This window comes from Paenibacillus elgii NBRC 100335, from assembly GCF_004000865.1.
Taxonomy (GTDB): Bacteria; Bacillota; Bacilli; order Paenibacillales; family NBRC-103111; genus Paenibacillus_G; species Paenibacillus_G elgii.
On sequence record NZ_BIMB01000020.1, the window covers coordinates 1 to 115,343 of the forward strand.

Consider the following 115,343-nt stretch of genomic DNA (forward strand, 5'->3'; position numbering starts at 1 on the left):
CGCCATTAGCGCAGGTGGTGGGAGTGTTCAATCAGATGTATTATCAGGATCACCAGATATTTATCCTTATTTTGTTGATGTGAAGTACATTGAAAGAATCAATGGTTTCCGTGGTTTTGATTTTTTCATCACACTTGATGTGCGACCAACAGTTGGCCCCCATATCCCTGTAGGTGAGGATGTCTTTACATATAGGGTTTCGGCTGCTGGAGTTGAGCTAAAAAATTTTGAACATGTTAGAGGACCGAATAAGGATGACTTCCCACCAAATTACAAAGATCTTTTAAAGTAGCGGCAGCTTGCATTTAAAGCTGCCGTTTTCTCAAACTAACGGGCAGTTTTTGCGACAAAACACAACATGCACAACATAAAGCAAACACTAGCCCTCAACAGTGCGGTTCCTCTTAGGCCGTGTCTTTTGCATTTATTCCCTCCATGACGAACGGGAAAATATATTTTACCCGGGTAATATTGATTGTTTATTTTTATCCGGGTATAATTGGAGAGGTAATCAGAGAGGAGGTCAGCATGAGTAATGCCCTTACGCGCTTTTACTGCACGGCATTTTTGGGTGTGGGAGTCGTCGCCAGTGGTTCGTTACAGCACGTTGTTACTACAGTGAAGGAAGCTCTGGATGACAGAGACCTTACACAGTTGCTTTTATTTGACGATTCCACGGGGAAGCCAGTAGATGTTGATTTTCGTGGGAAGACAGATGATGTGCTCAAACGATTAGGAGAACAGTTTGGTGACTTACCCGGTACGGAAGTGAATCACCAGCCTACACGGCGGGTCGGTCGACCCAAGCTGGGGGTTGTTTCCGGTGAGGTTACGTTATTGCCACGGCATTGGGAATGGCTCAAGAGTCAACCTGGAGGGGCGTCGGTAACATTACGAAAACTCATTGATGAGGCTCGCCGTGCTGGAGAAAAACAGAGCAATATCCGAGAGTCACAAGAAGCAACCTATAACTTTATGACAGCTATGGCCGGGAACTTCCATCAATACGAAGAAGCTCTGCGGGCACTGTATGCTGGTGATTTGGATCGTTTTTACCACTTCATCGATGACTGGGCACCTGATATCAGAAACCATGTCAAAAGATTAGCCGCTAATGCATTCCCTGAAGAGAACTTATGAATGAAGGCATTTGGAGGGTAAAGAATAAAAAAAGGAACTACGAAAGGAGCCGCTATGACAGAGTTTGAATCTATTCGTTACATCGAACCAACGCAACGCGCTGGCATGAGGTTCATGCAACGAGGCATTGAGGGCAGCATCGTCATGTTGAACCTGCTGCGTTTTCGTGATATTGCCGATTACACAGCCAATCCTGAACTAACACCGGAGGACCCAATCAGCGGTGCCGAAGCTTTCAACCGCTATATTGAGCACACCCTCCCATTTCTCCGTGAAAGCGGAGGTGAAATCATGTTTCTTGGCGATGGCGGAGAGTTTCTTATCGGACCCGAAGACGAAAGATGGGATCTTGTTATGCTGATCCGCCAGAGCAGCGCACAGTCGTTTCTTGCTTTTTCAAGTCATCAAGACTACCTGGCCGGTATCGGGCATCGGACTGCAGCGATCGAAGATTCACGCCTTCTGCCTATGGCAGAACTTCCGATACCGAATTAATTGGGGGAGAACAAGATCATGAACATTCTGAAAGTCAACGGCGTTGATTTGGCCTATGACAGTTTCGGTAACGAAAATGACGAGGCCATTATCCTAATAGCCGGGCTTGGAACCCAGATGATCCGATGGACGGTTCCGTTTTGTCGGATATTAGCAGCGCGGGGCTTTCGCGTAATCCGCTTTGACAATCGCGACGTAGGTTGCTCGACACACTTTAGCCATTATCGGGCGCTGGATTTTGACGCACTGGCGACTGCTCTCATGTCAGGAGAGCGACCGGACATCCCTTACACTCTCGATGACATGTCCAACGACGCTATCGGACTGCTCGACGCCCTTTCAATTGACCGGGCACATTTCGTTGGCAGGTCGATGGGCGGAATGATCGCCCAGATTGCAGCCAGTGAGTACCCTGAACGGGTTTTATCACTCACCTCCATTATGTCTAGTTCCGGTAATCCCACCCTTCCGCAAGCTTCCCCGGATGTCATGGCGATGATGACTAAACCGGCGCCGAACCCCTTTGAGGATGAAGCAGGATTTTTGGCGCACAGCCTCTCTTTTGCCAAACGCATCGCCGGCACTGGCTATCCGTTTGAAGAAGACGCTTATCGGGCACTCATTCTGGAGGAAGTCCGGCGAGCCTACGATCCAGGCAGTGTCGGACGACAAATTGCCGCGATCGCTGTCTCCGGTGACCGTCGTCCGCGGCTGGCGACCATAAAAGTACCAGCACTTGTCATTCATGGGGTGGACGATCCCCTGTTCGTCCCGGCGTGTGGCGAGGACACGGCTTCTGCCATCCCGGGCGCCGAGCTAATGTTGGTTGACGGCATGGGACACGACCTGCCGCACCAACTGTACAAAGTAACCGCTGATGGCATAGAGCGAACGGCTCGTCGCAATTGACACGCGCTTCCTGAATAGCAACCAGCCGGAGTCCCCCGGGCCCAATGGGACGAGTAGGCCCAGGGCGCAGCGCTGATCAATCTGCACCCTTGGCGCATACGACCCGGGTGGAAGCGGCGGTGCTCTTGGAACGGTTGTTAAAGCAGCTCCATTTGAACGTATATGTGGAAACGATCGAATAAGCGCCGGTTTCATGATAACATCGTGAGCCGGCGCTTTTTTTGTGGGGATTTTTCCAAACAAAGACGATGGTCAGATTCAGAAACGAATTATTCAAGTAACGGGTACGATAGTGCAAAAGACCAGGAAGTAGACCGGCGCGGCAACGATGAAGAAATGATTAGCTTCCTGGTGGATAAAGGCAGACACTTCAAAAAACCTCTTATCGGGAATGCTACTGAGTTATTCTTGGATCAATTTCCGGCGGCCGTGAATTTCTTATCAGTAAATGCCCGAAGCATAACTGCTTAAAGCCATCGCTTCTTGAGCCAGACGCAGTAGACGACGTAGACGGACGCCAAAAAAAGGATATATACGCCGACGGACAAAACGAGCTTGCTTGTGCCAGCAAACAGGTTGCTGCCGATGAACGCAAACAGGAGCATAGCAGGAATTTTGCCCAATGCGGACGCAACGGCGAATGTAACGACCGGAATGGAAGTAATCGCAGGAATGACATTAACGACAGCCTGAGGGATAACCGGGATCAGTCGAGCCAATAAAATAGTCAGGAACGGATTTTTTTCAATCGCGGCTTGGAGCTTTTCCAGCTTCTCGTACTTGGACAAGTAAGCACGGCCCTGCTTTTGAAACAAGTAGCGTGCCAGGCAAAAAACAATGACAGACGCGACGGAAGCAGCTGTCCAACTGATCAAAGCGCCCAGCAAAGGACCGTACATAAACCCTAGCAAGCCGATAACTATTTTGTAGGGGATGACCGGTACGATAATAAAACCGAGCGCAGCCGCAAAAATAAGCAGAACGGGCGCATCCCCATACTGCATCCAATGCAAAATTTCATCCTTGAATACATAGACAATGAGTATGAGCACGAGATACATGCCGATGGTGTACCATTTCTTCATTTGGTAGGGTGTCTCCCTTTGTCTGAGTCTTTACTTCTGGCCGTGTCGATCATACTTAGTGTAACACACATGCATTCTTCATTGGTGTTCATTGTCCGCTTGACGAGCTCGAGCGAAGAGATAGACCTATATGGTTAATCAAAGCAACAAGTGGCAGTCTAGGAATTGTTTTTTTTCTACATTCCCCCTTCAGGGGGGGATGTTTTTTTTCTAAGGACGTTTTCGGTAGCTTCGACGCTGCGGCTATGCGAAATGGATGTAAACTTTTGTGTACGGCTTCCGGGCTTTCGCCCACATACACTAATACTAATCTTTGCGCGAAGACTTCCGAGACCGTTGATCGGCAAACACCTTAGGGGGTGGCTGGAATGCCCGGATTGTTCAGTGCCGTAGCTTTATTTATTAAACAGCTTACTTTGCTCGCCTACGTAAAAAACAACGCGTTTCCCCAGTCCTTAGCGGAGGATGAAGAAGACAAACATTTGAAGCTGGTGGCCCAAGGCAATCAACACTCGCGCAAATGGCGGGGAAGAGCGGACACAACGGGAAATTGCGAAGGAGCTAGGTATCTCACGGTCCTACGTATACGGGATCGAGAAGGGGCGCTCATGAAGCTGTATCATGAGTTTCATAAGGCGAAGCGGTAAATCATTTCAAGTTACTGAGGCAGCTTGCCGGTGTAGGCAAGTCTGCCTCAGAGGGATTGTTCAATGTGTAATTATTTTCAAATGATTTTTTCTGATACAAGTTTTTCCTCTTACGTGAATTTATTTGCCATGTGGGTACGAAGTCTTTTATTATTTTAGGTATAAGTATTACAATAGAATTTGGAGGAGAACTTATAAGTTGCGACTAAAACTCATTATATTATTTATAGTATTTCTATTGTTGCCTGCCTTAATATTCTCGAAAGTTTGGTTTGATAGAACTACGGAGACAATAAAAGAAACGACAAGGCAATTTAACGAACAACTTGTGCGCCAGTTAAATTATCAACTTAACGATTACTTTAAAGACTTGGAACGTTCTACTTTACCTTTAATTGCACACCCATTAATAAAACAATTTATGCTTCTTCATGAGGACGATTCATATGAGAGGTTTTTAATTACTAGAAATATAGAGAGTGACCTATTGAGGCCAGCTGTATTTGGTAGACCTGATATATTCTCCATGACAATCTATTCATCTAACGGAATACAAGTGTCCAATCAGGGTGCCTCATTAAGTAATGATGACGTTCAATCTTACATGAAAAATACTGATTACGATAATTTTAATGTAATGGGAATACGTTGGGTTAATGGTAACCCAATATTAACAGTTACCAGAAAATTCAAAGACACAACAACCTATCGTACTTCTGGATTATTAGTAATAAATATTCGACTTAACGAGATTTGGAACATTGTCAGTCAAATCCAGATCAGCTCAAAAGGGAGCCTATGGATAATAGACCAAAACGACCGAGTTTTATACAATTCACAAAATAATCTTGCGAAATTAGGCACAATTGTACCAAGCTGGTTTAAAATGGGCCAACGTGCAGGAAGTATGAATAATTATTTCATACATCAAGAAAATGATGTCTCAGAAATAGTTAATTACAATATATCAGACGCTACGGGATGGACTATAATCTCCGAATTCCCATTTGCTGAACTAAATAAAGACTTAATCAAATTGCGTGATTATTCAATATGGACTTTTGTACTAATTACTCTTGTTGCCGTTTTAATAATCGGCGGGTATACCATTTACATCACAAATTCATTAAATGTATTGGAACGTTTAATGCGTCAAACACAAAATGGAAATTTTCACGTAAGGGCGCCCATGAAACGCGAAAGAGAACTTAATAATCTATTTATAGGATTCAATAATATGATAAATGAGTTAAAACGCCTTATTGTTGAGGTTCATGCATCACAATTACGAGAAAAGGATCTAGTATTGCAACAAAAAGAATCAAGTTTACGGGCTCTCCAATCCCAAATAAATCCCCACTTTTTATATAATACTCTCGAGATAATCAATTCACATGCTCTTCTTCAGGAAATAAGACCCATTAGTAGAATGGCTACATCTTTAGCTGATATGTTTCGTTATTGTATGAAAGACACTATGAATGTCATTAAATTGGAAGAAGAGTTAAATTACATTCTCACTTATCTTGAAATCCAGAAGGAGCGTTTTCCTCAAATGGAATGTGAAATTAGGTGTGGAAAAGAATTATCAAACCAGATTCTAATTGCCCGCCTCTCTCTTCAACCACTAATTGAAAATTGTTTTTTACATGGTTATGAAGATCACATGCTAATGCCGACTTTTATTGGTATAACAGGGGAGTATCAAAAGAGTGATTTTATTATAACGGTCTCAGATCATGGCAAAGGAATGCCTCAAGATATAAAGGATAAATTTAACAATATCTTTACTAATACTGACGCAAAGGGAATTAATAATGATAATTATAATAATGGGGTGGATGGCCACATTGGATTAATAAATGTTCACGCTCGAATTAGATTACTTTTTGGTTATCCATATGGACTTAGTATTGTTAAATCAGATGAAAATGGTACTGATGTTCAACTAAAAGTTCCAGTAAACTCTACAGCAGTAGGGGAGAGGATTTAACAATGATTACTACATTAATTGTAGAAGATGAGAGTTTAATAAGAAGAAGCCTTGTTAAACTAGTATCTGACTCTAGTCTTGAATTCAGTGTAATTGGGGAAGCTTCAAATGGTAGTGAAGGACTAGAGCTATGCAAAAGCCTAATGCCACAAGTGGTAATTACTGATATAAAAATGCCCCAATTAAATGGATTGGATCTTATTAAAAATGCCAGACACCTTGGAATACAATGCGAATTTATTATCTTATCAGGATACGGTGATTTTGTTTTTGCACAAGAAGCTATAAGGTATGGGGTTATAGATTATCTTCTTAAACCCATAAAAACTGAGCAACTTTATATGACACTACAAAAAGTTAAGAATAAATTATATGAAAGACAAGTAGACTGGGGAAAGTATGATCAATGGTTAAACTATTCTTCGGACGAAGCAACAAGGTTGTCCAGTTTTATATGGTCGATGAACGAAAACGAAGCCCTACAATTAATTAAAAATTTTAATCAGCAATGGATCTTGGACAAAGAAACGATTGCTCAACAAAGGAACCGGAGTATAGAATTTCTAAGCAGAGTTAATGTTCAACTTCAGAGTTATAGCAAAATCCAAATCCCTGAAGTTGATAAACAAAAAATTCATAACTTAATTACGTCAGTTTCGGACTTAAAAACGTATAATACAAACTATATATCAACACTAATTACGGTTATACGGGAAAATCGGAATTTTAGTGCTCATCAAAATATTAAACGAACTATTAAATATATAGAAAATAATTATAAAGACAATGAATTGTCACAACAGGCTGTTGCAGAATATGTCAATCTCTCTGTTCCATACTTAAGCCTAATATTTAAACAAAATGTTGGAATCTCATTTTCGCAGTATTTGATTCAATACCGAATGGAAATTGCTAAACAACTATTGACTGATCCTGACCGTAAAGCGTATGACATCCCCGAACTCATTGGATATACGGATTATGCCCACTTTACTAAGTCTTTTAAAAAGGTTTATGGAGTGACACCAAGAGAATACCGAAAATCACTTGGATTTGCAAACAGTTAAGCAGGTTCTCGTACCACGAAAGAGCGGTCCGTCCTCAACAGAGGGCGGGCTTCTTCTATTTTATCACAGATTTAGAGGAACTTTGCAAGACGATGGCAAGCAGTTGCCCAACTAGCTGAAACAGACAGCAGCAAACGGCGTTAACAAGTTAAGTCGTATTCCGGCAGCGCTGGCATCTGCCTATGTATTTGACGTTAGGGACGTCACGTATTATGTTATTTATCATTACATGAAAATATCGCTTACATTTTCTATAAAGCGATTGCAATTTTTGAAATATTAACAAGTCTTAAAAAAACACATTTTTTTAAAGAATATCCATGTACGTTATTAATGCATTCTCATATTATTAAGTTATAAAACATCACATTTGGAGGCTCCTATGAAAACTGACACTCGGCCTTTAACGATCAACTCACTTGAAGCAAAAGGAAAAAGTCGAACGTCGTACTTTTATAAGTATTGGCAGTTATATTGTATGGTTGCGCCCGGAGTCTTGTTTTTCTTGCTTTTCAAATACGTCCCAATAATGGGGAGTGTAATTGCATTTCAGGATTATAATATTTATAAAGGAATTACTGGTAGTGAATTTGTTGGGTTTAAACATTTTTTGACTTTGTTCACTTATCCTGAGTTTACAAGAATACTCTCAAATACCATTCTCATTAGTATATACCAATTAATATTTGGCTTCCCTGCGCCGATTATACTGGCATTACTATTAAATGAAGTTAGAAAAATGTGGTTTAAAAGAACTGTCCAGACAATTGTATACCTGCCACACTTCTTGTCATGGGTTATTGTTGGAGGGTTAGTAATAAACGTTTTATCACCTAATTATGGAATCATAAATGATTTGCTAGAGTATCTTGGTTTCACTCGAATATTCTTTATGCAACAACCTGAATATTTCCGTTCAATAGTTGTTGCATCGGGCATATGGAAAGAAGTGGGCTGGAATACAATTATTTATCTTGCTGCACTTGCTAGTATAAATCCTGAATTGTACGAGGCGGCCGATGTAGATGGAGCTGGGCGACTTAGGAAAATTGTTAGCATAACAATCCCTTCGTTATTACCTACTATTATGATTTTATTTTTATTAAGAATTGGCAATCTTCTAGAATTAGGGTTTGAGCAGATCTATATGCTACTTAATCCACTTGTAGCTGAAAAAGGACAAATTCTAGATACTTATATTTATTCAATAGGTTTATTAGGTGGGCAGTTTAGTTATACAACGGCAATAGGTATATTTAAATCTGTAGTTGGTTTGATTCTTATCTTAGGATTTAATCAAATAAGTAAAAGAGTTACTGGACAGACTTTGTATTAAAAGGAGTGAGAACATGAACAAAAAAATAAGGTTGTCCCCAACATTCAACGCGATCTTACTAGTGGGTATCAGTCTGCTAATGCTGATTCCTTTCTTGAATATCTTAGCAGGTTCTTTTAGTAACGGCCAAGCTATTCTTCAAGGTAAGGTCACTATTTTCCCTGTAAAGTTCACACTTGATAATTATATTGCTGTATTGAAAAATGTTGCAATATGGAAAGCGTTTGCAATTACGGTATGGACAACAGTCTTTGGTACCTTTATGAGTCTACTTTTTACCTCTACTATGGGTTATAGCCTATCGAAGTCCCATCTAAAGGGGCGAAATATAATTATCATTATGGTTATTATTACTATGATTTTTCCGGCACCTTTGATCCCAACCTACTTAGTTGTTAAAGCCTATGGGATGCTAGATTCACTCAGCGCATTAATACTTCCTAGTTTAATAAGTGCATTTAATTTGGTAATCATGATCTCTTTTTTCAAAGGTATTCCGCAAGGACTTACTGAAGCAGCAACAATAGATGGATGTGATGAGTTTAGAACTTACTGGAAAATTATTCTTCCAGTTTCACTTCCTTCTTTAACAACTGTTGGTCTGTTTTACGCAGTCGGGTATTGGAACAGTTATATGAGCGCTATTATATATCTAAGAAATCCTAACTTATATACTCTGCAAGTTAAGTTGAGACAACTTATTATAGAAAGTGATGCTGGTAGCAGTGCCTCAGGTATGTTGATGTCTGTTGAGGGCATAAAAATGGCAACTATCATCATTGCAACTGTCCCAATATTATTGATTTATCCCTTAATTCAAAAGCACTTTATACAAGGTGCGATGCTTGGCTCAGTTAAGGGTTAGTCTATAAAATCAAGAAAATGAGAGGGTGTCCAAATGAAAAGCTTAAAAAGATCTGCTGTGATTTTAACGGGTATTACAATTCTATCTGCATGTAGCAACCAGTCCCCAGACAACAAGGGGAAAGCGTTAAAAGACGCAGAGGCTAATAATGTTCAATCTATTAATATTACGATGAGTTCAAGGTCTCTACCTTACGTCGAGAGTTCTCCTAACATTAATGAGGACAAGTATGTTAAGAAGTTGGAGGAACTCTCAAAGACAAATGTAAAAATTGAGTTGATACCACAAACGGATTTTGATCAAAAACTTAATTTGCTGTTAGCAGCAAATGAGAAATTACCTGATCTACTAGAAGTAACTGCTATTAATACCACAATTACTTCAAATGCTATGAAAAACGGAGCCTTTTTGGAACTCAATGATTTAATTGACAAATATGGCCCCAATTTAAAAGCTAATATTCCTAAAGATGTATGGAATTCACCTGCAATTTCTAGTGGGGGTAAAATTTTCGCAATACCATCAATTAATGGAGTAACACACAATCAAGTCGTTTATGTACGTAAAGATTGGCTTGACAAGTTAGGCCTTCAGGTACCGAAGACAATCGAAGAATACATTAATGTATTGAAAGCTTTCCGCGATCAAGATCCGAATGGCAATGGCAAAAAAGATGAAATTCCATTCTCAGCACGTAAAAATTTTAGGTTTGGTGAATTATTCTTCGGGGCATATGATGTAAATCCTGGTGACATTATTCCAGCCGGCGCTTGGAAATACGTCGATGGTAAACTTATACCTAAGTTTATCCTTCCGGAAATGAAGAATGCTCTTAAACTATACCGTACACTTTATCAAGAAAAACTCATAGATAACGAGATGTTTGTTCTTGAAGGTAAAGACTGGGATGCAAAGATTAAAGGTGCAGCACGAGTTGGAATGTGGGTACACGAACCTAATTACCCTGATAAGTGGTTGTCGGAAGTAAAACAAGGAGATCCAAAAGCTGAAATTATTAATATACCAGCTCCCATTGGTCCTGATGGAAAGGGCGGAGGAGAAAGTTTATCTTCAATTCGATCGGCTTTTGCCATTCCGGCATCTAGTAAAAATGCAGTAAATGTAATTAAATTTTTAGATTGGTATTACTCAAAAGAGGCTGACAACTTTTTAACATACGGAATTGAAGGCGAAGATTATACAATTAATAATGGCAAAATCCAATACAACTACCCTACTTCTGTAGATGCGATTAATAAGGAAAATATGCACTTAATGTTCCTCCAAATTACCGGTAGACCTTATGTGTTGAATGAGGAATTCATGAAAGGAAGACCGAATGGCGATTTAATAACAAATGCTTTAAAAGTTGCTAATAGTGAAGGTCGTATGAATGACGCTGTTGATATGCCAGTTCCAAGTGTCATTTCGACAAAGCCTGAGCTTGGTAAAAATGGATTATTTATGGAAGCTGCTGCTAAAATTATTACTGGGAAAGAAGACGTGGACTATTTCGATAAATTTGTTCTTGACTGGAAAGCACGAGGAGGGGATAAGGCTATAGAAGAAGCGACCCAATGGTATAAAGCAAACAAAAAATAACAAAAAATTGTTCCCTGATCTATGAGATCTACTTTCTCTTCATAGGTCAGGGACATAAATTTTGGGGAGGATAAAGTATGAAAGTAGCTGTATTAGGCTGTGGAACAATGGGAATGACTCACATTGAAAACTTTGATAAAATGTCAAGCGTAGAATTAGTTGCGATTTTCGATACAAACGAATTATTAGCTAATCAAGTCGCCGAGCAATATCTAACAACAGCATATACGTCATTTGAGGATATGATGAAAGAAAAAAAACCAGATGTTGTGAGTATCTGCCTTCCTACCAATTTTCACAAGGAGTATGTATTAAAAATCGCCGACAAAGGTAGTCATGTTATTTGTGAAAAGCCGATTGCACCATCAATGGAAGATGCTATTGAAATGGTTAAATATTGTGAAGATAAAGGTGTGCGACTTTTTATCGGACACGTTGTTCGTTTCTTCCCAAATTATGTTGATATCGCTAAAAAAGTTAAAGCAGGTCTAATTGGGGATGTTGGTGTAATCCATACCAAACGTGTCGGATCAAATCCTGCACAAGCAAGGTCTTGGTATAAGGATTCTAGTGGAGGAGTTATCTTAGATCTGATGATCCATGACATTGACTTTTTGTGTGGATTGATGAATGAGGTTACTTCGGTTTATGCTCTTAATAAGGTAGAACAAGGTCACGACTATGCTTTGGTTACTTTACGGTTTGGTAACGGAGCTATAGCTAACTTAGAGGCATATTGGGGTTATCCTGGTCCATTTACTACAGCAGTTGAAATTGCTGGTACAGAAGGAGTTATTCGATATAACAGCAATGAATCAATTTCAATAAAAATAATGAAAGCATTGGATACACTGAATGACCAAGCGAATACCGTTGCTGTCCCGCAAAGTCCTGCTCTCCATAATCCTTACTATTACGAACTTAAACATTTTATTGAATGTATTGAAAATAATGAAGATCCAATTATTTCCGTTCAAGATGCATTAATGGCAGTTAATGTTTCTTTAGCTGCCAAAAAATCAGCTGAAACAGGACTTCCAATTAAAATCGATCCGATAATCCAACTTTAATGAAAAATAATTGAGGTGTTTAAGGATATGAGAAAATTAAAAGTAGGCATGATAAGTTTTGCACATCAACATGCAATAGGTTATTTTAAATCCTTGAGATCGAATTCAAATGTCATTATAACTGCAATATCAGACACAAATTATGAACGGGTAAAAGATTACGTAGAGAATACAGGTATAAAATACTTTAATAATTATAACGAATTGCTTATTACCGATGTAGACGCAGTTGTTATTTGTTCGGAAAATGTGTATCATGCTCAAATCACTATTGACGCTGCACGAGCAGGGAAAAATATATTGTGTGAAAAGCCTCTTGGTATAAGTACAGAAGAAATGAAATTAATGATTGATACGTGTCGTGAACATAACGTTCAATTAATGACAGCTTTTCCTTGTAGATATTTGAGGCCTGTAGTAGAGGCTAAAAAAGCATTAGATCGAGGTGAGATTGGGAATGTAATTGCTATAAAAGGAACAAACCGTGGTACCATGCCGGGAAAATGGTTTATTGATGCTGCTTATTCTGGCGGAGGTGCAATTCTTGACCACACCGTACATTTAATGGATATTTATAATTGGTTTCTTAACAGTAGACCTTTTGAAGTCTACGCTGAAATGGGGACTCTTTTTAACGATATTAAGATCGATGACTCTGGAATGGTTCATGTAAAGTATGAAAATGGTGTAGTGGCAGTCATTGATACAAGTTGGTCAAGACCTAAGTCATTCCCTACTTGGGGGGATGTTACTATTGAGATAATTGGGACAAAAGGTGTTATTTCAATTGATTCTTTTGCTCAAAAAAATGATATATATAGTAATAAGAACACAAGAGCTCAATGGAGTTATTGGGGCGATGACATGGATCAATTACTGATTGATGATTTTGTAAGAGCAATATTGAATAGCACCAATGTTGCCATCAGCGGTCAAGACGGATTAAATTCAACGGCTGTTGCACTTACTGCTTACAAATCTGTAAAAGAGAGCAAACCTGTAAAAATCAATTACTAAATTAAATATGAATTGATTCGGCTCATTGTATGTGTCGAATCAATTTTTGATTTTGAATATCAAGTAAAGTCTGCATTACTACAATAAAATTTTTAAGGCAGATTATATACATGAATATACTATGATTACCTACCACGATCTAATCACATAGTTGGAGATCAACTAAAAACAAAGTAAATTGATAGAGCTCCGTGATTCTATATCAAACAAATGTTCGCATGCGTATGACTTGTTGAGGTAACTTAATATTCAAATTTTTTATATTTCACAATTTTAAATAAGAAAAGAGGTACCAAGAGTGAAAAGTATAATTTGTATGGAACCATACAAGCTAAGAATGATAGAAGAAGAGATACCTGTAAGAAATGAAAATGAAGCTTTGGTAAAGATTCGACGAATCGGTATTTGCGGTACTGATTTACATGCATACAGAGGAAATCAGCCATTTTTTGAATATCCTAGAATTCTTGGACATGAACTATCTGGTGAAATCATGGAAATAGGAAATAATAAGAAAAACTTAAAGGTTGGTGATAGAGTTTCAATAATTCCCTATATTGAATGTGGAAAATGTATGGCATGTAAATTGGGAAAAACTAATTGCTGTGTTGACCTTACACTTTTCGGAGTTCATAGAGATGGGGGAATGAGGGAGTACCTTTGTGTACCCCATGATCATTTACTTTGCACTAATGAAATTTCTCTAGACCAAGCTGCTATCATAGAGTGTTTAGCAATTGGCGCTCACGCCGTAAAGCGTGCAGAGGTCCAAAAAAATGATAACGTTCTAGTTTTTGGAGCAGGGCCGATAGGGCTTGGTGTTATGAAATATGCAAAACTTAAAGGGGCAAATGTAATAGCCGTTGACATTAATGAAAATCGTTTGGAGTTTTGTAAGCGCTGGGGGCCAATTGACTATACGTTAAACGTTAATCAAGATCTCCCCGAAGAGATTTCACGAATTACATCCGGGGACATGGCGTCAATTGTGTTTGACGTAACAGGTAATGCTAAATCAATGGAAAATGCAATGAAGTTCGTAGCTCACGGAGGCAAGCTTGTTTTTGTTGGTTTAGTAAAAGAAAAAATCAGTTTTTATGACCCGGAATTTCACAAGAAAGAAATGACTCTTCTTAGTAGTCGAAATGCTCAGTTGGATGATTTTCAATATGTGATTCATAGTATTCGAGAAGGGTACGTTGATACAGAATCATTTATTACTCATAGGACAGACTTTGATAGTGTTATTACAGAGTATGAGACTTGGTTAAAACCAGATGGTGGGATCATAAAAGCGTTAGTAGAAATAAATTGATGACAATATAGTGATCTCAGCTTGTTTAATTTATATTTAGCAAAAATTATAAGCGTTTATCTGGTTATTATATTATCATTTATAGCAAGCTTAAATTAGGACAGTTCTTTTGAGTCAGGAGACACTCACATCCATTTTTACAATCTAACAGAAGAAAAGCGTCTCCGAATTTTCTCTTGGAGACGCTCGCTTTTCTTACAAACATACTTTGAATAGTCACTGAGTTGTAATTCTTAGTTGTTCTTATTCACTTTATAAACCGTATTTGGATAAGACTTCTTTTTTGAATGCTTCTTTCTTGCTATCCTCGCTGGCATTCCCTGACAAAGTCTTTTCATTGCTACTGAGATTAAAGTTACCTAAATTTTAATAACAAAGTATTCGCCGCTTATTGAATGCTGGGTAGATTTTGTTTAACTCCTTTATATCTTATGATGGTATCCAATAATCTTTTGGACTTTGTTCCATTACTGATTTTTCTCATTATTATGGAGGAACTAAAATGGATTTGATTGATTTGTTACAAAGTAAAAAAGTCGGAGTAAGGAAAATCCCTAAAGGGGGAGAATATCTACGTAATCAGTGGGAATGTAACTTCGCTAATCATCTTAGTCATGAAGATAAGGAAACCATTTATCTTCATGATGCAGGTGGTGCCTGTGGCTATTTATGGCACTTATTTAGTTATCAGAAGAAGGATTGTCTTACAAAGGATGAAGCAGAAACCGCATTTAATAATGTACCAAAGAACTCTTGTTATGTATTTTATCAACACTCAGATTACGCGTTGATTCTCGAAAATGCATCAATGGTAAACGCCGAGGACTTTACTAACGAAACTGATATTTATGTAGTTGATACAGAGTTTAATTGGACTTATGTAAAAACACATGAAACAGGATGGTGTGGTCCATATTTTAGTCGAAAAGACCGTAAGAATTAAAATTTATATGGGGGCGATAGAATAACCTTTCTCCACAAATGTTTAACAAATCGTAAAGAGACATTCTCCCTTCGCGGGGGAATGTCTCTTTTTCTTCGAGCGGATGTAAACTTTTGTGTACAGGCACTTCCGGGCTTTCGCCCACATACACTAATACTAATCTTTGCGCGAAAACTTCTGAGACCGTTGATCGGCAAACACCTTAGGGGGTGGCTGGAATGCCCGGATTGTTCAGTGCCGTAGCTTTATTTATTAAACAGCTTACTTTGCTCGTTTCCTACGTGAAAAACAACGCGTTTCCCCAGCCCTTGGCGGAGGATGAAGAAGACAAACATTTGAAGCTGATGGCTCAAGGCAATCAACACTCGCGCAACGTGCTCATCGAGCATAACCTTCGGCTTGTCGCGCACATCGTCAAGATGATATGAACAAAGTCGAACGTCATAATTACTTCCTTCAGTTTAGAGCCAAAGTAAAACGGATTAGCAAATACCACACCAAAACCTTTGTGGATGAACCGGAAGTATCCTTGACATGAATTAGGGGCCAAAGGGCCTCTTTTTTATTTGCAGAAGCGGGCTTGGGTAAACAAGGGCAACCTGTATTTTTTATCCTAAGAAAACAAAAAACCTCATGGACTTAATCCGTGAGGCGTCTGTATTTCGAAATTAATTGTAATTATTCGTAAATACTATCTGTCGTGGTTCCATCTGGAAAGGCATTAAACACATGTATTTGCGGTTGTTTTTCGCCGTTAAGTTTAGTATATCACAAGTTTATTTTAGCTAACTTTCCGTTTGAGTCCCAAGTTAAGAATAACTGAGCACCAACTTTTCCTACTAATAATCCAGCTTCGTCACCTTGTTCGATACTTGAATAACGGTAATCGCTCGCTGCCTTTACGTCAAAACGCCAATGTTCCCCGCCTTCGTTGTTTTTCTTAACAACTTGTGGGTTTCTTTCGAGTAACTTTTTTAAATCTGATTGAGACAGACGGTAATCCAATTTATATTGAACTTTCCAAATAAATCTTATCAATTCATCTGTTTCTTTTGGATCACTGGCAATGGAGATAACTTGATTTTTCTCATCATACCTAACGCCTAGCCCCATGGATTCAGATACATAACGAACGGGCACATAAGCATGACCATTTACATTCAATATTTGATACTCTTGAGGAAGTGGTTTTATTTGACCGTTTACTTCAAGTTGTACCGGAAAAAGGTATGCTTTTATAAATTCTGATGCATATACGGTTGGATAAGAAAACAGTAAAAGTGCAATTACAGCAAATACAATTGATCTTTTCATATAAATATTGCCTCCCCTATGACCTACGTGTGAATTTTTCAAAAAAAACAAAATATTCCATAATATACATTGACAACTATTATTTACAATGATATTATATAATTACCAAATAAAGGAGGTGATACGATGAAACGGAAATTGATGACTTTAGGTTTAACTGCAATTTTAACAGTTGTTGGTGCGAGTTCTGTATTAGCTGTTCCGGGTTATTCTACTAATATAACTGCATATCAATGGGACAACCGTAAGAATTCGGACAGCATCCAAGGAGCCGATACGTATGGAAAATTCTCACTAGAATCAAAAGGTAACGCTTGGGCTGCATTATATGAAATGTGTCCCAACATAACAAAAGCAGTTGCTTCAGTGGAGACAAACGCCACTCGAAACTATGATTATAAAGAGGTTTATATGAAATCAAGCTGCAAATATTATGCATTTGTAGAAACTCAAAGTTCTAACTCTGCTACTGCCTTTATTCGGAACTTCAATTAATCATTATTAAGAAACAGCGTCTTCTTTAAATTTTGAGAAGACGCTGTTTCTTTTTCAACCTGAATAAGTGCTTTCTCTGTGTAACAAGCCTAATATTTTGATACTCCCCATATATACGACAAAGTATATAATCTGAATAACGAGGTTCAACCTTATAACTTAGAAATCACTCAATCCAAAATTGGACTCAGTAGATGTAAAACCGTATCAGTACAATTTCTAAACTATTAACTTCAGCAAATTTGTGACGCTTGAGTTATCGTCAGTTTGTCGACAACTGAAAATGATTGAACTTCAGAAATTCGCCACAATATGGCTGCTCGCGGTGGAATATTTTTAAGTGTAAAAAATTTTAATTACCGCGTAGAAGCCCGATTTCTTGGAGAGCTATTTATATAATTCATATTGTATGGGGCAGGTAATAATCAAAGAAATGGAGTTACTCAAAAGATGAGATGATAGTGCAGCACATCACATAGAGACATTCTCCCTTCACGGGGGAATGTCTCTTTTCTTCGAGCTGATGTAAACTTTTGTGTACAGGCACTTCCGGGCATTCGCCCACATACACTAATACTAATCTTTGCGCGAAAACTTCTGAGACCGTTGATCGGCAAACACCTTAGGGGGTGGCTGGAATGCCCGGATTGTTCAGTGCCGTAGCTTTATTTATTAAACAGCTTACTTTGCTCGTTTCCTACGTGAAAAACAACGCGTTTCCCCAGCCCTTGGCGGAGGATGAAGAAGACAAACATTTGAAACTGATGGCTCAAGGCAACCAACACTCGCGCAACGTGCTCATCGAGCATAACCTTCGGCTTGTCGCGCACATCGTCAAGAAATTCGACAATACGGGGGAGGATCTGGAGGATTTGATCTCCATCGGTACGATCGGTTTGATCAAAGCGATTGAATCGTTTTCCCCCGACAAAGGAACCAAGCTGGCGACCTTCGCGGCGCGGTGTATCGAGAATGAGATTCTGATGCATCTTCGCTCGCTGAAAAAGACGCGCAAGGACGTATCGCTGCACGATCCGATTGGGACGGATAAGGAGGGAAATGAAATCACGTTGATCGATATCCTCGGCACGGACTCCGACGAGGTGGTGGATAAAGTGCAGCTCAAGATCGAGAAGAGCAAGATTTATAAAAATCTGGATATTCTCGATGAGCGGGAAAAGGAAGTCGTGGTGGGCCGTTTCGGACTCGAGCATGGTGGAGAAGAGCGGACTCAGCGGGAAATTGCGAAGGAGTTAGGCATATCGCGAAGTTACGTATCAAGGATTGAGAAAAGAGCTCTCATGAAGCTGTATCATGAGTTTTATAAGGCGAAGAGATAAACACGGTAATAGCTTGGCTTGACGAGGTCATTAACACGTTAATACCAATAGAAGGGGAACTTCTGCGCTGGAGGTGGAAGCAGGGTTACTCGATATGCAGAAGATCGCCAACCAGCCTGTCATACAGCTGGTTGGCGATCAACTTTATAAAAGCTTTAATTTCGGGGATCCCCCGCAAAGTACCTGAATCCGCTTTGAAGTCAAGGCACCACTTTGAGGGGGTGATTCTTTTTATTTCAATAAGTTGTAAACCGCTTGAGCCGCTTCTGCTCGTGTCGTGTGTTCAGCCGGTACGAACAGCCCTTCTTGGCGTCCCGTCAACAGCTTTGCTTTGATTGCACTATTAACATAAGGCAAAGCCCAATCGCTGATCATTGAAGCATCAGAGATTTCCGTTGAAGCTTTTTCTAATTTTACACCCGTTCGATATTCATAAGCGCGGACAAGCATAATGGCCATCTCTTCTCTGGTAATGCTTCGATTCGGATCGAACATTTGCTGGGAAACACCTGTGATAATGCCTGCTTTATAAGCTGCGGATACTTCCTTGGCATACCAAGCGTTTCCAGCCACGTCACCGAACGAAGCCATCTCGGAAGACTTGAGATGAAGTGTCCGTACGAGAAGCGATGCAAACTCAGCGCGGGAAACATCTTGGGCTGGTGCAAAGCTCGTGTTCGTCACTCCGTTCACGATATGCCGGGCGGATAGCTCTTGAATTGTCGAGTATGCCCAATGCATGCATGTTACATCACTATAATTTTTTTCCAATGAAAGGACTGCGTAACGTCCGAGGCGGTCAGTTCCGACTTCAATTGCGGTATTGCCGTTTGTAAGCGTTCCGCCCAAGTACGTAAGACTTCCATCATCCAGAATCTTATAGATACCGGCCAGCTTCGGCTTCATTCCAACTGGGATCGGGAATGTAATGGTTACAGGCTTTTTCAAGTCAGTCATTTCATACCGCTTCCCGGCTGCATCGGTCACGAAGATCGCGAGGTCGAATACCTTTCCGCCCAGCGTATAAAGACCGTTATCCTTGCTGCTCGCTTCTTTTAATGTCCGGTTCGCTTGTTCTGCTGAGACCGGTTCGATTTTCACCGTAATCACAGCGGAGTTGTCAACAGATGGCAGCAAGCTGGTTGCGGCTTTCAACAGATCAGCAGGAACGATCAGTTTTACATCGTGTGCCTGGACGTGCAACGGACGCCCTTTAAGCTGATCTACCTGCGCGATTGGAATGATAATGCGATTCTGTCCTTCCTTCAGTGCGACGGATACAGATGCAGAGTTCTTTTGCAGGTCTTCGTCCTTGATCACAGCCGAGTTACCCGGCAGCTCCGGCTTCATTGGCGGTGCTACAGCCGTTGGAGAGGAAGGTGACGATTCTGATGACCCCGACGAATCTGGCAATCGATGAACTAGTATCACATATTCTTTAGTCGCTCCGTTCTGTGCAGTGACAAGGACAGAGATACGATTCGAGCCGACGAGTAGGCTGCTGCCACCAGTAACAACGACTTGGGATGTGGCATGCTCGGCGGAATAAGTCACCGCCGCTACCGTTGTGCCATAGGAGACATCAACCGTATAACTCAGCTTGTCCGGTGCGAATCCGTTCAATGCGATATGGTTGACACGCAAATCAAGCAGGTTAGCGTTGGACGATAGCGCTTGAGGTTGTCTGGTTATCGCGATGCTATAAATACTTTTGGTTCCGTCTTGAGCTGTTACCGTAACCGTAACCGGATTTACTCCGACAATTAATTTATCGCCACCGGCGATCACAACGGTTGCAGCTGGATTTGCTGTTGAGTAAGTTATGCTTGTCACCGTAGTCTCATACGGTACCGGCAATGAATAATTGAGCTTGTCTGAAGCGAATCCATCCAACGTCTTTCCGTTTACACGCAGATCGAGCAAGGAACTGTCGGACGATAGCCCCTGAGGCTGTCTGGTAATCATGATGCTATACGTGCTCTTAGTTCCGTTTTGAGCTGTTACCGTAACCGTAACCGTATTTTTACCGACAATGAATTGATTTCCGCCAGTAACCACCACGGTTGAAGTAGGACTTGCTGTTGAATAAGTTATGCTTGTCGCCGTAGTCTCATACGGTACCGATAACGAATAGTCAAACTTATCCCATGCGAAACCGCTCAACGTCACCCCGTTAACGCGCAAATCACTCAAAGAAGCAGGCGATATGTCGGCACGGTTCAGATTGACGACATACGATCTGACGTTTCCGTTCGGTGCGGTTATGGTCACTGTCACAACGTTATTGCCAACCTGAAGGTTGGAGCCGCCATTGACTACTACCGTTGCCTGAGGTTCTGAAGTCGTATAAGTAACTTTCGCATTCGTCACGGTATTCGGAACGTTCAGCGAATACTCCAATGTATCCGGTGTGAAGCCGTCTACCGAGACACCGTTAATTTTCAGCTCCGTCAGGTTCGCGTTCCCGCTTGCAACCTTATCACCGGTAAAATCGATCTCGCTCATGCTAGTAAATGTTTTGGATGGATCCGTATTGTAGGTTCCGGTAACTGCGAATTTTACGTAGCGGCCCTGCACAGCCTTATCCAAAGAGACAAAGTCCGTATATACGTTGCCTGTCCAAGTTTTCCCAAACGTCCCGGAGGCTTTGTTGGCCGCATTGCTCAAGAAAGCAGGATCGTTTAAGTCGGCCGGGTTATCGGATGCGTACAATTCGAATGTTTTCGGAAATTCCATCGCACTTTGGTTAGGTCGGCTCTTTCTCTGAATACCATTCAGTTTATACGTGCTCTCCATATCGATAATGACCCAGTGCGGGAATGGTGCAGCGGGCGCTTCCCATTTGGAATGCCAGATGGTTGTTTCTTGACCGTCCAAGATGTTGCCGGCTACAGCGTTCTCATTGTCTGCATAAGAGCTAAAAGAATGGATAGAGAAAGCCGTTTTTGGAATGAATGTATAGATGATGCCATTCTTGGCAGTTTGCAAAGCCCACATCAAATCGAGATAGGCTTGATCGATCGCAGCAGCGCTGTCGCCAGAAGTAATAACCTTAGCGTTAGCAAGTCGAGTCTTCAGTTCATTTTGTGCCTGTACGGGAAGTGATAATCCTGTAGTTCCTGTGACATACGAAGTGAATTGTTCAGCTTCCTGAATTTTAGCTGTCAATTGATTAAAGTTGTACAAAGTTGTCGACTGGTACGAATCGGATAACGCTTTGGCTTCCGTGGCGGATAGGGCGCGCTTCCATATCTTTAAATCGTCCAGCGTAACGGTTGCTCCGCCGTTTCCTTTATTACCGTCTGCACCGATGATGACGTGATAAGGAGTATCCATACTGGACGTACCCAGTGCGGTGATATCCTTGGTCGCCTTCATGACACCGTCGACGTAAGTGGTGGCCGTCTTGTTCGTCCTGTCTACGGATATGGTGAAATGGTGCCATTCTGTCCCTACACTTTGAGCCGAATAATCGATACGATTGGTGCCGTCTGCCATGTTAAGCGTCATGTTGTTCGTAGTCGCAGGCCCAATATACCATCCGGCATTTTTACCGGAATTCCAGTCTTTGTTAGAGATTACCGTCTGATCTCCTGCCAAATTGCCGGCATGCCAGAACGATACGGTGAAATCGCCATGACCGAACTTCAAGTCGGATCTGTCTCCAAGATCGATATAATTGGCATTGCCGGCCGCAATGCTGGCCGCTTGTCCGGATCTGCCCGCCACATAAGTGACATTACCGGCAGAGGTGGCCAGACCTGTTGCACCGGCAGCATCATCATTCAAATTGCCGTCAAATTTCATGTCGGACACAAGCTGCTTCCACATCGTACCAGGATCGATTGGCGTCAATTCCGGTGCCGTGCCTTCCGTTCGTAAGTAAGTCTGCAAAGGTGCGCTTTTGTTGCCGTAAGCATCCACTGCCGTTATGGTAAGGACGTAGGACGTAGCCGGGCTCAGACCCGGTATCGGGATATTCATTTTGTTCGGAATCGGAGAGAAGTAAAAGTCCGATAAAACATTGTACGACTTTGCGACTTCCGCCGTACGCTGGTTATACACTTTGATTTCATAATGATGCACGGATTGATCGTCCTTGGCTTGCTTGAACGAGAGCACCGGCACGTTATTCGCCCCCGGCAGCACTTTAAGGTCGGGGTTCGCCGGGAATTGCGGTGCCGTTTTGTTGCGGTTGCTTGAGGTATACGTGAAATTGCTTTTTATTTCATCCTTCGTATTGCCTATTAATTTCACTACCCATTTTTTTCCCGCTAATGCGCCGGCACTGTTATAAGGTGTTGGGGAATTATTGCCTTGCCATTTGCCACCCAGATAGATAGAGCCTGGATCTCCGTTATACTCCACGCGTTCAATCTCTATACGGTCCTTGTATACCTCAATGAGTTGGGATTGGTTGACAGGGAATTCGAATCGCCCATCCATCAATCCTTCTTCCGTTACAGCGGAATAGCCATGATCTACCTCGATGTATGACATGGACCCAAGATTGACAGCGGTAAAATCTTTCTGATAGATCGAACGATCATCGTTAATATTCAAATGCGAATGGCCGGATAAAACAAAGACTTGCGGATAATCCTTCAAATCCGTATACAGGTTCTGATTGCTTCCTTGCTGGCCGTCCATGGCGGTGCCGGACACAGGATGATGCAAAGTAATGAAGATCGGCTTATTCAGATTCGCCGGATCGGCTGTTATGGCTGCGAGCCGACCCTTCAGCCAGTTTCTTTGTCCTGTGTCGCCGTTATAATTGTTTCCGTTCAAAAAGAAAAACGAATAGCCGCCGATTGTTTTCTCGTAATAGCCATTCGGCTGATCCGTAAACCATTCCGCTGGGTAATAGTTTTTCACTTCGGCTACGCTTGCGTCATGGTTGCCGATCGCAATCTGAACGGGCATGCCCGACCAATTTTTGCGGGCCAATTGTTCTTGCAGAACATCGCGTGCAAACTGATGATCCGGTCCTTTGCCATCACCGTTGTCATTGATGATGTCGCCTGCGATAACTATGGCATCCGGATTGGGAAAGATGGAAGAAAGAACATCGAAATTGCTGGCATACCTTGCGCGTGTCTTGGCATTCTCAGCCTCCGTGCCGGGACCGACATGGATATCCGACATCGCAGCGAATTTCAGCAGCGGTTTTTCGGTTGTTTTGATGATGTAGCCGTATGTAGCGGGTTTACTCCAGACGCCGTCTTTCAAGGCGATCACTGAGATATTCGTCGACTCCGTAAGGACAATCGGCGTTCCGTTAAACTTAAGGCTTGTTTCGTCAGGCATGGTCCCGTCCAACGTGTAATAGATGTCGGCACCTGATGTGGTGGAGCTAAGCGCAACGGTAACAGATTGCTCATAGCGTCCTGCGGGTACGGAAACGACCGGCGTGTCGACTGTAGCTGCTGCGATCGCCGCCGGTATAGAGCCTGCTCCTGTTGAACTAACAACAGAAGTTGCAATGGTGCAAGCCAGGAATGCGGATACAAATTTCTTGGTTGTCAACAAGTGAAGTCCTCCTTTTCATAAGCCTGAATGATGGATTGATGTAAATAGCTTCATGTGGGGCTCGTACCGATGGCTTAGATAGGCTTTCCCTCCTTTAAGTATAAAACAATACAAAAACATAATAATTAGTTGTTTTTATAGTTGTTTTATTGCATTTTATTTGTAGTTTGTTTTTGTGAGATTAAATAGAGGTGATGTTTTTGTAAAGGAAAAGAGGGCAGAGCTTGAGGGTCTTCGTATTTTCTTAATCATACGTTGATGTTGATATAACAATCCGAAGTTAAACTAAATAAAGGGAAAAGCACGATAAACAAATGATTCAATTTTAAGATTTGTTGTTTTTGTGATGATTTATTCTTGACGAGGTGGCCCGATGAGTTTTCTAAGTGATTTTCGCACCATGGTGATTGGCATTTTACTCGAATCGTTTCCCTTTATTTTACTTGGTGTCGTGATTTCTGCTTTGCTCCAAACACTGGTTAGTGATCAACTGCTACAGCGATGGATACCGAAAAAAACGATTCCCGGCATCCTTTTCGGATGTTTGCTGGGTATCATTTTTCCGCTTTGTGAATGCGGGATCATCCCTGTTGTGCACCGGTTGATTCGCAAAGGCATGCCGCCTTATATCGGCATTGTGTTTATGATGGCAGGGCCGGTCATCAATCCGGTTGTATTTACTTCCACGTACGTGGCCTTTCAGGCCCAGCCAGAGATGGCTGTCTCCCGTATGGTGCTGGCGTTTGCCGCAGCGGTCTTCATTGGGCTATGGGCTTCTCGGGGAGTACAAGCTTCTGCGCTCCGTAATACAGTGAGCAACGCTAATGAACAGGCCGCTGCAGGCAAAAAAAACATCAAGCCCCCGCATTCCAACAAAGCGCCAAACGCGGCATGGAAAACGAAATTGCATGAAACGTTGGAGCATGCTGCCATTGAAATGTTTGATGTAGGCAAATATTTAGTTTTGGGCGCTACCGTCACAGCTTTGCTGCAAACCGTTGTAAGCAAGAAGTGGCTTTTTACGTTAAGCGATGGGGACTGGACTCCGCATTTGTTTATGATGGGACTTTCCTATGTGCTATCCATTTGCTCCACAGCAGATTCTTTTGTCGGAGCTACGTTCATTCCCGATTTTAGTTTAGGTTCAGTGCTTGCTTTTCTCGTATTTGGCGCCATGCTGGATATCAAAAGTACTTTGATGCTGCTAAAAGTCTTTCGCTTCAAAACCGTCGCTACGGTTCTGATCATTTCAGCGGTCGTTGTTCTGTTGGGGTCTGTCGCCTTCGATCAACTGTATATGCACTTATAACATGGAGGCGGGGGAATCATGAAAATAAGTTCCGCGTTTGCGCATCGAACGATTCGAGCTGCGGTCTTGATCGCATTTGTTTTTTTTATTGTCCGGATTAGCCGGTCGGATGCGTTGAGCTATTATGTGGCGCCAAGAATGGAGCTTTGGGTAAAGGGGCTTGCCTTTGGTTTGTATGTATTGGCCATGCACCAGCTTTATTTGGCGGTTCGAGATGTCTTATCCAAAAAGAAAACTGCTGCGATCACTTGTACTTGTTCATCACATAGTCACGATCAATGGAAACCAAGCGTTATTATCATGTACGCGGCTTTGATCGTTCCGCTTGTTCTTGCCTTTTTCATTCCCGATGCGGTATTAGGAAGTCAGATGGCGGCTAAAAAGGGGTTGAATTTAACCCCTTCGGGCATATTGCTTCATAGCAATTCCGGTGATGCAGCTCCAAACTTAATTCCCAATCATAAGTTACAATTGGATTCGGGACCGTCTTTTCCGTTCAATGAATACACAAGGCCCTATGCCAAACAGGCTGCAGATATGTACAATCAGCCTCTCATTGCGATTAACGATGATATTTATATTGAATCGCTGACGTCGATGGACTTGTATCAAGAGCAATTTATCGGTAAAAAGGTGCAGATTAGCGGTTATGTTTACCGTCTCGACAGTATGAATAAAAACCAATTTGCCGTAGGAAGATTCGCGATGCGGTGCTGTGTCGCAGACTCCGTACCGCTTGCTATCCTTGTAGAAACCGATACCCCCGAACAATGGCCAAACGATATGTATGTGGTCGTTCTCGGCACCGTTGAAAAACGTAATTTTGACGGCAAAAGCGTATTGGCTATCGATGCCAAATCGATAGACACCCAAAAAGTGCCTACAAATCCTTACGTTTATGGAAATCCATATTTCGGCGATTGATGAGATAAGGTTTGCAAAAGACTTCGTTCATCGCCTATAATACTGAATAAAAGTTCAGTGTTATACGGTGTCCACCTTGAAAAATCCGTCATCCAGAAAAGTGGTGAAATAGATGTGAATAAAAAGAAACAGCAAACCGAGCAAACGAAGAAGAAGATCGCCGATGCTGCAAGAGCTTTATTTGCCCAAAAAGGCTATAAAGCAACATCCATAGAAGATATCGTGAAAGCGACCGGGTGCAGCGCAGGGAACATTTATTATCATTTCAAGAACAAGGAAGGGCTTTTTTTATATTTACTTGAAGAGTGGAACACGGAATGGGATAAGAGATGGCTGGACAAACAAACGCTGTACCCCACCACGATCGATAAATTATATGGCATGGCCGAACAATTGGCGCTTGATCAACTAAATCATCCGCTAACCAAGGCCGCTGATGAATTTTTCAACAACTCCGAGAAAGCTCCGGATGTAGAGGAGCGAATTCATGAAATGGTTAAAGGTTATCTTGACTTTAATCAGCAGCTGCTGCAGGGGGGGATCGATAACCATGAATTCGAAACCACCAATGTTACCGGACTCGCCATTATTTTGGATAGTTTGATGCTTGGATTGAATCAACATAGCCGGAGAATGGAAAGAGCGGAAGCGCTAGAGACCTATCGATTGGCTATGGATGTGTTTCTGCATGGCATTGCCAAGCCAACCCGCACTCGCTAGCCTTTTTTTGCCGTTATCCTGAATAAATATTCAGTATTTTTTACAGAAGCATGGAGGAATTAAGAATGGGATTATTATCAAAAAATCGGGGAGCCTTACTGATTCTCGTGTTCAATCTATTTCTGGTCTTCTCGGGGATCGGGCTTATCGTCCCCATTATGCCCAAGTTCATGGAAAGTTTGGGCATAACCGGGGGGATTATGGGCCTGTTGGTTGCGGCTTTTTCACTGACGCAGCTTCTTTGTTCGCCGTTGGCCGGCCGGTTGGCCGATTCCTTCGGTAGAAAAAGAATGATTGTCATCGGCTTGACCGTGTTCGCCTTCTCTGAAGTGCTGTTCGGGATAGCAAGTTCACCTGCTCTACTGTTTGTTTCCAGGCTGCTCGGCGGCATTAGTGCTGCGATGATTATGCCGGCCGTTATGGCTTACGCGGCGGATATCACGACAAAGGAAGAAAGAGCGGCGGGGATGGGCTACATTAACGCAGCCATTACAACAGGCTTTATTATCGGACCTGGTATTGGCGGTTATATTGCCGAATTCGGCATCCGCGTGCCCTTTTACGCCGCGGCGGTTGCGGGGATCTTGGCTGCATGTATTACATTGCTTATTCTTCGGGAATCGCTCCCTTCAAAAGAAAATATAGCTGATACTTCATCTGACGTAAGAGAATGGGGCGGTCTTCTCTCGCAATTGAGATACGCGTATAAAGAGCCCTATTTTTTAAGCTTGATCATCGTTTTTGTCATGTCGTTTGGGCTTGCTAATTTTGAAACGATCTTTGGACTGTTTGTGGATCACAAATTTGGGTTCGGGCCTAAAGATATCGCCTTTATCATAACGTTCGGGTCAATAGCCGGCGCTGTGGTTCAGGCTACGGCCTTCAGCTGGATCATGAAGCGCTTCGGGGAGCAACGTATCATATCGCTCTGCCTGATCTTTGCCAGTTTGTTTATTCTGCTGACGCTTTTTGTTCACACATTCTGGTTGATTTTTGCCGTTACCTTCATTATATTTCTGGCCATCGATATTTTACGGCCGGCTATCAGTACGCAAATGTCAATGGTGGCAAAAGATCAGCAAGGCTACGTTGCCGGCTTGAATTCTGCCTTTACCAGTCTCGGTAATGTTGTGGGTCCTATCGTAGCCGGTTTTTTGTTCGATCTGGACGTTAACTATCCGTATACACTGGCGTGCATCATATTGTTTCTTTGTTTTGTTTTATCGGTAAAAGGTAAAAAGAACAACTCGCAGAATGTGAATGCCGCCTCCTGATGGGGAAGAGCTCACGTTTAAATCGATGAGCCTAGAAACATTTGTCGGTACAGCTCTTTGGCGGCGGGGCCGGGCTCGATATCCAGCTCGGCTCTTAGTAGATTGGCGAATTTATCATAATGCGTAATGAATGCGGTGCGATCCTTCAGGTGAAGGAAGGCGCTGAGCAGAAGCACATGAACGTCTTCATGAAAGGGCCCAACGGCGATCATATGTTTCAAAAGCTCGGTGGACTTGTCGGCTTCGCCCAGGGATAAATAATGCGAGGTCAGCCTTTTCGACAGGTCGACCGCCGCGCTGTAGACCCGTTCTTTCTCCGCTTCACACCATGGATAGTCTTTGCCGCCGAACAAAGGGCCTTGAAATAACGGAATGATGGTTTTCATTTGTTCCGGCGGCATGTCGCCCATGGAATACGGCTTAAGCTGACGATCGAATTCCAAATAATCGCAGCGCATGTCCGTCTCGAAACGGTAAACCCCTCGCTGCGAATGAATCGTGACGGGCATGTCGTAATGCTTTAGCGTCTTTTTCAAACGAAAGACCGTGGTATGCAGATTTTGCTCGGCCTTTTCAGGCGTGAAGCCGGGCCACAAGCTTTCGCACAGCGTCCACTTGGAAATATTCACCCCCGCATGAACCAGGAAGAAGGCAAGAAGCTCCTCCGTTTTGGCTGTCGGGAACCGGATCGGCTCGGCCGGATTCAAGGCGGTATACACCCCAAACTGACCAAAACAGCGAATTCCGGGGCTGCCGGACTCCGGCTTCCGCACAGCAGGTCTTTTTCTCTTCATTAGCCTTTCCACCGTCCGCTGCAAGTCCTCGGGCTGCACCGGCTTGAGCAAATAGTCCGTCGCGTTGACCCGAAAAGCTTCCAGAGCATATTGCTGGTAGGCGGTAACAAACACAATTTCGATATCCTCATCCAGCTCCGTCAAACGGGAGGCCAGCTCGATGCCATGGACGCCCGGCATTTCAATGTCCAGAAAAACCAGCTCCGGCCGGAGGTCCGCAAAAGATTCCAACAGCTCGGAGACCTTGGTGAAGGAGCCTACGATCTCCAGCTCCTTCCGTTCCTCGATGATTCGGCTTAGCCAATTCAATGAAGGTTTTTCGTCATCAATCAGGATAGTTCTTAACATAGCCGACCCCTTCGGTGTTTGAATCGTTTTATTTGGTATAAAAGGAAACTTTGGTCCACTCTTGTTCTGCACTTTCAATCTGCAGACCATTTCCCAGCCAGTTGATCAATCTTCTGTGAATATTCGGCAATCCGACTCCGCCGGTTTCGCGCGCATGATTTTTTTCAGTCAGCGTAGCCAGCTTGCCGCCGGGGATTCCGACCCCGTTGTCCCATACCTCCACGTGCGCCAAACCGGCGGCGGCTTTCACGGTAAGTTTCACGATGCCCCCGTTTTCTTTTTTCATAATGCCATGCCGGATCGCGTTTTCCACCAAAGGCTGGATGGTGAGGGGCAGAAGCCGCGTTTGCAGCAGCCCGGGGTCAATATCGTAGACCACCGTCAACCGCTCCTCGAACCTCGCCTTTTCTATCTCGACGTAAGCTTGGACGAGCTGAAGCTCCGATTCCAGGGTGACGAAGGCTTCCGTGCCCGGGATATCGAAGCATCTTCGTAAATAAACGCTCAGATGGGAAATTAATTGCTCGGCCCGGGCGCTATCCGTACGGCAAAACGACAAAATCGCATTCAAGGAATTGAACAAAAAATGCGGCTTGATCTGGGATTGCAGAAACGCCATTTCCGAAGCAAGGGCATCCTGTACGGATTGCTTCAGCTGCAGCAGGGTGTTGACCCTTGCCCGAACCTCCCAGGAGTTAAAAGGCTTAATAATGAAATCGTTGGCCCCCGCCTCAAAGCCCGCGGCCACCTCGCTGGGGGTATTGCGGGCCGTCAGCATCACAATCGGGAGGTCGAATAGCGTATATTGCCTGCGAATTTCCCGGCATACCTCATACCCTGACAAATTCGGCATCATGACATCCAGCAGGACAAGATCGATTGCGCCGGACGTTTGCAGGAGCTGAAGCGCCTCCTGAGGGCTGGTTGTTTTCAGCATCCGGTAAGCTTCCCCGGCAAATAGGACCGAAAGCACCTGCAGGTTGGACGGCTCGTCGTCCACGGCCAGGATAGTAAATTTCCTGCCCGTCGTTTCCGGTTCTGCTTCGCCGGCGGCGCTCGGGGTCAGACGAAAACTGGCGGTGTTCCTCTCCCGTTGCCGCCGGAAGGGTCCGGCAGCCGGTAAATGAAACAGGAAGCGGGAGCCCCTTCCTTCTTCGGACCAGTCCAAACGAAGCTCTCCCCCCATCAACTGAACCAGCTTGCCGGAAATGGAGAGGCCAAGCCCCATGCCGCCATAGGCTTCCGGGATATGGCGGTCCGCTTGACCGAACGACTCCATAATGCGCTGCTGTCTGTGCGGCGGTATCCCCATGCCGGTATCCTCTACGGCGATTTCCACATGTCCGTTTCGATAACGGGCGGATACGGTAACGGCGCCTTGTTCGGTAAACTTGACGGCATTTCCGACGACATTGTACACGACCTGCCAAAGCCGGTTTTCATCCGCGCGCACCGGAGGTAGGTTGTCGGGGATGTCTTGAATGAGGCTGACTTTTTTTCCGGAAATTAAATAGTTGAACATATCCATGATAATCGAAATCAGCACTTTCACATCAACCGCGGACGTTTGCAAATGGATTTCATTTCTTTTGATCCGCTCCAGATCCAGAATATCGCGAACGAGTGTAGACAGCCGCTGTGACACGGCCACGATCGTGGAAAGGTTTTCCTTCTGCTTGTCGTTCACATCCCCTGCGGCTCCTTCGAGCAGAGACTGGGAGATGTTGATGATGCCGTTGAGCGGAGTTTGAAATTCATGGGTGGTATTGATCAGAAACTCGTCCTTGAGCCGGTCGTTTTCGCTAAGCTTGCGGGTCATTTTTTCAATCGTTTGATAAGCTTCGGAGAACCGGGATGCAAGCATAAAGGAAATGAATAGCACGAACGACATGGCGCAAAAATCGAACAAAAAATTTTTAGGAACGATCCGCAGCAAATAAAGGGAAGCGTCCAGAATACAAATAAGCAAAGCGCAGAAAGCCAAAATCAGGATCAGCAGGCTCCGCTTGCTGAAGCTGCCGTAGTTGCCCCGCATATACGCGGCGGACAACAACCAGATGATGATGAAATAAATAACGATCTGCAGGGCGCTCATGACAAAGGTGGTATAAGAATAAACCCGGAAAGGGACCAGAATGAAATAAACCGAATAAACGCCGTAGACGGTCAATACGCTTTTCACCAACCACCGTGGGACCTGCTCGGAGCAAACATGCTTTATGAATAAGGTCAAGGCCAGTATCGAAGTGTGCATGGAAATCCCTTGAATTTTATGAATAAGTGCAAAAGGGAATCCGTCAAAAATTTGCATTAACGGTTTATCACCCAAGCCTGCAAAGCTGATCGCCGAGGAAATACAGTAGATCCCGAAATAGAGGAAGCCTTTCTCTTTTTTTCGGGTGACATAAGTGCCCAAGTGATAAATGCCGAGCAGCAGAATCGAGACCTCGAGCGCAATGCCGATGCCGGTGGAAAGCTTGTCGATGCGATTAATCTGCTCCGCGCTTCCGAAGTAAAGACTGGAGGCGACGCCGCCTTGGATAAAATCATAATTCGCGGCATGAATCATAATGTCCGCCGTATCCCCTTCAAGAGGGAAGTAGGCTATGTAGGGTTTGTTCTCCGGGCTGTATTCGCTTCTCGAAGGTCCGGGCGTGCCGCTGCTCCCCAGTTTTAGACCGTTCACATACAAGGCGCTGGACATTTGGATGTTCACGACCCTGATGCCGTAGACCATGGAAGGCGAAGGCTTGACCTTGACATGCAGCTTATAGGTCGCCATGCCTTTGGCCTGCAGCGGGGTATGGTTCAAGCTGCCGGACCAGTAGGACAAAATCGGAAAAATACCGGTCGGCACGGCGGCTTGCCCGGGCTCCAGGAGTGTTCCCCAATAAAGCTCCCAGGAACCGTCCAGCTTCACGGGCCCGCTTTTGTCAAAATCCCAATTGGAAAGGTCTAGCACGCCATTTTGAATTTGCGGGGCCGATTCCTTGTTTTGACCGAAAAATATCGTACCGTAATAGAGAAGCAAGAAACAGACAATTGCGAACAAAATGATATAAAGCGAATTTTTTTGCAAAACCTTCATAGGCGTGTCTCTCCGAGTGCAAGTATCGATGGATACCATTATTATAAAGGAGTTTGTCGAAAAAACGATGATTTTGTAATAAAAAATCGTCTGAAGCCATGACTGGAATCCGATTTGTAAGCGTTTTGTAAGCGAACGTCGATATAATAAAAACATGATTAGGATAAAAGTCCTGAGTCCATGGTTGTAAGGAAGGGAGCAATTTCATGCAATGGTTCTGAAATCGATTGCCGCCGACTTAAGATGTTGAAGTTTGATGGCTAAACATGAAATAAGGGGGATAAGCTTCGTGTTCGACTACATAAGACGCAATAACAAAGTGACCGCAGGGGTGGTCATCATCTGCATGATCCTGGCCATGATCCAGCCCTTTTCCGTAAAGGTCTATGCGGCCAGCGCCAGCGGTCAAACGCCGGTTACGAAATGGCTCACCTTTAAGTATGATAATTTTAACAATCCGAATCAAACGAATCTTCTTTCCATGAACGGTCAAGCGTCTGCCTTCTTTGACAATACGCCGCAAGTCAACAATAAGGTGCTCCGTTTGACGAAAACCACGGCCGGAGTATTCGGCTCCGCCTTTAACAAGTCCTTGATTTACAGTACGAATAACTTCTCTTTCAGCACCTCCTTTGCTTTCCGTATCAGTGACCCTTCCGGGTATCCTAACGATACCTTCCCGGATGGAGCCGACGGCTTTACTTTTGCTATCCAGACGAAGTCAAGCACTGCGGGGTCCGTGGGGGACGGCATTGGATATGGGGGCATTCAACCCAGTTTTGCGGTAAAGTTCGATACGTTCGATAACAAGACCTACACCGGCCAGCATAACGATCCAAGCGATAACTATGTCGGGCTGGCCCAAAACGGGAACGTCGCTAATACGAATCCGACTTGGTACAAGGCCATTCCCAAAAGCCAGATGGATATGAAAGACGGCAACATTCATTATGCCTGGATCGATTATGACGGGTTAAACAAAACCATGAGAGTCTATACCAACAACACGAACAACCGCTCTACGGCCGTTCAGCAAATCGATGCCTCCGGTATTGATTTGGGAGCCATATTCGCCGGCAAGAGCAGCGTGTATGCCGGTTTTACTTCTGCGACGGGCTCGTCGTGGGAAAATCATGATATTTTATCCTGGTATTTCACAAACCAACTCGATCCTATTGATGTCAACCAACCGGATGTCGTGTACAAGCAAGCGCCGACAACGGTTCTGTTGAACACAACGCCGACAGGCGAACCGGGAAAAATGAGCGTTACCGCAACAGTATACGATGTTGACGGCAATCCCGTTTCGGATGCGCCAATCACCGTTTCATCCACACAAGGCACGCTTACGGATGCAAACGGCAATCCCGTGTCTACGCTGACATCGGATAACCAGGGCCAAGGCCAAGCGATCCTGGATTTCGGCGGCGGACCCGTCGCGGGCAATATAACGGCTGTCGCCGTTGGCGGCGCCTATGTAACGGTTTCGATTCCGGCCCCGCCTACCGGGTTGAAAACGGGCGCAACGGCCCAAACGGCCTCGACCCTGAGCTGGAACCCGGTTCCCGGTGCTTCCTACTACAAAGTGTATAAGAACGGCGTTCTGTACGCATCCAATGTAACGGGACCCGCCTTCAATGTAAGCGGACTTGCGCAGGGCACGTTCAATACGTTTGCGGTCACGGCAGTCAAAAACGGACTTGAATCGGACTTTTCGAATCGCGTGACGCTTCCTGTTTTCGCCGGACTGAGTCTGGATAGCGTAAGCTATACGTTATCCGTCGGAGAAACGCACCAAACCGTGGTGAGCTACGTCTACTCGGACGGCTACCGTATGGACGTCACTCCTTATGCTTCGTATCAATCCATAAATTCCAGGGTTGCAACGGTGAATGCGGGCGGGCTTGTAACCGCAACCGGAGCAGGTACTACGGTGATTCAAGCGGTTTATGGCAGTGGCAGCGCCCAAACGGAGGTAACTGTAACGCTGGGCGCGCCGACAGGAGTCTCGATAAGCGATGTCACCTCCACGGGCGCGACCTTGACCTGGAATGCTGTGCCTGGCGCACAAACCTATAATATTTATGAAAACGGCCGGCTGATCGCCTCCGGCGTAACCGGAACCACCTATACGGCAACCGGACTGACTGCCGGAACGGAGCATCGGTTTACCGTGACAGCGGTTAGCAATGGCATCGAATCGTCAGCTTCCGGAGGTTCGAATGTTACAACGTCGACATTAAGAGAACTTCAGGCCGATCAATCAAGCTTCACATTGGCGGCGGGAGATACGCATCAGACGAAAATTCAGGCGGTCTACCTGGATGAGAGCATCCAGGATGTGACTGGCAAGGCGCTTTACCAAAGTTCGGACCCTTCCATTGCGACGGTAGATTCGCACGGGGTCATTACCGCCAAAGCTCCCGGTACGGCGACCATCACGATTTCGTATGACGGTAAAACCTTGACGGAAACCATCGTTGTTCAAAGCGCTTCGCCGCAGATCAAGCTAACCTTGAATACATCGCCAAGCAGCGTAGTCGGCGACGGAAAATCGCAAGTGACGCTTTCTGCCAATGTCGTGATGCTTAACGGCTTGCCGGTAGCCGGAAAACCGGTCGTCTTCCATTTCGGCAATGGCGCTGAAGGCGATGTTACGGCTGTCACGGATGCTAGCGGAGTTGCGTCGGTTACCTTTACGGCGCCGGACATTCGGAGCACGACTCCTGTGCGCGAAGTCATTACGGCGTCTGCAACCGATCCGATGACCGGTTTAACGGTTCAAAAAGGGATTGACATTCGTTACATGCCGGCTTCGATTAAGGGAATCTTAATCGATCAAGTCACAGCCCAGCCTATAGCGGGGGCTACCGTTTCGGTCTCGGCCGACTTCAACCAAGACGGCATTACGGACTTCAGCTCTACGGTGACGACAGGGCCGGACGGCTCCTATCAAATTTCGGTACCACGCGGCAATTACGATTATATGGTGGATATTACCACATCCGTTAAAATGGGCAATCAGACAGTCCAGTTAACCAAAAAGCAAACGGTACATGTGGATCAACTGAACGGCACGGGCGAAACGATCGTCTCTTCCAATAAAATTAGCGGCCAGCTGTTTGTGTCCAACCGTTCTTCAAGCAATACCCAGCCGACCGTCGAGAGCGTCTTCGGCAAAGGAAATGTATCGGTATTGGTGAAAGCGACCAACGGGAGTGCGTTTGTGACTCAGATGGCACTGGATTCCAATGGAAGCTTTGATATCAGCGATGTTCCTCAGGGACAATATGTCGTTTCGTATCAAATTAAAGCTAAGGACGGAACGATGCTTGCCGGACCATCCGCACTCGTGAAGGTAAGCCAGAACGGGGAAACGGGGGTAGTCTACTCGTTGATCGACCCGTACGGGGTCGTGAAGGATACAGCAACGGGCCAACCGATTAGCGGCGTTACGATGAATTTGTATTGGGCGGATACGGAGCTGAACAAGCAAAAAGGCCGTACTCCGAATACGTTGGTTCAATTGCCTGAACTGCCGGATTTTGCGCCAAATCAAAACCACAACCCGCAAGTAACGAATCAGGCGGGAGAATATGCATGGATGGTATTCCCGGACGGGGACTACTATATTACGGCAACCAAGCCCGACTATAGCTCCTACAGTTCATTGGAAGCCAAGCCGAACGTTCCGGCCGTTAACGGCGCGGACAGCTATGTCCGGGACGGAATTATCCATGTAGGTCAAGACCTGGTATCGCTTAGCTTCTCGATGAGCGCAATTTCAAGCCCAAGCTCGAGCTCCGGCCCAAGCTATGGCGGCGTTTCCGTATCGCCTTCGGTCACGGCAAGCGATGTGACAAGCACGGGCGTCACGTTGAACTGGAACGGATTCGGCGGCGCGAGCTCGTATAACATCTACGATAACGGTAAACTTATTGCATCCGGCGTTACCTCCACCAGCTACAAGGTAACCGGATTAACCAAGGGCGATCATCCGTTTACGATCAAAGCGGTGGTGAACGGAGTCGAAACCGGAGTTGTACAATCTCTTACCGTAACCATCCCGTCAGGCGCGGGAACCGACGGTGCGGCAGGCGCATCGGGCGATTCCTCCAAGCAAGCAGGCGAGCATGAGAAGTACGTTGAAGGGTATCCGGACGGTACATTTAAGCCGGAAAGGAACGTGACCCGCCAAGAAGTAGCGGCTATGCTCTACCGGCTGTATCACCTCTCCAAATCGGATTCGCCGACCGCGATTTATTCGGATCTGACAAGCGCGGATTGGGGCGCAGCTGAAGTTGCCGCTGTTACAAAAGCCGGCTATATGAACGGATACCCGGACGGTACGTTTAAGCCGAATCAACCGATCACCCGGGAAGAAATGGCGGGAATCGTCGCTCGTCTCAAGCAATTGCAAGGCAGCGAGAAGGATGTCTTTGCGGATATTGCCGACAGCTGGGCACGCGGGGAAATCAATGCGGCAGGTCAAGCAGGCATTTTGTCGGGGTATCCGGATGGAACGTTCCGGCCTAAGGCAAACACGACCCGCGCAGAGGTCGTAACGATCTTCAACCGTCTGCAGAACCGCGGACCGCTGACAGGCGTTGATACGCCTTCCTGGTCGGATGTGCCTTCGAGCCACTGGGCTTACGGCGATGTGGAAGAAGCTTCGACCCATCACGGTTACACGATTGAAAATAAGACAGAAAAACGGACAAGCACAAAATAACGAAATGATGCTCACGCAAAAGAAGGCCATTCCTACCGTCGACAATCGGCGGGGGAGTGGCCTTTTCATGCGGAGGGGGCTAACCCTTAATCCGACAAAGCCTTCATAGCCGAAAAGAAGCGGTTGATCGCAATCGACGCGGCGCCGGCAGCCGAGGAATTCATGCCAAGCTTGGCGTAGACGACGTTCATTTTTTGGCGATGGAACGAGAGGCTGTGCGAATTCAGCGTTTCACGGATGGAATCTGCTATCCATTCGGATGCCAGCGACATGCGGTTCCCGATCACGATGAGCTCGGGATTAAACACGTTTACCAGATTTGTGATGCCAACCCCCAACCAGTGTCCGGTGCTTGCAAATAGATCGATGACCGAACGATGTCCCCGCTTGGCCAGGCTCAGCAAAGTGTTCAGGTTGATTTTGTCGATCGCCTCGGCGTCCTGGATTTTCTCGTCAACGAGCTGGAGGGATTTCGCTTGGTGGATGAGCGCCTTCTCCGAGGCGAACGTTTCCCAGCACCCGCGGCTGCCGCACCCGCAAAGGGGCCCGTCCTGCGCCAGGGTCATATGCCCCACTTCGCCGGAAAAGCCGGACACTCCCCGATACAAGGCATCGTTCAGAATTATTCCCGCGCCGATCCCGATCCCGACACTGAGGTAAATCATATTCGAGACGGAACGTCCGGCGCCGAATTCCTTCTCGCCCAAAGCGCCGACGTTCGCTTCGTTATCGATGGCGATCGGGAGGTTGAACTCCCGCTCTAGCATCTCTTGGAGGGGGACATCCGTCCATCCCAGATTGGGGGCGGACAGCACGTTTCCTTGATCGTCGACCAGGCCCGGCACGCCGACGCCGATTCCAATGATGCCGTACGGAGACGAAGGTGTTTTTTTGATGAGCGAATGAATGCATTTCTTGAGCTTCTCCGTCACCGTCTCCACGCTCCAGTCGGTCATTTCGATTCTTTTCTCCTTGACGACGGTTCCGCCCAAGTCGGTGACCATCGCCAAAATATAATTCACGCCGAGATCGACGCCGATCGCGTAACCGGCCCGCTGGTTAAACAGCAGCATCATCGGCTTTCTTCCGCCGCTGGACTCCCCAAGCCCGATTTCGGTCACAAAGTGGCTTTCGATCAATTCGGTGACAAGGGAAGATACCGTCGTTTTATTTAAACCGGTTTTCACGGAAATGTCCGCTCTGGAAATTGGGTAATGATGACGGATCGTATCCAGAACAAGGTATTTGTTTATTTTTTTCATCAATTGCAAATCGCCGGTAATTTTCATGCCTTCCTCCAAAGCCTGCTATTTCGGTTCTTTTTCTTTATCATAACACGGATTGCAAAAAATAAAAGGTGGACTTACTTTGTCTACTGGACAAACAAAGTGTCCGGTGCTAACATGAGATTAAGCCATTTTTCCAACATAGGGAGGAATCGATATGAGTTATTTCAATACGGTCAGCAAGATTCAGTACGAGGGGAAAGATTCCAAAAATCCGTTGGCGTTCAAGCATTACAACCAATCGGAAATCGTGCTTGGCAAAACGCAAGAGGAGCATCTTCGCTTTGCCGTAGCCTACTGGCATACCTTGACAGGCGGGGGCAGCGATCCGTTTGGTGCCGATACGGCCATTCGTCCTTGGGCGAACTACACCGGGTTGGACTTGGCGAAGGTACGCGTCGAAGCAGCTTTTGAATTTTTTGAGAAGATCGGCGCTCCTTATTTTTGCTTCCATGACCGGGATATTGCGCCCGAGGGCGATTCGCTGAAAGAAACGAATCACAACCTGGATGTGATCGTGGCTTCCATCCAAGAACACATGAAAGCGACCGGCGTAAAGCTGCTGTGGAACACGGCCAATATGTTTACCAACCCGCGATTCGTTCATGGCGCGGCAACAACCTCCAATGCGGACGTGTACGCGTATGCGGCGGCGCAGGTGAAGAAGGGGCTGGAAACGGCGGTAGAGCTGGGCGCGGAAAATTATGTGTTCTGGGGCGGCCGCGAGGGATACGAGTCGCTGCTCAATACGGATATGGAGCTTGAGCTGGACAATTTGGCGAGATTTTATCATATGGCAGTCGCTTATGCGAAAGAAATTGGCTTTACGGGGCAGTTTTTGATCGAGCCGAAGCCGAAGGAGCCGACGAAGCACCAGTATGATTTTGACGCGGCGACTACCATTGCTTTCCTGCAAAAATACGGGCTGCAGGATCATTTTAAACTGAATCTCGAAGCGAATCACGCGACGCTCGCCGGACACACCTTCGAGCACGAGCTGCGTGTGGCCCGCCTGCACGGCATGCTCGGTTCCATCGACGCGAACCAGGGCGATCTGCTGGTTGGCTGGGATACGGATGAATTCCCGACCGATCTGTATGCGGTTACTCTCGCGATGTATGAAATTTTGAGCAACGGGGGCCTCGGCTCGGGCGGCGTGAATTTCGACGCGAAGGTCAGAAGATCGTCGTTCGAGCCGGAAGATTTGTTCCATGCGCATATCGCGGGAATGGATGCGTTTGCCAAAGGCTTGAAGGTTGCGGCAAAATTGATGGAGGACCGCTTTTTTGAGAAGATTACGGATGAGCGCTACAGCAGCTTCAAGAGCGGCATCGGCCTCGATATCGTATCGGGCAAAACGGATTTCCGCCAATTGGAGCAGTATGCGCTCGGCAACCAGACGATTGGCAGCAAATCCGGCAGACTGGAGCGGATCAAAGCTGAGCTGAACGAGTATATTTTTTCCGTATAAGCGGGCGAACGATCACTCCTTGGGGAGGATAGGGCATGAAATATGTGATAGGGATTGATTTAGGCACCGGTTCCGTAAAAGCTCTTCTTGTCGATCAAGAAGGGAAGGTGCGCTGCGAGACGTCGCGGAGCTATTCGCTGCAGCACGAGCAGCCCGGATATAGCGAACAGGAGCCGGAGGCATGGGTAAATCAAACCGTAGACGGTTTGCGCGCTTTGGTGCAGGAGTCGGGAGTGGAGCCGAAGGATATCGAAGGGATCAGCTTCTCGGGTCAGATGCATGGACTGGTGTTGCTGAATGAACAAGGGCAGGTGCTTCGTCCGGCGATTCTATGGAACGACACGAGAACGACGGCGCAGTGCAGAACGATCGAAAGCAAGCTTGGGCCGAGGCTGTATCACATTACGAAAAATGCCGCCTTGGAAGGCTTTACGCTCCCGAAAATCATGTGGGTGCAGGAGCATGAACCGGAGGTATTCCGCAAAGCGGCGGTGTTCCTGCTTCCCAAAGATTATTTGCGCTACCGTCTGACAGGCAAGCTGCATATGGATATTTCCGATGCCGCGGGCACGCTGCTGCTTGATGTGATGCAGAAGCAATGGAGCCAGGAAATTTGCGATGCCTTCGGCATCGACATGAGCCTGTGTCCGCAGCTTGCGGAATCGCTGGAGTTCGTCGGCTGCTTGTTACCGGAAATCGCTGACCGGACGGGGCTCTCGCCGGATACGAAAGTGTATGCGGGAGGAGCCGATAATGCGTGCGGCGCGGTCGGAGCCGGTATTTTAAAGAAGGGCGACGCTTTGTGCAGCATTGGAACCTCGGGGGTCATCTTGTCCTATGAGGATCAGGAGAAGGATTTCGCGGGGAATATTCACTTCTTTAACCACTCGCGGCCGGGCGGCTATTATGCGATGGGCGTCACGCTTGCGGCGGGATACAGTCTGGATTGGCTCAAGAAAACGATCGCAGCCGGGGAAAGCTATGACGCTTTTCTGGCGAAGGTTTCCGAGGTGCCGGCCGGGGCGGGAGGACTGTTATTTACGCCGTATCTCGTCGGGGAGCGCACGCCTCATGCGGATTCGGTGATCAGAGGCAGCTTTATCGGGCTGGACGGCTCGCATCGGCGCGAGCATTTGGTTCGGGCCGTGATGGAGGGGATTACTTTTTCCTTAAATGAGTCGGTCGGGCTGTTGAGGGAAGCGGGAGTCGAAGTAGGCACGATCGTCTCCATCGGCGGCGGGGCCAAAAACGAGGTTTGGCTGCAAATGCAGGCGGATATTTTCCAAGCTCCGGTCGTGAAGCTGACTAGCGAGCAGGGCCCTGCCTTAGGAGCGGCCATGCTTGCCGCGGTCGGCTGCGGCTGGTTCGGAAGCATAGCGGAGTGCGCTGAGCGGTTCGTCGGCTATGAACGGCAATTTGAACCGGACCCGCAACGTGCGGCGGTGTACCAGGACTTATTCGGAATATATCAATCGGTTTACGCCAGCACCCGGGACTTGAATCGGAGATTGCAGGCGTACCGGTAACCAAAGCATCATTCAACTGTAAAAAAAGGGCGGACGAATTGGCATTCGGCCTGCCCTTTTTCAGTTAGGAAATAAATGGACCGATAAACAATTTTTATCGCTTTGCTGCCGGTGCCTACTGAATCTGCTACAATAAAGGCGGACATTTGATTTTATGGGAGGCCGGCACCATGATGAAGCGACTCTTCCATCGTTTTCAGAAGAGCCTGAGGTACAAGCTGATGCTTTTGATGGTGACGATTGCGATTATGCCGTTAATCCTGGTTACCCTGTTTGCGGCGAAGACGACCAAGCAATCTTTGAGCCTGGAAGTGATCCGTTCCAACGAATCGAGAATGGACTGGGCGGCGAAATATTTGGATGAAAAATTCGATCAGCTGCAGGCGGTGAGCTATTCCCTTCTGCTAGATAATAACCTGTTTCCAAACGGAAGCGGGGGATCGGACAATAGCGTGAATAGCCCCGATGCGGCGGACTCCTATATTCAAGAGAAGCTAAGATCCTTATATATCGCCAATAATAAAAATATCGTGCGGATTTCGCTTTATTTGAAGTCCAAGCACCGTTTATTCGTCGTCGATAAAGATGCGGTGAGTTCAACCGGGCAGCTTCATGCTCCCTTCGGCAACTGGGGAGATTTGGATCAATCGTTTGAAAGCGTTAACAGGGTGGTGAATGCAGCACATAATAATTTTACCCTGGTACGCACGATGAACCGGTTTGAGAATCGGGAGGTTCTTGGCGGGATATCGCTGGATGTTCGCTGGAATATGATGAACAGCGTGCTGGACATGATCCATTCCGAACCGAACAGCCAAGTGATGATTTTGGACAATCAAGGAAATATGATGTATAACCCTTATGCGAATTTGCAGCAAGAGGCTTTGCCCAGCGAAGTATTGAAGAAGGCTGCCGCAAATTCGGACGGGCCCGGACACATGGAGCTGAAGCAGGGGTTAATCTTTTACCAGCCCGCCGTATCGGGTCAGCTCCGGATTGTTAAGTTTATTCCGATGAATTATTTGACAAAAGGCGCTTCGTCGACGCTGAGCTTCAGTTTTTTCACCGCTGTTATATTTATTGTGCTGGCGATCATGGCCGCGATCTTGACCGTCTATTACACGACGAAACCGATCATCCGGCTGACGAAATCGATGAAAGCGGTGGAATTCCAAAACTTCGATGTTAGCGTGAGCGACATACGCAGCGATGAAATCGGCACGCTGGAGCGGCGGTTTAATTCCATGCTTCAGCGGATCAAAGAGCTGATCCAGATTGAATACAAAAGCAAGATCGAGAAGCGGACGGCGCAGCTGAAAGCGATGCAGGCGCAGATCAATCCGCATTTTCTGCAAAATGCGCTGCAGGCCATAGGCGGTATCGCCATCTCGCGGAACGTTCCCGAAATTTACGAGCATGTCCGCGCGATTAGCGATATATTCCGCTACACGATCCGAATGAAGTCGGACTTGGTCACGGTCGCGGATGAGCTGGAGCACGTGAGCAATTATTTGCAGATTCAAAAATTACGCTTTCAGGACATGATCCGCATTCATCTGGATGTCGATGACGAATGCCGGTCCTGTCAGATTCCGAAGTTCTCGCTACAGCCCATCGTCGAGAACTGTTTTGTTCACGGGCTTGAGGAGAAAATGGCGGAATGGTCCATCGCGATTACAGCGCAGAAGGTGTTGGATGAAATCGAGATCAGCATCGAGGATAACGGTGTCGGCATGGAGGAATCGCGGCTGGAAGAGCTGCGCAGCCGGTTGAACGACGAATCGGAAGACCGGGAGCTGGGCGAGAGCCTGGGCCTCGGCAATGTGCATTCCCGGATTAAGCTTATTTTCGGGGAAGAGTACGGATTGTTTATCGACAGCAGGGCAGGAGCGGGTACGACGGTCAAAGTCGTCATTCCTGCCGTTCCGCAGCATGGAGAGGAGGAAGCCGTATGAAGGCTGTCGTTATTGACGACGAATTTTGGACGCGGAGCAGCATTCGGCAGCTGGCCGACTGGGCGCGTTTCGGCATCGATCGGGTCGAGGAAGCGGAGGACGGCTTGAGCGCGTTGAAAATCATCGATGAAATCAACCCGGAAATTGTCATTACGGACATGAAGATGCGCGGGATGAACGGGGTTCAGCTTTTGCAGAAGCTGACGGGGGACTACCCGTTTATCCGCAAAATAGTGATCAGCGGCTATGACGACTTTTCTTATACCAAACAAGCAATACGATCCAAAGTCGATGAATACATTTTGAAGCCGATCCACCCGGAGGAGCTGAACATGGCGCTGGAAAAGGCCGTCCGGGAATGGCGGATCGCCCGGGGGCTTCATACCGTGCAGCCGCTGGACAAACCGATGCTGAAGATCATCACGGAGTATAAGCGGATCATTTCCGGCCATTTTCAGGGCATGCAGGTGGAGGCCGTTCAGGGCCGGTTCAAGGAATTGGAGCAAGTATTGAGAGCCCGGGAACCGTTCCAGCCCGGCTTTAACAATACGTTGTACAAGCAATTCCTCTTATTGCTGGAGGAACAGGCGTCCATGGCGGGAACGGATGCGGCGTTCGCGATTCCGGCATGCGCCAATAACTTTTACGTTTCGGACGACACGCCTCTGCCGCAGTGGATCGAGGTGCTGTCCGCCGCGTACGCTGCCGTGTTGGAGGTATCGATTCACCGGAGAAGAAGCAAGAACAGGATCGACATTGACGAAGTCAGACAGTATATCGACGTTTCCTTCGCGGAATCGATCACCTTGGAATCGGTCGCCGGCCGATTTTTCGTCAGCAAGGAGCACCTGTCCCGGACGTTTAAGCAGGAAACCGGCTCGACGGTCGTGGATTACATCATTTCCAAACGGATGGACAAAGCAAAACAGCTGCTGCTAGATCCGGCCAATTCCATTAAAAGCGCAGCGGAAGCCGTAGGCTACTCGGATATTACTTATTTTCACCGCTTGTTCAAAAAAGTAACCGGGATTACTCCCAATCAAGTCCGGCAGGAGCCTCAAGTCTAATATCAATATCGTCCAGTCCATGACGCAAATCCGGTCCAATGCGCCCAGGCGCACTCCCGATTATACTAAACACGTAAGCGCCATCACGAAAAAGGGAGGATACAAGCAATGAAGAAAGCACTTACAACAGCAGCTGCTATTCTCATGCTGGGGTCTACGGTCGCTTGTTCATCGGCCGGAAGCGGCGATAACGCCGACGGTTCAGGAGCGCAGGGGAACCAAGCCGCGGGGGCACCGAAAAAGGTCGAGCTGAAAATTTTCCTCGGGGGCTTGGACCGTTTCCGCGATCAATTCGACAAGTACTTCGCCCAGTTTGCCGAGAAGGAAAAGAAAGAGAAAAATATCGAAGTCTCGATTAACTCCGAGTATCCGGGAGCGGAGAATGCCGCGCAAATTTTGAAAACCCGGCTCGCTACCGGAGATGTGCCGAACATCTTTTCCATCCATGCGGTGAACGAGATTCCGGATTATTACAAAGCCGGCTATTTGTCGGATTTATCCAGCCAGCCGCTGGCAAGCAAGCTGAGCGACGGGATCAAGCCCATCGTCTCGATCGATAATAAAGTGGTGGCGGTTCCGATGGAAAGTCTGGAGTGGGGCTATCTCTACAACAAAAAAATATTCAACGATTTGGGACTGAAGCCGCCTGCCACGCTGTCAGAAATGAAGGCGGTTGCACAGAAGCTGAAAGACAATAACGTCAAGCCTTTTCTTCTCAGCTACAAAGAAGGCTGGATTCCGCAGCTGTTCCTTTCGCTTACCATCGGCGGATTGGTCAATTCGAGCCACAAAGACTTTATCGACAGCATGAACAAGGGACAGGGCAGCTTCGCGGATATCAAGGAGATGTTCGACATTATCGACCTTGTGAACGCGAACGGGACGGACCGCGCTTTTGAAATCGGCAACGATGACGGAGCCGCCGAGTTCGCGAGCGGCAAGGCCGCCATGTGGGTGCAAGGGCCTTGGGATTCCGATAGCATCCTGAAGGTCAACGACAAGCTCGATTTCGGCGTCGCGCCGCTGCCGATCAATGACGATCCGAATGCGACGATGATTAATGTATCCGTATCCACCTCCTTGGCGATGGCCCCGAACGGCAAAAATAAAGAGGTATCGCAAGACTTGCTGAACTATATCTTGGACGATCAAGCGTCGAACGAGCTTTATCAAAGCCTGAAGTTCAATCCCGTCTCCAAAACCCATACCTTCAAGCCTTATCCTTGGGTGGAGGAAGCTTCGAGCTACGTGAACAAAGGGAAATCCTACAAGGACCCGTCGATTCCTTCTGCAGTTAAAGACGAGGGGGGCAAAGCGCTGCAGGCCTACTTCAGCAAGAAGATGTCCAAAGAAGACGTCATCAAGGATCTGGATAAAACCTGGAAGGATGCCAACGCGGCCGCCAATAAAAAATAAGTGTCCGCAAGAGAGCGTCGCGCCCTGTTCCCGCAGCCAACCGTTCTGCTGAGAACAGGGCGCGGCTTCCCCGAAGGAGGAATTGAACATCATGCTGAAACGCCCGTCCAAAGCAACGACTTCTCTGATTTTGTTCGTACTGCCTGCTTTTATATTATATGTCATTTTCTTGGTCATTCCCGTGCTGCAGGGCTCTTACTACAGCTTCACGAACTGGGACGGCTTGAATAAGTCCTACAGCTTCGTCGGGCTCCAAAATTTCGTCGAAGCCATTCGCGACGATGCCAACTTCAGAACGGCGCTTTTATTTACCGCCAAGTATGTCTTGTTTGCGGTCGTGCTGCAAAACGCCCTGGCACTGCTGCTCGCTCTACTGATTGAGTCGCAAAAAAGAGCGAAGGGATTTTTCCGAACGATCTTTTTCATGCCCAATATGCTCAGCGTCATTATCAGTACGTTTATGTGGGTGTTCGTGTTTACAAAAGTGATGCCCGCCCTGTCCGAATATGCCGCTTTAAAATTTCTCGGTCAATCCTGGCTCGGTGACCCGAACGTCTCGTTCTGGAGCATCATGCTCGTTTCCGTATGGGGCGGCGTCGGCACCCTGATGATTATATATATGTCCGCCATCCAAGGCATACCGCAGCATTTGAAGGAAGCGGCCATTATCGACGGAGCCAAGCCGTATCATATGCTTCGGTACATTACGCTGCCTTTAATCACGCACGCGCTGACGATCTGCATTTTCCTGACCTTGAACAGCTCGTTCAAAGTGTATGACCTCATCTTTGCATTGACCGGAGGAGGTCCTGCCCGGGCTACACAGGTAATTACGATGAATATTTTGGAGGAGGCTTATCAGCGCAACTACCGTTACGGCTATGCCAGCGCCAAGGCGATCATCCTCTTTTTGATTATTCTAGTCATTACGCTCGTTCAAGTGTCGGTGATGAAGAAACGGGAGGTGGAAGCGTGAACAGGCGAATGTATTCCGTTTTGTCGCTCGTCGTGCTGTCCTTGCTGGCGGTCTACTTCCTGTTCCCGATTTATATGGCGATCATCAATTCCTTGAAATCGCCGGGCGATATGTACCGTTCCGTCTTAAGCTTCCCCACTAGTCCGCAATTTGACAACTACGTTCAGGCGTTCAAGAAAGCGAACATGCTCAGAAGCGCCTGGAATACCGTCGTGGTCACGGTGACGGGGATTGCGGGAATCGTCTTTTTCAGCTCTTTGGCCGGATATAAGCTTTCCCGGACGCGGGGCAGACTAAGCAATTTTGTGTTTATGCTGTTTGTCGCTTCGATGCTGATTCCTTTCCAGACAATCATGGTCACCTTGACCAAAATGGCCAAAGGGCTGGGGCTGCAAGGTTCGCCGCTGGGGCTTGGGATCGTATGTGCGGGACTAGGCATCAATATGGCTATCTTTTTGTACCACGGCTTTGTGAAAGGCATTCCGCGCGAGCTGGACGAGTCGGCTCAAATCGACGGCTGCGGCGAGTTCAGGACGTATTTTACGATTATTTTTCCGCTGCTGCTGCCGATTACGTTTACGATTGTGATCTTAAACATGCTTTGGCTGTGGAACGACTTCCTGCTTCCGGTGCTGCTGCTTACCGATTTCCGCAATTATACGCTTGTGTTGACGATCAACATGTTTTTCGGCAAGTACAGCAGGGAATGGGGCTTGATTCTGGCTTCCTTGATTTTGTCTTCGATCCCGATCGTCGTCTTTTTTGCTATTTTCCAGCGCTGGATCATTCAAGGGATTACGGATGGCGCCGTAAAAGGGTAACGGGTTAAGAATTTGGAGGAACATAGGAGGGTTTACTTTATGGACAATCGCGACATTCGCTGGATTTCAAGCACGAAAGACGCTTGCTGGACGGAAAAACCGGTCTCCGGTCAAGCCGGAGGCGACGCCAACCTTACGATTACAGGCGAAGCCTTTCAAACGGTAGAAGGCTTTGGAGGCTGCTTTAACGAATTGGGTTTTACGGCGTTAAGCCACTTGACGCCCGAAGAACGGGGGCGTGTGCTTCACTCCTTATTTCACCCCGAAGGAGAGCTGAAGCTCGGTATCTGCCGGCTGCCGATCGGCGCCAGCGATTATGCGCTCGAATGGTACAGTCTGAACGAGACGGACGGAGATTTGGCGATGGAGCATTTCTCTATCGAGCGGGATCGTCAGTATTTGATTCCGTATATCAAAGAAGCGTTAACGTATAATCCGGATTTGAAATTTTTTGCCTCTCCATGGAGTCCGCCGACTTGGATGAAGTTTCCGAAAGCCTACAATTATGGAACGCTGCGTTGGGAAAAGGACATTTTGCAGGCGTATGCGCTTTATTTCGTCAAGTTTGTGGAAGCGTATCGTCAGGAAGGCATTACGATTCATCAGATTCATGTGCAAAATGAACTGGTCGCCGACCAGAAATTCCCGTCGTGCGTCTGGACAGGAGAGCAGCTTCGTGAGTTCATCCGCGACTATCTAGGGCCGGCCTTCGAGAAGCACGGGCTGGATACGGAAATTTGGCTGGGAACGATCAATGCGCCGGAGCCGTGGCAGGAAATGCTGCACAAATCGACTTCGGATTACGATATTTATGCGAATACCGTGTTAAGCGATCCGGAAGCTTACAAATATATTCAAGGCGTCGGTTATCAATGGGCGGGCAAATATGCGATTCAACGAACCGTGCAGAGCTATCCGGAGCTTCGCTACATGCAGACGGAAAACGAATGCGGAGACGGTCTGAACACGTGGGATTATGCGAAGTATGTCTTTAATTTATATCAGCATTATTTCACGAACGGCGTAAACAGCTATATTTATTGGAACATGGTACTGGAGCCGAAAGGGCGAAGCACGTGGGGCTGGGAGCAAAATTCGATGATCACGTCAGATCCTGCCGCCAAACGGGCCGTGTACAATCCCGAGTTTTTTGTGATGCAGCATTTCTCGCATTTCGTTGCTCCGGGTTCGTCGCGCATCGGATTGAAAGGTCCGTGGGCCGGAAACGCGCTTGCTTTTGCAGTCCCGAATGGACAGAAAGTGGTGATCGTGGCGAACCCGTTCGCCGAGCCGCGGATTCTCCGACTAAGTGACGGAACGCGCACGCAAGCTTTGGAGCTTGAACCGGAATCGTTCAATACGATTATTTTTTGACATCGGATTCATCGTATGGGGAGGATGCTAATGGAGAGAGATATACGCCAGCTTATCGCGCAAATGACCGTAGAGGAGAAAGCCGGGTTATGCTCCGGCTTGAACTTCTGGCAAACGAAGCCGGTGGAACGGCTGGGGATTCCGTCGATTATGCTTACAGACGGCCCTCACGGACTCCGGAAGCAGCGGGGAGGCTTGGACCACCTCGGTTTCGCCGACAGCGTGCCGGCGACCTGCTTTCCTTCGGCGGCAGGCTTGGCCTGCTCGTGGGACCGCAAGCTGATGGAGCAAGTCGGCATCGCGTTGGGGGAGGAATGTCAGGCTGAGGACGTTGCGATCCTGCTGGGGCCGGCGGCCAACATCAAGCGTTCGCCGCTTTGCGGCAGAAATTTTGAATATTTCTCGGAAGATCCCTATTTATCGTCGGAAATGGCGGCCTACCATATCCAGGGCGTCCAAAGTCAAGGTGTAGGAACGTCGCTGAAGCATTTTGCCGTGAATAACCAGGAGCATCGAAGAATGACCGTTGATGCGGTCGTGGACGAACGGACCTTGCGGGAAATTTATTTGGCAAGCTTCGAAGGGGCGGTCAAGCAGGCTCAGCCATGGACCGTAATGTGCGCTTACAATAAGGTCAACGGTGAGTATTGCTCGGAGCATGAGGGCTTGCTGACCCGTATTTTGAAGGAAGAGTGGGGACATAAAGGCTTTGTCGTGTCCGACTGGGGGGCCGCCAACGACCGGGCAAAAGGAGTGGCTGCCGGGTTGGAACTGGAAATGCCGTCAAGCAACGGGCTCGGCGACCGGAAAATCGTAGACGCGGTGAAGAGCGGCATGCTGTCCGAGGAAGCGCTGGACAAGGCTGTGGAACGCATATTGCGCGTTGTTTTCCAAGCGGTCGACCGGAAAAAGGAGCATGCTTCGTTTGATGCGGAGGCTCATCATGCGCTGGCCAGAATCGTCGCGCGTGAAAGCATGGTACTGTTAAAAAATGAAGGCGGCATACTGCCCCTGAAAAAGGAAGGCACGGTCGCCGTGATCGGGGCGTTGGCGAAACATCCGAGGTATCAGGGAGGCGGAAGCTCCCACATCAACCCGACCCGATTGGACGATATTTACGAAGAAATGCGCCGAGCGGCAGGAGCCGAAGCCAGCATCGTCTACGCCGAAGGCTATCCGTTGGAAAGCGACGACATCGACGATTGCTTGCTTCAGGAAGCGAAGCTGGCGGCGGCGCAAGCGAAGGCTGCGGTTATTTTCGCAGGCTTGCCGGAACGGTACGAATCCGAAGCGTATGACCGGCAGCATTTGCGGATTCCCGACAATCACCGGAAGCTGATCGAGGCCGTTGCGGAAGTGCAAAGCAATGTAGTCGTTGTTTTAAGTAACGGCGCACCGGTCGAGATGCCCTGGATTGATCGTGTGAAGGGCGTGCTCGAAGGCTATCTGGGCGGTCAGGCGCTGGGCGGCGCGATTGCCGATTTGCTGTTCGGCGATGCGAATCCGTGTGGCAAGCTGGCCGAAACGTTCCCGAAACAACTAAGCCATAATCCTTCCTATTTGAATTTTCCGGGCGAAGGGGACAAGGTGGAGTACAAGGAAGGGCTGTTTGTCGGTTACCGCTATTACGATGCGAAGCAGATCGAGCCCTTGTTTCCGTTCGGGCACGGATTGAGCTATACGACATTCGAATACACCGGCCTAACCGTCGACAAACGGGAAATCCGGGATACTGAGACGGTACGTATCTGCGTTCGTGTCCGAAATACGGGCGAACTCCCTGGCAAAGAAATTGTCCAACTGTATGTGAGAGATGTTCAAGCGAACGTGATACGGCCGGAAAAAGAGCTTAAAGGCTTTGAAAAGGTCGAGCTGGCGCCCGGGGAGGAAAAGACCGTCGAGTTCGTGTTGGAGAAGCGCGCATTCGCCTACTACAATCCCGAGCTGCAGGACTGGCATGTGGAGACCGGCGATTTTGAAATCCTGATCGGAAAATCGTCGGCCGAGCTCGTGCTTCAAGAGACGGTTCGCGTGCAATCGACCGTCAGATTAAAAAAGACCGTTAGCCGAAACTCGCTCGTAGGCGATTTGCTGGACGATCCGCAGCTGTCGCCGCTCTTTCGCGAGATGCTTCGAAAGTACAGCGAGAACAAGGTGATGCATGCGCTGGAAAAGGACGGTTCGGATATGATGCTGGAGTTTGTCAGGAATATGCCGCTGCGCGTGCTCGCTGCTTTCAGCCAAGGCGCCGTGACGGAAGAAATGCTGGAAGCGGATCTTCAGCGGTTAATTGCAATAATTTGATCTCCCTGTTGACATTCACGTAACGTCATACCCTATAGTTGAGATTGTACTAAGTGATATCACAAGTTCAATCGAATAACAAGGAGATGCGTTTAGTGGAAATCATGATACAAGACACCCTAAGCTTATATAAAGAAATGCTTCATTTGCCTGAAGGGGAGAGAAGTGAGTTCTTTAGCGGTAAATTAATCGAACCTTTTCATCCGATGTTTGAAATCATGCATATGCCTAAGACACCTGAGGCCATGGGGTGTATCCAACTGTCTGGCCGTGACTCTGAAATGGTAGAAAGGTTAGAAAGACTTGAAAAGGCTGATGCCTGGAATAATGCACAAAGGGCCATGGAAGCTGCAGTAGAGCGCTTTGAAAAAGCCTGCATTCCCGTACCGGAAAAAGTTGTAGTAGGAATTTTCTTAGGAAATCCTGAATTTTTAGCGATGATGGAAGGATATACAGGTATGGGATCTATACCCGGCTATATACTAATAATGATTGATCCGAACGAAAAGAACCTGCCAAAGCTCAATGCATGTATAGCTCATGAGTTTCATCACAACGTACTTTTCCATAATGCAAAATGGAACTTTATGACGGATGTATCCGTTGGGAAGTATCTTGCTGTTGAAGGTTTGGCTGAAAGCTTTGCAGCCAGCATGTTTGGCGAAGCGTGCATTGGCCCCTGGGTAACAAATGTACAAGGAGCAGATTTGGAAACCGCAAAAAAAATAATTTCAAAATCACTTGACGTCAAAGGGTTTATGGAAGTTCGCAAATATATATATGGAAAACATCCAATGATGCCTGAGACTGAGGGCTTTGGCATGCCTTTCTGTGGAGGGTATGCTGTAGGATATCATGCCGTACAGGCATACCTGAGAAAAACGGGTATTTCAATAGAGAAGGCTACAATGATAGATGGCGATAAAATCATGAAGTCATCCGGCTATTTTGAAGCTTAAATTAATGTTATTAAAGTAGAGCATGCTGGTTATGCAGCATGCTTTATTATTATCCATATTTTTGACAATAGCACATAATGGCCTGATAAACGAAGTCGCTCAAATCTTCATCACTAAATTGGTTGATGTAATTTCTAAACCTGCTATCAGATTTATAGGTATTGGCGATGCATCTCAAAATTGTTGTATCACAAGTCATATACTGTTCGAGATAACTTTTCCATTCTGCAATTAATTCCTGAACATCGTCAGAAGAAGGTGGGTTATGAATTTGTTTTGCGATTTTTTTAAATACATTTTCCATATTATTTGAAAATTCATTAGATAAATTTGCTTTTTCATGATCAGATCGTTTTTCCAGGTTTTTCTCATAATCTTTGTATATTTTTGTTTCGCCATATATCATTTTGGCTTCACGACTATATTGTTCTTCTAATGGCATAATTGGCGAGTTATTAAAGATATTCAAATTAAATATATCTTTTCCGGATACATAATCCTCTAACGCAGTAATAATTGTACCTAATCGTCGTTGTTTTGATAGCAAAGTTTGATGATGTATTTTTAACTTTTGCAGTTGTTTTTGCTTTGATAGTTGCATTATATCTGATATTTCTTTTAAAGATAAATTCATTTCCTTAAAAAATAAAATCGTTTGAAGCTTTTCTAGATCTTCTCTGCTATAGGCCCGATAATCATTATCCGATAAACGAGTTGGTCTTAATAAATTGATTTTATCGTAAAAATGTAATGTTCTGGCAGTGATACCTGTTATTCGTACAATATCTTTAACTGTGAAAAATTGTGCTTTCATTCCGAAAATCCTCTACTTCTTTAAGAATAATATATGATCTAATATATAATGCGCTATAACCTTATGTCATAGTCAAGTATAAATTTCGTTATCCGTTATTATTCAGGAAGCGATAAGCCGCATCTTTCACACATGTTTATCGACCACAAAATACGGCGACAGACGAGGATATATTTTCTTCCTCAACTGCCGCCGTTTCGTTATGCTAATTAACCTAAATTTTTAATAATCCGATTGATCACTTCTCACCAAGCTCACAGGGCTACGAGAAGCCCGACATGAACGTTCTTTCCCCACATCAGCTTAAGTTAAAATATGCCCGCCTTCCACATGCATAACGGTGCCGGTCACGAAACCGTTTTGGATCAGATAGAGCACGCTCCGCGCGACATCCTCCGCTTGGCCGACCCGTTTGACCGGGAGCTTGCCGGCCACGGTTTCGTAAAACTGCTTGCGCGCGTCCTCCGGCATTTTGCTGCGCGAAGGCGTATCGATGATCCCCGGGGAAACGATATTGACCCGGATCGGAGCAAGCTCCAGCGCCAGCGTCTGGCCCAGATTCGAAACCGCCGCGTTGACCGCGCCAAGGGCGGACGAGCCGACCATCGCTTTGTAGGCGACAACGCCGGAGAACAGGGTAATCGAACCGTTCTTTGAAATGTGCGGCGCGCCGTATTTGGCCGCATAGTATTGGCCCCAGAATTTGTTTTCGAACAATTTGCGGGCTTGCGCCGTATCGGTTTGAAGGAACGGCCCGCCCGAGGTTTCCGCGGCGCTGACGACAAGATGATCGAACGATCCGACTTTTGCAAAAAATGCCTGCACCTGTCCTTCGTCCGTCGTATCGAGGGTGTAAGTCGCTGCCTTCGGTCCGAGCTGCTCTTTGGCGCTTTGCAGTTTTTGCTCCGAGCGGCTGGCTATGATTACTTCCGCGCCGAGTGCGATCGCCTGTTTCGCGGTTTCCAGACCGATTCCGGAGCTGCCGCCGATCATGATCACTTTTTGATTTTGCAACATGAGATATCCTCCTTTTTGGATATAAGCGAATTATTGATTCAATACCGATTGCAGATGGGCGTCGAGCTCGGCCGTGAACGTATCGATCTTCGGATTTTTGATGACATCGTAGCAGGCGAAGCTTTTTAGAGGCTGCAAGCCGAGGAACTCCTGCGCCCGGTGCAAGTGGCTTAACGCTTCTTCCAGACCGGCTCCTTTAAAAAACTGCGTCGGATCGTTGAACGCTTCTTTCGGAGCGTTCCAAGTCGTCGAGAGCATATATTTTTTGCCGGTTAACATGCCGCCCCTGCCGTACTGCTCGGCGCCTTTGAAAAATAACCCGTAAGCATACACTTCGTCCATATACGTTTTCAGGAGTCCGGGAACGCTGAACCAGTATACAGGCGTCTGGTAAATGATCACGTCGGCCCAAATGAATTTTTGCTGCTCTTCTTCGATGTTGTAGCCGTTTTGAATAATCGTCGCTTGGACCTCGTTATTTTCGCTCAACGTGCTTACCATTCGATCGACCAAGGTTTGATTCAGTTTTCCTTCCGCCGAGCGGTATGTTTGATGACCGTTAATGATCAAAATTTTCATTTTGTCTCCATCTCCTTATTATGTGTTTAACGTGCGGTCATGCCTGGCTTGTGAAGATAATTCGGCATCCTGACGGTCCAGCGACCAGCTGACCAGTGCAACCAAGAGTCCGGCAGCGGTCACGATGGCGGCTACCCACGGTAAAGCGTGAAGCCCGGGGCCGTTGTCGATGATCCAGCCTCCCAAGTATGCTCCGCCGGCATTAGCCAAATTAAATGAGCTGATGTTCAAAGCGGAAGCGATATTCTGCGAGCCTTTTGCTTTCTGAAGCACCCGCATTTGGAACGCGGGCACGATGGTGAAGGACGCGAAGCCCCAGACGAACACGGTGATCACGGTGGCGATTTTGTAGGAGCTGGTTAGCGTAAACAGGGCCAGCACGGCCGTCAAAAGCACCAGCATCCCGGCAAGCGAGGGCATCAGCCTCCAATCCGCCAGTTTACCCCCGACGGTATTGCCGATAGTCATTCCGATTCCGAACACAAGCAGGATCGGCGTAACCGCACCGGCTCCGAATCCCGTGATGTCGGTCAGGATCGGGGCGATGTACGTAAAGGCCGTGAATACTCCGCCAAACCCCAGAACCGTCATCAGTAAGGCAAGCCCTACCTGTTTGCTGCGAAGAACGCGCATTTCTTGACGGAAACCCGCAACGGCTTCTTGTGCGATGCGCGGGACGAGTCCGCCAATCCCGACGAGGGAAATGATCCCGAGCGCCGTCACGATCCAAAAGGTGGAGCGCCATCCCCACATTTGCCCGACGAAGGTGCCGAAGGGGACGCCAAGAATGTTGGCGAGCGTGAGTCCGGCAAACATCATGGCGATTGCGCTCGCTTGTTTTTCGCGGGGAACAAGACGTGTGGCCACGATCGAGCCGACACCGAAAAAGGTACCGTGCGCAAAGGAAGCCAGGATGCGGGCGATCATCAGTACCGCATAGTTGGGGGCGACTGCGGCCATCAGATTGCCGGCGACGAAGATGAGCATCAGGCCGAACAGCAGCGACTTGCGCGGCAGCCGCCCGGTGAAGGCGGTAATCAACGGACCGCCGATGGCGACGCCCAGCGCATAGCCGGTAACGAGTAAGCCTGCGGCGCTTAACGTGACCTGCAGATCGGCCGCAACCTCCGGAAGGATGCCCATAATGACGAACTCCGTCGTGCCGATGGCGAACGCGCTGATCAAGAGAGCGACGAGCGCCAAAGGCGGCCTGCTTCGCTGAATTTCCGTAGACATGTTGTTCACCTCCTCAGGTAGGGTGGAATGATCGGCTCACAACGATATTATATGTGTAGTAGATTCATTTATGGAAGTAGTGATATTAAATTCATATAGTTTCCGAAAGTATATTTATGTGATACAATGGGGATAATTAAGTGAAAAAAATTTTGGGAGGGTGCTTGGATGAGTGAGCTTGAACCGGTCGTTCTAACCAAAGGAACGCCTGGCGTGCCTTGTCCCATTGCCAAAACGCTGGATGTGATCGGGACGAAATGGACCTTTTTAATTATTCGCGACCTGCTGATCGAAGGAACGATGCGATTCAGCGACCTGCTGAAATCGATGGATGGCATAAGTCCGAAAACGCTCTCGCTTCGTCTGAAAGAACTGGAAGACCACGGTATGCTGGAAAGAACGGTATACCCGGAAGTTCCTCCGCGCGTCGAATATACGTTGACGGAAAAAGGAAGACGGTTGGAAGGCATTTTTATCGAATTAAAAAGATTTGGCATGCAGTTATAGGCTTTGTTCTGCGGGGAATAGTCGTGAAAAGGAGGGAGGGACACTCGTGGGAAATGTGATTTCCATGCCTGAAGCCCAAGAAGACGAGGCGCCCTATCTTACCATGTCGAACGGGTTGACCTCCGTCTTTCTTGATGTCCTGGTGCTTAGCGGTTCTCGAATCGCGAATACGGACCGGGAGAAAGAACTGGTCATTTGGCTTGCTCAACGCGACCAGTCGGTCGTAGGGATTGGAACGGTAGGGTTTGGCCTGGAGGAGATGCCTTGGACGGCGGACAATTTTGCCAATGAGAAGGCGTTTATGACCCGTACGATTCAGGGGGCTATGAACGAATCCGGCTGGGAGAAGCTCAGCTATACGCCGAACAAAGAGATGGTCGTCGGGCGATTGGCGGACTTTCAGCTCATGATCGATGCTTTGCAAGCGGGGTACCTTGATCCAAGCTATTATATCGAATGGGCCGAGGTGGACGAGGATGACGATTCACCGACCATTCCCAGAGGGTATCCCATGTGCTCTAAGCATGCCGTCTATTTGTCCTGCCACGGATGCTTGCTGTGCAACGATGAAGGCGGCGGTTCCGGGTTCTCCGAATATAATAATGCCCATAACGAAGCAGCCCGGCATGGATGAACGCCGCGGCTGCTTTTAGCTTCCGTACTATTCCCGACAAAGAGAGAAATAATGATTCAGATCGTGCTGGTAATCCGTGGTCGGACGTTTGGGCTCCCGGATCTTGCATTGCTCCAAATATTCGGCGGCGAGCCCTTTGAGTTCGGGGTAAGTTCTTACCATTTCGATCAGGCAGCTGATGATGCCCAGTTGGTTGGGTTCATCTTTCTTCTTCAGCTTATATGTACCGCTGGAAATAAGATGTTTGAGCCACACTTGGTATGATAGATCGCTGTCGGGAATCGGCGTATCGAAGTACCCTTGCCTGACGGCGGCCCATAGCGCTAAAAGCGAATATTGTACGAGCTCGCTCGTCTCCCCGTTTTTAAAAATCGTCACGAGCGATGGAATCGCGCCGGATATATTGATGCCGCTGTCGGCCAGTCTCCAGTGGATGCTGCAAATGTATTGCTCGGTTGCCTGATCCTTTACATAACGCTTGCCCGCAACAAGGATAAGCTGTACCGCTTCATCCGGAAAAGGGATTTCTGCGGCCAGTAAGGCATCGAGCAGGGCGGCAGCTCGGTATTGAAGATAAAGCTCCGTATCGGTTTTCTCCGATTCTTTCCGGTCCAGATGATGAAGCCGTGCGATGGGGATTATGATTCCGGATAAATCCCCGCCCGTTCCAAGGCACCGGTGAACAATTTCGATCAGCGCGACAACCTGTTCCGGATCGTTGACGTCCAGATAGGTGCCCAATTCGCCGGTTTGGCAATCCTTTAGTGCGTCTTCCAAGCTCTCCTTGGCTAAGGAAACGGCTTTTGAAGCCATTGCGGGAGTCGTTATTTCTTCGATGATTTCCTTGGCTATGCGCCTGCGTTCGGCCAAATCCGTTGTTGCGCTAAGCTGCTGCATCACGTGTTCCATACTGCTGGCGTTCATAGGTAGGTTCCTCCGTCGTCCGTAACTATCGGCAAATCATGATATGAATAGCAAAATTATAGCATTGAATCCGCCTCGATTGCGAAAAAAGCTCCCGGTCCCCTTCGCAAAGGGGCGGGAGCTTCTTGCCTTTAAGCGAGCAATCCACGCAGCACAGCGGTAACGGCAGCCATTTCATCGTCCGTACCGATCGAAATGCGCAGCTTGTCGGCCAGGCGGGGGTGCTCGAAATGGCGGACGTAGATGTTTCGTTCCAGCAGCTTCCGGTACCATTCGCGGGCATCGGGCTTTCCGGCTCCCGCAGGAGGCGTGCACAGCACAAAGTTCGTTTGCGAAGGGATGACGTCAAAGCCAAGGCTTCGAAGCTCGACGATGAAGCTATCGCGCGTCGCCTTGACCGCCGCTACCGTGTGCGCCGTGTATTCCCGGTCCTCCAGAGCGGCCACGGCAAGCTTCCGGCTGATCGCGTTGATGTTGTAGATGTCTTTGCTCTTTTCCAGAGCGGCAATGAGCGGCTCGGCAGCGATGCAGTAGCCGACCCGCGCTCCGCACAAGGCGTGGGCCTTGGAAAACGTGCGGACGACGATCACGTTGGGATAGCGGTCCACTAGTGGGATAGCTGTTGCGCCGGGATCGGCAAAGTCAATATAGGCTTCGTCGATGACGACCAGCCCCGGGAAGCGGCTGACCAGTCGTTCGACTTCTTCAAGCGGCAGCAGGTGTCCGGTTGGCGCATTCGGATTGACCAGCACGATCGCATCCGCCCCGCTGTTCATCAGCAGCTCCGTATCGACGGTATAGTCGCTGCGCGTCGGGATGGCGATGGAGGAAGCCTGATAAGATGCGGCCACCGTATGATACAGCGAGAACGACGGGTCCGGCAGGGCCATGCGCCGGTTCGGGCCGATGAAGCCTTTGACGATCAAGGAGATAATCTCGCTCGAACCATTCCCGCAAAAGATTTGTTCGTCCTTGACGCCGTGCAGCCGCGAAAGTGCGGCACGCAGCTGTGCGCAGCGGGCGTCGGGGTAACGGCGAAGCTCTTCTTCGCCAAGCGTACGCAGCGCTTCCAGTACAAGCGGAGAGGGCGGGTACGGGCTTTCGTTCTGATTTAGCTTGATTGCGGCGCTTCCTTCCGGCGGAAGGTCGCCCAAGGCGTAAGGGGTGAGCCGTTCGATATGCGGCAAAATAAGGGTCATCGGTTTGGTTCCTCCTAAAATCCGGCTAACGGGGTCAGCTCGTAGTTGGTGATATGGTGCATGTCTTCCGCTTTGCGCAATGGGATGATAAGATGAGCATAACCGCATTTTGACATTTAAAAAATGGTCAGTTTAATAATTTTTCAAGTGACAGATTCATGCAAAGGAGAAGCCGGGATGATCGACTTGATGCCGAGGCTCGACGAATCGTCGGGCGAAGCGCTGTATATGCAGCTGTACCGCTATATCCGCGACGAAATCGCCGCCGGTCGCATTCCGGCGAACGAGCGGCTGCCGTCCATCCGCACGCTGTCCGCTTACCTGGGCGTAAGCCGGTCGCCTGTCGCTCTAGCCTACGAGCAGCTGCTCGCCGAGGGCTATGTGAACAGCCGACCGCGCAGCGGGCTGTATGCCGCCGAGCTGGACACGTCCGCCTCTCTGCAGGTGCAGACCGACGCGCCGGCAGAACGTTCCGCGGTGTCGCCATCGCCGAAGCGCGCATACCATGCGTCTCAGGATGAACCGCTCCGTTACGACTTCGGCTACGGCAGCGTCGATATCGCGAGCTTCCCGCTGGCGAAATGGCGCCGGCTGATGAACCGCTGTCTGCTGCCGGAAAACAGCCGTCTGCTGCTGTACGGCGATTTGCAGGGCGAGCCGGAGCTGCGCGCCGAAATTGCCGCCTATCTGCACCATATGCGTGGGGTACGCTGCCAGCCGGAGCAGATCGTGGTCGGTGCGGGCACGTACCATTCACTCGATTTACTGTTTCAATTGCTGCACGAGGATGTCAACTGTATGGCTTCCGAAGAAGCGGTCAACGACGGGGTAAAAGCGCTCTTCGGGCAGTTTCGGTTCGATTGCCGGCCCCTTCGGCTGGAAAGCGACGGCATCTGCCTCGAAGAGCTGCAGGCCAGCGGCGCCCAGGCCGTCTATGTCACTCCGTCGCATCAATTTCCGTATGGCATGACGCTGTCGGCGGGCAAGCGGCTCAAGCTGCTCCAATGGGCGAAGGAGCGGCGGGCCTACATCGTCGAGAACGACTACGACGGCGAATTCCGCTACAGCGGCCGGCCGATCCCTTCGCTGCAAAGCCTGGACGATGACGGCCGCGTCATCTACGTTGGCACGTTCTCGCGGGCGCTGACGCCGGCGTTCCGGCTCAGCTATCTCGTGCTGCCGCCTGCACTGCTGGCGAGGTTTCGCAGCCGCCGGCACAGCTACGACCAGCTTGCCTCGCCGATCTTTCAGATGACGCAGCAGCTGTTCATGCAATCCGGCGACTTTGGGCGGCATGTGCGCAAAATGCGCAGCGTCTACCACAAAAAGCGCGATGCGCTGCTGTACGCGGTACGCGACACTTTTCCGGCGGGCGTCGAGATGATCGGCGCGGACTCGGGGCTACACCTGCTGCTTCGGGTTCGCGGCGAGAAGGACGAAGCGGAGCTTGTTCGCGCGGCCGCCCGGGAAGGCGTCGGCGTCTACCCGGCTTCTGCTTACCGGCTGCGGTCGGAGGCTGACGAGGCCCCAACCGTGCTGCTCGGCTTCGGCGGTTTGTCCGAAGCGGACATCCGGGAAGGGGTAAGGCTGCTGGCGCGGGCATGGAAAATGGAATCTTCTCTAAATAAATGAAAGAATATGGACGATATATCCAGTAGGGTGTCATTTTTCTTTTATTTTGAAGAGGAGGGGTAACGTGAAAGTTTCCGGCGGAGAAAGCAGCGTCTTGAACCTGTACGCGATCCGCGAACAGGAGAGCAAGCCCGGCCTGAGACCGGGGACGATTGCCGGTTTGAAGCATGATACGGTCGAAATCAGTCCGACCGGCCGGCAGTTGGCCGAAGGCGCAATCAAGCACCACGTGGGCAAAATTTTCGTATCAGCCCAAATCGACGAATCGCTGAACCGGCTGCTTGAAGGGAAGTCGCAGGAGGTAAGCGATGCGGTGCATACGATCATCGGCTCCAATCTGCTGCCGGGCGGCTCCGTCTCGGACGAAGGGGAGCGCGCCGCATTGCGGGAAGCAGGATTAGCACAGGCCCAATATGTGGCCGACCGTTATATGTCGGGCGGCGAATCGTCCGAGTTGATGGCGGTCATGAATCAAATTGCCGTCATCGGCGCGAAGGTAACGGTTGATTCGGCAACAGGGAGCGTCTCCTACAAGATGCCGCCATCCCGGCCGGTCGGGGCACCCGAGGACTATGTGGACATCAACGAGCTGATGAAGAGGTTCGAACCGGATACCTACAAAAAGCTGAACGAAGCGATAACCGGTAGCGGCGACTGGGGCAGCATTTTGTTTTCGTTTGTCAAAAAAATCCCGCAAAACGAGCAGTGGGTGACCAAGTATCGTGAGGAAACGAAACAACTGATGCATGAACTGAAGACGACGAAGCTCGATAACCGGTTCGCAGGCGCTAATACGTCCGATATGGCTTCCTTCCTGTTGGATATTAACCGTAAGCTAGAGCAGACGCCGCTTGCAAAGACAGACGCCTTGATGCGAAACATGGATAATTTTGCAAGAATTTTCGGGCATCGGGCTTGACGCAAGCGAGCGTACCGCTTAGATGTGTCCTTCCGGTCGGGCCTGAGAGGATGCGCAACACAAAAACGACGACCATTCCGTAATTCCGAAAAAACGTACAACGTCTGGATGACAGCCACAAGGCTGAAACCCGAAAAACCGCACGCCTCCCAGCCAAATGGATGGGGAGGAGGGGCGGTTTTTTTTATCGTACGAAGGACAAAAACGACAGGAGATGAAATTAATACCGTCACTGGAATAAATAAATTTCAAATTGCTCCATATCCTCCCGTAAATCGCGATTCATCTTCACAATTTGTTCAAATTATTATTGACAAGCGAAAAAAACGGCTGTTATTATTAACATCAGTGGTGAAAATAAACGAATTACATTTGTTCAAGGAATCATTTAAAGCGGTTCCGGACCCGACGAGCCCGACTTGAAAGCGTTAGCAAAGCGGGATGCCCGGGCCGTTAACCGCAGGAACATCTTGAACTTCACATGCCGAAAGGAAATGAGTTACTTATGGGCTTCGAACGATTGGTGGAAGAATACCGCGGAGGCGTGCTGGAAAATGTACATATGGGCCTTGTCTGCGGAATGGACGAGAACGGCCGAATTGTGCATGCTGTCGGCGACGAACGGCATATGACGTTTTTGCGTTCGGCGGCGAAGCCGTTTCAGGCGATCCCGGTCATCAAGAACGGCATCGACGAAAAATTCAAGCTGAGCCCGAAGGAAGCGGCTCTGTTCGCCGCCTCGCACCGAGGGGAGAAGTATCATATCGAGGCGCTTGAGTCGGTTTTGCAGAAAACCGGGCTGAAGGAAGAAGATATCCTGTGCTGTCCGACTTACCCGCTTAATGAAGCACCGCGGGCAGCCTGCTACTGGGATCATTTGGAGAAGCGCAAGCTGTACCATAACTGCTCCGGCAAGCATTCCGGTTTTCTCGCGCTGTCCAAGGAGCTCGGCTACGACCTCGAAACGTACTGGAGTATCGAGCACCCGGCGCAGCAGCTCAGCTTGGAAGCAATGGCTGAAATGGCCGACTACCCGAAGGAAAACATCCGTATCGGAGTGGACGGCTGCGGCTTTCCGGTGTATGCGATGCCGCTCCAAAACATCGCTCGCGCCTACCTGAAGCTGGCCTGCCCGGATCTGATCGCGAATGCCGATACGAGAGCGGCCGTGACGAAAATCGCCGGCTACATGAACGCGCACCCGGAGATCATCGCGAGCCACGACTTTATCTGCACCGCGCTGCTGACCGATCCGAACATTGTCGCCAAGGGCGGCGCCAAAGGTGTATACGGCTTCGGACTCAAAAAGGAGCGCATGAGCTTCGCCTTAAAAGTTCTGGACGGCTCGGAGCTCGTATGGCCGATTATCGCCGCTTCGATTCTGGAGCAGATCGGCTACGACAACCGCGATACGATCGACCGGTTGTACGCGCTGGCTCCGAAGGAGATCAAGAACGATAACCACATCGTCGTAGGCGAGAGAAAAACCGTATTCCGTTTATAGTTGGGCGCTTCACTACACATGGGTAACGGTCTTCCTTCTTAGTGGACGAACGGCTTGTTCGTCCCGCAGGAAGATTGAGCATAAATCAATGAAAAACGGGGGGATTTTCTATGAAAAAACGTTTCGCAGCTTTTACGGCATTGGTGCTCGCCGGCGCGATGTTCGCAGGCTGTAGCGGTGGCGCGGGCAAACCGCAGCAGCAAGGCGCGGCCGACCAGCCGACGGCCAAGAAGGAAGGTAACGGCATCACGATTGCAGTCAACGCCAATTTCGTGACGCTGGACCCGCACAACGCGGCCGATACGCTGTCCATTTCCGGCTACCGCACGATGTATCAAGGCCTGCTCGGCTTCGATCAGGATATGAAGGTCGTGCCCGTGTTGGCTGAATCTTACGAAGTGAGCCCGGACGCCAAGGTATACACCTTCAAGCTGAAGGAGAACATCAAGTTCCATGACGGCACGCCGTTCAACGCGGAAGCGGTCAAAGTCAACCTCGACCGGGTAAAAAACAAAGATAATAACCTGAAAATGGCGCGCAGCTTCGCCGCCGTAGAGAAAACCGAAGTCGTCGACGCCAAAACGGTAAAAATCACGCTGTCCCAGCCGTATTCCGCGATGCTGAACAAGCTGGCCATGCTGATGATCATCAGTCCGCAGGCACTGGAGAAGTACGGCAAAGATATCGGCCAGCACCCGGTAGGCACCGGCCCGTTCAAGTATAAGGAATGGGTGCAGGGCGACCGGATGACGATCGAGAAGAACGCCGATTATTGGGAAAAAGGTCTGCCGAAGGTGGATACCATCACCTTCAAGCCGGTGCCGGAGAACGGTTCCCGCGTCGCGATGCTGAAAACGGGCGAAGCCGATTTCGTCTATCCGCTGCCGACTGAGCAGGTGGAGCAGGTGAACGGGAAGAACGGCGTCGTCGTGGACAAAACGCCTTCGACGATTGCACGCTATATCACGATGAACATGACGAAGAAGCCGTTCGACGACGTCCGCGTCCGTCAGGCGATCAACTATGCGATCAACAAAGACGCCTATATCAAAGTCGTCAAATCGGGCTTTGCCGAGAAGCTGGACTCGACGATGTCGTCCAAAACGCAGTTCTATGCGAAGCAAACGCCGTATGACGGCAATGTGGAGAAAGCGAAAGCGCTCCTGAAGGAAGCCGGCCTCGAAAACGGCTTCAAAGCCGAAATCTGGGGCAGCTCCGACTCCGAAACGGTCAAAGGTATGCAGTTCGTGCAGCAGCAGCTGGCAGCCGTAGGCATCACGCTTGACGTGAAGCCGATGGAAGAAGGCACGCTGTCCAACGAGATCAACTCGGCCAAAACGCCGCAGGAATCCAAGGTGCAAATGTGGTATGTCAGCTGGTCCCCGTCCTCGGCCGACGCCGACGCGGCGACTCGCCCGCTCTTCGCGAGCGAAATGTTCCCTCCGAACGGAGCGAACACCGCTTACTACAAGAACGACAAAGTAGACGAGCTGATCGCAAAAGCGAACAAGCTGTCGAACGCCGATGAGCAAAAAGCCGTTTACGCCGATGTTCAAGCGCAAATTTACAAAGACGCTCCGTGGGTGTTCCTTGCCGTCGACCAGATCGTATCCGGCAAGAAAAACTACCTCGAAGGCGTAAAAGTATATCCGGACGGCTCGATCAACGTCCGCGAAGCCGAAATCAAGAAGTAAGTCCTGACCTGATGCTGTGTTGACCCGCCCTCCGGTGCGGTGCTCACCACAGCATCTCGCCTAATGGCAGGTTTTCAGAGGAGGAGTGTAGAAGCTTGGCTCAGTATGTGCTTAAACGATTGGTTGCCGTCATTCCGATTCTTTTTATTGTTTCCGTCTTGATCTTTCTGTTCATCCACTTGATTCCCGGCGATCCGGCGCGGTTAGTTGCCGGCAAGGAAGCTACGCTCGAAGACATTAGCCGCATTCAGGCCGAGCTCGGCCTCGACAAGCCGCTCTGGGAGCAATATTTCATCTACATGTCGTATCTGCTGCAGGGGGATCTGGGCCGTTCGCTCAAAACGAGCCAGCCGGTGACGGAAATGCTTGCCTCGCGCATGATGCCGACGATTTGGCTGACGATTTTCAGCATGGGCTGGGCGCTCCTGTTCGGGATCGTGATCGGCGTCATCTCGGCGACGAAGCGCAACCGCTGGCCGGACTATTTGAGCATGCTGACCGCGGTGTCGGGCATCTCGGTGCCGCCGTTCTGGCTCGGACTGCTGCTCATCCAGCTGTTCTCCGTACAGCTCGGCTGGCTGCCGACCGGAGGCGTCGATACGTGGCAGGGCTACGTACTTCCGTCGATTACGCTCGGAGCGGGCATCATGTCGATGCTGGCGCGCTTCTCCCGGGCATCCCTGCTGGAGTCGTTGAAGCAGGACTACATCCGGACCGGCCGGGCCAAAGGCTTGAACGAGCGCGCGGTCGTCTGGGGGCATGCGATGAAAAACTCGATGATCTCCGTCATTACGGTGGCCGGGCTTCAGTTCGGCTTTCTGCTCGGCGGCTCGGTCATTGTCGAGACGGTATTCAGTATCCCCGGGCTCGGGCGGCTGCTGATCGATTCGATCGCCTTCCGCGATTATACGGTCATTCAAGCGGAGCTGCTGCTGTTCGCCGTCGAATTCATTCTGGTCAACTTGCTCGTTGACGTCCTGTATGGCGTGCTCAATCCTAAAATTCGCCTGTCGGGCCAGAACTGAGGAGGACCACCATGAGTCAAAACATCGTCATCGACCACGCTGCGGACACGGCCGTTCCGTTAATGAAAAGCAGTCCGCTCCGCGATTTTTGGATCAAAATGAAAAAGCAAAAGCTCGCGTTCGCCGCAGGCTTGTTTATCTTGTTGCTCGTCATCGTCGCTGTGATCGGTCCCGCGCTTGCGCCTTACGATCCGTCCGTGCCGGATTACGATAACATTTTGTCCGGCCCGTCGGCGAAGCATTTGGCCGGTACGGACGAGTACGGCCGCGATATTTTCAGCCGCATTCTCGTCGGCACCCGGCTGTCGTTGTCCGTCGGCCTCAGCGCCGTGCTGATCGGCGCGGCCATCGGCACAGTGCTTGGGCTGATCAGCGGCTATTACGGCGGCTGGCTCGACCGGCTGATTATGCGGAGCAGCGACGTCATGTTCTCGTTCCCCGATCTGCTGCTGGCAATCGGGATCGTCGCGATCCTCGGGCCGGGGCTGATGAACGTCGTCGTCGCCGTTGCGATTTTCGGCATACCGTCGTTCGCAAGGCTGATCCGCAGCGCCACCTTGGAAACGAAGGAGTCGCTGTATGTGGAAGCGGCCCGTTCCATCGGGGCGAACAACGTGCGGATTATTGCCCGCCATATTTTTCCCGAAACCGTTCCGAGTCTGATCGTTTACTTCACGATGCGGATCGGGACGACCGTTTTGGCTGCATCGGGCCTGAGCTTTCTCGGCCTCGGGGCGAAGCCTTCGGACCCGGACTGGGGGGCCATGCTGAGCATGGGCCGCGATTACCTCAGCATCGCGCCGCATGTCGTTTATTTTCCGGGAGCCGCGATTTTCCTGACGGTTCTCGCCTTCAACATACTGGGAGACGGTTTGAGAGACGCGCTCGATCCGAAGATCAAGAATTAGAACAGGAGTAACGCGAATGACTCAAAAACTACTTGACGTGAAAGGCCTCAAGACACAGTTCACCCGGGATCAAGGCAAAGTCAACGCGATCGATGGCGTCGATTTTCATGTGAACAAAGGCGAAGTGCTCGGTCTGGTCGGAGAATCCGGCTGCGGCAAAAGCGTCACGTCCTTGTCCGTCATGCGGCTGCTGCACGGCACGCCGGGGAGCATCGTTGGGGGAACGGTCCGTTTTCAGGAGAAGGATCTGGTCGCGCTGTCCGAAAGCGAGATGCGCTCGATCCGGGGCAAGGACATCGCGATGATTTTTCAGGAGCCGATGACGTCGCTCAATCCGGTGCTCAAGATCGGCAAGCAGCTCGTCGAAGCGATCCGCCTGCATTTGAAATATGATAAAAGCAAGGCCCGGGAGCATGCCGTTCATATGCTGAAGCTGGTCGGCATTCCGCGCGCCGAGGATGTCATCGACGAATATCCGCACCAGCTCTCCGGGGGCATGAGGCAGCGGGTCATGATCGCCATGGCGATGTCCTGTAACCCGCAGCTTCTCATTGCCGACGAGCCTACGACCGCGCTGGACGTAACGATCCAGGCGCAAATTTTGGACCTGATGAAGAAGCTGAAGGACGAGAACGACATGTCCATCATGCTGATCACCCACGATTTGGGCGTGGTGGCCGAAATGTGCGACCGCGTCATCGTTATGTACGCCGGGCGCGTCGTCGAGGAAGGGAACGTGCTGGATATTTTCGACGATCCGCAGCATCCGTATACGAAGGGGCTTATTCATTCGGTGCCGAAGCTGCGCCAGAATCACCGGCGGCTCGAATCGATTCCCGGCAACGTGCCGGACTTGACGAACATGCCGACCGGCTGCAAGTTTGCTCCCCGATGCTCTGAGGTGATGGACATCTGCCGCGAGCGGGAGCCGCAGCTGGTACAGACGACCGGCGGCCGAAAGTGCCGCTGCTGGCTATATGAGAACGATAGCGCGAAGGGAGAAGGGAAAGCGTGACGAAACCGCTGGTGGAAGTGAAAAACCTGCGCAAAGTGTTTCCGATCAAGAAAGGGTGGTTCGGAAAGCCGGCTTTGCTGCAGGCGGTGGATAACGTATCTTTCTCCATCCGCAAGGGCGAGACGTTCAGCATCGTCGGCGAGAGCGGCTGCGGCAAGTCGACGACGGGCCGCCTGATTACGCGGCTGCTGGCGCCGAGTGAAGGCGAGATCTGGTTCGACGGGCAGGAGATCGGGAAGCTGGACGAAGCCCGCATCCGTCCGCTGCGCCGGCAGATGCAGATGGTGTTCCAGGATCCCTACGCGTCGCTCAATCCGCGCATGAAGATCAAGGACATCATCGCCGAGCCGCTGCTTATTCACGAGAAAATGTCGGCGGCGGAGCGGGAAAAGGACGTGCAGCGGCTGCTCGAAGTCGTCGGCTTAAGCTCGTTCCACGGCGAGCGCTACCCGCACGAGTTCAGCGGCGGCCAGCGCCAGCGCGTCGGCATCGCCCGCGCTTTGGCGGTAAAGCCGAGCCTGATCGTGGCCGACGAGCCGGTATCCGCGCTCGACGTGTCCATCCAGTCGCAGGTGCTGAACCTGCTGCAGGATTTGCAGGAGGAGTTCGGGCTGACGTACTTGTTTATTTCCCACGACTTGAGTGTCGTCGAGCATATTAGCGACCGGATCGGCGTCATGTATCTCGGCTCAATGGTCGAGCTCGCAGATAAGGACTCGATCTACGAAAAGCCACTGCATCCGTACACGCAGGCGCTCTTTTCTTCCGTGCCCGTACCGGACCCACGGCTGAAGCGCGAGAAAATCGTGCTGAAGGGCGACCTGCCCAGCCCGGTCAACCCGCCGTCCGGCTGCCGGTTTCATACCCGCTGCCCGGCGGCAATGGATGTCTGCCGGGCGAAGGCACCCGTGTTCCAGGAGCAGGAGCCGGGCCATTACGTGGCTTGCCACTTGTATGGGGAGAGCAAAGGATGAAGATCACGACAGGATTCGTTCAAACGGCGGATGTCACGGTTTATCTGTGCCCGGAGCACGCCGGACAGCCGGTTCCGCAGCTGGAGCTGCGGCCGGCGATGAAAGCCCGCGGCGCGGTCACTTGGTTTTACGGGCGCGGCGAAGAGGCGCACGTGCTGATCGTCGGACTTGGGCCGGAGGCGAATGGGGAACGGGTACGCGAAGCGGCAGGAAATGCGGCCAGAGCGGTTCATAAGGAAGGCTTTGCGACCGTGACCGTCATGTTGGAGCCGCTCGTCCGGGCGCTGGGCGGCGCGCTTTCCGAGGAAGAGGCGGTGCGCGCTTGGGCGGAGGGCTGGCTGCTCGGTTCGTATGCGTTCGACAAATACAAATCCCGCAAGGAAGCCCGTACGGTGGAGTGTCTGCACCTGGTATGCGCTAGTGAGGCTTCTTATGAGGAAGTGCTAGAACAGACGGCGGTTCGTGCGGAAGGGACCATGTTTGCGCGCGACCTGTGCAACGAGCCGCCGAACGTGCTGCATCCGGAATCGCTCGTCGAGATGGTTCGGGAGCGGTTTGCGGAGCGGCCGGTGAACGTTCGTATCTATGGGGAGCGGGAGTTGGCCGGTCTGGGCATGAACGGGCTATTGACCGTCGCGCAGGGAAGCCAGTACAAGCCCGCGCTCATCGAGCTGACGTTCTGCACCGATCCGTCGCAGCCGCTGCTGGCGCTCGTGGGTAAAGGCATTACGTTCGATATGGGCGGCATGAACGTCAAGTCCGGACGGGATATCAGCGACGCGCGGTTTGATATGGGCGGTGCCTGCGCCGTGCTTGGCGCGATGGACATGATCAGCCGCTCCGAGCTGCAGGCGAACATCGTCGCGCTGATCGCGGTCGCGGACAATATGCCCGACGCGGCGGCGTTCGTGCCGTCCACGGTGGTCACGTACCCGAACGGATTCTCCGTGCAAGTCGGCAACACTGACGCGGAAGGCCGCCTCGTGCTGGCCGATGCGCTGCTGCACGCCGGGCGTCTCGGCGCCCGGGAAGTGGTCGACATCGCGACGCTGACGGGCAATGTCGGTGAAGCGCTCGGGCTGGGCCTCGCCGGGGCGTGGGGCGACCGCAAGCTGGTCGACACGCTGGCCGCCATCGGCGAGCATTGCGGAGACCGGCTGTGGCCGATGCCGCTGGTCGACGACTACGAGGAGCTGCTGCGCAGCGATTACGCGGACATGAACAATATTCCGCCGATTTCGTACGGCGGAGCGATTGTTGCGGCGCTGTTCCTGCGCCGCTTTGTGGACGCTGATGCGATGCGCTGGGTGCACATCGACATGGCGAACACCGTGCAGGCCAAAGTTGCACGCGGTTATTACCCGGCCGGCGCGACCGGTTACGGTGCGCGGTTGCTGGCCGACTTTGCGGAGAGCCGGGCCGAGGCGAACCGGAGCGCCGGGGGCGGCGAGGCTTGATGAGCCGTGCTTGAGGCGAGTTGAATGGGGTACTGATAAGAGATCGTTCCAGAGGCAAATCTTTTGCCGAGGGACGATCTCTTTTTTTGGAGGAGAGGATGCGGGTTGAATCCGTTGAACGACCCGGCTTGAAGATAAAGGAACTACAGTGCGCTACTGAAGCTTTTGACGCTCGGTCCCGTGAATAGAGGAACTGAGGTGACTAAAGTGTGTCGAAAAATGTGCATAGTCCCTAATTCCGGGACGTTTACGCACCACAGGTTCTCTATTTTGTGCGGTCGGGCCAATTGGGCGGTAATAGCTACAGTTTTGTTCCGCTAATTTTATCAGGTGTCTTACAAGGTATCGAAAGGGCTTCCCATAACATGACTGATTTGGTAAAAACGGATGATTCATACAGAGTCTGTCGCAACCCAGAATAGGTTAGCATGATATGGAAAGACGCTGCCAGGGCTTTTTGGTTATGATGAAGGCAGCCGCTAAATTATCACGGAAGGAGCCTTTGGGATGACGGAACCTATAAAGAAGCGTGTCGCGGGGCTAGACTGGACTTCGATCCAACAAGCATTGGACGAGCAAGGCTTTGCCGCGTTTCCGCCTTTGTTGCAGAACGACGAGTGCCGTGTGCTCATAAGCATGTATGAGGAGGAGTCGCACTTCCGGACCCGGATCGATATGGCCCGGTACCGGTTTGGCGTTGGAGAATATAAGTACTTTCAGGCTCCGCTGCCGTCGCTGCTGCAGGAACTGCGCGTCTCGTTTTACCCCCGGCTGGCCGAAACGGCCAACCGTTGGCAGACGCATCTCGGTCAGGAAGCCGTGTACCCTCCCGAGCTGGCACAATTTCTGGAACGCTGCCATGAGCACGGACAGACCCGCCCGACGCCGCTGCTTTTGAAGTATGAGGCAGGGGGCTATAACTGCTTGCATCAAGATATGTACGGGGATATATTTTTCCCGTTCCAGGTCGTCTTTATCTTGAATCAGCGGGAAAAGGAATATGCAGGAGGCGAATTTTTGCTGGTTGAGCAGAGGCCGAGAGCCCAGTCCAGAGGCCATGCGATTGCGCTGGAGCAAGGAGCCGGGCTTATTTTTCCGACGCAGCATCGTCCGGTGCAGGGCACTCGCGGGACGTACCGGACGACGCTCCGTCACGGTGTAAGCACGATTACATCCGGCACGCGCTACAGTCTGGGGCTTATTTTTCACGATGCCCAATGATCGAGTCCCTGCGCTTAAGGTGGGAGGATATCCCTCATCTCTATTGTCTGAGATATTCTACTTGCAGCGTTTCTCAACACCCTGCCCTTGCCCCTTGCGTTTTAGGCGCAAGGCTTTTTTTATTTCAGAAATAAAATTTCATGTCACTATTTACAAAATGAAATAATATTTTATAATATGAGTATAAACAATGACAGCGTTTACAAAAGTGTTGGAACATTAGAAAGAGGGGCGGCGATGGAGAGATGACCGATCCAAACAAATGGAGCGCGGTAGACCGCTTGATCCGGCGCTGGGTGAACGAAAAGGCGATTCCCGGAGCCGTGGTGGATATCTCGCTGGGGGCTGACGTTCGATGGAGCCAAGCTTACGGGTCCTATTCGGACGGCACCGCCGAGTGTCAGGTGAACGAGCGTACGATGTTCGACGTCGCTTCGTTAACGAAAGTCACGGTGACCTTGCCGGTCATCCTGGCGCTGGCGGAACGGGGTAGGCTCCGGCTGGACGATCCCGTCCAGACGTATATTACCGGCTTCCGCCATCCGAACGTGACGCTGCGTCACCTGCTGATGCATACGTCCGGGCTTTCTCCCGAGCTTCCTTACGCCAAGCGGACAGAGCGCCGGGATGTCATTCCTCTCGTGCTGAAGCAGGAGCTGGTGACGGAGCCCGGGGAGCAGGCGGTGTATAGCGACCTCGGGATGATTTTGCTCGGCGAGGTCGCTGCCGTCGTATCCGGGCAATCGCTGGAATCGAGCGCGCACCGGTACGTGTTCGACCCGCTGGGGATGGCCGATTCGATGTTCAATCCGCGGCCTGAGCTGCTCGGACGAATTGCCGCCACAGAACCGCTGGACGACGGTACCGGGTATGTGCACGGAGTTGTCCATGACGAGAAGAGTTTTCATCTCGGAGGCGTCAGCGGCAGCGCGGGACTGTTCACAACGGCGGGCGATCTGCGCAAGTACGCCCGGGCATGGCTTGACCCGGACGGCGGAGAACTGCTGGGCAGGGAAACGATCAACGCTTGCTTCCGCAATCCGTACCAAGGCCGGGCGCTTGGTTGGGAGCTATGGCACGGTCAGGATCGGGCACCGTCCTGCGGGGCGTCTTGGCCGCACGGCAGCTTCGGACATACCGGCTTTACCGGAACAAGCCTGTGGATCGATCCGTACCATGAGCTGATTGTCGTGTTTTTGACGAACGCGGTGCACTTCGGACGAAGTCCGATTATGCGGGAGCTGCGGCCGATTTTGCATACGGCGGTTTATACCTCGCTCATCGAGGATAAATAGAGAATCATCATCCAAGGGAGGGCTTAAGTATGAAGGGGACCAAGACCATGAAATCGGCAATCGCACTCGCTGCCGCCATATCGCTTATCGCAACGGGCTGCAGCAGCCCGTCGAAGGACGGGGCCCAGGAAGCTCCGGCGGCAAACGGGGGCGGAGGAAAGAAAACGGAAGCGCAGAAGGTCAAGCTGACGATGGGCAGCTGGCGGACGGAAGACAAGGAAGTGTACGAGAAGATCATCAAAGCGTTCAACAAGACGAATCCCGACATCGAGGTCGAATTCAAGCCGACCAAAAACACCGAATACAACACGGTGCTGAATACGGCGCTGCAAACCGGCAGTGGCCCCGACATCATTCACCTCAGGCCGTATGCCGCCGGCATCGCGCTCGCCGACGCCAAATACTTGGAGCCGCTCGACAGCGTCAAGGGGCTCGAAGCGATTCCGAAGGAAGCGAAAATGGCCGCTACCGGCAAGGACGGCAAAGTATACGGCGTGCCGACAGTCTACAGCTCGACGCAAATTTTCTATAACAAAAAGCTGTTCAAAAAGTTCAACTTATCCGAGCCGAAAACTTGGGACGAGCTGATGAAGGCGGCCGATACGCTGAAGCAGAACAAGATTGCGCCGTTTGCCTTCGGCTCCAAGGAAGGCTGGATTTTGTCCCTGACGCACGGCGCGCTTGGCCCGCAATTTTACGGGGGCACCGAGTTTGTCAATAACCTGCTTGCGGGCAAAACGAATTTCAAAAGCAAAGAGTTCACTGATTCGATCACGATGCTTCAAGATCTGACAAAATATTTCCCGGAAAATTATACGGGTCTCGGCATGGATGACATGCGCAATCTGTTCGTCACCGAGCAGGCGGGAATGATTGTAATGGGCGACTGGGAAATTGCAGTCATGAAAAAGATGAACCCGGACCTCGATCTGGATCTGTTCCCGGTTCCTCCGGTGAAGGCGGACGGCAAGGCCAGCGTGACCAACTGGGTGGACGGTTCGTTCGCCGTCAACGCTGCTTCGAAGAATAAAGAGGCGGCTATGAAGTTTATCGAGTTCATGACGACGAAGGAATTCGGCAAGATGGTGGCCGACGATCTGAAGAAGCCGAGCACGATTCCGGGCGTGGAATCCTCCGACCCGATTGTTGCGAAAATGATCCAGCTCGCGGCCGCCAATTCGACGCCGTATGCGATGGTCGTGTATTTCAGCGCAGGCAATCCGACGACCAAGGCCACGCTGGAAACGGCTCTCCAAGGAATGTTCCTGGGCAAGGAAAAGCCGGACACGGTGACGGATATCGTGCAGAAGAGCGCCGATTCCTGGTTCAAGCCCGCGGCCAAATAAACCTCCGGTCGACACAAACTTTATAGAAAGGGCGGGGCGCAATGAATCGAGAAGTGGCGGTATGGGACCGCACAAGCAAACGACAGCCGGGTTTGAACTGGAAACGAGGGATCATCCACCTGTTCCCGGTTCCTGCCCTCGCCGTCTACGCGCTGTTTGTCGTGTATCCGATCGTAGCGGCTTTCAGCTACAGCTTGTTCGACTGGAAGGGGCTTCAGAAGGGCGCTTTTGTCGGGATCGACAATTTCGTCAAGCTGTTCACGACGGAGCCGTTCAACGGGCTGTTCTGGAACGCGTTCGGGCATAACGTTTATTATTTTATACTGGAAATGATCGTGCAAAATGGTATCGCTTTCGTTTTGGCATACATTATTTACACGAAAGTGAAGGGCGCCGAGCTGTTTAAAATGGCCTATTTTGTACCGCGGCTGCTATCGGTCATCGTCGTCGGCTTCCTGTGGAAGCTGATGCTGAACCCGAATTCCGGCGTCGTAAACTTCGCGCTCAAGAACAGCGGTCTCGCCGAATGGGCGAGGCCGTGGCTTGGCGAGCCGGGGACGGCATTGACGGCGATCATTCTCGCGAACAGTTGGTTCGGCGTCGGCTTCGCGGTGCTGATACTACTTGCAGGCTTGCAGTCGATCTCCCAAGAGGTGATCGAGGCGTCGAGGCTGGACGGGGTGCAGGGCTTCCGTTTGATTCGCTCGATCATTCTGCCCATGATGACGCAGTCCATCGTCATTCTCACCGTATTTACGTTCATCCACGCGTTCGAAGCGTTCGAGCTTGTGTATGCGATGCAGGGCTCGCAGGGGGAACCGTATCATTCAACGGATACACTGGCCGTTTTCTTTTACCGTACGGCTTTCGGCGGATCGTCGGGCGACGGCGTTGCGGTCGGTCTAGGCTCGGCGCTGGCGGTCGTACTGTTTTTGATCATCGCGACCTTGTCGGCATTGTTTATGGCCTATGTTCGCAAGCGGGACATGGAGTATTAGAAAGGGGGTAGACGCTTCGTGAAAACAAACCCGGCATTACGCGCGTCGCATTACGTTATCGCCAGTCTGTTCGCGCTCCTCAGCCTCTATCCGATCGTTCTGATGCTCTTGTCTTCGTTCAAGACGAACATCGACATTTTCAAAAATCCGATCGGACTGCCGAAGGCTTGGAGCATGACCGCCTACAAGAAGCTGCTGGACCAGCTGCCTTACTTCGATTATTTCTGGAACAGCCTGACGGTCAGCGTCGTATCCGTCGCCTTGATCCTGCTGTTTGGGTCGCTGGCTTCGTTCTATATTGCCAGATATCCGTTCCGCTGGAATCCGGCGCTGTTCTTCTTCTTTCTGCTCGGCATGATGATTCCTGTCAAGCTGGGCATCGTCCCGCTGTTCATGCTGATGAAAAACTTGGGGCTGATGAACACGGTTACTTCGCTGATCCTGATGTATACGGCCATCGGCATCCCGATGTCGGTCCTGATTTTGACCGGATTTTTTCGGACGCTGCCGAAGGAGCTGGAGGAGGCGGGCCGGATCGACGGCTGCTCCGATCTCCGCCTGCTGCTGAGCATCGTGGCGCCCTTGATGCGACCGGCGCTCGGAACGGTCATGATCATGAATTTCATCACGGTGTGGAACGATTTCTTCTTCCCGCTGATCTTCATCCAAGACGAAGTGAAAAAGACGATTCCCGTCGGCATGCTGACGCTGTTCAGCGAATACTCCACCGATTGGAGTGTGCTGTTCGCGGGCCTGACCTTGTCGTCGCTGCCGATGATCGTGCTGTTCGCCCTCTCCTCCAGGCAGTTTATGGACGGCATGACGGCGGGCGCGGTCAAGTAAGACGGGGCGGGAAAGGCAGCTATGGCGATCAGGGAGCCGAGAAGGGAAGGAGATTTTATGACGCATAACGAACAACGGCAGCCGGTTACGGAGCAGCGCAACGCCAAGTCCGTCCATTTGGACCGGATGAGCGTGCGGGAAATCATCGAGACGATCAACAGCGAGGACGGTACGATTGCCGCTTCCGTGCAAGCTGCGCTGCCGCAAATCGAGGAAGCTATTACCGCGATTGCGGAGCGGTTGAAGCAGGGCGGCAAGCTTTATTACATCGGGGCCGGCACGAGCGGCCGGCTCGGCATTCTGGACGCGTCCGAATGTCCTCCGACGTTCGGGGTTGATTCGTCGCTTGTGCGCGGCATTATTGCCGGGGGCGAGACAGCGATAGTGAATCCCGTCGAAAACGCGGAGGACGATTTGGAAGCCGGAGCGGCGGATATCGCGCGCCATGCAACGTCGGCGGACGCGGTCGTCGGCCTTACGGCGAGCGGCCGGACGCCGTATGTGCTGGGGGCGATCCGCGAAGCCAACCGCATCGGCGCCTTGACCGTCGGCATCTCGTGCAACACGGGCACCGAGCTTAGCCGAGCGGCGGCACACGGCATCGAGGTGCCGGTCGGACCCGAGGTGGTTACCGGTTCGACGCGCATGAAGGCCGGCACCGCGCAAAAGATGGTGCTGAACATGATCAGCACAACCGTTATGGTTCAGCTCGGCAAAGTGTACGGCAACCTGATGGTGAACGTGCAGGCGACGAACGCCAAGCTGCGTGACCGGGTCGTGCGCATTATTGGCGAAGCGACCGGAGCGGACCGGGACGTAGCGGAGGAGCTGGCCCGGCGGGCCGAAGGCGATGCGCGCGTGGCGATTCTGATGCATCGGTTCGGCATCGAAAGGCAGGAAGCGTCCGCTGCTTTAGCGCGGTCGGATGACCATTTCGCAGAGGCGGTTCGTTGGCTGGAAGGTCAACGGATCGGATAACAGAACTTCCCGTAAACCGCCGAAAGCGGCTTGCGGGAAGTTTTTTTAGTTGACCTGTACAACGCGAATCTTTACATAAAATTAGCAAAACCTTAATTTGAAGATCATGGTAAAGCGTTACGATGGTTTCAACGTCTTGGGCGAAGTCTTCCATCGTCCTCCAAAAACGCTGTCTCTTCAAGGAGAACCAACCATGAAACGGAAAGAAAAGTTCGCCTCCATGCTGTCCGGCTGGAAATTGTTCCTGTTCGTGACCGTCACTTACACCGTCCTCTTTTTGATCGCCTTCCAAGGCTACATCATCAGCAAGCAGTCCACGTCTGCCATCGAGAAGCAGTATAACCAGATTATTTTCGACAAAATGGATGCGTTGTCGGTCAACATGATCAACTATTTGAATTATCTCGACGACTTTGCCCGCACCCTATCCGTCAAACCGGATCTAAAGAGCATGATCCGCGAAAATCGCGACGGAACGAGAGAAGCCGTGGAAGGGGCCTTGAATTACTTCCGCCTGCGGTTCCCCATATACATCCAGATTCTTACAGCTCAGGACCGCGTGTTTGCTTACCCTCCCGTCGACCCCAAGGAAGAGGAGCAGTTTAAAACGACGCTCGCTTCCTTCCCTTGGTACGGTCAGCGGCTGGTTCTGGACAACAGCTACCCCCGTGCGGATGTCGCCGCAGACTTTCACTTCAGCGCTTTCCCGAACGCCTTGTACGTCAGCAAAAACATCGTGCAGGACGACCGCTCGCTCGGTACGCTGACGATCAAGATGAACGGCACGTTGATCGAAACGATGCTGGATACGGTGCGGATCAACGAGGCCAACGCCGTGTTCATCCTGTCCCCGGAAGGCCGCATTTTGTTTCGGAACGAGCCGTCCTCCGCCTTTTCCGGTGATCTGGCATCGCTCGGAACAAACGGAATTGACGGGCTCATCCGGAGAAACGGGGAAGGTTCCGGCTCGGGGCAGATCCGTATCGCCGATCAAGATTGCTACTTTATTTATAAGCTGATCCCTTCCACAAACTGGGAAATATTGTCGATCGTTCCCCTTCGTTCGTTGAACGCGGAGAGTGTCGGCGTGTGGCAGACGACGGCCATGACAACCGCCTTTTCCGTCCTGCTTATCGTCACCTCGTTCTGCATTCTGTATATCAAGCTTACGCTCCCGTTGCAGCGGATGTCCCGGATCGTACGGGCGGCCTCGGAAGGCGCGACGCCGGAGCCGTATGATTACAGAGGCTTCAAGGAGCTTGAGACGTTAAACCGCGGGATGTACCGGTTTTTCGAGCAAATTCAGCTGCATATCCGCACGATCCGTCAGAGCGAGAGCGAGAAGCGGCAGCTTGAGATGCATGTGCTGCAGGCGCAAATGCGGCCGCATTTTTGGCACAATTCGCTGAACGCGTTGCGCTTCATGGCGCTGCTGCACGGCGATTCCACGATGGCTGACGCCATTCTTGCGTTGACCCGGATGCTCGACTATACGCTGAAAAATACGGGCGTGCTGTTCGGGACGGTAGAGGAGGAGAAGGACTACGCGATCCAATATATCCGTTTCCATGAAATCCGCTCCATGCAGAAGATCGACGTCAAGCTGGACTTGGACGAATGCTCGCTTCAGGCCCGGATTCCGAAGTTCACGCTGCAGCCTTTGCTGGAAAATGCCGTCACGCACGGCTTCCGTGCTCCTTTTGCCAAAGTGCCGAGCCTTACCATCACCACGCGGCTTGCGGACGGCACGCTTACGATTCGTATCGCCGACAACGGCAACGGGATGGATGACGATACGCTCCGGCTGCTGCTTCTTCCTCGTGCCCAAGAAGGAGAAGGAAGGCAAACGTCCGGCATTAGCCTGCTCAATTTGCAGGAGCGTATCCGACTGGAATACGGAGAGCTTTACGGCATCCGGGTCGTTAGCCGACTTGGGGAAGGCACGGAAGTCGTCGTGATACTTCCCTGGATGACAGATGCTAAAAAGGAGGGCGAATTGCCATGAAAGTCATGATTGTCGAAGACGAAGTGCTGGTCCGGCTAGGGCTGAAAAAAGCCGTTCCGTGGTCGACGCTCGGCATGGAGCTGGTATGCGAGGCCGCAGACGGCGCCGAAGCCTATGAAATGTTCGTGCGGCATCTTCCCGATATCGTGCTTGTCGATATCGAGCTGCCGAAGATGGACGGGCTGTCCTTCATCCATTACGCGAAGACGCGCCGCCCGGACGCCAAATTCATCATTTTGACCTGCCAGCAGGATATGAGCTACGCGCGCAGCGCCATCCAATTGCAGGTGGCCGATTTTTTGCTGAAATCGACGCTGGACATGAAAGAGCTTTGCGATATTTTGCAAAACCTGTCGCTGGAATTGCGGCAAAAACGGCGCGAAGCGGAGGCAACCGGCGAGGAGGACATGAACCGGAGCGGGCGGAGGAGACATTTTTTCCAAAGCTGGCTCGACGGCGTTCTGCCTGTTCCCGATCCCGACCGGTTCGACGTCCAGCTCAAGGAGTTTTCCCCCGCTCTGAAGGCGGAACGGTATCAGGCGTGGGTCGTCCAGCTGCATGGCGCATCGCTGACCGAGGAGGAGACGGAGAGCGTCAGCGAGGAAATCGAGCGTCTGGCCGTCCGGCAATTCGGAAGCCGGTATTTGGGCGGGACCCCGGAACTGCCGAAGCGGAGATGGCACTTGATCTTTTCCGGCTCTGCGCCGGTATCCGACGCCGTGCGGTGGAAGGAGGCGGTCGAGCAAACCAGCGGACTTGAGCTAGCGGTCGCGATGAGCGCGCCGTTCGCCGATCCTTACGGGTGGCGGACGTTCGACCGCCAAGCCGCCGATCTGCTGCAAGCGGAGTTTTACGGCCGGGTCGGCGAAGTTTACGCGAAGGACGACCTGATCAGCGAAACGATGAGCGAAGCTGTTCTGAAGCTGAAAAGAGACATGTACGAACGAGCGGGCTCCCTGCAATTCGAAGAAATGAAGCGGCTCGTCGGCGATCTGTGCGGCGCGCTGAAGCAGCCCCCGTACCTTCATCCGCCCATTGTCAAAAATATGTTCACGGAGCTTCTTTTCCGCCTCTGGTCTGCCTGCGAAGAGATCGCTTCCGGCTCCGTGTCGGCAAACCACCGATTGGTCGACCGGTTTTACGCCGCCGTGCGGCTTGACGAGCTCGCGGAACTGCTGCTCACCGAGCTGGCCCGGGCCGGAGAAGAAGTGCGCTCCCATTCGCAGGACGACAAAACGAAGACGATTCTGCAAATCAAGCAGTATATCAAAACGCATTTGCACCGGGAGCTTTCCCTGCAGGAAACCGCCGACGCGTTCTATATGAACAGCTCGTATTTGAGCCGATTGTTCCGGGAGGTGACGGATCAGAGCTTTACGGAATATGTGCTGCGCGAAAAAACGGAGCTGGCCGTAGCCCTGATGAAGAACGGGATGCATTTGACGCAAATTTCCGAAAAGCTCGGCTATCAGAACCTCAGCTCCTTTACCCGCATGTTCAAAAAGGTGCGCGGCGTCTCTCCTTCGCGCTACATGGACCGAACTTGATAACCAATCGGACAAAACCGGATAAACCGCTCGCCAGCTTATTCGTTTTTTTACTTGATTTTTATATTGGCGCGAGGGTTACGTTCCTTTCGTCTGCACCTTGCTAAAAGGATAAGCGAACGGTCAAGCTGTGTGATGTCCAAGCGGTGGCGCGCCTTTTATACTAAGCGTGAACGGGATGTTAGCCGATTCGACCATCGGACAGAAGAGGAGAGACGATCATGCAAAAGCACTTGAAATGGCTGCTGCCGCCGTTGGCCGGGATGACACTGCTTGCGGGCTGCGGCAAGCCGGCGGCTCCGGCGGCGAGCGAAAAACCGGCAGCGCCTGCCGTATCCGCGTCACAGGCAAGCCAGACGGACAAGCCTGCGGCGGCGAACGAAGCCGTCGAGCTGACCTTTTATTATCCGGTCAATGTCGGCGGTCCGGTCATGAAAGTCATTGACGGGATGACGAACAAGTTTATGGAGAAGCATCCGAACATTAAAGTCAAGCCGGTGTACACGGGAAATTACGGGGACAACACCATTAAAATTCAATCGGGCATTCAAGCGAAGCAGCCGCCCGATGTCGCGGTCATGATGTCGACGGAGCTGTACAGCATGCTGGATACGAATGCGATCATTCCGCTCGACGATTTCATCGCCAAAGATTCGGGCGTCAATATGAGCGATTTTTATCCTGCTTTCGTCGAAGACACGCAAACGGGCGGCAAAACGTACAGCATCCCGTTCCAGCGCAGTACGATCGTGCTGTATTACAACAAAGACATGTTCAAGGAAGCGGGGCTTGACCCGGAGAAGCCGCCGAAAACATGGGACGAGCTGATCGAGTACGGCAAGAAGCTGAAGAAAGAAGGACGGGCGGGCCTCGAAATTCCCGGCAACGACGATTCCTATTGGATGCTTCAGCTGTTTGCGCTGCAAAACCATACGGACCCGAAGCAAAACTTGATGATGGCAGACGGCAAAAAAGTGATGTTTGATACGCCGGAAAACCTGGAAGCTCTGCAGTACTGGCTGGATTTGTCCCGCAAGCATAAGGTCATGCCGGAAGGCGTCATCGATTGGGCTACGGTGCCGACCGACTTCATTCAAGGCAAAACAGCGATGATGATCCATACGAGCGGCAACCTGACCAACGTGAAAAACAACGCTAAATTCGACTTCGGCGTCGCTTTCCCGCCGATGAAGAAGCAGTACGGCTCGCCGACGGGCGGCGGCAATCTGTACATCTTCAAGGATACGAGTCCAAAGAAGCAGGCGGCGGCCTGGGAATTCGTCAAGTTCATGACCGAGGCGGAGCAGGCGGCGCAGTTCAGCGTGGCTACGGGCTATGTGGGCGTACGCAAGTCAGCGTTCGATACAGAGACGATGAAAAGTTACGCGGCATCGTTCCCGCAGGCGCTCGTTGCCCGCGATCAATTGCAGTACGCGCATGCGGAACTGTCGACGCACAATCATGGCAAAGTGTCGACCGCGCTGACGAACCAGATTCAGGCGGCGCTGGCGGGGACGACCGATCCGGCCGGGGCGTTGAAGAAGGCGCAGGAAGAAGCCGAGCGCGCGTTGGCGCCGTTTAACAAATAGGAGAATGCCTGCATGAGCGCCATTTGGAGCGAAAGGCTTAAAAGGAACGGATTGGCTTGGGGACTGCTGCTCCCCTCGCTGTTATTCCTCGGCTTGTTTACGTATTATCCGATCTGGAAGACCGCCGTGCTCAGCTTGTATCAGCAGGATTTGGCGACGCCGGAGCCGCGTTTTGTCGGGCTGGGCAATTACGCGTCGATGCTGACGGACCCGGTGTTTCAAAAAGTGTTCGGCAACAACCTGTGGTTTGCCCTCGGAACCGTGCCGACCTCGATGGCGCTTGCCTTCGCGATGGCGTTGTTTGCGGATAAAGCGCTCCAAGGGCGGAGCTTCGTCCGGACCGCGTATTTTTATCCGAATATGATTCCGATGATCGCCGTCGCGAACATCTGGCTGTTTCTGTACACGCCGAAGTTCGGCCTGCTGGCCCGTTTGGCGGCCTGGGTCAGCCAGAGCGAGGCCCCGCTGCTGGGCCGGCCGGATACGGTGATGGTAGCGATGATCGTCATGATGATCTGGAAGGAGGCCGGGTACTTTATGATTTTTTACCTGGCCGGCTTACAGCAAATCCCGAAGGACTTGTACGAATCGGCCGCCGTCAACGGCATCGGCGTCTGGCAGTCGCTGCGGCGCATTACGATCCCACTGACGATGCCGACCACGCTGTTTGTGGCTGTCGTCTCCGTGACGAATGCGTTCAAGCTGGTCGATCATCTGTGGATTATGACGCGGGGAGGGCCGGACAATGCAAGCAGCCTGCTTTTGTACTACATCTATGATACGGCGTTCGGCTATTACGATCAGGGGATGGCGGCGGCGATGACCGTCGTGATGGTTGCGGTGCTGCTGCTTGTGTCGTCGGTGCAGTTTTTCGGTTGGGATCGCAGCATCCATTACGAATAGGAGGGAGCCCATGAGTCATCAAGCAGGGCTGCCGCTTCGGCAAGAACGAACGAAGCGGCGCAGGCCGCTGGCAGGGCGGGAAATGCTGTCCGCGCGCTTACGCCGCCAATCCGCGCAAGCGCTGTGGCACGCCGTCATGCTCGCGCTCGGGACGGCGTGGCTCGTCCCGTTTGTTTGGGTCGTATGGACGGCCTTTCGCCCGAAGGGAGCGGCTCTTGGGAGCGGCTGGACCTGGGAGTGGACGTTGGACAATTTTGCCGCCGTCTGGCGTACAGCGCCGTTTGCGCAGTATTACCTCAATACGCTGCTGATTACGGGCGGCGTGCTGACCGTCCAGTTGGTCAGTTTGACGCTCGCCGCCTATGCGTTCGCGAAGGTCCGGTTTTTCGGGCGGGACACGCTGTTCATGCTGTTTTTGGTCCAAATCATGGTGCCCCCGGACGTGCTGATCTTTTCTAACTACCGCGTGCTGCAGGAGCTGGGGCTGCTGGATACGAAGCTTGGCATCATGCTTCCTTACTTTGCGTCCGCGTTCGGGATCTTTTTGCTGCGGCAGTCGTTCAAGCAGCTGCCCCGGGAGCTGGACGAAGCCGCCCGCGTCGAAGGGTGCTCGCGGCTGCGCGCCTTATGGCAGATTTACGTGCCGCTCTCCAGGCCCGTCTATGTTTCGTTTGCCATCGTTTCGGTCAGCTATCACTGGAACAACTTTTTGTGGCCGTTGATCGTTACCAATTCGGCGGACAACCGCCCTTTAACCGTAGGGTTGGCGCTTTTTGCGAAATCGACGGAGTCGGGCGGGCAGTGGGCCGAGGTGAGCGCGGCTACGCTGCTCGTGGCGGCACCGATGATGCTCGGATTTTTATTGTTCCAGCGGCAGTTCGTCAGCAGCTTCATGCACTCGGGCATCAAGGGATAGCGGGTCGGATAAGCGAACCGGCTCAGGGCTGGGAGATCAAGCAGGGGATTGGAGTGGACGCTTCATGAAATTAGCCATGTTCGGCGATCTGCACTATCCGATGACGGTCATTAACCGTCCGGATGTGCTGGAAGCGCGGGATGCTTTCTTTGAGCATTTTTTGACGGCATTTCTGGAAACGGGGGCCGACTATCACATTTCGCTCGGGGATTTGACCAACACCGGGGAAATTGCGGAATTCGAATATATTTTCCAAAAGGTTCGCGGCTATGGCGACCGGCTTCGCTTCCTGCATGTACTCGGCAATCACGATACGTATACGCATCCCAAGGCCAAGCTGTTGTCCTTGACTGGGCAGCGGCGATACGGCCTGTGGGAAGAGGAGGAAGCGCTCGTCGCCGTGCTGGATACGGCCCGGGAAACGCGGCAGGACTGGAGCGGATTTATCGATGCCGAGCAGTTGGAGTGGTTGGAATCAGTGATGCGTAAGCCTTCGGACAAGCCGCTTCTCGTGTTTGCCCATCATCCGCTTTACGGGTCCACCGCGCGCTCGACGGAAGCGATGATGTCTCTTGACCCGTCCCTCGATATCCGTGGGGTTCTCGGCCGGTGGGCCGGAACCGGGTTGTACTTTAACGGTCACAATCATGAAAACTCTGTTGTCCGCGAGGGTCAGTGGCATTTTATCCAGACGGCTGCTCCATTAGACATTCCCGCGTTCCGCATCGTGACGGTCGAGGGCGGCGAGGTGCGCGTCGAGCTCCATCGTCTGGAAAGCGAAGCGCTCACGAAATGGGCGCGGACGGTTGGGGAAAATATGCCCTACTACGAGCCTTACCCGTCGGCCGAAGGGAACGGGGCTTCGGAGAAGCTTTCCGTCTTGGCGGCACGGTAGGCGTCAGATGGCAGGCAGGGCAAACGAAACAGGGAGCGGAGGTAGAAGGAATGAGGCGTCAACCTGTGCGTCTTGCGATTGTCGGAGCGAATCGGGGGAGCGGCATTTCCCGGGTGCTTCAGTCATTTGAAGATCGCGTTCGACTCACAGCGGTTTGCGATAAGAACGAAGAACTGCTGAAGCCATGGCAAGAACGATACCCGGACATTCGTACATACGGGGACTTCCAGCGGCTGCTTGAGGACCCGGCCGTCGATGCCGTATATATCGCCAGCCCGATGCACCTTCACGCAAGGCAGTCTATCGAAGCGCTGCTTGCGGGGAAGCACGTATTAAGCGAGGTACCGGCTGCGCGAACCTTGGAGGACGCGTGGGAGCTGGTGGAGACGGTCGAACGAACCGGGCTTCATTATATGATGGCGGAAAATTATTGCTTTTCGCGTTCGGCGCTAGCCGTCAAGTCGATGGCCGAACAGGGGCTGTTCGGGGAGATCACGTATATGGAAGGCGGCTACATCCACGACTGCCGCCATCTCGTTCATGCGCCGGACGGGTCCTTGACCTGGCGGGGCGAGCTGCATCGCGCCTTCAACGGAATGAATTATCCTACGCATTCGTTAGGCCCGGTCTCGCAATGGATCGGCTCAAGCCAACCGGGCGGAGACGAATTGAAGAGCATCGCCGTGTTCGTGTCCAAGGCGAGATCGCTGCAGCACTATTTTGACGAGCGCTACGGCAGCAGGCATCCGGGGGCCCGGGACGGCTATTGGCGCCAAGGTGATTCGGCGGTTGCGGTTGTGCAGACGAGGAAGGACGTGCTGATTGCGCTGCGCGTGGACTGGACGTCTGCTAGGCCTCCGAATTCGACCCATTATGCGGTTCAGGGAACCGAGGGAGCTTATGTATCGGGACGTTACGAGGGCGAAGACGATCTTATCTGGCTGCATCGCCGGTCCCCCAAAGCGGAGGACGGCCAGCCTGTCACGTGGGAACCGCTTAAACGGTATCAGCCCGAGCTCGATCATCCGTTATGGAAGCGATGGGGGCATGAAGCGTCCCGGTTCCGGCACGGCGGCGGCGACTTTCTCGTTTTCGCGGAGTTTTTCTCGGCGATTGCCGAAGGCTGCGCTCCGGGCGTGGACGTGTACGATGCGGCGGCTTGGAGTTCCGTGTTTGCGTTGTCGATGGAATCCGTCGTTGCCGGCGGGAAGACGATCCCGTTTCCGGATTTTAGGCGGAGGAATAGAGGATGAGCATGGACAAGCCGTATCCTAAATTGGTCATGCGCAAAGAAAGCCTTGCGGATTTGCCCGCGTTCTCTTGTCCGGCAGGCTACACGATCCGCAGCTTTCAGCCGGGCGACGAAAGCCGTTGGGAATCGATCATTCGCCAATCGTTTGAACGAGAGATCGCGTTTGGACACAAAATCGGCGACCTACCTTATTTTCAGCCGGAGCGGGTACTGTTTATATGTTCCGGCGATATTCCCGCAGCTACGGCGACCGCATGGGAAACGGAGCTTTCGGGCGAGCGCTGCGGCTATTTGCATATGGTGGGTGCTCTTCCCGATCACTCCGGGCGGGGCCTCGGTTATGCGGCCAGCTTGGCGGCGCTGCACAGGATGAGAGCTGAGGGGCAGACCCAAGCGTTCCTGGAAACGGACGATTTCCGGCTTCCCGCCATCAAAATATATTTAAGACTGGGTTTTACCCCCGTGTATCTTCATGAACTTCATCGACCGAGGTGGGAGCGCGTCCTTCGGCTGGTCCGTCCGGCCGATTGATGCGCCGTCTTGCGGGAGCTTGAGCTTTAAAGGCTCTTTATTTCATAAACAGGAGGAGAATAAAAATGAAAGCTTTGAAGAAGGTTGGCCTGATCGCGGCCGGAACGATGCTGGTGTACTCTTTATCCTTTGCTGGAATGGCGTCTGCGGCAGCGAGGGGAGAAGAAGCGGCGGCTTCGGCCGTGACTGCGGGCACCGAGTCGTGGCGTCAGACGTCCAGCCAGACGTATTGGCTGCTTGACGCTTTCGAGCGCGGGCAGGGCGTGGCTACCGACGGCAATTCGTGGATTTTCAACTCGAATTACGGACTTCTCCGCACGAGTCTCGACGGCAATACCGTTCAAGCAAGAAACGGGCTGGCGATCCCGGACGAAATCTCCAAGCAAGGCGGGAACCACATCGGCGACATCAGTTATTACAACGGCAAAATCTACGCTCCGATCGAGGACGGCAGCAGCTATCAGCATCCGTACATCGCCTTGTTCGACGCAAATACGCTGGATTACACGGGCACGGCCTACGCGCTGCCGTTGAACCTGCACAAGGGCGGCGTGCCGTGGGTGGCGGTGGATGCCGGGCGCGGCCAGGTTTACACGGCCGAGTGGAGCAACGCTTCCGTGCTGAACGTTTTCGACCTGAACGACATGCACCTGATCAAGACCGTACCGCTCAGCCAAAGCATCGACCGTATTCAGGGCGCCGAAATGTATAACGGCTCGCTGTATGCGTCCAGCGACAACGGCACCCAATCCGTCTACCGCATCGATCCTGATACCGGCAGCGTGGCGGTGGCCTTCGACCGGAACCTGCCGAGCGGCTCGGAAGCGCAGGGCATCGCCGTTCTTCCGACTTCGGACGGCGCCGTTCTGCACATTCTGGACGTAGGCTCCGCCCGCATCAATGTCAACTTCCGCCATTACGCCAAGTAAGACAAATCTCTTTGCAAAATACCGGGAAACGGCGCCATGCCGTTTCCCTTTCTTTTTTGTACCGAGAGTTGCTTAGGATTTCGCGGAATTCATTCGTTGTGCCCCGGACGAATCTGTGATACACTCGGAAAGTAATTAAAGAACTTTAATAAGTTGGCGGTGAATGCTATGAAGCTTCCTTTCGTTCAGCCCAAAATGATGGGGGAAATGATTCGTCGGCAAATTCGTGCGGTGCTGTATCACGATTCGGTATCGACCACGGCCGAGCTTGCGCAGAAAACGGGCATCAGCTTTCCGACGATTAGCAAAACACTGGATGAAATGAACGATCAAGGAGAGGTTGTGTTAACGGGGCTGGGAGCATCCAGCGGAGGCCGGCGTCCAAAGCAATACCGGCTCAATGCCGATCATATGGCGGGACTCGCCGTAGCGCTCGAAAAGGATTATTCCTCCTATGCGCTCCTGAATTATGTGGGCGAGGTGATCGGGCGGGAGAAGCTTCCCGGCGTTTTGCACGACGGACCTGAGCGGTTGACCGAACAGATCGGAACCTTCGTGCAGCGTTATCCTCATTTGCGTGCTCTGACCTTGGGAGTCCCAGGTGCGGTCAATAACGGGCGGGTCTTCCATATTCCCGATTACGAAAAGTTCAAGAACCTCGATTTCAAAGGCTTGTACGAGGAACGCTTTTCGCTCCAGGTTCAGGTGGAAAATGATATGAACGCCACCGTTCTCGGCTATCACGACCGCTCGGGAGACGACCCAAACCGCTCCCTTGTGTACCTGTATCTGGGGCAGAACGGTCCCGGCGCCGGGATTATGGTGAACGGCGACGTGGTAAGAGGGAGCAGCTTTTTTTCGGGCGAAGTTTCCTTTTTGCCGCTTTATGATTCGCACAATTTTTCCCAAGCGGTTCAAGAGCCGCCTTCCGCGCAGGACGGTACGGAGAGGCGTGAGAAGCTCATCGACGCGATGAGCCGTTTGGTCGCCGTGTTTACGGCCACCCTAAATCCGCATACCGTCCTTTTTTGCAGTACGGATATGACCGAACGCGATCTTGCCGATGTCCGGAAAGGAAGCGCGTGCTACGTTCCGGCAGATAACTTGCCGTCCCTTCTTGTCCGGGATTGGGAGGAAGATTACTTCCACGGGCTAAATCAACTTACGATCAGAACGATGCTGAGTCTCGGAATCGATTGATTGCGCAGCTGGCTTCAAAAGGAGAATTGGCATGGAACATTCGCTAAGCAGCCGCCAAATTCAACGATGGCGCGTCGCCATTTATTTTATTTTTGCGCTGCCCGGTTTTGCGCTTGCCAGCTGGGTTTCGCGTACTCCCACGATCCGGGATTCGTTAGGCGCTACCACCGCCGAGATGGGATGGATTATTTTTGGCTTGGCCGTCGGTTCCATCGTCGGATTGTTAAGCGCAAGTCATCTTATTGCAAGCCGCGGAGGGCGCTTTGTCATGATGACCGGATTGGCGGTCAGCTCGGCAGGACTCGGAATCGTGTCACTGAGCGGAGTTTGGCTTAACGGCGGCATTGCGGTGTTTCTGGGACTGGCCGTCTTCGGCTTCGGGAACGGAATATGCGACGTGGCGATGAATGTCGAGGGGACGGCTGTTGAACGCGCCGCTCAAAAATCGCTGCTGACCGGCTTTCATGCCGCATTCAGCGTGGGCAATCTGGTGGGAGCCGTTGCGGGCTCGGCAGCGGTTGGAGTCAGGCTGTCCGTCCTTGCTCATTTGTCGCTTGCCGCGGTTGTCGTGATTTTGTGCGCCGTCTATTTTTTCCGGTTCGTCCCTGCCGGAACCGGGCAAGAGCGTGCCGCGGAGTCGGGCGAACCGCCCATGACCGCGCGGGAGCGTATGGCCGTGTGGAAGGAGCCGCGCACGATTTTGATCGGGATCGTCGTCTTGGGAATGGCGTTTGCGGAAGGCTCGGCGAATGACTGGCTTCCGCTGGTCATCGTGGACGGTTATCATGTCTCCCCGGCAACGGGCTCGTTTGCCTTCGGCTTGTTCGTAGCCGCCATGACCATTTGCCGCGCGGCAGGCGGGATGCTGCTCGACCGGTTCGGCAGAGTCGCCGTCCTGCGGGCTTCCGCGCTATCCGCGATTGCGGGATTGCTCATCGTCATTTGGGGACAAAGCTTCACGGCTGCTGCCATCGGCGTTGTGCTGTGGGGCTTCGGCTCGGCGTTCGGATTTCCCGTAGGCTTGTCCGCCGCAGGAGACGATCCCCGCGGGGTCGCTGCGAGGGTGGGCGCCGTGTCGACGGCCGGGTACCTCGCCTTCCTTGTCGGTCCGCCGATCCTGGGGGTCATTGGCGATTCCATCGGCTTGCTTCGTGCTTTAATTATCGTGCTGATCGGCGTTGTGGTGGCCGGATTATTATGTCATGCCGCGAGGCCAATTGGAGCGCAGACAGAGGATACGAACTTTAAGGCTTAGAGCCGATGCGGAGATGATGCAGAGCCGTTCCTTCCGGGGAGCGGTTTTCTTTTTTTGCCGAACGGTATTGCTTTATAATTTGACAGTAACTATCAAAAGACATGTATTATCATTATGATGTTAGTGTCAAATTAATCCGGTTATCTGAAAAAGGAGCTGCGGGCATGAATAACGATCCGAATTGGGGAAGAGCGCTGGTCATCGGGGGCAGTATGGCGGGAATGCTGGCTGCACGGGTGCTGGCGGAGCATTATGACGAGGTTCTCGTCGTGGACAAGGACGACTTTCCGGGCACGCCCGAAAACCGTCCCGGCACGCCTCAGGCGTATCATCCGCATCGGCTGCTGCCGCGCGGCAAGCTCATTCTGGAGAGCTTGTTCCCCGGTTGGCTGGACGATTTGCTGGCGCAAGGGGCTTTCCCGAAGGAGGGCAAGCGCATCCGGTCCGTCAGCGTTTATGGAACCCTTGAAGTGGTTGACCGAAAAGATGCGGGTGCCAGCCGGGCTTTGCTGGAATGGGTCGTTCGCGAGCGGCTCCAAGTGCTCCCCAATGTGCGTTTTGCAAACGGATGCGAAACGACGGGCCTGCAGAGGGCTTCGGACGGCGCAACAGTTACAGGTGTGACGGTTCGGGAACGGGGCAAGACGGCGCAGTCCACGACGCTCGAAGCCGATCTGGTGCTGGACGCTAGCGGACGGTCCTCCAAGCTGGTAAAATGGCTTCAGGATCTCGGCTATCACGTGCCGGAACCGGAACGTCTGAAAGCCTCGCTCGGCTACAGCACGCGCTATTATAGAATCCCTCCGCACATTGCGGAGCAATGGAGCGTGGTCGTCACCGAAGGCGTTCCAGCCAAAGGGATCGGCACCGCCGTATTCGGACCGGTTGAACAGGATATGGCCGAAGTCGTACTGTATTACGCGGGCGGGCAGCGTTACCCGACGACCGATGCCGGGCTATACGAACAGGAGCTGGCCGCACTGCTGGACCCTTCGATTGCCGAACTGCTGCAAAATTGCGAGCCTCTGGGGCCGCCGCGCGGGTATCGGGTGCCGGAATGCTTCCGACAGCGCTTCGAGCGGATGGAGCGGTGGCCGTCCGGGCTGCTTGTGATGGGGGACGCGCTTTGCAACTTCGACCCGATTTACGGCCAAGGGATCACCGTCGCTGCCATCGAAGCGGAATTGCTGGCCGCTCAACTGCGCGAACAGCGCACCCGGCCGAAGCCGTTCTTCGAGCGTGAAGCGCTCAGGCGAATGCAGGAGGCAATCGATCCCGCCTGGTGGCTCACGGCCGTTGCCGACCTGTGCTGGCCCGGTGTGGAATACACGGGATCCCATTCGCGGGAAGGAATCGCCTTCGCCCAAAAATATTTTGAACTGTACCGCAAGCAAGCTATCGGTAAGCGCGATATGGAATTATTCGGTAAATATATGATGATGAACGGCTTGCTCTTATCGCCGCGGGAATTATTGAACGCGGAGGCGGTCCGCGCTGTGCTGGACGCCGATGGATCGGGCGAGGGAGAGCGGCTGTTAGCCGAATTCGCGATGAAGGATCGGGATCATCAGCTGGAGCAATTTCTGGAGCGGACCATCCCGGCGGGAAGCTATAAATAAAACAAGATCGGAGAGTGTGCAAGATGCCACCGGATGATAAACGAACCATGGGGCTGCGCGAGCGCAAAAAAGCAAAGACCATGGCAGCGGTTCAAATGCACGCGCTGCGGCTGTTCCGAGAGCTGGGCTATAACGCTACGACGGTAGAGCAGATTGCGGAGGCAGCGGAGATTTCGCCCAGCACTTTTTTTCGGTATTTTCCCACCAAGGAGGACGTGCTGCTAAAAGACAATTACGATCCCGTTCTCGTTGACGCCTTTGAAGCTCAACCGTCAGATCTGAATCCTCTACAAGCCATGCGCGGGGCCATGGTTTCGGCGATTGCCAACATGTCTGCCGATGAGCTCGCCACGATGCGCGAACGAAATCAGCTCATCATGACGGTGCCGGAGCTGCGGGCCGCAGCGCTGAACAACCTGACCCAGACGATGCAGCTAATCGCGGAGCTGGCGGCCAAGCGCACCGGCCGGGAGCCGGACGATGCAGCTGTGCGAACCTTCGCCGGAGCGGTCATCGGCGTCAATATCTCGATGCGAAACATCCGGATGCGGACTTCGCTGAATTGCTGGACGAAGCGCTGAGCAAGCTGGAAGCGGGTTTGCCGTTGTAACTTCGGCGGGCGGGAGACCGTCGGAACGACGCAGCCTGCCGTGATGGCTGTTGCCGAAACGACCGACCGGATGGTCGGTTTTTCGGAATGGCGCGGGAATTTCGGGCAGGCCCCGCCCGGTTTATGCGCTTTTTTTATTCGACCTAAACGAATAAGAGATAGCGGCCAAGGCGGCCAATTCCATAACGCCGCCAATCCATGACAAATGCAGAACGGAGGAATACTCCGTCACCAGTCCTCCCAGACCGGCCCCTAAGGTCATCCCTATATTCATTAAGGCGGTATTGAAGCTTAAAACAATTTCCGGCGCTTGAGGCTTTAAAGAAATAAAATAAAATTGTTTTGCGGGAGTCGTTGTCCATGCGGCAGCTCCCCATATCATAAGAGTCAACAGCACCCCGATCGTAGAAGTTACTGTAAAGGTCAATAGGAACAAGGCCATCGCGTGAATGCTCAAGCTAATGGAAATGGTACGGACAGGTCCCCATTTATCGACGGCATACCCGCCAAAACGCGACCCGATCAAAGCAAACACGCCTAAAGTCAAAAGGGATATACTGACCATTTCGATCGAAAAACCGGCAAAGGCGCTCAACAGCGGAGCGATGTAAGCAAAAACCATCGTATACCCGAGAATCCAACATACGGTAGTGAGAAATCCGCTTATCAACCGCCTGTCGCGAATGAAAAGCAATTGATGCTTTAAAGGGATCGGTTTTTCTCCCTCCAGCCTTGGGATGAATCTCGCCAGCAGCAGGAGAACGATCAGCGTAACGGCGGCAAGCATGAGATAGATATAGCGCCAATCCATATAGGCGGCAACCAGCGTTCCGACAGGGACGCCCAATATTAAAGAAACGCTAAATCCCGTAATGACCGTGGCCATCGCATTCCCCTGTTTGGCAGGTGGGGCGAGCCGGGCTGCGTAATTGGTGGCAATAACGATGTACAGTCCCCCGCTCATGGCCAATACAATTCGGGAAAACATCAGCAGGCCGAAATGAGAACTGAAAAAGGCAATCATGCTTCCAGCGATAAAAGTAACCATAGAATAGAGCAACACTTTTTTTCTCTCGAACTTTGCCGTCAGCATCACCAATCCAAGAGCCCCTAACGCATACGATAAAGAATAGATCGTGACCAACTGTCCGGCCAATGAAATCGAAACCTGGAAATCTTTAGAGATGATTTCCAAAATGCCGGATACGACGAATTCTGCCGTCCCCGATACGAACGCGCCTAAAGCTAGCAAATAAATAGAAAATCGGTTCATTCCTTTGCACTCCTTGTCAACCACGTTGCCCTTATTCTATATCGCGTGGTAACATGAGTAAAATTGTTATTTTTCATAAAGGGGATGAGTAAAAGCTCATGACTATTGCCCGCTTTAAGGTTTTGGCCAAAGTGATCGAGCTTGGCAGCTTCACCAAAGCATCCGAAGAGCTGAACATGACTCAATCGGCCGTGAGCCATGCGATCGCCAGTCTGGAGGCGGAATGGGGCGCGACGCTATTGATTCGCGATCGGAAGAAGGAGCTTGTTCTCACCGAGGTCGGACAAAAAACGCTGATTCATATCCGGGAAATTTTAAATCGGACGGAACGCATTCAACAGGAGCTGGCTTTAGCGGCAAGCTTGGAGGCAGGGACCGTGCGTATCGGCACTTTTTACAGCGCTTCCTCCTGTCTTTTGCCTAAAATTCTTGCAAAATTCCAGAAGAAGCATCCCCGAATCGAATTCAGATTTTACGAAGGCACATATGAGGAAATGGCGGAATGGTTGGATACGGGAGTCATCGACATCGGATTTGTTGTGCAGCAAGACAAGCATACGAAATGGGACACGGTACCGCTCATCCAAGATAAGATGGTTGTCGCTTTTCCTGCGGGTCATAAATTTCAGCAGCGCGAAATGATTACGGTGGAAGACTTGCAAGACGAGCCCTTTATTATGCCAAAAGGAATGTATCAATCGCACATCGAAGAAATTTTTCAACAAGCGAAGGTCAAGCCGTCTATCCGGTTTGAAGTGCAGGATTGCAGCACCATTGCTAACATGGTTCAGGAAGGGCTCGGAATCACGATCGGCCCGGAATTGTTTCTTAAGACCCAGCAAAATCTTCAAATCCGCAGCTTGAACGTATCCGATTGGCGTAATGTGGCGTTAGCATGTCCTTCCGTCTCCGATGCTTCGCCGGCCGTTCGAGCCTTTCTTACCGTAGCCCAAAACGTTTTTGTCAACGACAAGTGAATCTTGTGCAGCCGGATACATACCATTCTGTGTCTTCCAAAAGGGAGCCAACGCTTCCTTTAACCTAAGCCGCCTCGTTCGGAAGCGGCTCTTTTCATCGCCCGGCACGGGCGTCCTCTCCGAAGGCGGTCTCAAACCGGGGCTAGGCGCCCCCTCCACGGGCAAATGAAGCCGGCACATCCAGGCGGTAGCCTATACCCCAGACCGTGCGAAGCATCGAAGCGGCAGGCGGCGAGACGGCTTGCATTTTTTCCCGGATGCGCCGGATATGGGAATCCACCGTCCGAAAATCCACGATTACCTCGTATTTCCATACCTCCTTCAGCAGCTCTTCGCGAGTCAACGTTTTATTCTCGTTCAACGCAAAATAACGCAGCAGATCGTACTCTTTCAAAGTTAAAGCGATCTCGTGACCGTCGATCAGCACGCGCCGGGCCAGATGCTCGATGACCAAATGTGGCAGCACGATATCGTGGCGCGATTTGTTCTCCAGCCGAAGCCGTCCCGGAGCGGTCCGCTTCAGAATCGCATGGATGCGGCAGATCAGCTCGCGCGGACTGAACGGCTTCAGGACGTAATCGTCCGCTCCGGCTTCGAAGCCGAGGAGGCGGTCGCTTTCGTCCGCTTTGGCCGTCAGCAGGATCACCGGCGTCGCCTTGACCTGTTTGAGCAGCCGGCAAATCTCGGGGCCGTTCAGCCCGGGCATCATCCAATCGAGCAGCAAAATATCGTAATCGCGGTCTAAAGCCATTTGCAGCGCCTGCGTTCCGTCTCCGGTTTCGTCCACGGCGGCGCCGTCTTTATTCAAATACAGGTTCAATATGCGGCGGATCCGGTCCTCGTCGTCGGCGATAAGCATCTTGTAAGCTAAGGTCATGACAGTTCCTCCTTCACGCTTCTCATTGTAGTCTTAGAATGCCCTGGCGGCATGCCTCGAATGAGTCATTTCGTCGTCGGTCCGGTGAACAAAGCTTGTCTCCTTTGTGACAGCGAGATGGCCCTTTCGTGTCATAGGAACCGGGAGCGAAATTAGGTAAGATGGAGGGGATGCCAGAAGACGAAGAAGGTAAGGAGGCTTTGAGCTTGGACTTTCAGTTGATGATGGAAACGTACGGATTCCGGGTAGTGTGGGGGCCGGAAATGTTTCTGACGGTTGCGCTGGCGGCCGTATTTTACATGCGATACAAGGGCGGCACGGTGTCCGGGCAGCAGATGGCGAGCTTTTTTGTCGGGCTGTTCTTGCTGTACTTTGCGCTCGGAGGACCGCTGAATCTGGGCGGGCACTTCTGGTTCAGCATCCATATGCTCCAGCAGTCCGTGATGTACCTGATCGTTCCGCCGCTGCTGCTCCGGGGGATGCCGGAAGGCTTTTTCCGGGCGCTCAGCGACAATCCGTGGAGCCGGAGGATGATCCTTGTTTTCGGCAATCCGATCTTGGCGATGTTTTTGTTCAACGGCGCGTTTTCTTTCTATCACATCCCGATGATCTTCGATGCGGCGATGTCCAATTATGCGCTTCATAATGCGCTGCATTTGCTGCTGTTCTTCTCGGCGTTCGCTTTATGGTGGTCCGTGTTCAGTCCGGCCGGGGCGATCTATGCGATGAGCGAGCTGAAAAAAATGGGGTATATTTTCATAAACGGCATTTTGCTGACGCCGGCCTGTGCGCTCATCATTTTTGCCAAAGCGCCGATGTACGAGACCTACACCGCTGGCGCGCATCTGCTGTGCCTGCCGTTCTATGCGATTCCGGTGGAGCCGGTGACGTTCTCAAGCCCGTGGCTTACGCCGCTGTCCGACCAGCAGTTGGGGGGCGTGATCATGAAGATTATGCAGGAAATTTCGTACGGCTGCCTGCTTGGCCTCGTGTTCTTCCAGTGGTACCGGAGAGAAAAAGACAAAGCAGAGGACCTTCCCGATCCCCTGCTTGAGCCGACGCCGTAAGCGTTATTTTGATCCGGCGATTTGCCGGATCATTTTTAGAATCTCGTCGTTGTCCATCTCTTCGCCCATCGTATAAATTTTGCGGATTTGGCCTTGCTGGTCGACCAGAAACAGCGAAGTGACCGTATGCACGAACCCGCCGTCCTTCATCTTTTGCACCATCACGCCAAAATCTTTCGCGACGTCCGCCGTTTGTTTCTCCGTCCCGGTCAGCAGCGTCCAGCCGTTGTAATCCATCCCCATTTTGTCTCCGTACGTTTTGAACGCTTGAGGCGTATCGCGCTCGGGATCGAAGGTAACCGATAAAAAATGGACCTTATTTCCCCACATGCCGTCTTTCTTTAATTCATTTTGCAGCTTGACCATGTTGTACGTCGTGGCCGGGCACACGTCCGGGCAATTGGTGAACAGAAACTCGACCAGACGTACTTTGCCGTTCGTATCGTTTAATGATACCTTCCCGCCGTCCAGCCCGCTCAGCTCAAAGTTCGGCGCCTGCTTCAAAACCGGCAGGGGCGGCCCTTGGTTGAACCAGGTAAACAGGGAGATCGCAAGGGCAACCAGCAGGAGGGAGACCGTCAATTTAAACCCGTGTTTTTGAATCCATGGCTTCATCCGTGAATTGTTTAACCTCCGGTTTCATTATCTTTTTGTCGTTCGTTTCGGCTATTCTGCGCGTATTATTTCTTTTCGGCCAGCCAGCGGGCGACGTTGGCAATCTCCTCGTCCTTCAGGCTGCTCTTGAACGCCGGCATGCCTCCGCGTCCGTTCTGGATCACTTTGTACAGCTGCTCGGTCGACAGCTTGCCGCCGACCTTCTGAAGATTCGGTCCCATTTTGCCTTCCAGGTCGTTGCCGTGACAGGCGATGCAGGACTGCTTGTAGACGGCTTCGGCGGCCTGGGCGTTCAGCGGAGCATCGGGAAGGGCCGGAGCGGCCGCCTCCTGCTTGGTCTCGCTCGAATGCCGCTGCACCTCGGCGAACAAAAATCCCATGCCCAGAACGCAGGCAATTCCGCACAGGGACACCATAATCCATCGATGCATACATGCGCCTCCTTTCATTTTCAGGATAATCCTAGCACTTTCGTTTCCGGCTTGTATATAGCACTTTGGAGTCAGACTGAAGCGCTTCCGCCGGGGATTTGTCACGAAATTGTCGATCGTCCGGCGGGAAATAGCCCGACTGAGTCATGGGGGTTTGCTGGAGGGTATGGTTAGATGGAATCACAGAAGTACGATCGTTGATCCGGACGGCGAGAAGATGCGTAAAGAGCGCTTCCGGTAAGGAAAGAGAGGGGATTCCATTCCATGAGTCAACCGATTCGAATTATGCTGGCCGACGACCATGCGCATGCGCGCCAGGCGATGCGTGAAATTATTCAAGCGGACCCGGAGTTCGAGATCATATGCGAGGCGACGAACGGAAAAGAAGCGGTGATGCTGGCGGAGCAGTGGATGCCCGATGTCATTCTGATGGACATCCGCATGCCCGAATTGGACGGCCTGGAAGCGACCAAGCTGATCAAAGAACGGTTCCCGTATGTCAAAATTGTCATGGTTACGGTATCGGACGATATTACGCATTTGTTCGAGGCGCTGAAGAAAGGCGCGCAGGGCTATTTGCTGAAAAATCTTCACCCCGCGTCCTGGCACGAATATTTGCGGGCCGTCGCCATCGACGAAGCCCCCATGTCTCGGGAAATCGCCGTGCGCTTGCTTCAGGAGTTTTCCTCCGTCAGGCAGAGCATTCCGGACCATTCGCCGCTCACCGGGCGGGAAAAGGAAATTTTGGAGTGCGTGGCCAAAGGGAACTCCAACCGGGAAATTTCGGAAATTTTATCCATCTCCGAACATACGGTGAAAAACCATCTGAAAAATATTTTGCATAAGCTGCATTTGGACAACCGGGTGCAATTGATGCGCTATGCCTATGAGAAGGGCTGGATTAGGGGATAGGAAGCTCTACCCAGCGGAAAAAATGATTTAAATGATTTATACGATTGATCCTTTTTTACAGGTCATGGTAAATTGAGGATGTCGTTCATAAAAAATTTCAGAAATGAGTGAGGACTATGAGAAAAACAGGAGTAGCCCAAACCCAAACGAAAAAAACTTGGAGGGCAACGCTTCGTTAACCCTCCAAATCATTGGAGGAAAGCGACTTGAATACTCGGTTCAAGAAATTTTTATCTTATTACAAGCCTTATTTAGGTTTGTTATTTGCGGATCTGGCTTGCGCGTTTGTGGTATCCGCCGTTACTCTGGCACTTCCCTTATGCGTCAGATACATCACCGTAAACGTTTTGGAAGAAGGCGGACCCCGTGCGCTGGAGCAAATCTACGCGATGGGTGCGGTCATGCTGGTTCTGGTCGCCCTGCATACGTTTTGCAACATGTTCGTTTCGTATCAAGGGCATGTGATGGGGGCGAAGATGGAGAGCGACATGCGAACCGAATTGTTCGATCATTTGCAAAAGCTGTCGTTTCGTTTCTATGACGAACAAAAAACAGGCCAACTCATGACCCGGGCGACAAACGATATTTTCTCCATGACGGAATTATTCCATCACGGTCCGGAAGATATCCTCATCTCGGCCCTGAAGTTTGTCGGCGCCTTCATCATCCTGCTTCATATCGACGTTAAGCTTACCCTCGTCGTCTTTCTCTTCCTGCCTGTGATGGGTGTTTACGCGTGGTTTTTCAATAAGAAAATGAACAGGGCGCTAAGAAGAAGCAGGGATCGGATCGGCGATATTAACGTGCAGCTTGAAGATACGTTATCGGGAATACGAGTCGTTCAATCCTTTACCAACGAATCGGTGGAAAAGCAGAAGTTCGCTTACGAAAACAAACGGTTTGTGCAAAGCCGAAGCGACGGCTATAAAAGCGAGACCTGGTTTCATGAAGGGTTAATCGCGCTATCGCAGCTTATTACCGTCGCCGTGGTCGTTTTTGGCGGAGCTGCGATCGTCAACGCTTCTTTGGCGCTGGCCGATTTGCTTACCTTTTTTCTATTTATCGGCATCCTCATCGAGCCGATTCAGCGATTCGTGAATTTCGCCGGGCTTTATCAAGAAGGCATTACCGGGTTCGACCGGTTTATGGATATTATGGAAGTGGAGCCGGATATCCGGGATGCGGATAACGCCGTCGAACTGACGCACGTTCGGGGAAACGTGGAATTTAAACATGTGAGCTTCAAGTATAAAGAAGATCAAGACCACGTGCTCAAGGACGTTTCTCTGCATGTCAAGGCCGGAGAATACGTTGCGTTGGTCGGGCCTTCGGGCGCCGGCAAAACGACCCTCTGCTCGTTGATTCCCCGTTTCTACGAAGTCAGTGCAGGGCAAATTTTGCTTGACGGGACGAATATCAATGAGGTTAGCTTGCATTCGCTCAGGAGGAACATCGGCATTGTCCAGCAGGATGTCTACTTGTTCACCGGAACCGTCGCAGACAATATCCGCTACGGAAAAATCGACGCAAGCAGGGAAGAGATCATTGAGGCCGCCAAAAAGGCGAATGCGCATGATTTTATCATATCGCTGCCGGATGGTTATGATACGGATATCGGCCAACGCGGCGTGAAATTATCCGGGGGACAAAAGCAGAGGCTGAGCATTGCGCGCGTTTTCCTGAAAAACCCGCCCATTCTCATTTTTGATGAAGCGACCAGCGCCTTGGATAATGAAAGCGAGAAGGCCGTTCAAGATTCCTTGGAGAAGCTGACGGACAATCGCACGACCATCGTCATCGCCCACCGGTTGTCCACTGTCAGAAATGCGCAAAGAATTGTCGTGTTAACGGACCGTGGGATGGAGGAGCAGGGAACACATGAAGAGTTGATCGCATCGGGCGGCACCTATGCGAATTTATATAATATGCAATTAAAAATCTGACGGATTACGGTCAGAAAATAAAGCGGCAGTCCGGGACTTCATGTTACGTCCAAGGCTGTCGCTTTTATTTACGCACACGAGCGCATGGCATGACAACGAATAGAGTTCTTCAAAATGTAATCTAAACCATATTTTAGGTTGATCAATCCATTGGAGGCCGTTTATAATGAAGTTACAACTTCTGTAAACGCTGTCATTTAATCTGCTTTGGGACGAAGCTTTGATCCGAAAATGAGGAGGGAATTTGATGTTGAAAAGAGGAAAGCTGCTAAGTTTTTTTCTGCTATTCACTCTCCTGATCGCCCTGATGCCCATCGGCCATGCGAATGCGGCCCCGAACTGGAATCTGGTCTGGAGCGACGAATTTAACGGCAATGCTTTAAATTCCGCCAACTGGTCTGCGGAGATCGGCACGGGCCAGAACGGGTGGGGAAACAACGAGCTGCAATATTATACGAACCGGCCTGAAAATGTGCGGGTTGCGGACGGAAATCTCGTCATTACGGCGCGCAAGGAGTCTTATGGCGGCATGAACTACACCTCTGCGCGGATCAAAACCCAAAATTTGAAAAGCTTTACTTACGGGAAAATCGAAGCGCGCATCAAGCTGCCTTCCGGTCAAGGGCTGTGGCCGGCATTTTGGATGCTGGGCTCGAACATCAATTCGGTCGGCTGGCCCGGATGCGGCGAGATCGACATTATGGAACGGGTCAACAACAATCCGCATGTCAACGGCACCGTACACTGGGATGCGGGGGGACATGCCGATTACGGGCGGGTTTCCGGTAATCTCGATTTTTCCCAGTATCACGTGTACAGCGTAGAGTGGGACTCCAAATATATCAGATGGTTTGTGGACGGCCAGGAATACAATGCTTTTTATATTGAAAATGGAACCGGGAACACGGAGGAGTTTCAACGGCCGTTCTTCCTCCTGCTGAATCTTGCCGTAGGCGGGAATTGGCCCGGCAGCCCCGATCCTTCCACACCGTTTCCGGCGCAAATGCTGGTGGATTACGTACGCGTATACCAAGCTTCGCCGGGCATTGTTAACGGAGGCATTTATACGATAGCCTCCAAAGCCAGCGGCAAGGTGATGGATGTCGTGGACGTGTCGACGCAGAGCGGGGCCAAAATACAGCAATGGACCAACTATGTCGCCAATAACCAGAAGTTCAAGGTGGAGAGCACCGGGGACGGTTATTACAAGCTCACGGCCATGCACAGCGGAAAAGTGCTGGATGTGCCCAATTCGTCGACTTCCAGCGGCGTGCAGCTGCAGCAATGGGACGATAACGGCAGCGCTGCGCAAAGGTGGAGTATCGTCGATGTAGGCGGCGGCTATTTCAAGCTTGTTTCCAAAGCGAGCGGACTGGTCGCGGACGTATCCGGCTCCTCGACCGCTGACGGCGCGGCGGTCCAGCAGTGGAGCGACAATGGAACGGATGCGCAAAAGTGGTCGTTTGTCAAAGTCAACTGACCTGTCGGCGCTAAACCAGCAGCACTAAAGCAGCCTTCTTTCGTCAAAGGCTGTGACGACAAAGAAACCGTCTCCTTTGCACCGGGGATCATACCCCATTGCGCAAAGAAACGGTTTCTTTTTTTACGATTTACGAAGCGGGGAGCCGTAAGCCGTTCTATGCCGCGGGCTACGCTTTGGCGCAGCGCGCTCTGAACTGTTCCGCGGCAGCGACCATGTTGCGCAGAGAAGCGACCGTTTCTTCGACGCCTCTCGTTTTGAGTCCGCAATCCGGATTGATCCAGAACAGCTCCGGCTCCAAAACGGACAGCGCGCGTTCGATCGTGCGGACCATCTCGTCAACGGCCGGCACCCTCGGGCTGTGAATGTCGTACACGCCCAGACCGATGCCCTGATCGTACGTGTGCTCGTCGAAGCTCTGCATCAGCTCGCCGTGGCTGCGCGACGTTTCGATGGAAATGACGTCCGCATCGAGAGCGCGGATCGCATCGATAATGTCATGAAACTCGCAGTAGCACATATGCGTGTGAATTTGCGTCGTATCCTTTACGGCGGCGGAAGTCAAGCGGAAGGCGTGTACCGACCAGTCCAGGTAATGCTGCCAATCCTGCCGCTTCAAAGGCAAGCCTTCCCGCAGCGCGGGCTCGTCGATCTGGATCATACTGATGCCCGCGTTCTCCAGCGCTTCCACCTCCTGGCGCAGCGCCAAGGCGATCTGGTAGGAGACTTGCTCCCTAGATATATCGTCGCGGACGAACGACCAGTTCAGGATGGTGACCGGACCGGTAAGCATGCCCTTGACCGGCTTGCTCGTCAGCGACTGCGCATAGACCGTTTCCTCCACCGTCATCGGCTGGATAAATTCGACATCGCCGTAGATGACCGGAGGCTTGACGCAGCGGGAGCCGTACGATTGAACCCAGCCGTTCCGGGTGAACAGGAAGCCGTCCAGCTTCTCGCCGAAAAACTCCACCATGTCCGTCCGTTCGAACTCGCCGTGCACCAGCACGTCTAGGCCGAGCTCTTCCTGAATCTTGATCCAGGCTTGAATTTGTTCCTGAATGAAGGTCCGGTACTGCGCTTCGTTCCATTCCCCGGTTCTCCAGCGTTTGCGCGCTTGTCTCACTTCCGGCGTCTGCGGAAAGCTGCCGATCGTCGTTGTCGGCAGGAGCGGGAGCTGGAATTTATTTTGCTGGAGAATATGGCGCACGGAATAAGAGCTCTGTCTGGCCGATGGTCCCCCGGCAATATGCCGGGTAGCCGCACGGACGGTTGTCCGGTTGCGGAACGGGGAGGCGTTCAATTCCCGGACGAGCTGTGAGCTTGCTTCCAGCCCGGACCGTACGGCGTCCGTTCGTTCTCCGGCCGCCGCCTTGCTCAGCAGAACGACCTCGTCCAGCTTCTCGTCGGCGAAGGCCAGGAAGGGCAGCAGTTCGGCGTTGGCCCGCTCTTCCGTCCGGGTCGTCACCGGAACGTGCAGCAGGCTGCAGGAAGACTGAACGATCAACGTCCCCGACGGGACGAGAGCGGACACCTCATCCAGCAGCTGCAGCTTGGCTTCGAGGTCGGCCAGCCATACGTTGCGCCCGTCGATCAATCCGACGCCCAGCGCCTTGTCGGCCGGGAACCCATGCGTCCGCAGGGCGGCGATATTCCGCTCCGCTCCGTGGACGAAATCGAGTCCGATGCCTTGAACCGGCAGAGCGATCGTCCGCTCGTAGTGCTCGACCGAATCGAAATACGTCTGCAGCATCAGCTTCAGACCGGGAGCGGCTGCATGAAGCTGTGAATAAATGTCTGCGATTCGCTCCATATCGGACTCGGATAAAGACGTAACCAGAATCGGCTCGTCGATCTGCACCCATACTGCGCCTTCCTGCTCCAGTTCGGTCAAAATTTGCTTGTACAGCGGCAGGAACAATTCGCTCAAGACGTCCAGTTGTTCCGGCGCATAGCCTTTGGACAGCTTGAGGAACGTATACGGTCCGATCAAAACCGGCTTCCCGTCGATCCCGAGCTTGCGCTTCGCTTCGCGGTAAGCTTCCAGCGGCTTGTTCACGGTCAATGTTGGAGTCAGGCCGTTCAATTCGGGCACGATGTAGTGGTAGTTCGTGTTGAACCATTTGGTCATCTCGCACGCCGGAGCGCCTTGGTTTCCGCGGGCCATGGCATAATAGGTGGCGAGAGGAACCGGACCGCCGTCGTAAGCAAAACGTTTCGGAACGAGCCCGAACATCGCCGCCGTATCAAGCATATGGTCGTATAACGAAAAATCTCCTACCGGAATGAGCTCGATTCCTTTTTCCTGCTGAACCTTGAGATGCGCCAGGCGGAGCGCCTCCAGCCCGCTCAAAAATTGCTCCTCCGGCAATTTGCCAGCCCAAAACGATTCCAGTAGCTTTTTCCATTCCCGTTGTGCCCCGATGCGCGGGTACCCGATATTGCTGCTTACGATCCGACTCATGTTTATATGCCTCCTCAGGTTTTGTTTTTTCTCCTCCATTTGAATCCTGAAAACACAAAAAAAGGCATCTTTACCCTAAAGCGAAAAAGGATAAAGATGCCCCTCGTTGAATACGCACGGCGGTTGCCATCTTTAACACCTCCCTATCTCCCGTAGGTAAAAGCAGTGCTGTCAGAACAGGCAGGTCTCCTGGCTCCGGAATCATGGTTTTGCGCCGGCCTTCCCAATCCGCAGATCAGTGGCTAAGTATGGCGCAAAACTCCTCCGTTACAGTGGCGGGACCGCGCCGGTTTTTCACCGGCTTCCCTTTTAAGCTCCGATACGCGAACGTAGGGGAGCACCTGTTCCCACAATATTCAGTTGTGATTCTGTATCAATATACAACTAAACCGATAATGATACAAGTATTATTTTTATAAGGCGGTATTTCCAGCGGAGGCGGGGCCGCTCGGTTTACTGCGAAAGAGCACCTACGCCCCCATAGCCGTTTTGCAAAAAAGCTTTCATCGCTTCGATGCTGCGGGGCGGGGCATGGCTTTTGCGAACGGCTGCCGGGAGCGCTTGCCAAAGCTCCAGCAGCATCGGCGGCTCCAAACCAAGCTGGCGCAGCTTCTCTTCGTCGGCGAACACTTCGTGCGGTGGACCTGCCATGCAGCATACGCCTTGGTCCATGACCAGCACCCAATCGGCCCAAGCGTAGGCCAGATTCATATCGTGGGTCGCCATCGCGACCGTAATCCCTTGCTCTTGGGCAAGGTCCAACTCCTCCAGCAACTGCCGCTCGGACAAGCGGTCGAGGTAAGCCGTCGGCTCGTCCAGCAGCAGAAGCTCGGGCTCCAGCACGAGCACGCCCGCCAGCGCGACGCGCTTCTTTTGCCCCAGACTCAGTTGGTGAATCGGGGTGTCGGCGAGAGGCTTCAGCCCCATGGAGAGCAGCATCCGCTCAGTACGGACGGCAATCTCGTCCTCCGGGAGTCCGGCATTGCGCAGACCATAGGAGACGTCTTCGTATGGCGTATTCAAGATCAGCTGCTGCTCCGGGTCCTGGAAAACAAGACCGACCTGCCGGCGAAGCCGCAGCAGGTCGTCGCGGCGGTACGATAGAGGCGCGCCCTTCAGCTTCAGCTGTCCCGAAGCGGGGCGGTGGATGCCGATCGCATGCAGGAAAAAGGTCGATTTGCCGGACCCGTTATGGCCGCAGATCGCCGTCTTTTTTCCTTGCGGGATCGTTAAGGTCAAGCTGCGCAGCGCTTCCTTCCGGGTACCGGGATAGCTGTACCGGAGGTCCAGCGCTTCCAACATCGGTTTCATACGATTCCCCTCCAGCGGAGCCAACACTCCAGCAGCAATAATATCGCAACGCCGATGCCGCTTTCGAGGCGGTAACGGGCAGGAACCGTACCGGCCCGGTAAGGGGCAAGACGGATTTCCTCGGTAAATCCTCTTGAGACAAGACCGTGCGACAATCCTTTGTAGCGATGCATCGTCTTGACGAACAGCCGGACGATCAGCATTGCCGTGTCGTTCAGCTTGCCGCGAAAGCCGTTGTGTCCTCCGCGGGCCCGCTGCGCGGTATACAGATCGTGCGCCGTCTCCGTCAAAATAAACAGGAAGCGGTACGTGATCAGCATCAGCTCAAGCGCCAGAGTCGGAACCCGCAGCCGTTTCATGACTTGAAACAGCTCGGCCACCGGGGTCGTGAACATGACGAACGAAACGGCCGACAAGCAGGCCGCTGCCCGCATGAACAACGCCGCAGCCGTATGCAGCCCTGTCTCGGTGACATAGACGGACCCGTACGGCCGGGACCACAGAACGAACGCAGAGGAGCCGGGAGCGGCGACGCTTCCCGGCTGGATCTCGATGAGCAGGGCCGGCAGACTGGCGATAAAAAACAGGCAAGCCGTTCCCAGCATCACCATATGAGCTTTCAGCGGAATTCGGGCATACCGGACGACCCACACGATCATCCAGGCGAAAATCGCCGCTTGGACGGGAGGATGCGACCCGTAGGACAGTATGAACAGCGCGGCTGCGAAGCCGCATTTCCACATCGGGGACATGCCGCGCAGCCGGTTGCTGTAAGAAAGTGAATCGATCAGCCGAATCATTGCGGTTTCGACTTGGACGCCTTACCCCGGAACAGGCCGATCACGTACCCGATAAATCCGGCTCCGATGGCAGCCTGCAGCGCGAACAGCATGCTTTCGGTTTCGGCCGGCGGCTCCAGCAGTGACGAGAACCAGGGCTCGTAGGACGGCTGGATCGTCTTGATCATTTCTTCGGCGGCGCCGTCGGCACCGCCGAACTCCGCGTTCACGAAGAGCAGCGGCAGCACGGCCAGTAGGACGACGGCGACAAGCAGCAGGATGTTTTTGGTTCCGGTTTTCATAGCTCGCGCGCTCCTTTCATTTTACGCTGCAGCAGCGACAGCTCTTCTGAGCTGTAGGCTTGCAGCCAATTCCAGATCAATACGGTCAACAGACCTTCGCTGATGGCCAGTGGAATTTGCGTGATGGCGAAAATGCCGCCGAATTTGAGGAACGAAGCCGCTACGCCGCCTTGCTCGGCCGGAAAAGCGAGCGCCAATTGAAGCGACGTTACGATATAAGTGGACAGGTCGGCGAGCGCCGCCGCCGTGAAGATGGACAGCTTCTGCTTGCCGGTCGACTTCATCATTCCTTTGTACACCATGTAACCTACGAACGGACCTGCGACAGCCATGGAGAAAGCGTTGGCTCCGAGGGTCGTCAGCCCGCCGTGGGCAAGCAGCAGAGCTTGAAACAGCAGCACGATGGAGCCCAGCACGCTCATCGGCAGCGGACCGAACATGACCGCTCCGAGCCCTGTGCCCGTCGGATGCGAGCTGCTTCCCGTCACGGACGGAATTTTCAGTGCCGACAGCACGAAGGTGAAGGCCCCGGCCAGACCGAGCATAATTTTCAGCTCCGGCGTTTCCTTCGTTATTTTCCGGAGCGCCCGCAGCCCGAGAATGAAGAAGGGGAGAAAGGCGGCCCACCAGAAAACGGCCCAGCCGAACGGAAGAAATCCTTCCATAATGTGCATGGCGTAAGCGGATTCAGGCGCGTTCAACGACAAATACAGCGTTAAACCGCTTACCAAAAGCAGGGTGCCGATCGTCTTTTTCTTTTTCATAAATTTTTCCTCCTGAACGATACTCGTAAACCTAAAAAAGACCCATCCTGTAGGATGGGTCTCGGGTACGCGTGCCAATAAACGACAATGCACAGGTCATTGTCCGGCTATGCTCGTACACCGCTCCTTTCCGCGAAGGCTTTGGGGTGCATCTATAAGGTAGGTCTCCTGGCTCTCGGATCGTCGATTTCTTTCGCCTTCCCCGATGGGTGAATCGAGTGACGTCATGGAAAGAAACTCCCCGAATACAGTGGCGGGACCGCTCGGGATTTGCACCCGATTCCCTGTTACCCTTTGCTCTGCGCAAAGGCACCTTATCGATTTCGTTATGCGATTGTCTACAAAAACTATTCGATACAAACAGTGCATTTCCTTTCGAATGTCCGAAAATTTTTACTGGTAATATCCTTCAGTCGATTTGCGGAACGTTTTGAATTGATCCGCATCGTGCCCGAACCACACTTGAGAGTTCGTTCGCTTAGCCAGCGTGCGGATTTTCTCTACCGCACTCCGGTAACCGAGCGAATCGTACAAAATGCCCGGTGGCCTGACCGGCGGGCCGAAGCTTTCCGCCGTATAGATGGCATCGGAAGCGAGGATGATTCCGCCCGTTTCCGGCATGTCGACGTGCAAGCCTATCATGCCCCAGGCATGGCCGCTTCCAAAATTAAGAATCTTGATCCCTTCGGCCAGATCCAGGTTATCTTCAGTGCGCTTGACCGTTTTCCACTGCAAATGGTTTTTGATCCACGCATCGATGTCCGCCCAAATATAGCCGCCTTCTTTTTGATTTCGGGCATAGGATTGCAGCGCGCCGTTCAGCTCGTCTTCGTGGACGATAATCGTAGCGTTCGTGAACATCTCCAGGCATCCGGCATGGTCCAGATGCAGGTGGGAGGCAATTACGAACTTGATGTCCTCGGGTCTTACTTTCAGCTGCTCCAGCCGGTTATGCAGGTAGCATTCCTCGCTTGCCACCCAGGGAAACGCCTGCTGGGTCGCTTGGGTCCAGCGTCCTTGGGCGCCCATCGAGTTCGGATTGCAGGACGTATCGAACAAAATTTTCCCTTCCGGATGATCGATCAATACGGTGTAAATCGGAAATTCAACGAACTGCGTCTGCGCATTGGGGTTGCTGACCGTTGCCGGATTGTGCATGGCGATCAGCCAGTTTTTGTCCATGCTCATCCGGCCGTTGTCCATCACATATAGCTTGGGCCGGGCTTTCATTAGATTTGACATGTTCATTCCTCCCATTAATAAACAAATATATTCGCTTGTACGCTCGCTCATGCTCTGGATTTCAACTTTGGCGGGCGGTATAGACATACAATAGTAGATAAACTAAAATTACATAAGTAGGCACTTTTTTGTGTCCTGGATACTTCCAGGTGCATAGGAGGGAAATCATTTGACATCTTCAACCGAAACGAGACCACGCGGAAACTCGCCGGCGACTTGCGGCTACAGCAGAGTTCTTGAATTGATATCCGACAAATGGACGGCGCTCGTCATGTATACCCTGGAAGACGGGAGCGTCCGCTACGGGGAAATGGGAAGAAGAATCGACGGGATTTCCAAAAAAATGCTGACGCAAACGGTCCGGAAGCTGGAGCGGGACGGGCTGGTCCGACGCCATGTTACGCCAACCGTGCCCCCAACCGTCGACTATTCGCTAACCCCGCTGGGCGAAACGCTGCTTCAACCGTTGAAAGAGCTAAGGCAATGGGCAAGAGTAAATTACCCGCATGTCGAGACGGCGAGAGCCGACTACGATTTAGCGCATGGCGGAGATTCCCAATCACCGGCGGAATGAAGCTGGCCGGAAGGCTCGTGAAAAGAAAGTGATGACCAAAAGCATGATGACATTCCGCAGCTTTCGGAACCTCGTCATGCTTGATTTTTATAGCTAAGGGGAGAGACGGGGTTGGATACTGACGGTAGTATTGTTGGGGTTTGGGGAGCTATGGGTGATGTGGATGGAAAGTTCGAAAGGTGGAAAAATGAAGGGAAATACTTAGCGGGGTGTGAGGTTCTAGACGATGTTGAAGCCCCGCATGGTTGGGTTAAATGGGTCATTCCATCATTTAAATATATTGTGGTTAAGTGTAATCTAAATTCCTATAAAGAAACATTTATTCATATCATTGAAGACCACTTACCAAATAATGGCTACACATTGGTTGGAGCAGTTCATGAATTTTATGACCCTAAGGATAATAACGGTGAATTGTCTTTATTTTTCCCTATCGAGAAGATATAGCACATTTTACCGATACCGCATATTGAACCCTGCTAATCCACTCGTACACCTCTATTCCTTCAATTGACCGCTTCTCAACAAAGCTCAGGCAATCGTTCACGCGGTTGCCTTTTTGCATAGACGTTTTCCGGTAAATTTCGAAAAAAGCCTTGACTGACGCGGGCTTGTTGTCTAATATAGTTTAAGATTGTTAATTAAGAATGATTCTCAATATCGTTATATTGATAATGAATATCATTATCGAATTATTTACCACTAAACTATTGTTAGGAAACGTTATGAGAAAAACTTATTTGGTCCTTGCCCTGATTGTTTTATCCGTTGCTTCTTTATTCATTGGCGCGAAAGATTTGACGCTAACCGATATCGTGCAGTGGAACGAGGAAAAGGTCGAGGTGCTGATGATCAGCCGGTTCCCGCGCTTGATCAGCATTCTGATCGCCGGCATGAGCATGAGCATCGTGGGCCTCATTATGCAGCAGCTCAGCCGCAACAAATTCGTCTCCCCGTCGACCGCGGGCACGATGGATTCGGCCAGCCTGGGTATCCTGGTCGCCCTGCTAGTCTTCACGGAGGCGACTCCGCTGCTGAAGATGTCCGTTGCCTTTATCTTTTCGCTGGCCGGTACATACGTGTTTATGAAAATTCTCGACCGGGTGAAATTCAAGGATGCGATCTTCATCCCGCTCATCGGTCTTATGCTCGGCAATCTCATCGAATCGATGACGACCTTTTTCGCCTATAAATACGATCTGATTCAAAGCATGTCGTCGTGGCTGCACGGGGACTTCTCGGGTGTGCTGAAAGGCCGCTACGAGCTGCTGTACATCAGCATTCCCGCCACAGTGCTGGCGTACTTGTTCGCCAATAAGTTTACAGTCGCGGGGATGGGCGAGGATTTTTCCGTCAACCTCGGATTGAATTACAGGCAGGTGGTCAACATCGGACTTGTGATCGCAGCCCTGGTCACCTCGGTCGTCGTGCTGACGGTGGGCATGATTCCGTTTCTGGGCTTGATCATTCCGAATATCGTCACCATTTATCAAGGGGACAACCTGAAAAAAAATCTTCCCCATACCGCTTTGCTCGGAGCCGTCTTCGTGCTGGCCTGCGACATTTTCGGGCGGGTGATTATTTATCCGTATGAAATTTCGATCGGATTGACCGTGGGGGTTATCGGAAGCGGGATTTTTCTGTACCTGCTTATGAGGAGAAAGAAATATGAGCAATAAAGTCAAGTTAATCTTGCTTGCCGTGATCGCGGTGGCTTTGATTGTGCTGTTTATGGTCATCCAGTCGGGCGGCAATTGGGATTACATTCTTCCCCGGCGGGGCAAAAAGGTGCTCGCGCTGCTGCTTACCGGCTTCTGTATCGCCTTCTCGACCATGATATTTCAGACGATTACGAACAACCGGATACTGACGCCCAGCATGATCGGGCTCGATTGGCTCTATATGCTGATCCAAACCGCGATCGTCTTTATTTTCGGCGCAACCAGCCTGACGACGATCAGCAATCAATGGAATTTCGCGCTGTCCGTCGGAATGATGGTGCTGTTCGCACTCCTGCTCCATAAGCTGATGTTCCGCAGAGAGGGAACGAACATTTATTATTTGCTGCTCGTCGGACTCGTTCTCGGAACGCTGTTTCAAAGCTCGTCCTCGTTCATGCAGATGCTGATCAACCCGAACGCGTTCCTGGTGCTGCAGGGCAAGCTGTTTGCCAGCTTTAGCAGCGTCAACGCGGATCTTTTGACGATTTCGGTCGTCGCGGTGCTGGTCATTACGCTGTATTTTAAGAAGCTGCTTACCTATCTGGACGTCATTTCGCTGGGCAAGGAGCATGCGATCAATCTGGGCGTGCCTTACGACAGCATCGTGAAAAGACTGCTGATCGTCGTCGCGATTCTGGCATCAATCGCTACCGCTCTGGTTGGACCGATTACGTTCTTCGGGCTGCTTGTCGCCAACGTCACGCACCAATTTTTGCGCACGTACCGGCACAGCCAGCTTATTCTCGGAGCGGTCCTGATCGGGATGATCGCCTTGGTCGGCGGGCAATTGATGGTGGAACGGGTGTTCACCTTTACGACTACGCTCAGCGTCATCGTGAATTTCATCGGCGGATCTTACTTTCTATATCTTTTGTTGAAGGAGAACAAATCGTGGTAGAAGTACGCAACGTAACGAAAACCTACGGGAACAAGCGCGTCGTCGATCAAGTCTCCGTCAAGGTCAACAGAGGAAGCATCACCGCTTTTATCGGGCCGAACGGCGCCGGCAAAAGCACGCTGCTGTCCATGATGAGCCGCCTTCTGACGAGGGATGAGGGAGAAGTATGGATCGAAGGCAAGGAAATCGGGCAGTACAAGAGCGGCGAGCTGGCCAAAAAGATCTCGATTCTGAAGCAGTCCAACCACATCGGCATCCGCTTGACGGTGCGCGAGCTGGTCAGCTTCGGCCGCTTTCCTTATTCGCAGGGCAAGCTGACGAAGGAGGATTGGACGTTCGTCGACGAAGCCATCCGCTATATGGAGCTCGAAGATATGCAGCACAAGTATATCGATCAATTGAGCGGCGGCCAGCGGCAGCGGGCCTACATCGCCATGGTCATCGCGCAGAATACCGAGTACATTTTGCTGGATGAGCCGCTCAACAATCTGGATATGAAGCATTCGGTCCAGATTATGAAGGTGCTGCGGCGGCTGGTCGACGAGTTGGGCAAGACGATTGTCATCGTCATCCACGACATCAATTTTGCTTCCTGCCATGCCGATTACATCGTGGCGCTCAAGGACGGGAAGCTGGTCCGCGAAGGCCCAACGGCGGAGATCATCGAGGAGTCCGTGCTCAAGGACATTTACGACATGGATATTCATATCGAAGACATCAACGAGAACAAGATTTGCGTGTATTTTACTTAGCCGATTGTCCAAGGGACGCCATGCTGTCCTTTGCAATAAATATGACGATTATCGAGGTGGTCAAAGATGAAAAAAATGTCATGGATGCTCATGATCATACTGCTGGCCGTTATGGTTGCGGCGTGCGGAACGAACGGTTCGGGCAGCTCCAATAATGCGGCAGGGGGCGCAGGCAGCGGCGATGCGAAGAACGCGAACACGGCCGCGCCGAAAGACGGCGAAGAGCTGACGATTAAACATAAGCTTGGGGAAACGAAAGTTAAAAAGAATCCGAAAAAGGTCGTTGTATTCGACTTCGGCACGCTGGATTCGCTGGATAAACTGGGCGTAGAAGTGGCCGGCGTTCCGTCGAAAAACCTGCCTTCCTATTTGTCCAAATACAAGGACAGCAAGTATGCGAACGTAGGCGGCCTGATGGAGCCGGACTTTGAGAAGATCAACCAGCTCAAGCCCGATCTGATCATCATCTCCGCACGGCAATCGGCCAAATACGAGGAGTTTAAAGCGATCGCTCCGACGATCTTTATGGGCGTTGAGGACAAAAGCTACATGAAATCGTTCGAAGACAACGTGAAGCTGCTCGGCCAAATTTTCGGCAAGGAAGCGGCAGCAGAGAAAGAGTTCGCCGCCATCAGCGACTCTGTTAAGAAGCTGAAGGAAAAAGCGTCCGCAGGCGGCAAAACCGCATTGGTCATCCTGACGACCGGCGGCAAGACCAGCGCTTACGGCCAAGGCTCGCGCTTCGGCATTATTCACGACGAATTCGGCTTCACGCCTGCAGACAAAGATATCAAGGTGGAGACGCACGGTCAAAGCGTAACGTTCGAGTACGTGGCTCAGAAAGACCCGGATTACCTGTTTGTCGTCGACCGCGACGCCGTTGTCGGCAACGGTACGCCGGCGAAGCAAATCGTGGAAAATGAACTGACGAAGAAGACGAAAGCCTACAAAAACGGCAAAATCATTTATTTGGATTCGAACTATTGGTACCTGTCCGGCGGCGGCTTGCTTTCCGTGGCCGAGATGGTGAAAGAAGCGGAAAAAGCGGTGCAATAACCGCGCTGTCATAGCGCTGCAATCATAAATAAGCTCCCTTCATTGCCGACCGGCGATAAGGGAGCTTGTTTTGTTAAGTGAATAATTATCGCGCCGGCCGTTAACCCTATCTTCATCTTATCGGGTGGAGGTTTGGCGATGGACTTGGAAGAAGAAAAGGAAGGGTATTTCGAACATTTTACGAATAACAGCATTACGACGCCTCCGAATCAGGAGGATCGGGCAGCGACCGATGGAATCAGCAAATTCGTAGAGCGGGCGATGGACAGCCTCGCCGGGGAAGCGGACGATTCCGGTTCGGGGCGGGCGCGCTCTTCGTCGGAATAACATGGATTCGGTACACATCCGAGAAGCGGCTTTTCCCGAAAGGGAGGAGCCGCTTTTTTCGCGTTGTATCGCGGGTTTGGAGCATGCAGGCAAAGCTTGTTTTGCATATACTGTTATAAAACAGTAAAAAATTTTTAAAAACAGTATTGAACAGTTTGGAATGTTGTTATATAATAACCTCATCAAACAAAAACACTGTACTATAATAATAACAAATGGAGGTAGTTCACATGAATTGTCCGATATGTCACGGTCACGGCGAAATTGAATCTCCTAACTTTCATTCCGGCGGCGTATCTGCGAACGACGAAAAGCAGACGCCGGAATACCGGGACGCCTTAGGAAAGAAGGTTACCATCTGCTTCTGGTGCTGCGGCAACGGCTACGTAGAAAGCCACGAGTAGTCTGCATCGATTTCCAATCGCTAACATCGTAATCACTCATATAACTTATAACCAATTTCAGGAGGGCAAAAGGGATGACAACCAATAATCGTAAAGCGCAATCGGAACAGCTTCAGCAAAAATGGAATTCCAAACGGTTCGAAGGGGTACGGCGCCCTTACAGTCCGGAAGACGTCCTTCGCTTGCGGGGCTCGGTGCTGATCGAGCACACACTGGCACAGCGGGGAGCCGAGAAGCTGTGGAAGCTGGTTCATACGGAAGATTACGTTCATGCCCTGGGCGCCTTGACAGGCAATCAAGCTCTCCAGCAGGCGAAGGCGGGACTGAAGGCCATCTATCTCAGCGGCTGGCAGGTGGCGGCGGACGCCAACCTGAGCGGCCAGATGTATCCCGACCAAAGCCTGTACCCCGCAAACAGCGTGCCTGCCGTAGTCAAACGGATCAATCAGACGCTGCAAAGAGCGGATCAAATCCAGCACGCGGAGGGGAAAGAGAACATCGACTTTTTCCTGCCGATCGTGGCCGATGCTGAAGCGGGCTTCGGCGGACCGCTCAACGTCTTCGAATTAATGAAAGCGATGATCGAAGCGGGAGCGGCGGCCGTTCACTTCGAGGATCAGCTCTCCTCGGAGAAAAAATGCGGACATATGGGCGGCAAGGTGCTCCTGCCTACCCGGCAGGCGGTCCGCCATCTGATC

General features: G+C 51.2%; 97 protein-coding genes, 2 pseudogenes and 2 riboswitches (1 of these 101 running past the window's edge). Of the genes and pseudogenes, 77 read left to right on the forward strand and 22 right to left on the reverse strand.

Annotated elements, in window-relative coordinates:
- The 5 genes from PEL01S_RS16435 to PEL01S_RS34535 form a co-directional block, all read left to right on the forward strand.
- Positions 1-292, forward strand: a 292-nt coding sequence (locus PEL01S_RS16435) for a DUF3888 domain-containing protein (RefSeq protein WP_127461051.1), incomplete at its 5' end; no start/stop codon positions are given.
- Between the two features lie 236 nt (positions 293-528).
- Complete coding sequence (locus PEL01S_RS16440) at positions 529-1,140, forward strand: DUF2239 family protein (protein WP_127461052.1); 612 nt, start codon at positions 529-531, stop codon at positions 1,138-1,140.
- Between the two features lie 54 nt (positions 1,141-1,194).
- Positions 1,195-1,635 carry a DUF1330 domain-containing protein gene (locus tag PEL01S_RS16445; protein ID WP_174806960.1) on the forward strand — a complete coding sequence of 147 codons (441 nt, stop codon included), beginning with the start codon at positions 1,195-1,197 and terminating at the stop codon, positions 1,633-1,635.
- 18 nt (positions 1,636-1,653) lie between these two features.
- On the forward strand, positions 1,654-2,544 hold the full coding sequence (locus PEL01S_RS16450; protein WP_127461054.1) for an alpha/beta fold hydrolase: 891 nt from the start codon (positions 1,654-1,656) through the stop codon (positions 2,542-2,544).
- 44 nt (positions 2,545-2,588) lie between these two features.
- Positions 2,589-2,726: a hypothetical protein gene (locus tag PEL01S_RS34535; protein ID WP_163768235.1), complete on the forward strand. Its 138-nt coding sequence runs from the start codon at positions 2,589-2,591 to the stop codon at positions 2,724-2,726.
- A gap of 285 nt (positions 2,727-3,011) precedes the next feature.
- On the opposite strand, the gene PEL01S_RS16455 is transcribed toward PEL01S_RS34535, so the two are convergent.
- A complete protein-coding gene (locus PEL01S_RS16455; protein ID WP_108534104.1) occupies positions 3,012-3,629 on the reverse strand; it encodes a TVP38/TMEM64 family protein in 618 nt (205 codons plus the stop codon).
- Positions 3,630-3,997: 368 nt separating this feature from the next.
- Between PEL01S_RS16455 and PEL01S_RS35710 the strand changes: the two are divergent.
- The 11 genes and pseudogenes from PEL01S_RS35710 to PEL01S_RS16510 all read left to right on the forward strand — a co-directional run.
- Positions 3,998-4,147: pseudogene (locus tag PEL01S_RS35710) on the forward strand (RNA polymerase subunit sigma-70); the annotation flags it as partial.
- Positions 4,148-4,475: 328 nt separating this feature from the next.
- Positions 4,476-6,269, forward strand: coding sequence for a sensor histidine kinase (locus PEL01S_RS16465; protein WP_127461055.1), 1,794 nt, complete (start codon positions 4,476-4,478; stop codon positions 6,267-6,269).
- A 2-nt stretch (positions 6,270-6,271) separates the two neighbouring features.
- Complete coding sequence (locus PEL01S_RS16470; RefSeq protein ID WP_127461056.1) at positions 6,272-7,336, forward strand: response regulator transcription factor; 1,065 nt, start codon at positions 6,272-6,274, stop codon at positions 7,334-7,336.
- A 382-nt stretch (positions 7,337-7,718) separates the two neighbouring features.
- Entirely contained in the window at positions 7,719-8,672 is a 954-nt protein-coding gene (locus PEL01S_RS16475) for an ABC transporter permease (protein ID WP_239551447.1), read from the forward strand.
- Positions 8,673-8,685: 13 nt separating this feature from the next.
- Complete coding sequence (locus PEL01S_RS16480) at positions 8,686-9,537, forward strand: carbohydrate ABC transporter permease (protein WP_239551448.1); 852 nt, start codon at positions 8,686-8,688, stop codon at positions 9,535-9,537.
- A 33-nt stretch (positions 9,538-9,570) separates the two neighbouring features.
- Positions 9,571-11,139, forward strand: a complete 1,569-nt coding sequence (locus tag PEL01S_RS16485; protein ID WP_127461057.1) for an extracellular solute-binding protein — start codon at positions 9,571-9,573, stop codon at positions 11,137-11,139.
- 77 nt (positions 11,140-11,216) lie between these two features.
- Positions 11,217-12,209, forward strand: a complete 993-nt coding sequence (locus tag PEL01S_RS16490; protein WP_127461058.1) for a Gfo/Idh/MocA family protein — start codon at positions 11,217-11,219, stop codon at positions 12,207-12,209.
- Between the two features lie 27 nt (positions 12,210-12,236).
- Positions 12,237-13,226 (forward strand): Gfo/Idh/MocA family protein, encoded by a 990-nt coding sequence (locus tag PEL01S_RS16495; RefSeq protein ID WP_127461059.1) that lies wholly within the window; start codon positions 12,237-12,239, stop codon positions 13,224-13,226.
- A gap of 298 nt (positions 13,227-13,524) precedes the next feature.
- The gene (locus tag PEL01S_RS16500) at positions 13,525-14,541 is read left to right on the forward strand and encodes a zinc-binding alcohol dehydrogenase family protein (protein WP_127461060.1); all 1,017 of its coding nucleotides are present in this window, start codon (positions 13,525-13,527) and stop codon (positions 14,539-14,541) included.
- 502 nt (positions 14,542-15,043) lie between these two features.
- Entirely contained in the window at positions 15,044-15,484 is a 441-nt protein-coding gene (locus PEL01S_RS16505) for a DUF4275 family protein (protein WP_127461061.1), read from the forward strand.
- A gap of 218 nt (positions 15,485-15,702) precedes the next feature.
- Positions 15,703-15,903, forward strand: a pseudogene (locus tag PEL01S_RS16510) (RNA polymerase subunit sigma-70); the annotation flags it as partial.
- A gap of 349 nt (positions 15,904-16,252) precedes the next feature.
- Here PEL01S_RS16510 and PEL01S_RS16515 read toward each other — a convergent pair.
- Positions 16,253-16,798, reverse strand: a complete 546-nt coding sequence (locus PEL01S_RS16515) for a stalk domain-containing protein (protein ID WP_127461062.1) — start codon at positions 16,796-16,798, stop codon at positions 16,253-16,255.
- A 126-nt stretch (positions 16,799-16,924) separates the two neighbouring features.
- On the opposite strand from PEL01S_RS16515, the gene PEL01S_RS16520 reads away from it, so the two are divergent.
- On the forward strand, positions 16,925-17,293 hold the full coding sequence (locus PEL01S_RS16520; RefSeq protein WP_127461063.1) for a hypothetical protein: 369 nt from the start codon (positions 16,925-16,927) through the stop codon (positions 17,291-17,293).
- 638 nt (positions 17,294-17,931) lie between these two features.
- Entirely contained in the window at positions 17,932-18,633 is a 702-nt protein-coding gene (gene sigK / locus PEL01S_RS16525) for an RNA polymerase sporulation sigma factor SigK (RefSeq protein ID WP_054972520.1), read from the forward strand.
- A 231-nt stretch (positions 18,634-18,864) separates the two neighbouring features.
- Here sigK and PEL01S_RS16530 read toward each other — a convergent pair whose 3' ends face one another.
- Complete coding sequence (locus tag PEL01S_RS16530; RefSeq protein WP_164824287.1) at positions 18,865-24,159, reverse strand: cadherin-like beta sandwich domain-containing protein; 5,295 nt, start codon at positions 24,157-24,159, stop codon at positions 18,865-18,867.
- 376 nt (positions 24,160-24,535) lie between these two features.
- Here PEL01S_RS16530 and PEL01S_RS16535 point away from each other — a divergent pair, with 376 nt between their 5' ends.
- The 4 genes from PEL01S_RS16535 to PEL01S_RS16550 all read left to right on the forward strand — a co-directional run bounded on the left by PEL01S_RS16535 (position 24,536) and on the right by PEL01S_RS16550 (position 28,389).
- Entirely contained in the window at positions 24,536-25,471 is a 936-nt protein-coding gene (locus tag PEL01S_RS16535) for a permease (RefSeq protein ID WP_127461065.1), read from the forward strand.
- A gap of 18 nt (positions 25,472-25,489) precedes the next feature.
- Positions 25,490-26,395: a TIGR03943 family putative permease subunit gene (locus PEL01S_RS16540; protein ID WP_127461066.1), complete on the forward strand. Its 906-nt coding sequence runs from the start codon at positions 25,490-25,492 to the stop codon at positions 26,393-26,395.
- A 114-nt stretch (positions 26,396-26,509) separates the two neighbouring features.
- Complete coding sequence (locus PEL01S_RS16545; RefSeq protein WP_063184427.1) at positions 26,510-27,115, forward strand: TetR/AcrR family transcriptional regulator; 606 nt, start codon at positions 26,510-26,512, stop codon at positions 27,113-27,115.
- A gap of 65 nt (positions 27,116-27,180) precedes the next feature.
- On the forward strand, positions 27,181-28,389 hold the full coding sequence (locus tag PEL01S_RS16550) for an MFS transporter (protein ID WP_127461067.1): 1,209 nt from the start codon (positions 27,181-27,183) through the stop codon (positions 28,387-28,389).
- Between the two features lie 17 nt (positions 28,390-28,406).
- Here the strand turns inward: PEL01S_RS16550 and PEL01S_RS16555 are convergent, their stop codons facing one another.
- Together PEL01S_RS16555 and PEL01S_RS16560 are read right to left on the reverse strand one after the other, a co-directional pair.
- Complete coding sequence (locus PEL01S_RS16555) at positions 28,407-29,531, reverse strand: response regulator (protein WP_163768247.1); 1,125 nt, start codon at positions 29,529-29,531, stop codon at positions 28,407-28,409.
- 28 nt (positions 29,532-29,559) lie between these two features.
- On the reverse strand, positions 29,560-32,619 hold the full coding sequence (locus PEL01S_RS16560; protein WP_127461069.1) for a hybrid sensor histidine kinase/response regulator: 3,060 nt from the start codon (positions 32,617-32,619) through the stop codon (positions 29,560-29,562).
- Between the two features lie 289 nt (positions 32,620-32,908).
- Here PEL01S_RS16560 and PEL01S_RS16565 point away from each other — a divergent pair, with 289 nt between their 5' ends.
- A complete protein-coding gene (locus PEL01S_RS16565) occupies positions 32,909-37,351 on the forward strand; it encodes an S-layer homology domain-containing protein (protein ID WP_163768251.1) in 4,443 nt (1,480 codons plus the stop codon).
- A gap of 86 nt (positions 37,352-37,437) precedes the next feature.
- Here PEL01S_RS16565 and PEL01S_RS16570 read toward each other — a convergent pair whose 3' ends face one another.
- Positions 37,438-38,640 carry an ROK family transcriptional regulator gene (locus PEL01S_RS16570; protein ID WP_127461071.1) on the reverse strand — a complete coding sequence of 401 codons (1,203 nt, stop codon included), beginning with the start codon at positions 38,638-38,640 and terminating at the stop codon, positions 37,438-37,440.
- Between the two features lie 154 nt (positions 38,641-38,794).
- Between PEL01S_RS16570 and xylA the strand changes: the two genes are divergently transcribed.
- The 10 genes from xylA to PEL01S_RS16620 all read left to right on the forward strand — a co-directional run bounded on the left by xylA (position 38,795) and on the right by PEL01S_RS16620 (position 52,506).
- On the forward strand, positions 38,795-40,108 hold the full coding sequence (xylA, locus tag PEL01S_RS16575) for a xylose isomerase (RefSeq protein ID WP_127461072.1): 1,314 nt from the start codon (positions 38,795-38,797) through the stop codon (positions 40,106-40,108).
- Positions 40,109-40,143: 35 nt separating this feature from the next.
- A complete protein-coding gene (gene xylB / locus PEL01S_RS16580) occupies positions 40,144-41,634 on the forward strand; it encodes a xylulokinase (protein ID WP_063184434.1) in 1,491 nt (496 codons plus the stop codon).
- 170 nt (positions 41,635-41,804) lie between these two features.
- Entirely contained in the window at positions 41,805-43,589 is a 1,785-nt protein-coding gene (locus PEL01S_RS16585; protein ID WP_127461073.1) for a sensor histidine kinase, read from the forward strand.
- Positions 43,586-44,656, forward strand: a complete 1,071-nt coding sequence (locus PEL01S_RS16590) for a response regulator transcription factor (RefSeq protein ID WP_127461074.1) — start codon at positions 43,586-43,588, stop codon at positions 44,654-44,656. The genes PEL01S_RS16585 and PEL01S_RS16590 overlap by 4 nt, the downstream gene beginning before the upstream one ends.
- A 108-nt stretch (positions 44,657-44,764) precedes the next feature.
- Entirely contained in the window at positions 44,765-46,072 is a 1,308-nt protein-coding gene (locus PEL01S_RS16595) for an ABC transporter substrate-binding protein (RefSeq protein WP_127461075.1), read from the forward strand.
- 91 nt (positions 46,073-46,163) lie between these two features.
- The gene (locus tag PEL01S_RS16600; RefSeq protein ID WP_127461076.1) at positions 46,164-47,048 is read left to right on the forward strand and encodes a carbohydrate ABC transporter permease; all 885 of its coding nucleotides are present in this window, start codon (positions 46,164-46,166) and stop codon (positions 47,046-47,048) included.
- 8 nt (positions 47,049-47,056) lie between these two features.
- Positions 47,057-47,869: a carbohydrate ABC transporter permease gene (locus PEL01S_RS16605; RefSeq protein WP_163768256.1), complete on the forward strand. Its 813-nt coding sequence runs from the start codon at positions 47,057-47,059 to the stop codon at positions 47,867-47,869.
- 39 nt (positions 47,870-47,908) lie between these two features.
- Positions 47,909-49,243, forward strand: coding sequence for a glycoside hydrolase family 30 protein (locus PEL01S_RS16610; RefSeq protein WP_127461078.1), 1,335 nt, complete (start codon positions 47,909-47,911; stop codon positions 49,241-49,243).
- Positions 49,244-49,273: 30 nt separating this feature from the next.
- Positions 49,274-51,547, forward strand: coding sequence for a beta-glucosidase family protein (locus PEL01S_RS16615; protein ID WP_127461079.1), 2,274 nt, complete (start codon positions 49,274-49,276; stop codon positions 51,545-51,547).
- Positions 51,548-51,651: 104 nt separating this feature from the next.
- Positions 51,652-52,506 carry a DUF2268 domain-containing putative Zn-dependent protease gene (locus tag PEL01S_RS16620; RefSeq protein WP_255320117.1) on the forward strand — a complete coding sequence of 285 codons (855 nt, stop codon included), beginning with the start codon at positions 51,652-51,654 and terminating at the stop codon, positions 52,504-52,506.
- A 49-nt stretch (positions 52,507-52,555) separates the two neighbouring features.
- On the opposite strand, the gene PEL01S_RS16625 is transcribed toward PEL01S_RS16620, so the two are convergent.
- From PEL01S_RS16625 to PEL01S_RS16640, 4 genes are all read right to left on the reverse strand, one after another.
- The gene (locus PEL01S_RS16625; RefSeq protein WP_127461081.1) at positions 52,556-53,320 is read right to left on the reverse strand and encodes a MerR family transcriptional regulator; all 765 of its coding nucleotides are present in this window, start codon (positions 53,318-53,320) and stop codon (positions 52,556-52,558) included.
- Between the two features lie 303 nt (positions 53,321-53,623).
- On the reverse strand, positions 53,624-54,337 hold the full coding sequence (locus tag PEL01S_RS16630) for an SDR family oxidoreductase (protein ID WP_127461082.1): 714 nt from the start codon (positions 54,335-54,337) through the stop codon (positions 53,624-53,626).
- A 30-nt stretch (positions 54,338-54,367) separates the two neighbouring features.
- Positions 54,368-54,916, reverse strand: coding sequence for an NAD(P)H-dependent oxidoreductase (locus PEL01S_RS16635; RefSeq protein WP_127461083.1), 549 nt, complete (start codon positions 54,914-54,916; stop codon positions 54,368-54,370).
- An 18-nt stretch (positions 54,917-54,934) separates the two neighbouring features.
- Positions 54,935-56,152 carry an MFS transporter gene (locus tag PEL01S_RS16640; RefSeq protein ID WP_127461084.1) on the reverse strand — a complete coding sequence of 406 codons (1,218 nt, stop codon included), beginning with the start codon at positions 56,150-56,152 and terminating at the stop codon, positions 54,935-54,937.
- 168 nt (positions 56,153-56,320) lie between these two features.
- On the opposite strand from PEL01S_RS16640, the gene PEL01S_RS16645 reads away from it, so the two are divergent.
- Both PEL01S_RS16645 and PEL01S_RS16650 read left to right on the forward strand, forming a co-directional pair.
- Entirely contained in the window at positions 56,321-56,659 is a 339-nt protein-coding gene (locus PEL01S_RS16645; RefSeq protein ID WP_010498754.1) for a winged helix-turn-helix transcriptional regulator, read from the forward strand.
- A gap of 46 nt (positions 56,660-56,705) precedes the next feature.
- Entirely contained in the window at positions 56,706-57,293 is a 588-nt protein-coding gene (locus PEL01S_RS16650; RefSeq protein ID WP_127461085.1) for a hypothetical protein, read from the forward strand.
- 27 nt (positions 57,294-57,320) lie between these two features.
- On the opposite strand, the gene PEL01S_RS16655 is transcribed toward PEL01S_RS16650, so the two are convergent.
- Both PEL01S_RS16655 and hisC read right to left on the reverse strand, forming a co-directional pair.
- On the reverse strand, positions 57,321-58,217 hold the full coding sequence (locus PEL01S_RS16655) for a hypothetical protein (protein ID WP_127461086.1): 897 nt from the start codon (positions 58,215-58,217) through the stop codon (positions 57,321-57,323).
- Between the two features lie 131 nt (positions 58,218-58,348).
- Positions 58,349-59,416 carry a histidinol-phosphate transaminase gene (gene hisC / locus PEL01S_RS16660; RefSeq protein ID WP_127461087.1) on the reverse strand — a complete coding sequence of 356 codons (1,068 nt, stop codon included), beginning with the start codon at positions 59,414-59,416 and terminating at the stop codon, positions 58,349-58,351.
- A 177-nt stretch (positions 59,417-59,593) separates the two neighbouring features.
- Between hisC and pdxR the strand changes: the two genes are divergently transcribed.
- The 28 genes from pdxR to PEL01S_RS16800 all read left to right on the forward strand — a co-directional run bounded on the left by pdxR (position 59,594) and on the right by PEL01S_RS16800 (position 92,447).
- On the forward strand, positions 59,594-61,048 hold the full coding sequence (pdxR, locus tag PEL01S_RS16665) for a MocR-like pyridoxine biosynthesis transcription factor PdxR (protein ID WP_127461088.1): 1,455 nt from the start codon (positions 59,594-59,596) through the stop codon (positions 61,046-61,048).
- A gap of 64 nt (positions 61,049-61,112) precedes the next feature.
- Positions 61,113-61,967: a hypothetical protein gene (locus PEL01S_RS16670; protein ID WP_127461089.1), complete on the forward strand. Its 855-nt coding sequence runs from the start codon at positions 61,113-61,115 to the stop codon at positions 61,965-61,967.
- Between the two features lie 505 nt (positions 61,968-62,472).
- Positions 62,473-63,471 (forward strand): asparaginase, encoded by a 999-nt coding sequence (locus PEL01S_RS16675; protein WP_127461090.1) that lies wholly within the window; start codon positions 62,473-62,475, stop codon positions 63,469-63,471.
- A 110-nt stretch (positions 63,472-63,581) separates the two neighbouring features.
- Positions 63,582-65,165, forward strand: coding sequence for a glutathione ABC transporter substrate-binding protein (locus PEL01S_RS16680; protein WP_063184449.1), 1,584 nt, complete (start codon positions 63,582-63,584; stop codon positions 65,163-65,165).
- 95 nt (positions 65,166-65,260) lie between these two features.
- A complete protein-coding gene (locus tag PEL01S_RS16685) occupies positions 65,261-66,190 on the forward strand; it encodes an ABC transporter permease subunit (protein WP_127461091.1) in 930 nt (309 codons plus the stop codon).
- Between the two features lie 11 nt (positions 66,191-66,201).
- Complete coding sequence (locus PEL01S_RS16690) at positions 66,202-67,098, forward strand: ABC transporter permease subunit (RefSeq protein WP_063184451.1); 897 nt, start codon at positions 66,202-66,204, stop codon at positions 67,096-67,098.
- 16 nt (positions 67,099-67,114) lie between these two features.
- Entirely contained in the window at positions 67,115-68,113 is a 999-nt protein-coding gene (locus PEL01S_RS16695; RefSeq protein WP_127461092.1) for an ABC transporter ATP-binding protein, read from the forward strand.
- Positions 68,110-69,087 carry an ABC transporter ATP-binding protein gene (locus tag PEL01S_RS16700; RefSeq protein WP_127461093.1) on the forward strand — a complete coding sequence of 326 codons (978 nt, stop codon included), beginning with the start codon at positions 68,110-68,112 and terminating at the stop codon, positions 69,085-69,087. Before PEL01S_RS16695 ends, PEL01S_RS16700 begins: the two co-directional genes overlap by 4 nt.
- On the forward strand, positions 69,084-70,544 hold the full coding sequence (locus PEL01S_RS16705; protein ID WP_127461094.1) for a leucyl aminopeptidase family protein: 1,461 nt from the start codon (positions 69,084-69,086) through the stop codon (positions 70,542-70,544). Before PEL01S_RS16700 ends, PEL01S_RS16705 begins: the two co-directional genes overlap by 4 nt.
- Before the next feature lie 507 nt (positions 70,545-71,051).
- Positions 71,052-71,765, forward strand: coding sequence for a 2OG-Fe(II) oxygenase (locus tag PEL01S_RS16710; RefSeq protein ID WP_127461095.1), 714 nt, complete (start codon positions 71,052-71,054; stop codon positions 71,763-71,765).
- A gap of 245 nt (positions 71,766-72,010) precedes the next feature.
- Positions 72,011-73,060: a serine hydrolase domain-containing protein gene (locus PEL01S_RS16715; protein ID WP_127461096.1), complete on the forward strand. Its 1,050-nt coding sequence runs from the start codon at positions 72,011-72,013 to the stop codon at positions 73,058-73,060.
- A 29-nt stretch (positions 73,061-73,089) separates the two neighbouring features.
- Positions 73,090-74,406 carry an ABC transporter substrate-binding protein gene (locus tag PEL01S_RS16720; RefSeq protein ID WP_127461097.1) on the forward strand — a complete coding sequence of 439 codons (1,317 nt, stop codon included), beginning with the start codon at positions 73,090-73,092 and terminating at the stop codon, positions 74,404-74,406.
- Positions 74,407-74,447: 41 nt separating this feature from the next.
- A complete protein-coding gene (locus PEL01S_RS16725; RefSeq protein WP_239551525.1) occupies positions 74,448-75,404 on the forward strand; it encodes a carbohydrate ABC transporter permease in 957 nt (318 codons plus the stop codon).
- Between the two features lie 18 nt (positions 75,405-75,422).
- Complete coding sequence (locus tag PEL01S_RS16730; RefSeq protein ID WP_127461098.1) at positions 75,423-76,247, forward strand: carbohydrate ABC transporter permease; 825 nt, start codon at positions 75,423-75,425, stop codon at positions 76,245-76,247.
- 57 nt (positions 76,248-76,304) lie between these two features.
- Positions 76,305-77,225, forward strand: coding sequence for an N-acetylmuramic acid 6-phosphate etherase (gene murQ, locus PEL01S_RS16735; RefSeq protein WP_063184503.1), 921 nt, complete (start codon positions 76,305-76,307; stop codon positions 77,223-77,225).
- Between the two features lie 193 nt (positions 77,226-77,418).
- Positions 77,419-79,230, forward strand: coding sequence for a sensor histidine kinase (locus tag PEL01S_RS16740; protein ID WP_163768495.1), 1,812 nt, complete (start codon positions 77,419-77,421; stop codon positions 79,228-79,230).
- Positions 79,227-80,777, forward strand: coding sequence for a response regulator (locus PEL01S_RS16745; RefSeq protein ID WP_127461100.1), 1,551 nt, complete (start codon positions 79,227-79,229; stop codon positions 80,775-80,777). Before PEL01S_RS16740 ends, PEL01S_RS16745 begins: the two co-directional genes overlap by 4 nt.
- A gap of 221 nt (positions 80,778-80,998) precedes the next feature.
- Entirely contained in the window at positions 80,999-82,366 is a 1,368-nt protein-coding gene (locus tag PEL01S_RS16750) for an ABC transporter substrate-binding protein (RefSeq protein WP_127461101.1), read from the forward strand.
- 12 nt (positions 82,367-82,378) lie between these two features.
- The gene (locus PEL01S_RS16755; RefSeq protein ID WP_127461102.1) at positions 82,379-83,269 is read left to right on the forward strand and encodes a carbohydrate ABC transporter permease; all 891 of its coding nucleotides are present in this window, start codon (positions 82,379-82,381) and stop codon (positions 83,267-83,269) included.
- 82 nt (positions 83,270-83,351) lie between these two features.
- Positions 83,352-84,185 carry a carbohydrate ABC transporter permease gene (locus PEL01S_RS16760; RefSeq protein ID WP_371860711.1) on the forward strand — a complete coding sequence of 278 codons (834 nt, stop codon included), beginning with the start codon at positions 83,352-83,354 and terminating at the stop codon, positions 84,183-84,185.
- A 64-nt stretch (positions 84,186-84,249) separates the two neighbouring features.
- Positions 84,250-85,080 carry a metallophosphoesterase family protein gene (locus PEL01S_RS16765; RefSeq protein ID WP_127461104.1) on the forward strand — a complete coding sequence of 277 codons (831 nt, stop codon included), beginning with the start codon at positions 84,250-84,252 and terminating at the stop codon, positions 85,078-85,080.
- Between the two features lie 50 nt (positions 85,081-85,130).
- Positions 85,131-86,333, forward strand: coding sequence for a Gfo/Idh/MocA family protein (locus PEL01S_RS16770; protein WP_163768493.1), 1,203 nt, complete (start codon positions 85,131-85,133; stop codon positions 86,331-86,333).
- Entirely contained in the window at positions 86,330-86,863 is a 534-nt protein-coding gene (locus PEL01S_RS16775) for a GNAT family N-acetyltransferase (RefSeq protein ID WP_127461106.1), read from the forward strand. Before PEL01S_RS16770 ends, PEL01S_RS16775 begins: the two co-directional genes overlap by 4 nt.
- A 65-nt stretch (positions 86,864-86,928) precedes the next feature.
- Positions 86,929-87,792: a DUF6923 family protein gene (locus tag PEL01S_RS16780; protein WP_063184467.1), complete on the forward strand. Its 864-nt coding sequence runs from the start codon at positions 86,929-86,931 to the stop codon at positions 87,790-87,792.
- 168 nt (positions 87,793-87,960) lie between these two features.
- Positions 87,961-88,992, forward strand: coding sequence for an ROK family transcriptional regulator (locus PEL01S_RS16785; protein ID WP_127461107.1), 1,032 nt, complete (start codon positions 87,961-87,963; stop codon positions 88,990-88,992).
- Positions 88,993-89,023: 31 nt separating this feature from the next.
- Positions 89,024-90,247: an MFS transporter gene (locus PEL01S_RS16790; protein WP_127461108.1), complete on the forward strand. Its 1,224-nt coding sequence runs from the start codon at positions 89,024-89,026 to the stop codon at positions 90,245-90,247.
- Positions 90,248-90,411: 164 nt separating this feature from the next.
- Positions 90,412-91,866 carry an FAD-dependent oxidoreductase gene (locus PEL01S_RS16795; RefSeq protein WP_063184470.1) on the forward strand — a complete coding sequence of 485 codons (1,455 nt, stop codon included), beginning with the start codon at positions 90,412-90,414 and terminating at the stop codon, positions 91,864-91,866.
- Positions 91,867-91,889: 23 nt separating this feature from the next.
- Complete coding sequence (locus PEL01S_RS16800; protein WP_307722006.1) at positions 91,890-92,447, forward strand: acyl-CoA-like ligand-binding transcription factor; 558 nt, start codon at positions 91,890-91,892, stop codon at positions 92,445-92,447.
- Positions 92,448-92,597: 150 nt separating this feature from the next.
- Here PEL01S_RS16800 and PEL01S_RS16805 read toward each other — a convergent pair whose 3' ends face one another.
- On the reverse strand, positions 92,598-93,749 hold the full coding sequence (locus tag PEL01S_RS16805; RefSeq protein ID WP_127461109.1) for an MFS transporter: 1,152 nt from the start codon (positions 93,747-93,749) through the stop codon (positions 92,598-92,600).
- A gap of 98 nt (positions 93,750-93,847) precedes the next feature.
- On the opposite strand from PEL01S_RS16805, the gene PEL01S_RS16810 reads away from it, so the two are divergent.
- Positions 93,848-94,726 carry a LysR family transcriptional regulator gene (locus PEL01S_RS16810; protein WP_127461110.1) on the forward strand — a complete coding sequence of 293 codons (879 nt, stop codon included), beginning with the start codon at positions 93,848-93,850 and terminating at the stop codon, positions 94,724-94,726.
- Between the two features lie 142 nt (positions 94,727-94,868).
- Here the strand turns inward: PEL01S_RS16810 and PEL01S_RS16815 are convergent, their stop codons facing one another.
- Positions 94,869-95,603, reverse strand: a complete 735-nt coding sequence (locus PEL01S_RS16815) for a response regulator transcription factor (protein ID WP_063184474.1) — start codon at positions 95,601-95,603, stop codon at positions 94,869-94,871.
- 206 nt (positions 95,604-95,809) lie between these two features.
- On the opposite strand from PEL01S_RS16815, the gene PEL01S_RS16820 reads away from it, so the two are divergent.
- Positions 95,810-96,670, forward strand: coding sequence for a cytochrome c oxidase assembly protein (locus PEL01S_RS16820; RefSeq protein WP_239551524.1), 861 nt, complete (start codon positions 95,810-95,812; stop codon positions 96,668-96,670).
- Positions 96,671-96,673: 3 nt separating this feature from the next.
- Here PEL01S_RS16820 and PEL01S_RS16825 read toward each other — a convergent pair whose 3' ends face one another.
- Together PEL01S_RS16825 and PEL01S_RS16830 are read right to left on the reverse strand one after the other, a co-directional pair.
- A complete protein-coding gene (locus tag PEL01S_RS16825; RefSeq protein WP_127461111.1) occupies positions 96,674-97,285 on the reverse strand; it encodes an SCO family protein in 612 nt (203 codons plus the stop codon).
- A 65-nt stretch (positions 97,286-97,350) separates the two neighbouring features.
- The gene (locus PEL01S_RS16830) at positions 97,351-97,716 is read right to left on the reverse strand and encodes a c-type cytochrome (protein ID WP_063184476.1); all 366 of its coding nucleotides are present in this window, start codon (positions 97,714-97,716) and stop codon (positions 97,351-97,353) included.
- A 264-nt stretch (positions 97,717-97,980) separates the two neighbouring features.
- On the opposite strand from PEL01S_RS16830, the gene PEL01S_RS16835 reads away from it, so the two are divergent.
- From PEL01S_RS16835 to PEL01S_RS16845, 3 genes are all read left to right on the forward strand, one after another.
- Positions 97,981-98,628, forward strand: a complete 648-nt coding sequence (locus PEL01S_RS16835) for a response regulator (protein WP_010498018.1) — start codon at positions 97,981-97,983, stop codon at positions 98,626-98,628.
- 206 nt (positions 98,629-98,834) lie between these two features.
- Positions 98,835-100,571: an ABC transporter ATP-binding protein gene (locus tag PEL01S_RS16840; protein WP_127461112.1), complete on the forward strand. Its 1,737-nt coding sequence runs from the start codon at positions 98,835-98,837 to the stop codon at positions 100,569-100,571.
- A 247-nt stretch (positions 100,572-100,818) separates the two neighbouring features.
- Positions 100,819-102,051: an RICIN domain-containing protein gene (locus PEL01S_RS16845; RefSeq protein WP_127461113.1), complete on the forward strand. Its 1,233-nt coding sequence runs from the start codon at positions 100,819-100,821 to the stop codon at positions 102,049-102,051.
- Between the two features lie 169 nt (positions 102,052-102,220).
- Here PEL01S_RS16845 and metE read toward each other — a convergent pair whose 3' ends face one another.
- The 6 genes from metE to ahlS form a co-directional block, all read right to left on the reverse strand.
- Positions 102,221-104,515 carry a 5-methyltetrahydropteroyltriglutamate--homocysteine S-methyltransferase gene (gene metE / locus PEL01S_RS16850; protein WP_127461114.1) on the reverse strand — a complete coding sequence of 765 codons (2,295 nt, stop codon included), beginning with the start codon at positions 104,513-104,515 and terminating at the stop codon, positions 102,221-102,223.
- 162 nt (positions 104,516-104,677) lie between these two features.
- A riboswitch (cobalamin riboswitch) is annotated at positions 104,678-104,875 on the reverse strand.
- Between the two features lie 93 nt (positions 104,876-104,968).
- Positions 104,969-105,826, reverse strand: a complete 858-nt coding sequence (locus PEL01S_RS16855; RefSeq protein ID WP_127461115.1) for an energy-coupling factor ABC transporter ATP-binding protein — start codon at positions 105,824-105,826, stop codon at positions 104,969-104,971.
- On the reverse strand, positions 105,823-106,626 hold the full coding sequence (cbiQ, locus tag PEL01S_RS16860) for a cobalt ECF transporter T component CbiQ (protein WP_127461116.1): 804 nt from the start codon (positions 106,624-106,626) through the stop codon (positions 105,823-105,825). The genes PEL01S_RS16855 and cbiQ overlap by 4 nt, the downstream gene beginning before the upstream one ends.
- Positions 106,623-106,907 (reverse strand): energy-coupling factor ABC transporter substrate-binding protein, encoded by a 285-nt coding sequence (locus PEL01S_RS16865; protein ID WP_127461117.1) that lies wholly within the window; start codon positions 106,905-106,907, stop codon positions 106,623-106,625. The genes cbiQ and PEL01S_RS16865 overlap by 4 nt, the downstream gene beginning before the upstream one ends.
- The gene (locus PEL01S_RS16870) at positions 106,904-107,671 is read right to left on the reverse strand and encodes an energy-coupling factor ABC transporter permease (protein WP_127461118.1); all 768 of its coding nucleotides are present in this window, start codon (positions 107,669-107,671) and stop codon (positions 106,904-106,906) included. Before PEL01S_RS16870 ends, PEL01S_RS16865 begins: the two co-directional genes overlap by 4 nt.
- Positions 107,672-107,812: 141 nt before the next feature.
- A riboswitch (cobalamin riboswitch) is annotated at positions 107,813-108,003 on the reverse strand.
- 61 nt (positions 108,004-108,064) lie between these two features.
- Positions 108,065-108,913 carry an AhlS family quorum-quenching N-acyl homoserine lactonase gene (gene ahlS / locus PEL01S_RS16875; RefSeq protein ID WP_127461119.1) on the reverse strand — a complete coding sequence of 283 codons (849 nt, stop codon included), beginning with the start codon at positions 108,911-108,913 and terminating at the stop codon, positions 108,065-108,067.
- Between the two features lie 169 nt (positions 108,914-109,082).
- Here ahlS and PEL01S_RS16880 point away from each other — a divergent pair, with 169 nt between their 5' ends.
- The 9 genes from PEL01S_RS16880 to aceA all read left to right on the forward strand — a co-directional run.
- Positions 109,083-109,487, forward strand: a complete 405-nt coding sequence (locus PEL01S_RS16880) for a winged helix-turn-helix transcriptional regulator (RefSeq protein ID WP_127461120.1) — start codon at positions 109,083-109,085, stop codon at positions 109,485-109,487.
- Between the two features lie 111 nt (positions 109,488-109,598).
- Positions 109,599-109,934, forward strand: a complete 336-nt coding sequence (locus PEL01S_RS16885; protein ID WP_239551523.1) for a GyrI-like domain-containing protein — start codon at positions 109,599-109,601, stop codon at positions 109,932-109,934.
- A 278-nt stretch (positions 109,935-110,212) separates the two neighbouring features.
- Complete coding sequence (locus tag PEL01S_RS16890; protein ID WP_127461121.1) at positions 110,213-111,166, forward strand: ABC transporter permease; 954 nt, start codon at positions 110,213-110,215, stop codon at positions 111,164-111,166.
- Positions 111,156-112,106, forward strand: coding sequence for an iron chelate uptake ABC transporter family permease subunit (locus tag PEL01S_RS16895; RefSeq protein ID WP_127461122.1), 951 nt, complete (start codon positions 111,156-111,158; stop codon positions 112,104-112,106). The genes PEL01S_RS16890 and PEL01S_RS16895 overlap by 11 nt, the downstream gene beginning before the upstream one ends.
- Positions 112,100-112,858 carry an iron ABC transporter ATP-binding protein gene (locus PEL01S_RS16900; protein WP_127461123.1) on the forward strand — a complete coding sequence of 253 codons (759 nt, stop codon included), beginning with the start codon at positions 112,100-112,102 and terminating at the stop codon, positions 112,856-112,858. Before PEL01S_RS16895 ends, PEL01S_RS16900 begins: the two co-directional genes overlap by 7 nt.
- Before the next feature lie 66 nt (positions 112,859-112,924).
- A complete protein-coding gene (locus PEL01S_RS16905; RefSeq protein WP_127461124.1) occupies positions 112,925-113,914 on the forward strand; it encodes a siderophore ABC transporter substrate-binding protein in 990 nt (329 codons plus the stop codon).
- 138 nt (positions 113,915-114,052) lie between these two features.
- The gene (locus PEL01S_RS16910; RefSeq protein ID WP_127461125.1) at positions 114,053-114,241 is read left to right on the forward strand and encodes a hypothetical protein; all 189 of its coding nucleotides are present in this window, start codon (positions 114,053-114,055) and stop codon (positions 114,239-114,241) included.
- Between the two features lie 230 nt (positions 114,242-114,471).
- The gene (locus tag PEL01S_RS34540; protein WP_157244156.1) at positions 114,472-114,645 is read left to right on the forward strand and encodes a hypothetical protein; all 174 of its coding nucleotides are present in this window, start codon (positions 114,472-114,474) and stop codon (positions 114,643-114,645) included.
- Positions 114,646-114,719: 74 nt separating this feature from the next.
- Positions 114,720-115,343, forward strand: partial view of an isocitrate lyase gene (gene aceA / locus PEL01S_RS16915; RefSeq protein ID WP_063184492.1) — the 5' end (the start) only. 663 nt of this gene lie beyond the right edge of the window; 624 of the gene's 1,287 nt are visible here — the first part of the coding sequence; the start codon lies at positions 114,720-114,722; its stop codon lies off the right edge, out of view.

Bases quoted from the DNA above. Each gene is read 5' to 3' on its own strand.
- PEL01S_RS16520 (WP_127461063.1), top strand. From the start codon at position 16,925: ATGAAACGGAAATTGATGACTTTAGGTTTAACTGCAATTTTAACAGTT.
- PEL01S_RS16440 (WP_127461052.1), top strand. From the start codon at position 529: ATGAGTAATGCCCTTACGCGCTTTTACTGCACGGCATTTTTGGGTGTG.
- PEL01S_RS16595 (WP_127461075.1), top strand. From the start codon at position 44,765: ATGAAGAAAGCACTTACAACAGCAGCTGCTATTCTCATGCTGGGGTCT.
- PEL01S_RS16645 (WP_010498754.1), top strand. From the start codon at position 56,321: ATGAGTGAGCTTGAACCGGTCGTTCTAACCAAAGGAACGCCTGGCGTG.
- PEL01S_RS16805 (WP_127461109.1), bottom strand. From the start codon at position 93,749: ATGAACCGATTTTCTATTTATTTGCTAGCTTTAGGCGCGTTCGTATCG.
- PEL01S_RS16815 (WP_063184474.1), bottom strand. From the start codon at position 95,603: ATGACCTTAGCTTACAAGATGCTTATCGCCGACGACGAGGACCGGATC.
- PEL01S_RS16620 (WP_255320117.1), top strand. From the start codon at position 51,652: ATGATACAAGACACCCTAAGCTTATATAAAGAAATGCTTCATTTGCCT.
- PEL01S_RS16760 (WP_371860711.1), top strand. From the start codon at position 83,352: ATGCTGTCCGCGCGCTTACGCCGCCAATCCGCGCAAGCGCTGTGGCAC.
- PEL01S_RS16740 (WP_163768495.1), top strand. From the start codon at position 77,419: ATGAAACGGAAAGAAAAGTTCGCCTCCATGCTGTCCGGCTGGAAATTG.
- PEL01S_RS16450 (WP_127461054.1), top strand. From the start codon at position 1,654: ATGAACATTCTGAAAGTCAACGGCGTTGATTTGGCCTATGACAGTTTC.
- PEL01S_RS16625 (WP_127461081.1), bottom strand. From the start codon at position 53,320: ATGAAAGCACAATTTTTCACAGTTAAAGATATTGTACGAATAACAGGT.
- PEL01S_RS16770 (WP_163768493.1), top strand. From the start codon at position 85,131: ATGAGGCGTCAACCTGTGCGTCTTGCGATTGTCGGAGCGAATCGGGGG.
- PEL01S_RS16895 (WP_127461122.1), top strand. From the start codon at position 111,156: ATGAGCAATAAAGTCAAGTTAATCTTGCTTGCCGTGATCGCGGTGGCT.
- PEL01S_RS16590 (WP_127461074.1), top strand. From the start codon at position 43,586: ATGAAGGCTGTCGTTATTGACGACGAATTTTGGACGCGGAGCAGCATT.
- PEL01S_RS16570 (WP_127461071.1), bottom strand. From the start codon at position 38,640: ATGAAAATTACCGGCGATTTGCAATTGATGAAAAAAATAAACAAATAC.
- PEL01S_RS16600 (WP_127461076.1), top strand. From the start codon at position 46,164: ATGCTGAAACGCCCGTCCAAAGCAACGACTTCTCTGATTTTGTTCGTA.
- PEL01S_RS16605 (WP_163768256.1), top strand. From the start codon at position 47,057: ATGTATTCCGTTTTGTCGCTCGTCGTGCTGTCCTTGCTGGCGGTCTAC.
- PEL01S_RS16855 (WP_127461115.1), bottom strand. From the start codon at position 105,826: ATGAAACCGATGTTGGAAGCGCTGGACCTCCGGTACAGCTATCCCGGT.
- hisC (WP_127461087.1), bottom strand. From the start codon at position 59,416: ATGACCCTTATTTTGCCGCATATCGAACGGCTCACCCCTTACGCCTTG.
- PEL01S_RS16535 (WP_127461065.1), top strand. From the start codon at position 24,536: ATGAGTTTTCTAAGTGATTTTCGCACCATGGTGATTGGCATTTTACTC.
- metE (WP_127461114.1), bottom strand. From the start codon at position 104,515: ATGAGTCGGATCGTAAGCAGCAATATCGGGTACCCGCGCATCGGGGCA.
- PEL01S_RS16865 (WP_127461117.1), bottom strand. From the start codon at position 106,907: ATGAAAACCGGAACCAAAAACATCCTGCTGCTTGTCGCCGTCGTCCTA.
- PEL01S_RS16755 (WP_127461102.1), top strand. From the start codon at position 82,379: ATGAGCGCCATTTGGAGCGAAAGGCTTAAAAGGAACGGATTGGCTTGG.
- PEL01S_RS16720 (WP_127461097.1), top strand. From the start codon at position 73,090: ATGAAGGGGACCAAGACCATGAAATCGGCAATCGCACTCGCTGCCGCC.
- sigK (WP_054972520.1), top strand. From the start codon at position 17,932: ATGCCCGGATTGTTCAGTGCCGTAGCTTTATTTATTAAACAGCTTACT.
- PEL01S_RS16490 (WP_127461058.1), top strand. From the start codon at position 11,217: ATGAAAGTAGCTGTATTAGGCTGTGGAACAATGGGAATGACTCACATT.
- PEL01S_RS16870 (WP_127461118.1), bottom strand. From the start codon at position 107,671: ATGAAAAAGAAAAAGACGATCGGCACCCTGCTTTTGGTAAGCGGTTTA.
- PEL01S_RS16845 (WP_127461113.1), top strand. From the start codon at position 100,819: ATGTTGAAAAGAGGAAAGCTGCTAAGTTTTTTTCTGCTATTCACTCTC.
- PEL01S_RS16470 (WP_127461056.1), top strand. From the start codon at position 6,272: ATGATTACTACATTAATTGTAGAAGATGAGAGTTTAATAAGAAGAAGC.
- PEL01S_RS16640 (WP_127461084.1), bottom strand. From the start codon at position 56,152: ATGTCTACGGAAATTCAGCGAAGCAGGCCGCCTTTGGCGCTCGTCGCT.
- PEL01S_RS16445 (WP_174806960.1), top strand. From the start codon at position 1,195: ATGACAGAGTTTGAATCTATTCGTTACATCGAACCAACGCAACGCGCT.
- PEL01S_RS16615 (WP_127461079.1), top strand. From the start codon at position 49,274: ATGGAGAGAGATATACGCCAGCTTATCGCGCAAATGACCGTAGAGGAG.
- PEL01S_RS16790 (WP_127461108.1), top strand. From the start codon at position 89,024: ATGGAACATTCGCTAAGCAGCCGCCAAATTCAACGATGGCGCGTCGCC.
- PEL01S_RS16690 (WP_063184451.1), top strand. From the start codon at position 66,202: ATGAGTCAAAACATCGTCATCGACCACGCTGCGGACACGGCCGTTCCG.
- PEL01S_RS16905 (WP_127461124.1), top strand. From the start codon at position 112,925: ATGAAAAAAATGTCATGGATGCTCATGATCATACTGCTGGCCGTTATG.
- PEL01S_RS16800 (WP_307722006.1), top strand. From the start codon at position 91,890: ATGCCACCGGATGATAAACGAACCATGGGGCTGCGCGAGCGCAAAAAA.
- PEL01S_RS16540 (WP_127461066.1), top strand. From the start codon at position 25,490: ATGAAAATAAGTTCCGCGTTTGCGCATCGAACGATTCGAGCTGCGGTC.
- PEL01S_RS16485 (WP_127461057.1), top strand. From the start codon at position 9,571: ATGAAAAGCTTAAAAAGATCTGCTGTGATTTTAACGGGTATTACAATT.
- PEL01S_RS16480 (WP_239551448.1), top strand. From the start codon at position 8,686: ATGAACAAAAAAATAAGGTTGTCCCCAACATTCAACGCGATCTTACTA.
- xylB (WP_063184434.1), top strand. From the start codon at position 40,144: ATGAAATATGTGATAGGGATTGATTTAGGCACCGGTTCCGTAAAAGCT.
- PEL01S_RS16745 (WP_127461100.1), top strand. From the start codon at position 79,227: ATGAAAGTCATGATTGTCGAAGACGAAGTGCTGGTCCGGCTAGGGCTG.
- PEL01S_RS16610 (WP_127461078.1), top strand. From the start codon at position 47,909: ATGGACAATCGCGACATTCGCTGGATTTCAAGCACGAAAGACGCTTGC.
- PEL01S_RS16555 (WP_163768247.1), bottom strand. From the start codon at position 29,531: ATGTTAAGAACTATCCTGATTGATGACGAAAAACCTTCATTGAATTGG.
- PEL01S_RS16695 (WP_127461092.1), top strand. From the start codon at position 67,115: ATGACTCAAAAACTACTTGACGTGAAAGGCCTCAAGACACAGTTCACC.
- PEL01S_RS16630 (WP_127461082.1), bottom strand. From the start codon at position 54,337: ATGTTGCAAAATCAAAAAGTGATCATGATCGGCGGCAGCTCCGGAATC.
- PEL01S_RS16495 (WP_127461059.1), top strand. From the start codon at position 12,237: ATGAGAAAATTAAAAGTAGGCATGATAAGTTTTGCACATCAACATGCA.
- PEL01S_RS16550 (WP_127461067.1), top strand. From the start codon at position 27,181: ATGGGATTATTATCAAAAAATCGGGGAGCCTTACTGATTCTCGTGTTC.
- PEL01S_RS16475 (WP_239551447.1), top strand. From the start codon at position 7,719: ATGAAAACTGACACTCGGCCTTTAACGATCAACTCACTTGAAGCAAAA.
- PEL01S_RS16910 (WP_127461125.1), top strand. From the start codon at position 114,053: ATGGACTTGGAAGAAGAAAAGGAAGGGTATTTCGAACATTTTACGAAT.
- PEL01S_RS16795 (WP_063184470.1), top strand. From the start codon at position 90,412: ATGAATAACGATCCGAATTGGGGAAGAGCGCTGGTCATCGGGGGCAGT.
- PEL01S_RS16680 (WP_063184449.1), top strand. From the start codon at position 63,582: ATGAAAAAACGTTTCGCAGCTTTTACGGCATTGGTGCTCGCCGGCGCG.
- PEL01S_RS16810 (WP_127461110.1), top strand. From the start codon at position 93,848: ATGACTATTGCCCGCTTTAAGGTTTTGGCCAAAGTGATCGAGCTTGGC.
- pdxR (WP_127461088.1), top strand. From the start codon at position 59,594: ATGATCGACTTGATGCCGAGGCTCGACGAATCGTCGGGCGAAGCGCTG.
- PEL01S_RS16560 (WP_127461069.1), bottom strand. From the start codon at position 32,619: ATGAAGGTTTTGCAAAAAAATTCGCTTTATATCATTTTGTTCGCAATT.
- PEL01S_RS16890 (WP_127461121.1), top strand. From the start codon at position 110,213: ATGAGAAAAACTTATTTGGTCCTTGCCCTGATTGTTTTATCCGTTGCT.
- PEL01S_RS16585 (WP_127461073.1), top strand. From the start codon at position 41,805: ATGATGAAGCGACTCTTCCATCGTTTTCAGAAGAGCCTGAGGTACAAG.
- PEL01S_RS16455 (WP_108534104.1), bottom strand. From the start codon at position 3,629: ATGAAGAAATGGTACACCATCGGCATGTATCTCGTGCTCATACTCATT.
- PEL01S_RS16750 (WP_127461101.1), top strand. From the start codon at position 80,999: ATGCAAAAGCACTTGAAATGGCTGCTGCCGCCGTTGGCCGGGATGACA.
- PEL01S_RS16505 (WP_127461061.1), top strand. From the start codon at position 15,044: ATGGATTTGATTGATTTGTTACAAAGTAAAAAAGTCGGAGTAAGGAAA.
- PEL01S_RS16675 (WP_127461090.1), top strand. From the start codon at position 62,473: ATGGGCTTCGAACGATTGGTGGAAGAATACCGCGGAGGCGTGCTGGAA.
- ahlS (WP_127461119.1), bottom strand. From the start codon at position 108,913: ATGTCAAATCTAATGAAAGCCCGGCCCAAGCTATATGTGATGGACAAC.
- PEL01S_RS16765 (WP_127461104.1), top strand. From the start codon at position 84,250: ATGAAATTAGCCATGTTCGGCGATCTGCACTATCCGATGACGGTCATT.
- PEL01S_RS16515 (WP_127461062.1), bottom strand. From the start codon at position 16,798: ATGAAAAGATCAATTGTATTTGCTGTAATTGCACTTTTACTGTTTTCT.
- PEL01S_RS16715 (WP_127461096.1), top strand. From the start codon at position 72,011: ATGACCGATCCAAACAAATGGAGCGCGGTAGACCGCTTGATCCGGCGC.
- PEL01S_RS16710 (WP_127461095.1), top strand. From the start codon at position 71,052: ATGACGGAACCTATAAAGAAGCGTGTCGCGGGGCTAGACTGGACTTCG.
- PEL01S_RS16705 (WP_127461094.1), top strand. From the start codon at position 69,084: ATGAAGATCACGACAGGATTCGTTCAAACGGCGGATGTCACGGTTTAT.
- PEL01S_RS16725 (WP_239551525.1), top strand. From the start codon at position 74,448: ATGAATCGAGAAGTGGCGGTATGGGACCGCACAAGCAAACGACAGCCG.
- PEL01S_RS34535 (WP_163768235.1), top strand. From the start codon at position 2,589: ATGGGACGAGTAGGCCCAGGGCGCAGCGCTGATCAATCTGCACCCTTG.
- PEL01S_RS16825 (WP_127461111.1), bottom strand. From the start codon at position 97,285: ATGAAGCCATGGATTCAAAAACACGGGTTTAAATTGACGGTCTCCCTC.
- murQ (WP_063184503.1), top strand. From the start codon at position 76,305: ATGACGCATAACGAACAACGGCAGCCGGTTACGGAGCAGCGCAACGCC.
- PEL01S_RS16780 (WP_063184467.1), top strand. From the start codon at position 86,929: ATGAAAGCTTTGAAGAAGGTTGGCCTGATCGCGGCCGGAACGATGCTG.
- PEL01S_RS16655 (WP_127461086.1), bottom strand. From the start codon at position 58,217: ATGAACGCCAGCAGTATGGAACACGTGATGCAGCAGCTTAGCGCAACA.
- xylA (WP_127461072.1), top strand. From the start codon at position 38,795: ATGAGTTATTTCAATACGGTCAGCAAGATTCAGTACGAGGGGAAAGAT.
- cbiQ (WP_127461116.1), bottom strand. From the start codon at position 106,626: ATGATTCGGCTGATCGATTCACTTTCTTACAGCAACCGGCTGCGCGGC.
- PEL01S_RS34540 (WP_157244156.1), top strand. From the start codon at position 114,472: ATGAATTGTCCGATATGTCACGGTCACGGCGAAATTGAATCTCCTAAC.
- PEL01S_RS16835 (WP_010498018.1), top strand. From the start codon at position 97,981: ATGAGTCAACCGATTCGAATTATGCTGGCCGACGACCATGCGCATGCG.
- PEL01S_RS16775 (WP_127461106.1), top strand. From the start codon at position 86,330: ATGAGCATGGACAAGCCGTATCCTAAATTGGTCATGCGCAAAGAAAGC.
- PEL01S_RS16785 (WP_127461107.1), top strand. From the start codon at position 87,961: ATGAAGCTTCCTTTCGTTCAGCCCAAAATGATGGGGGAAATGATTCGT.
- PEL01S_RS16635 (WP_127461083.1), bottom strand. From the start codon at position 54,916: ATGAAAATTTTGATCATTAACGGTCATCAAACATACCGCTCGGCGGAA.
- PEL01S_RS16830 (WP_063184476.1), bottom strand. From the start codon at position 97,716: ATGCATCGATGGATTATGGTGTCCCTGTGCGGAATTGCCTGCGTTCTG.